96 protein-coding genes and 1 other RNA gene (2 of these 97 only partly in view) are annotated in these 113841 nt (G+C 71.7%); 29 read left to right on the top strand and 68 right to left on the bottom strand.

The window, feature by feature from the left end; genetic code table 11:
* From GGQ83_RS09915 to GGQ83_RS09890, 6 genes are all read right to left on the bottom strand, one after another.
* Positions 1 to 135, bottom strand: partial view of a putative 2-aminoethylphosphonate ABC transporter permease subunit gene (locus GGQ83_RS09915; RefSeq protein WP_184383597.1) — the start only. Its footprint begins 1551 nt before the window's first position; the window shows 135 of its 1686 coding nt (coding positions 1–135); its start codon is at positions 133 to 135; its stop codon lies off the left edge, out of view.
* The gene (locus GGQ83_RS09910) at positions 128 to 1231 is read right to left on the bottom strand and encodes a putative 2-aminoethylphosphonate ABC transporter ATP-binding protein (protein WP_184383596.1); all 1104 of its coding nucleotides are present in this window, start codon (positions 1229 to 1231) and stop codon (positions 128 to 130) included. Before GGQ83_RS09910 ends, GGQ83_RS09915 begins: the two co-directional genes overlap by 8 nt.
* Positions 1232 to 1241: 10 nt before the next feature.
* Positions 1242 to 2258 (bottom strand): putative 2-aminoethylphosphonate ABC transporter substrate-binding protein, encoded by a 1017-nt coding sequence (locus tag GGQ83_RS09905; protein WP_184383595.1) that lies wholly within the window; start codon positions 2256 to 2258, stop codon positions 1242 to 1244.
* A 91-nt stretch (positions 2259 to 2349) separates the two neighbouring features.
* A complete protein-coding gene (locus GGQ83_RS09900) occupies positions 2350 to 3039 on the bottom strand; it encodes a hypothetical protein (protein ID WP_184383594.1) in 690 nt (229 codons plus the stop codon).
* Positions 3036 to 3482, bottom strand: coding sequence for an MgtC/SapB family protein (locus GGQ83_RS09895; RefSeq protein ID WP_184383593.1), 447 nt, complete (start codon positions 3480 to 3482; stop codon positions 3036 to 3038). Before GGQ83_RS09895 ends, GGQ83_RS09900 begins: the two co-directional genes overlap by 4 nt.
* 48 nt (positions 3483 to 3530) lie before the next feature.
* A complete protein-coding gene (locus tag GGQ83_RS09890) occupies positions 3531 to 3911 on the bottom strand; it encodes a MarR family winged helix-turn-helix transcriptional regulator (protein WP_207017812.1) in 381 nt (126 codons plus the stop codon).
* 211 nt (positions 3912 to 4122) lie between these two features.
* On the opposite strand from GGQ83_RS09890, the gene GGQ83_RS09885 reads away from it, so the two are divergent.
* The 9 genes from GGQ83_RS09885 (at position 4123) to GGQ83_RS09845 (ending at position 14089) form a co-directional block, all read left to right on the top strand.
* On the top strand, positions 4123 to 5193 hold the full coding sequence (locus GGQ83_RS09885) for an ABC transporter substrate-binding protein (RefSeq protein ID WP_184383591.1): 1071 nt from the start codon (positions 4123 to 4125) through the stop codon (positions 5191 to 5193).
* On the top strand, positions 5193 to 5957 hold the full coding sequence (locus tag GGQ83_RS09880) for an ABC transporter ATP-binding protein (protein ID WP_184383590.1): 765 nt from the start codon (positions 5193 to 5195) through the stop codon (positions 5955 to 5957). The genes GGQ83_RS09885 and GGQ83_RS09880 overlap by 1 nt, the downstream gene beginning before the upstream one ends.
* On the top strand, positions 5954 to 6778 hold the full coding sequence (locus GGQ83_RS09875; RefSeq protein ID WP_184383589.1) for an ABC transporter permease: 825 nt from the start codon (positions 5954 to 5956) through the stop codon (positions 6776 to 6778). The genes GGQ83_RS09880 and GGQ83_RS09875 overlap by 4 nt, the downstream gene beginning before the upstream one ends.
* 15 nt (positions 6779 to 6793) lie before the next feature.
* Positions 6794 to 8065 carry an amidohydrolase/deacetylase family metallohydrolase gene (locus tag GGQ83_RS09870; protein ID WP_184383588.1) on the top strand — a complete coding sequence of 424 codons (1272 nt, stop codon included), beginning with the start codon at positions 6794 to 6796 and terminating at the stop codon, positions 8063 to 8065.
* Between the two features lie 2 nt (positions 8066 to 8067).
* Positions 8068 to 10365: a xanthine dehydrogenase family protein molybdopterin-binding subunit gene (locus GGQ83_RS09865; protein ID WP_184383587.1), complete on the top strand. Its 2298-nt coding sequence runs from the start codon at positions 8068 to 8070 to the stop codon at positions 10363 to 10365.
* Positions 10362 to 11099, top strand: a complete 738-nt coding sequence (locus tag GGQ83_RS09860) for an FAD binding domain-containing protein (RefSeq protein WP_184383586.1) — start codon at positions 10362 to 10364, stop codon at positions 11097 to 11099. Before GGQ83_RS09865 ends, GGQ83_RS09860 begins: the two co-directional genes overlap by 4 nt.
* A complete protein-coding gene (locus tag GGQ83_RS09855; protein ID WP_184383585.1) occupies positions 11096 to 12151 on the top strand; it encodes a 2Fe-2S iron-sulfur cluster-binding protein in 1056 nt (351 codons plus the stop codon). Before GGQ83_RS09860 ends, GGQ83_RS09855 begins: the two co-directional genes overlap by 4 nt.
* 70 nt (positions 12152 to 12221) lie before the next feature.
* Complete coding sequence (hpnH, locus tag GGQ83_RS09850) at positions 12222 to 13397, top strand: adenosyl-hopene transferase HpnH (RefSeq protein ID WP_184383584.1); 1176 nt, start codon at positions 12222 to 12224, stop codon at positions 13395 to 13397.
* Positions 13394 to 14089: a phosphoribosyltransferase gene (locus GGQ83_RS09845; RefSeq protein WP_311727801.1), complete on the top strand. Its 696-nt coding sequence runs from the start codon at positions 13394 to 13396 to the stop codon at positions 14087 to 14089. The genes hpnH and GGQ83_RS09845 overlap by 4 nt, the downstream gene beginning before the upstream one ends.
* Here the strand turns inward: GGQ83_RS09845 and ctaD are convergent.
* Positions 14026 to 16515: a cytochrome c oxidase subunit I gene (gene ctaD, locus GGQ83_RS09840; protein ID WP_184383583.1), complete on the bottom strand. Its 2490-nt coding sequence runs from the start codon at positions 16513 to 16515 to the stop codon at positions 14026 to 14028. The genes GGQ83_RS09845 and ctaD overlap by 64 nt on opposite strands.
* A complete protein-coding gene (gene coxB / locus GGQ83_RS09835) occupies positions 16512 to 17177 on the bottom strand; it encodes a cytochrome c oxidase subunit II (RefSeq protein WP_184383683.1) in 666 nt (221 codons plus the stop codon). Before coxB ends, ctaD begins: the two co-directional genes overlap by 4 nt.
* A 12-nt stretch (positions 17178 to 17189) precedes the next feature.
* On the opposite strand from coxB, the gene GGQ83_RS09830 reads away from it, so the two are divergent.
* Entirely contained in the window at positions 17190 to 17708 is a 519-nt protein-coding gene (locus tag GGQ83_RS09830; protein ID WP_184383582.1) for a DUF2231 domain-containing protein, read from the top strand.
* On the opposite strand, the gene GGQ83_RS09825 is transcribed toward GGQ83_RS09830, so the two are convergent.
* The 3 genes from GGQ83_RS09825 to GGQ83_RS09815 all read right to left on the bottom strand — a co-directional run bounded on the left by GGQ83_RS09825 (position 17686) and on the right by GGQ83_RS09815 (position 20213).
* Positions 17686 to 18189, bottom strand: coding sequence for a hypothetical protein (locus GGQ83_RS09825; protein WP_207017814.1), 504 nt, complete (start codon positions 18187 to 18189; stop codon positions 17686 to 17688). The genes GGQ83_RS09830 and GGQ83_RS09825 overlap by 23 nt on opposite strands.
* Positions 18190 to 18199: 10 nt before the next feature.
* Positions 18200 to 18913: a cytochrome c oxidase assembly protein gene (locus GGQ83_RS09820; protein ID WP_242534801.1), complete on the bottom strand. Its 714-nt coding sequence runs from the start codon at positions 18911 to 18913 to the stop codon at positions 18200 to 18202.
* 91 nt (positions 18914 to 19004) lie between these two features.
* Positions 19005 to 20213 carry a CaiB/BaiF CoA transferase family protein gene (locus GGQ83_RS09815; RefSeq protein WP_184383581.1) on the bottom strand — a complete coding sequence of 403 codons (1209 nt, stop codon included), beginning with the start codon at positions 20211 to 20213 and terminating at the stop codon, positions 19005 to 19007.
* 148 nt (positions 20214 to 20361) lie between these two features.
* Here GGQ83_RS09815 and GGQ83_RS09810 point away from each other — a divergent pair, with 148 nt between their 5' ends.
* Positions 20362 to 21114, top strand: a complete 753-nt coding sequence (locus tag GGQ83_RS09810) for a GntR family transcriptional regulator (RefSeq protein ID WP_184383580.1) — start codon at positions 20362 to 20364, stop codon at positions 21112 to 21114.
* Here GGQ83_RS09810 and GGQ83_RS09805 read toward each other — a convergent pair.
* The gene (locus GGQ83_RS09805) at positions 21089 to 21988 is read right to left on the bottom strand and encodes an HpcH/HpaI aldolase/citrate lyase family protein (protein ID WP_184383579.1); all 900 of its coding nucleotides are present in this window, start codon (positions 21986 to 21988) and stop codon (positions 21089 to 21091) included. The two genes, GGQ83_RS09810 and GGQ83_RS09805, sit on opposite strands and share 26 nt — an antisense overlap.
* 188 nt (positions 21989 to 22176) lie before the next feature.
* Here GGQ83_RS09805 and GGQ83_RS09800 point away from each other — a divergent pair, with 188 nt between their 5' ends.
* Positions 22177 to 22593: a hypothetical protein gene (locus tag GGQ83_RS09800; RefSeq protein ID WP_184383578.1), complete on the top strand. Its 417-nt coding sequence runs from the start codon at positions 22177 to 22179 to the stop codon at positions 22591 to 22593.
* Positions 22594 to 22728: 135 nt separating this feature from the next.
* Here GGQ83_RS09800 and GGQ83_RS09795 read toward each other — a convergent pair whose 3' ends face one another.
* From GGQ83_RS09795 to GGQ83_RS09765, 7 genes are all read right to left on the bottom strand, one after another.
* Positions 22729 to 23235 (bottom strand): OmpA family protein, encoded by a 507-nt coding sequence (locus GGQ83_RS09795; RefSeq protein WP_184383577.1) that lies wholly within the window; start codon positions 23233 to 23235, stop codon positions 22729 to 22731.
* A 35-nt stretch (positions 23236 to 23270) separates the two neighbouring features.
* Positions 23271 to 23546, bottom strand: a complete 276-nt coding sequence (locus GGQ83_RS09790; RefSeq protein ID WP_207017816.1) for a glycine zipper domain-containing protein — start codon at positions 23544 to 23546, stop codon at positions 23271 to 23273.
* Between the two features lie 17 nt (positions 23547 to 23563).
* Positions 23564 to 23974, bottom strand: coding sequence for a Rap1a/Tai family immunity protein (locus GGQ83_RS09785; RefSeq protein ID WP_184383575.1), 411 nt, complete (start codon positions 23972 to 23974; stop codon positions 23564 to 23566).
* Between the two features lie 2 nt (positions 23975 to 23976).
* Entirely contained in the window at positions 23977 to 24141 is a 165-nt protein-coding gene (locus GGQ83_RS09780; protein ID WP_184383574.1) for a DUF3309 family protein, read from the bottom strand.
* 113 nt (positions 24142 to 24254) lie between these two features.
* Complete coding sequence (locus GGQ83_RS09775; protein ID WP_184383573.1) at positions 24255 to 27293, bottom strand: CHAT domain-containing protein; 3039 nt, start codon at positions 27291 to 27293, stop codon at positions 24255 to 24257.
* A gap of 3 nt (positions 27294 to 27296) precedes the next feature.
* Entirely contained in the window at positions 27297 to 38372 is an 11076-nt protein-coding gene (locus tag GGQ83_RS09770) for a two-partner secretion domain-containing protein (RefSeq protein WP_184383572.1), read from the bottom strand.
* A 92-nt stretch (positions 38373 to 38464) separates the two neighbouring features.
* Entirely contained in the window at positions 38465 to 40207 is a 1743-nt protein-coding gene (locus tag GGQ83_RS09765; protein WP_184383571.1) for a ShlB/FhaC/HecB family hemolysin secretion/activation protein, read from the bottom strand.
* Between the two features lie 396 nt (positions 40208 to 40603).
* On the opposite strand from GGQ83_RS09765, the gene GGQ83_RS09760 reads away from it, so the two are divergent.
* The 4 genes from GGQ83_RS09760 to GGQ83_RS09745 all read left to right on the top strand — a co-directional run bounded on the left by GGQ83_RS09760 (position 40604) and on the right by GGQ83_RS09745 (position 45516).
* Positions 40604 to 41704, top strand: coding sequence for a Bug family tripartite tricarboxylate transporter substrate binding protein (locus tag GGQ83_RS09760; RefSeq protein ID WP_184383570.1), 1101 nt, complete (start codon positions 40604 to 40606; stop codon positions 41702 to 41704).
* A gap of 66 nt (positions 41705 to 41770) precedes the next feature.
* Positions 41771 to 42874, top strand: coding sequence for a Bug family tripartite tricarboxylate transporter substrate binding protein (locus GGQ83_RS09755; protein WP_184383569.1), 1104 nt, complete (start codon positions 41771 to 41773; stop codon positions 42872 to 42874).
* Between the two features lie 52 nt (positions 42875 to 42926).
* The gene (locus GGQ83_RS09750; protein ID WP_184383568.1) at positions 42927 to 44900 is read left to right on the top strand and encodes a tripartite tricarboxylate transporter permease; all 1974 of its coding nucleotides are present in this window, start codon (positions 42927 to 42929) and stop codon (positions 44898 to 44900) included.
* Positions 44901 to 44928: 28 nt separating this feature from the next.
* Positions 44929 to 45516, top strand: a complete 588-nt coding sequence (locus GGQ83_RS09745) for an invasion associated locus B family protein (RefSeq protein WP_184383567.1) — start codon at positions 44929 to 44931, stop codon at positions 45514 to 45516.
* 1 nt (position 45517) lies between these two features.
* On the opposite strand, the gene GGQ83_RS09740 is transcribed toward GGQ83_RS09745, so the two are convergent.
* From GGQ83_RS09740 to GGQ83_RS09705, 8 genes are all read right to left on the bottom strand, one after another.
* On the bottom strand, positions 45518 to 46267 hold the full coding sequence (locus tag GGQ83_RS09740; protein ID WP_184383566.1) for a sulfite exporter TauE/SafE family protein: 750 nt from the start codon (positions 46265 to 46267) through the stop codon (positions 45518 to 45520).
* 89 nt (positions 46268 to 46356) lie between these two features.
* Positions 46357 to 47487 (bottom strand): type III PLP-dependent enzyme, encoded by a 1131-nt coding sequence (locus GGQ83_RS09735; protein WP_184383565.1) that lies wholly within the window; start codon positions 47485 to 47487, stop codon positions 46357 to 46359.
* Positions 47488 to 47849: 362 nt separating this feature from the next.
* Positions 47850 to 48533, bottom strand: a complete 684-nt coding sequence (locus GGQ83_RS09730) for an ABC transporter ATP-binding protein (protein ID WP_184383564.1) — start codon at positions 48531 to 48533, stop codon at positions 47850 to 47852.
* Entirely contained in the window at positions 48530 to 49774 is a 1245-nt protein-coding gene (locus GGQ83_RS09725) for an ABC transporter permease (protein WP_311727760.1), read from the bottom strand. Before GGQ83_RS09725 ends, GGQ83_RS09730 begins: the two co-directional genes overlap by 4 nt.
* Positions 49771 to 50796, bottom strand: a complete 1026-nt coding sequence (locus tag GGQ83_RS09720) for an efflux RND transporter periplasmic adaptor subunit (RefSeq protein ID WP_184383563.1) — start codon at positions 50794 to 50796, stop codon at positions 49771 to 49773. The genes GGQ83_RS09725 and GGQ83_RS09720 overlap by 4 nt, the downstream gene beginning before the upstream one ends.
* 44 nt (positions 50797 to 50840) lie before the next feature.
* Complete coding sequence (locus GGQ83_RS09715; protein WP_184383562.1) at positions 50841 to 51659, bottom strand: GNAT family N-acetyltransferase; 819 nt, start codon at positions 51657 to 51659, stop codon at positions 50841 to 50843.
* Positions 51656 to 52102, bottom strand: coding sequence for a Fur family transcriptional regulator (locus GGQ83_RS09710; protein WP_184383561.1), 447 nt, complete (start codon positions 52100 to 52102; stop codon positions 51656 to 51658). The genes GGQ83_RS09715 and GGQ83_RS09710 overlap by 4 nt, the downstream gene beginning before the upstream one ends.
* Before the next feature lie 41 nt (positions 52103 to 52143).
* A complete protein-coding gene (locus tag GGQ83_RS09705) occupies positions 52144 to 52575 on the bottom strand; it encodes a MucR family transcriptional regulator (protein ID WP_184383560.1) in 432 nt (143 codons plus the stop codon).
* Positions 52576 to 52645: 70 nt separating this feature from the next.
* Here GGQ83_RS09705 and GGQ83_RS09700 point away from each other — a divergent pair, with 70 nt between their 5' ends.
* On the top strand, positions 52646 to 52915 hold the full coding sequence (locus GGQ83_RS09700; RefSeq protein ID WP_311727757.1) for a sulfurtransferase TusA family protein: 270 nt from the start codon (positions 52646 to 52648) through the stop codon (positions 52913 to 52915).
* Positions 52916 to 52922: 7 nt separating this feature from the next.
* Here GGQ83_RS09700 and GGQ83_RS09695 read toward each other — a convergent pair whose 3' ends face one another.
* From GGQ83_RS09695 to GGQ83_RS09685, 3 genes are read right to left on the bottom strand one after another with little or no spacing between them, the layout of a single operon-like run.
* Positions 52923 to 53558, bottom strand: a complete 636-nt coding sequence (locus GGQ83_RS09695) for a DNA-3-methyladenine glycosylase family protein (RefSeq protein ID WP_184383559.1) — start codon at positions 53556 to 53558, stop codon at positions 52923 to 52925.
* Between the two features lie 4 nt (positions 53559 to 53562).
* Positions 53563 to 54954 (bottom strand): L-lactate permease, encoded by a 1392-nt coding sequence (locus GGQ83_RS09690; protein WP_184383558.1) that lies wholly within the window; start codon positions 54952 to 54954, stop codon positions 53563 to 53565.
* Entirely contained in the window at positions 54951 to 55820 is an 870-nt protein-coding gene (locus GGQ83_RS09685) for a DMT family transporter (RefSeq protein WP_242534905.1), read from the bottom strand. The genes GGQ83_RS09690 and GGQ83_RS09685 overlap by 4 nt, the downstream gene beginning before the upstream one ends.
* A gap of 87 nt (positions 55821 to 55907) precedes the next feature.
* Between GGQ83_RS09685 and GGQ83_RS09680 the strand changes: the two genes are divergently transcribed.
* Genes GGQ83_RS09680 through GGQ83_RS09670 form a run of 3 tightly spaced genes read left to right on the top strand, consistent with a single transcriptional unit; the run spans position 55908 to position 60168 of the window.
* Positions 55908 to 57785 carry an AMP-binding protein gene (locus GGQ83_RS09680; protein ID WP_184383557.1) on the top strand — a complete coding sequence of 626 codons (1878 nt, stop codon included), beginning with the start codon at positions 55908 to 55910 and terminating at the stop codon, positions 57783 to 57785.
* Positions 57782 to 58552 (top strand): enoyl-CoA hydratase, encoded by a 771-nt coding sequence (locus GGQ83_RS09675; RefSeq protein ID WP_184383556.1) that lies wholly within the window; start codon positions 57782 to 57784, stop codon positions 58550 to 58552. The genes GGQ83_RS09680 and GGQ83_RS09675 overlap by 4 nt, the downstream gene beginning before the upstream one ends.
* Before the next feature lie 2 nt (positions 58553 to 58554).
* Entirely contained in the window at positions 58555 to 60168 is a 1614-nt protein-coding gene (locus GGQ83_RS09670) for an acyl-CoA synthetase (RefSeq protein WP_184383555.1), read from the top strand.
* Here the strand turns inward: GGQ83_RS09670 and GGQ83_RS09665 are convergent.
* The 3 genes from GGQ83_RS09665 to GGQ83_RS09655 form a co-directional block, all read right to left on the bottom strand.
* A complete protein-coding gene (locus GGQ83_RS09665; protein ID WP_184383554.1) occupies positions 60165 to 60872 on the bottom strand; it encodes a metallophosphoesterase family protein in 708 nt (235 codons plus the stop codon). The two genes, GGQ83_RS09670 and GGQ83_RS09665, sit on opposite strands and share 4 nt — an antisense overlap.
* Positions 60873 to 60897: 25 nt before the next feature.
* Positions 60898 to 62029 (bottom strand): peptide chain release factor 2 gene (gene prfB / locus GGQ83_RS09660; protein ID WP_184383553.1). Its coding sequence is split into 2 segments (ribosomal slippage): positions 60898 to 61959 and positions 61961 to 62029, totalling 1131 coding nucleotides; the frame shifts between segments, so codons are not numbered across the junction.
* Positions 62030 to 62035: 6 nt separating this feature from the next.
* Complete coding sequence (locus GGQ83_RS09655) at positions 62036 to 64486, bottom strand: penicillin-binding protein 1A (protein WP_242534906.1); 2451 nt, start codon at positions 64484 to 64486, stop codon at positions 62036 to 62038.
* A 274-nt stretch (positions 64487 to 64760) separates the two neighbouring features.
* Here GGQ83_RS09655 and GGQ83_RS09650 point away from each other — a divergent pair, with 274 nt between their 5' ends.
* The 8 genes from GGQ83_RS09650 (at position 64761) to GGQ83_RS09615 (ending at position 73322) form a co-directional block, all read left to right on the top strand.
* Positions 64761 to 66347: an ABC transporter substrate-binding protein gene (locus tag GGQ83_RS09650; RefSeq protein ID WP_242534907.1), complete on the top strand. Its 1587-nt coding sequence runs from the start codon at positions 64761 to 64763 to the stop codon at positions 66345 to 66347.
* Positions 66347 to 67321 (top strand): ABC transporter permease, encoded by a 975-nt coding sequence (locus GGQ83_RS09645; protein WP_184383551.1) that lies wholly within the window; start codon positions 66347 to 66349, stop codon positions 67319 to 67321. Before GGQ83_RS09650 ends, GGQ83_RS09645 begins: the two co-directional genes overlap by 1 nt.
* Entirely contained in the window at positions 67318 to 68229 is a 912-nt protein-coding gene (locus GGQ83_RS09640; RefSeq protein WP_184383550.1) for an ABC transporter permease, read from the top strand. Before GGQ83_RS09645 ends, GGQ83_RS09640 begins: the two co-directional genes overlap by 4 nt.
* A gap of 1 nt (position 68230) precedes the next feature.
* Positions 68231 to 69208, top strand: coding sequence for an ABC transporter ATP-binding protein (locus GGQ83_RS09635; protein ID WP_184383549.1), 978 nt, complete (start codon positions 68231 to 68233; stop codon positions 69206 to 69208).
* Positions 69205 to 70209: an ABC transporter ATP-binding protein gene (locus tag GGQ83_RS09630; protein ID WP_184383548.1), complete on the top strand. Its 1005-nt coding sequence runs from the start codon at positions 69205 to 69207 to the stop codon at positions 70207 to 70209. Before GGQ83_RS09635 ends, GGQ83_RS09630 begins: the two co-directional genes overlap by 4 nt.
* A gap of 159 nt (positions 70210 to 70368) precedes the next feature.
* A complete protein-coding gene (locus GGQ83_RS09625) occupies positions 70369 to 70959 on the top strand; it encodes a hypothetical protein (protein WP_184383547.1) in 591 nt (196 codons plus the stop codon).
* Positions 70960 to 70968: 9 nt separating this feature from the next.
* Positions 70969 to 72153: an MFS transporter gene (locus tag GGQ83_RS09620; protein ID WP_184383546.1), complete on the top strand. Its 1185-nt coding sequence runs from the start codon at positions 70969 to 70971 to the stop codon at positions 72151 to 72153.
* Between the two features lie 32 nt (positions 72154 to 72185).
* Complete coding sequence (locus GGQ83_RS09615; RefSeq protein WP_184383545.1) at positions 72186 to 73322, top strand: S-(hydroxymethyl)glutathione dehydrogenase/class III alcohol dehydrogenase; 1137 nt, start codon at positions 72186 to 72188, stop codon at positions 73320 to 73322.
* 34 nt (positions 73323 to 73356) lie between these two features.
* Here the strand turns inward: GGQ83_RS09615 and GGQ83_RS09610 are convergent, their stop codons facing one another.
* The 4 genes from GGQ83_RS09610 to GGQ83_RS19945 form a co-directional block, all read right to left on the bottom strand.
* Positions 73357 to 74799, bottom strand: a complete 1443-nt coding sequence (locus tag GGQ83_RS09610) for an amidohydrolase family protein (protein ID WP_184383544.1) — start codon at positions 74797 to 74799, stop codon at positions 73357 to 73359.
* 15 nt (positions 74800 to 74814) lie between these two features.
* Entirely contained in the window at positions 74815 to 75780 is a 966-nt protein-coding gene (locus GGQ83_RS09605) for a Bug family tripartite tricarboxylate transporter substrate binding protein (protein ID WP_184383543.1), read from the bottom strand.
* 124 nt (positions 75781 to 75904) lie between these two features.
* On the bottom strand, positions 75905 to 77125 hold the full coding sequence (locus GGQ83_RS09600; protein ID WP_184383542.1) for an MFS transporter: 1221 nt from the start codon (positions 77123 to 77125) through the stop codon (positions 75905 to 75907).
* A 98-nt stretch (positions 77126 to 77223) separates the two neighbouring features.
* On the bottom strand, positions 77224 to 77559 hold the full coding sequence (locus tag GGQ83_RS19945) for a DUF1127 domain-containing protein (RefSeq protein ID WP_207017939.1): 336 nt from the start codon (positions 77557 to 77559) through the stop codon (positions 77224 to 77226).
* A gap of 183 nt (positions 77560 to 77742) precedes the next feature.
* Here GGQ83_RS19945 and GGQ83_RS09590 point away from each other — a divergent pair, with 183 nt between their 5' ends.
* Entirely contained in the window at positions 77743 to 79512 is a 1770-nt protein-coding gene (locus tag GGQ83_RS09590) for an aminopeptidase P family protein (RefSeq protein ID WP_184383541.1), read from the top strand.
* Here GGQ83_RS09590 and GGQ83_RS09585 read toward each other — a convergent pair whose 3' ends face one another.
* From GGQ83_RS09585 to GGQ83_RS09435, 31 genes are all read right to left on the bottom strand, one after another.
* A complete protein-coding gene (locus tag GGQ83_RS09585) occupies positions 79513 to 79953 on the bottom strand; it encodes an Ohr family peroxiredoxin (RefSeq protein ID WP_184383540.1) in 441 nt (146 codons plus the stop codon). It lies immediately after the preceding gene.
* Between the two features lie 142 nt (positions 79954 to 80095).
* Positions 80096 to 82213: an NAD-dependent DNA ligase LigA gene (gene ligA, locus GGQ83_RS09580; RefSeq protein ID WP_184383539.1), complete on the bottom strand. Its 2118-nt coding sequence runs from the start codon at positions 82211 to 82213 to the stop codon at positions 80096 to 80098.
* The gene (locus GGQ83_RS09575; protein WP_184383538.1) at positions 82210 to 82677 is read right to left on the bottom strand and encodes a GNAT family N-acetyltransferase; all 468 of its coding nucleotides are present in this window, start codon (positions 82675 to 82677) and stop codon (positions 82210 to 82212) included. The genes ligA and GGQ83_RS09575 overlap by 4 nt, the downstream gene beginning before the upstream one ends.
* Entirely contained in the window at positions 82674 to 84356 is a 1683-nt protein-coding gene (gene recN, locus GGQ83_RS09570; RefSeq protein ID WP_184383537.1) for a DNA repair protein RecN, read from the bottom strand. The genes GGQ83_RS09575 and recN overlap by 4 nt, the downstream gene beginning before the upstream one ends.
* 9 nt (positions 84357 to 84365) lie before the next feature.
* Positions 84366 to 85217, bottom strand: a complete 852-nt coding sequence (locus GGQ83_RS09565; protein WP_184383536.1) for an outer membrane protein assembly factor BamD — start codon at positions 85215 to 85217, stop codon at positions 84366 to 84368.
* Positions 85218 to 85296: 79 nt separating this feature from the next.
* Positions 85297 to 86238 (bottom strand): UDP-3-O-acyl-N-acetylglucosamine deacetylase, encoded by a 942-nt coding sequence (gene lpxC / locus GGQ83_RS09560; RefSeq protein ID WP_184383535.1) that lies wholly within the window; start codon positions 86236 to 86238, stop codon positions 85297 to 85299.
* A 408-nt stretch (positions 86239 to 86646) separates the two neighbouring features.
* Positions 86647 to 88152, bottom strand: a complete 1506-nt coding sequence (gene ftsZ, locus GGQ83_RS09555) for a cell division protein FtsZ (protein WP_184383534.1) — start codon at positions 88150 to 88152, stop codon at positions 86647 to 86649.
* Positions 88153 to 88264: 112 nt separating this feature from the next.
* Positions 88265 to 89566 (bottom strand): cell division protein FtsA, encoded by a 1302-nt coding sequence (gene ftsA, locus GGQ83_RS09550; RefSeq protein WP_184383533.1) that lies wholly within the window; start codon positions 89564 to 89566, stop codon positions 88265 to 88267.
* The gene (locus GGQ83_RS09545; RefSeq protein ID WP_184383532.1) at positions 89563 to 90453 is read right to left on the bottom strand and encodes a cell division protein FtsQ/DivIB; all 891 of its coding nucleotides are present in this window, start codon (positions 90451 to 90453) and stop codon (positions 89563 to 89565) included. Before GGQ83_RS09545 ends, ftsA begins: the two co-directional genes overlap by 4 nt.
* Complete coding sequence (locus tag GGQ83_RS09540; RefSeq protein WP_184383531.1) at positions 90443 to 91363, bottom strand: D-alanine--D-alanine ligase; 921 nt, start codon at positions 91361 to 91363, stop codon at positions 90443 to 90445. The genes GGQ83_RS09545 and GGQ83_RS09540 overlap by 11 nt, the downstream gene beginning before the upstream one ends.
* 108 nt (positions 91364 to 91471) lie before the next feature.
* Positions 91472 to 92344 carry a UDP-N-acetylmuramate dehydrogenase gene (murB, locus tag GGQ83_RS09535; RefSeq protein WP_242534940.1) on the bottom strand — a complete coding sequence of 291 codons (873 nt, stop codon included), beginning with the start codon at positions 92342 to 92344 and terminating at the stop codon, positions 91472 to 91474.
* Between the two features lie 4 nt (positions 92345 to 92348).
* Positions 92349 to 93791 (bottom strand): UDP-N-acetylmuramate--L-alanine ligase, encoded by a 1443-nt coding sequence (murC, locus tag GGQ83_RS09530; RefSeq protein WP_184383529.1) that lies wholly within the window; start codon positions 93789 to 93791, stop codon positions 92349 to 92351.
* An 82-nt stretch (positions 93792 to 93873) separates the two neighbouring features.
* Complete coding sequence (locus tag GGQ83_RS09525) at positions 93874 to 95004, bottom strand: UDP-N-acetylglucosamine--N-acetylmuramyl-(pentapeptide) pyrophosphoryl-undecaprenol N-acetylglucosamine transferase (RefSeq protein WP_184383528.1); 1131 nt, start codon at positions 95002 to 95004, stop codon at positions 93874 to 93876.
* Between the two features lie 2 nt (positions 95005 to 95006).
* Complete coding sequence (locus GGQ83_RS09520; protein WP_184383527.1) at positions 95007 to 96170, bottom strand: FtsW/RodA/SpoVE family cell cycle protein; 1164 nt, start codon at positions 96168 to 96170, stop codon at positions 95007 to 95009.
* Entirely contained in the window at positions 96167 to 97525 is a 1359-nt protein-coding gene (gene murD, locus GGQ83_RS09515) for a UDP-N-acetylmuramoyl-L-alanine--D-glutamate ligase (protein WP_184383526.1), read from the bottom strand. The genes GGQ83_RS09520 and murD overlap by 4 nt, the downstream gene beginning before the upstream one ends.
* A gap of 16 nt (positions 97526 to 97541) precedes the next feature.
* Positions 97542 to 98630, bottom strand: coding sequence for a phospho-N-acetylmuramoyl-pentapeptide-transferase (mraY, locus tag GGQ83_RS09510; RefSeq protein ID WP_184383525.1), 1089 nt, complete (start codon positions 98628 to 98630; stop codon positions 97542 to 97544).
* Positions 98630 to 99994, bottom strand: a complete 1365-nt coding sequence (locus GGQ83_RS09505; RefSeq protein ID WP_184383524.1) for a UDP-N-acetylmuramoyl-tripeptide--D-alanyl-D-alanine ligase — start codon at positions 99992 to 99994, stop codon at positions 98630 to 98632. The genes mraY and GGQ83_RS09505 overlap by 1 nt, the downstream gene beginning before the upstream one ends.
* Entirely contained in the window at positions 99991 to 101451 is a 1461-nt protein-coding gene (locus GGQ83_RS09500) for a UDP-N-acetylmuramoyl-L-alanyl-D-glutamate--2,6-diaminopimelate ligase (RefSeq protein ID WP_184383523.1), read from the bottom strand. The genes GGQ83_RS09505 and GGQ83_RS09500 overlap by 4 nt, the downstream gene beginning before the upstream one ends.
* Positions 101438 to 103351, bottom strand: coding sequence for a peptidoglycan D,D-transpeptidase FtsI family protein (locus GGQ83_RS09495; protein WP_184383522.1), 1914 nt, complete (start codon positions 103349 to 103351; stop codon positions 101438 to 101440). Before GGQ83_RS09495 ends, GGQ83_RS09500 begins: the two co-directional genes overlap by 14 nt.
* Positions 103348 to 104223, bottom strand: coding sequence for a cell division protein FtsL (gene ftsL, locus GGQ83_RS09490; protein WP_184383521.1), 876 nt, complete (start codon positions 104221 to 104223; stop codon positions 103348 to 103350). Before ftsL ends, GGQ83_RS09495 begins: the two co-directional genes overlap by 4 nt.
* Entirely contained in the window at positions 104217 to 105158 is a 942-nt protein-coding gene (gene rsmH, locus GGQ83_RS09485; protein ID WP_184383520.1) for a 16S rRNA (cytosine(1402)-N(4))-methyltransferase RsmH, read from the bottom strand. The genes ftsL and rsmH overlap by 7 nt, the downstream gene beginning before the upstream one ends.
* Positions 105155 to 105586, bottom strand: a complete 432-nt coding sequence (locus tag GGQ83_RS09480; protein WP_184383519.1) for a division/cell wall cluster transcriptional repressor MraZ — start codon at positions 105584 to 105586, stop codon at positions 105155 to 105157. The genes rsmH and GGQ83_RS09480 overlap by 4 nt, the downstream gene beginning before the upstream one ends.
* A 359-nt stretch (positions 105587 to 105945) precedes the next feature.
* Positions 105946 to 106333, bottom strand: an RNA gene (rnpB, locus tag GGQ83_RS09475) — RNase P RNA component class A.
* Positions 106334 to 106368: 35 nt separating this feature from the next.
* The gene (locus tag GGQ83_RS09470; RefSeq protein ID WP_184383518.1) at positions 106369 to 106881 is read right to left on the bottom strand and encodes a nucleotidyltransferase family protein; all 513 of its coding nucleotides are present in this window, start codon (positions 106879 to 106881) and stop codon (positions 106369 to 106371) included.
* Positions 106878 to 107546 carry an N-acetylmuramoyl-L-alanine amidase gene (locus GGQ83_RS09465; RefSeq protein WP_184383517.1) on the bottom strand — a complete coding sequence of 223 codons (669 nt, stop codon included), beginning with the start codon at positions 107544 to 107546 and terminating at the stop codon, positions 106878 to 106880. The genes GGQ83_RS09470 and GGQ83_RS09465 overlap by 4 nt, the downstream gene beginning before the upstream one ends.
* Complete coding sequence (locus GGQ83_RS09460; protein WP_184383516.1) at positions 107546 to 109051, bottom strand: flavin-containing monooxygenase; 1506 nt, start codon at positions 109049 to 109051, stop codon at positions 107546 to 107548. Before GGQ83_RS09460 ends, GGQ83_RS09465 begins: the two co-directional genes overlap by 1 nt.
* Before the next feature lie 193 nt (positions 109052 to 109244).
* The gene (locus GGQ83_RS09455) at positions 109245 to 110006 is read right to left on the bottom strand and encodes a TerB family tellurite resistance protein (RefSeq protein ID WP_184383670.1); all 762 of its coding nucleotides are present in this window, start codon (positions 110004 to 110006) and stop codon (positions 109245 to 109247) included.
* Positions 110007 to 110093: 87 nt separating this feature from the next.
* Positions 110094 to 110534, bottom strand: a complete 441-nt coding sequence (locus GGQ83_RS09450) for a DNA polymerase III subunit chi (RefSeq protein WP_184383515.1) — start codon at positions 110532 to 110534, stop codon at positions 110094 to 110096.
* A gap of 109 nt (positions 110535 to 110643) precedes the next feature.
* A complete protein-coding gene (locus GGQ83_RS09445) occupies positions 110644 to 111624 on the bottom strand; it encodes an NADPH:quinone reductase (protein ID WP_184383514.1) in 981 nt (326 codons plus the stop codon).
* Positions 111625 to 111641: 17 nt separating this feature from the next.
* Complete coding sequence (locus tag GGQ83_RS09440) at positions 111642 to 113027, bottom strand: leucyl aminopeptidase family protein (RefSeq protein WP_184383513.1); 1386 nt, start codon at positions 113025 to 113027, stop codon at positions 111642 to 111644.
* 5 nt (positions 113028 to 113032) lie between these two features.
* Positions 113033 to 113841: the 3' portion of a leucyl aminopeptidase gene (locus GGQ83_RS09435; protein ID WP_184383512.1), read on the bottom strand. 664 nt of this gene lie beyond the right edge of the window; the window shows 809 of its 1473 coding nt (coding positions 665–1473); its start codon lies off the right edge, out of view — the gene reads right to left on this strand; the stop codon is at positions 113033 to 113035.

Here is a 113841-nt window from a genome sequence, read left to right as displayed (position 1 = left end):
GAAGGCCCGCGCGAAGAGCCAGCCCAGCGGAAGGATCAAGCCCAACAGCAGGAAGGTCGCGGCACCGCCCAGGGCCAGCTTCATCAGCCGCTGCTCGTCCGAGACGCGCGGGTGGAAGGCGCCGCCGTCAGGCATCCGGATAGGTCATGATGCGCTCGGCCGGCACCGCCACCCATAGCCGGGCGGTGTGGCCGAGGCCGAGCTTGCCGATGTCGCCCGATGGCAGCTCCGCCTCCAGCGCCACGCCTTCCGCCAGCAGATGGACGCGGCAGACGGGGCCCAGGAACTCCACGCCTGTCACCACGGCCTGGAAGGCGCCCTCATGGCCCAGCGCGTCATCGCCCAGCCGCACATCCTCGGGGCGGATGAAAGCGCGCGCCGCCTCGCCCGGCGAAAGCGAGGCCGCGGCCGTGGCGGCCAGCGAGACGGGCCCCGCGCGCAGCCGTGGCGTCGCGGCATGCGGGTGTTCCACCTCCGCGCGGAAGCTGCCGGTGCGGCCCACGAAGCCGGCCACGAAGGCCGAGGCGGGGCGGCGATAGACTTCCTCGGGCGTGCCGATCTGCTCGATGCGACCCTCGCGCATCACCACGATGCGGTCGGAGACGGAAAGCGCCTCCTCCTGGTCATGCGTCACCATGATGGTGGTGACGCCCAGCGCCTTCTGCAGCGCGCGGATTTCGGTGCGAAGCCGCGCGCGCACGGTGGCATCGAGCGCCGAGAGCGGCTCGTCCAGCAGCAGCAGGCCGGGATGGTTCGCCAGCGCGCGCGCCAGCGCCACGCGCTGTTGCTGCCCGCCGGAAAGCTGGGCCGGGTATTTCCGCGCGTGTTCCTCCAGCCCCACCATGGCGATGAGCTGCTCGACGCGCGCGGCCGCCTTGGCGCGCGGCCAGGCCGGGCCGCGCAGCCCATAGCCGATGTTCGCCCGCATATCGAGGTTGGGAAACAGCGCGTAGGACTGGAAGACGATGCCGAAATCCCGCTCGCCGGGCGGCAGGTGGGTGATGTCGCGGCCCGCTTGCACGATGCGCCCCTCGCTCGGCGGGTCGAGCCCCGCGATGGCGCGCAGCAGCGTGGTCTTGCCGCAGCCCGAGGGACCGAGGAAGGAGACGAACTCCCCCTCGCGGATGTCGAGCGAGACGCGGTCCAGCGCCACGAAGCGGCCGAAGCGCTTCGTGACGTCCTGCACCGTCAGGTAGATGCCGGCTGCGACGGCCCGCGCCGCGAGGTCCAAGGGGCGGGCCTCAGCGCGGGGCTGACTTGCCGTCGAAGCGGCGGGCCCATTCGCGCAGCAGCTCGTCGCGGCGGCCGGCCAGGGCCGCGAAATCCTGGTTGACCAGGCGCTCGGCGAAGTCGGCCGGGTAGTTCTGCACGGTGGTCACGGCCTCGGGGTGCGCGACCAGCGCGTAGAAGCGGCCATAGAGTTCGTTGGCTTCGCGCGAGACGGTCCAGTCCACCAGGCGCCGCGCGGCGTCGAGGTTGCGGGTGCCGCGGACAATGGCGGTGGCCTCCAGGTCGAAGCCCACGCCATCGGTCGGCACGATCACGTCAATGGGCGCGCCCTGGTTCCGTAGCGCCACCGAGCGCATGTCGAAGCTGAGCCCCACCGCGTATTCGCCGCGCGCGGCGTTGTTGCAGGGCGCGCTGCCGGAGTGGGTATAGACCTGGATGTTGTCGTGCAGCCGCGTCATGAAGTTCCAGGCAGGCGCCTCGCCCTGGCTGCTGATCCAGCCCGCCATGGTCAGGAAGCCCGTGCCGGAGGAGGCGGGGTTGGGCATCGCCACCTGGTTGCGGAAGGCGGGCTGCAACAGGTCGGCCCAGCTGGTGGGCCGCGGCAGGCCGCGCTGCGCCGCCACCACGCGGTTGAAGCAGATGGCCGAGACGAAGGCGTCCATGCCCGTCCAGGTCATGGGCTCGCGCCCGCTGCGGAAATTCGGGCGAAGGGCAGCGGCGCCGGCGGGCGTGTAGGGCTCCAGCATGTCCTGGCCTTCCAGCGCCAGCAGGCTGAACACCGAAAGCCCCCAGATCACGTCGGCGCGGGGGTTGGCGCGCTCCGCGATCAGGCGGGCGGTGATGATGCCCGTGCTGTCGCGCACCCAGGCGATCTCGATGCCCGGCACCGCGCGTTCTGCCGCTGCCTTGAAGGGGGCGAGCTGCTCGTTCTCCAGCGCGGTGTAGACCGTCAGCCGCGTGCGGTTCTGCGCCTCGGCGGCGGTGCCGAGGGCGAGGAAGGCGAGGCTCGTGAGAAGCAGGCGGCGCATGGGCGGTCCCTTCGCGGATGGCGATGGGAGGTTGCATTCCCAGGTGCCCAAGGGAATGTGCGTGGCGTGACATCTCCGTGAAATCCGCCGGCTACTCCAGGGCCAGCAGCAGCGCACCATAGAGGCCCGCCCCCAGGGCGAAGCCGCCGAAATGGCTGCCGGCCTCATCGGGCAGCTCCTCCTTCAGCACGTTCAGCACGATGTCGCCCGCCACCAGGGCGAAGAGCGCATCCACCAGCATCGGCGGCGCCGTGAAGGCGGCGCCCAGCGCGCCGCCCAGCAGCACAGCGCCGGCCAGCACATGGCGGGCGCGGGTCGCCTGCGCCGCGCGATGACCGATGCGCAGGCTGCTGTCGCTCGCCAGGAAATGCAGCGCCATGGCCCCGGCATAGAGCAGCAGGGGCAGGGTGCCCTCCGCCTCGCGCTGCATCATCAGGTAGCCGATGGTGAGGCTGTAGGTGGCGAAGGCCGCCACATGCAGGCGGAACACGCCCGTGTCGGCCCGCCCCTCGTCATGGCGGCGCAGCGCGTGTTCCAGCCCGTAGAAGGTCACGAGGCCCGCCAGAGCCAGCGCGAAGAACACCACCTCCGAGTCCAGGCCTTGCGCCGCATGCGCCCCTGCCAGCTGGGGCAGCAGATGCAGGAAGATGTAGGCGACCGAGGCCCCCGCCGCGGCCGAGCGCCAGGGGTTGCGCAGTGGCCAGCGCCCGCGCGCATGCACCGCCGCCAGCGCCAGCACGAGCAGGGGGGCGAGCCAGGCGGGCGCGTCCGGCGTGCTCACGCCCTATCTTCCGGCGCGTGGGGCTTCAGCGGCGTCAGCAGATACAGCGTGCCCGCGGTGAAGGCCGCGATGGCCACCGCGATGTGATAGGCGCCCAGCGCCACCGCCGCCCCGATGGCGCCCGTGGCCCAGATGGCGGCGGCCGTCGCCGTGCCATGCACCTGCTCGCCGCTCTTCATGATGGCGCCCGCGCCGATGAAGCCGATGCCGGTGGCGACACCCGTCAGCACGCGCGCGGTCGCCTCGGTGTCCTGCTCGCTGATGCCCTCGACCGAAAGCATGAAGCCGCAGCTCGCCACCGCCACCAGGGGGAAGGTGCGCAAGCCGGCGCTACGCGTCGCGCGCGCGCGGTTCCAGCCGATGATGAGGGCCAGCACATAGGCCACCACCAGGTCACGCATGTGCGGCCAGGAGGAGGCGAGGAAGCTCGTGACGGAATCCATGGGCGTTCCTTCCGGGGCAGAACATCCGGCAGGCGCGGGCGTTGCCCGTCAGTCGGAGACCCCGTGCAACGCGGCGCGCATCAGCGCCATCAGATGCGCGCCGTCTTCGGGCGGGAGGGCGGCGAGGGTCTGGCGGTGCGCCTCGCGCGCCAAGGGCTCGACACGCGCCAGCAGGGTGCGCCCCGCCTCGGTCATGCGGCAGCGCATGGCGCGGCCATCGGCGTCGTCGCGCCCGCGCGCGATCCAGCCATGCGCCTCCATGCGCGCCAGGGTGGCGGCGGCCGTGCTGCGGTCCAGCGCCACATCGGTGGCCAGCGTGGTCTGGTCGGCGCTCCCCCGCGCGGCGAGCGCGCTGAGCAGGCTGAACTGCACCGGCGTGATGAGGCCCCGCACCTGCGCGGCGAAGAGCGACAGGTGAAGCTGGTGCAACCGGCGGATGAGCAGGCCGGGGCGTTCCGCAAGCGGCCAGGCGGGGAGGGGGGCTTCTGCCTCACTTCCGGGCGGTGTGGTGATGGAACTGCCCTGATGCTGGGCGGAAGCCTGTGGTTTCATCGCATGGAGGTCCGGATGGCGGTTGCGCGGGGCCGGAGGTGAAGGGCACAGATGCTCCGTACACGCAATATCGCGCTGGAGCCTGCCCATGCCCTTGCTGTCCCGCCGCACCGCGCTTGTCGCCGGCACCGCCATCCTCGCCACGCCGCAGATTGCGCGCGCCCAGGCCGCGATCCGGCTGACGCTGCCCTGGCTGGCGCAGGGCTCCACCGCCTATGCCTTCATCGCGCGCGAGATGGGCGCCTTCCGCAGCCGCGGCTTGAACGTGGACGTGACGCGCGGCTTCGGCTCCGTCGCCGCCGCCCAGGCGCTGGCGCAGGGGCAGTTCGACTACGCGATCGTGGGCGCCGGCCCCATGGTGCTGGCCGCCGCGCGGCAGCTGCCCATCACGGGCATGGCGACGGTCAACTACGACATGACCATGGGCATCGCGGTCCGCGCCGACAGCCCCATCCGCACCGCGAAGGATCTGGAGGGCAAGCGCCTCGGCGCCGTGCCGACCAGCGCGGAATTCCCCTTCTGGCCGGCCTTCGCGCGGCGCGCGAACATTGACCTCTCCACCGTCACCATCCAGCAGATGGACAACCGCGTGCTGGAGCGGTCGCTGATCGACCGCCAGGTGGACGCGATCACGGCCATCGGCTCCTCCACCATTCCGGTGATGCAGGCGCAGAACGCCCAGCACCGGTTCATCCCCTATTCCTCGGCCGGGCTGAACTTCTACGCCAACGTGATCTGCACGCGGCCGGAGACGCTGCGGAACAATGCCGCCCAGGCCGAGGCCATCACCGACGCGCTGCTGGAAGCCGCCGCGCTGCAGCTGCGCGAGCCCGACCGCGCGCTGGACATGTTCGTGCGCCAGGTGCCCGAGATCGGCATCACCTCGGGCGGGCGGCAGAACGCGGCGCTCTCGCAGGGTCTGATGCAGTGGACCATGCTGGCGCCCGAGGCCATCGACAACGGCCTGGGCTACACCGACATGGCCAAGTGGAACGCCATGACCGACCTGGTGATGGAATTCGGCGCGCCGGCCGATGCCCGCCGCCCGGACACCGACGCCATCATCTCCAACCGCTTCGCCGGCCGCATCAAGCTGACGCCGGCGGAATGGGAAGCGCAGCGCACGCGCCTCGCCCCCTTCGGCGCGATGCTCGGCTGATGATCAGCCTGCGTGGAGTCCGCAAGACCTATGCCTCGCCGGCCGGGCCGATCGAGGCGGTGGCCGGCGTCTCGGTGGACATCGCCGAGGGGGAGTTCGTCTCCATCCTCGGCCCCTCGGGCTGCGGGAAATCCACGCTGCTGATGATGCTGGCGGGGCTGGAGAACATCACCGCCGGCAGCATCACCATCGCGGGGCAGCCCATGGTGGGACCGCGGCGCGATGCGGGGCTGGTGTTCCAGGACGCGACGCTGCTGCCCTGGCTTTCGGCGCTGGACAACGTGCTGTTCCCCATCAAGATGATGCGCCTGCCGCGCGAGAAATACGTGGCCCGCGCGGAGGAACTGCTGCATTCCGTGGGCCTCGGCGACTTCATGGAGAAGCGCCCGCGCGAGTTGTCGGGCGGCATGCGCCAGCGCGTGGCATTGTGCCGTTCGCTGGTCCACACCCCCTCTATCATGCTGATGGACGAGCCCTTCAGCGCGCTGGACGCCATCACGCGCGACGAGATGGCGCTGGTGCTGCTCGATCTCTGGGCGCGGCACCGCAAGACCGGCATCTTCATCACCCACTCCATCCGCGAGGCGGTGCTGCTCTCCGACCGTGTGCTGGTCATGACCAAGCGCCCCGCCGTGGTGGTGGCCGATGTGAAGATCCCCTTCGCCCGCCCGCGCGATGAGAGCGTGCAGGACAGCCCTGAATTCACCGCCATCGTGGCGCGCCTGCGCGGCATGATCGAGCACAGCATCAAGGTGGCGGCATGAGTGCCACGCAATTGGGCGATGTGACGCCGGTGGCCGTGGCGCCGCCAAACCTGGAGCGGCGCGACCTGTCGCGCCACCCCGCGCTGCAACTCGGCCTGCCCGTCCTGTTCGCGGCGGCGGTGCTGCTGCTGTGGGAGTTCCTCTGCCGCGCCTATGCGGTGCCGGAGGTGATCCTGCCCACGCCTTCGGCCATCTACGCGCGCATCATCTCCGCCTGGCCCTTCCTGGTGCAGCATGCCGTGCCCACAGGCACCGAGGCCGCCATCGGCTTCCTGCTGGCGACGGTGCTGGGCATCGCGCTGGCCGTGCTGCTGTCCTATTCCCGCTGGGCCTATGCGGCGCTCTATCCCAACGTGATCTTCTTCCAGCTGATTCCCAAGATTGCGCTCGCGCCACTGTTCATCGTGTGGCTGGGCATCGGCTCACCGTCCCGTTTGGCCTTTTCCATGTTCATCGCCTTCTTCCCGGTGGTGATCGCGACGCTGACGGGGCTGAACGCCACGCCGCCCGACATGCTGCGCCTGTGCAAGGCGCTGACGGCGCGCTCCTGGCAGGTGTTCCTGTCGGTGCGCTTTCCCTATGCGCTGCCGCACATCTTCTCGGGGCTGAAGATCGCCGTCACCTTCGCCATCATCGGCGTGATCGTGGGTGAGTTCATCACGGCGCAGGCGGGGCTAGGCTACCTGATCCTCTTCGCCTCCAGCCAGGCCGAGACGTCGCTCATCATGGCCTCCATCGCCATGCTCTGCGTGGTGGGGCTGGTTCTCTATGGCGCGGTGGCTGGGCTGGAACGCCTCATCCTCCGCAAATACGGACACTGACCGAGGGAAACGACCATGCAATATGACATCCTGCTGAAGGGCGGACGTGTGGTCTGCCCGGCGAGCCAACTCGACGGTATCATGGACGTGGCGATCAAGGATGGCCGCATCGCCGCCATCCAGCCCGACATCCTGGCGAGCTCCGCGCGCGAGGTGGTGTCGGTGAAGGACAAGATCGTCCTGCCCGGCATGGTGGACACGCATGCGCACATCTACACCTATGTCTCCGGCCGCTTCGGCCTGCCGGCGGACATGGCCGGCGTGCACAGCGGCGTGACGGCGCTGGTGGACCAGGGCGGGGCGTCGTGCATGACGCTGCCGGGCTTCAACGAGTTCATCGCCAAGCCCGCGCATTCGCGCGTCTTCAGCTTCATCAGCGCCTATGTCGTGGGCGGGCTGGAGGGCCATTACTACCCAACCCTGTACGGTCCCGAGCATGTGGATGTGGACGCCACCGTGAAGGCCGCCCGCGCCAATCCCGGCCTGGTGCGCGGCGTGAAGGCCCATGCCGAGATCGGCAACATGGCGCGCTACGGGCTTGAGGTGCTGAAGAAGGCCGCGCAGATCGGGCGCGAGGCGGACCTGCCCGTCTACTGCCATTTCGGCCAGCTCTGGCCCACGCCCGAGACGGGCAACAACGGTGTGGACGCGGATGAGATCCTGCCGCTGGTGGTTCCCCTCCTGCGCCCGGGCGATATCCTGGCGCACCCCTTCACCCGCCACCCCGGCGGCTTCGTGGACCGGCGCACCGGCAAGGTGCATGCCATGGTGCAGGCCGCCCTCGATGCCGGGCTGAAGGTGGATGTGGGCCATGGCAGCCATTTCAGCTTCAAGATGGCGCGCATCAGCCTCGACGCCGGCATCATGCCCGACACGCTGGGCGCCGACATGCACGGCTACAACACGCGCATCCCGGCCCCGCCCGGCACGCCCGCCAACCACTCGGACCCGGAGGAAGACCATCCCTTCACCGGCAAGGCCCGCTTCTCGCTGACGCTGGCGATGAGCGAGATGATCGCGCTGGGCGTGCCCTTCGAGCAGGTGGTGCCCATGGTGACCACCGGTCCCGCCGCCATGCTGAAGCTGGACGATGGCATCGGCACGCTGCGCATCGGTGCGATGGCGGATGTCTCGGTGCTGGACGACCTGCGCGGCCGCTTCAAGATGGCCGACAACGAGGGCACCGAGGTCGTTGCCGACCGCCTGCTGCAACCCGCCTTCTGCCTTAAGGGTGGCGTGCGCTTCGACGCTACCGCGCCCATCCTGCCCGCCGCCATCGCGGCGTGACCATGTCGGCGCAGGGTGTGGGCGCCGCGCTGCCGAGGCGCGAGGATGACCGCTTCCTGCGCGGCCGCGGCCGCTATGTGGCGGACATCGCGATGGCCGGCATGCGCGAGGTGGCCTTCCTCCGCAGCCCGGTGGCGCATGGGGTGGTGCGGGGGCTGCGGGCGCCGCAGGGGGCAATGGTGTTCACCATGGCGGACCTGGATGGCGTGCAACCTATCCGCGCGCCCTCCGCCCTGCCGGGCTTCCGCCGCACCGACCAGTGGCCGCTTGCCACGGACCGCGTGCGCCAGGTGGGCGAGCCCATCGCCATGGTGGTCGCCGCCACCCGCGCCGAGGCCGAGGACATCCTCGACGCCATCGCGCTGGACATCGAGGAACTGCCGCCCGCCACCGACATGCTGGCGCATCGCGCCGGCCCGCCCATCCATGAGGGCTGGCCGGACAATGTCGTGCTGCATTCGCTGGTGGAGGATGACCTTTCCGCGGTGCAGGCCCCCATCGTGGTCCGCCGCCGCCTGCGCACCGCGCGCCAGCACATGGCCCCGCTGGAAGGTCGCGGCGTGGTCGCCCGCTGGGACACGCGGCTGTCGCAGCTGGAAATGCACACCTCCTCCCAGATGGTGCATGTGACCAAGACGGGGCTGGCGGAATGCCTCGGCCTGCAGGAATCGCAGGTGCGGATCATCAGCCCCGATGTGGGCGGCGGCTTCGGCTACAAGGGAATTCTTCTCCAGGAGGAGGTCGCCATCGGCTGGCTCGCCCGGCGCCTGGGTGGCACGCCGCTGCGCTGGATCGAGGATCGGCGCGAGGGGCTCGCTGGCCAGGCCAATTGCCGCGAGCACCACTACGACATCACCGTCCATGCCGACCATGACGGCACCATCCTGGCCCTGGACTGCGAGGCGCATGTGGATGTGGGCGCCTACAGCGCCTACCCCTTCAGCGCCTGCCTGGAGGGGGCGCAGATCGGCTCCATCCTGCCCGGCCCCTATGTGGTGCCGCGCTATCGCTGCCGCACCTGGAGTGTCGCCACCAACAAGCCGCCCATCCTGCCCTATCGCGGCGTGGCGCGGACGGGCGTGTGCTACGCGCTGGAGACCACGCTGGACGCGGTGGCGCGGGCAGGGGGGCTGGACCCCATCGCGGTACGGCTGCGCAACCTGCCGGGCCCCGCGGACATGCCCTACACCAACATCACGAAGAAAATCTTCGACAGCGGCGACTATCCCGAGGCGCTGCGCCGCGCGGCCGACGCCATGGACCGCGACGGCTTCGCGCAACGCCAGCGCGCCGCGCGCGACAAGGGGCGCCTGCTCGGCCAGGGCTTCGCCATCTTCTGCGAGCAGGGGGCGCATGGCACCAGCGTCTATCACGGCTGGGGCATTCCCTTCGTGCCGGGCGCGGAGCCGTGCCAGGCGCGCCTCACCCCTGATGGCGGGCTGGAACTGCGCGTGGGCGTCCACAGCCACGGGCAGGGCATGGAGACGACGCTGGCCCAGGTCGCGCATGAAATCCTGGGCGTGCCGGTGGAGCGGGTGCAGCTCATCCATGGCGACACGGCGTTGACCCCCTACAGCACCGGCACCTGGGGCAGCCGCTGCGCCGTGATGGCGGGTGGTGCCGTGGCCGAGGCCTGCACGGAGCTGCGCGAGCGCCTGCTGCCCATCGGCCAACACCTGTTGCAGGCGCCGGACGCGGTGTTCGAGGCAGGCGCCGTGCGCGCGGGCAATGCGAGCGTGAGCGTGGCCGAAATGGCCCGCACCTTCCACCGCGCGCCCCAGAACCTGACCGAGGCCATGCAGGCGCGCGGCCTGGAATGCACCGCGGGCCACAAGACGGCGCGCGATACCGGCACCTTCAGCTACGCGGCGCACGCCGTGGAGGTGGAGGTGGACCCCGCCACCGGCCATGTGGACCTGCTGCGCTATGTCATCGTGGAGGATGGCGGCGTGCTGCTGAACCCGCTGGTGGCCGACGGCCAGGTGCTGGGCGGCACGGCGCAGGGCATCGGCACCGCGCTGTTCGAGGAGATGCCCTATGATGCGGCGGGACAGCCGCTGGCCTCCACCTTCGCGGACTACATGCTGCCAGGGGCGTCGGACGTGCCGGACATCGAGATCCTGCACATGGAGACGCCCTCGCCCATCAGCCGCTTCGGCCAGAAGGGCATCGGCGAGAGCGGCGCCATCGGCCCGCCGGCCGCCATCGTGAACGCCATCAACGACGCCATCGCGCATCTGGGGCGCGAGGTGACGGATATTCCGGCGACGCCTGAGCGTGTGCTGGCGGCTCTGTCGTGAAGCCAGTCGCCTTCGAACACGCCACGGCCGCCACGCTGGACGAGGCGCGCACGCTGCTGGCCGCCGGCGCCAAGCCCCTGGCCGGCGGGCAATCCCTCGGCCCCATGCTGAACCTGCGCCTCGTGCGGCCCGAGCGCGTTGTGGACATCAAGCGCCTGCCCGGACTGCGCGGCTTCACCGAAAGCGCCACGCACCTGACCTTGGGGGCCGCCACCACCCATGCCGAGATCGAGGATGGCCGCGTCCCCGACGTGACCAACGGCCTCATGCGCCACGTCGCCCAGGGCATCGCCTACCGCGCCGTCCGCAACCGCGGCACGCTGGGTGGCAGCCTCGCCCACGCCGACCCCGCCGCCGACTGGCCGAGCGTGATGGCGGCGCTGGGCGCCACCCTCCTGACCAGCGACGGTCGGCGCATTCCGGCCGATGGCTTCCTGCGCGCCCCCTTCACCACGGCGCTCGATGCCGGCGAGATCGTCACCGCCGTCGAAATCCCGCGCCTGCCGCCCGGCGCGCGCTGGGGTTACTGCAAGATCAACCGCAAGATCGGTGAATTCGCCAAGGCCATCGGCATCGCCACGCCCGGGCGCCTGCTGGCCGGCGCGGTGGAAGGCCCGCCCACCCTGCTGGACCGCGTGGAGGACATCCCCGCGCGTCTCCCCTGGCTCGACCCGGCCGCCCAGCGCCTGGCCGCCATCGCCGTCACCCGCGCCCAGGCCATGAGGGACGCATGATCACGCTCACCGTGAATGGCGAGGCGCGCGACATCGCCGCCCCCGCCCGCACCCACCTGGCCGACGCGCTGCGCGAGCATTGCGGCCTGACCGGCACGCATCTGGGCTGCGAGCAGGGCGTCTGCGGTGCCTGCACGGTGCTGGTGGAAGGCCAGCCCATGCGGTCCTGCCTGCTCTACGCGCATGAGGCGGCGGGCATGGAGGTCACCACGATCGAGGGGCTGGACGACGACCCCGTGGCCGCCGCCCTGCGCGACGCCTTCAACCGCCACCATGCCCTGCAATGCGGCTATTGCACGCCGGGCATGATGGTGACGGCGCGCGACATCGTGACGCGCCTGGGCGCCGTGGACGAGGACCGCATCCGGGCGGAGCTGGCGGGCAATCTCTGCCGCTGCACCGGTTATCGCGGCATCGTGCGCGCCATCGCGGAGGTCGCGGCCACGCGGCCCGCTTTGCCGGCGCCGCCGCCGCGCCCGGTCGCGGTGCCGACCGCCGCACCCCCGCCCGCCGTCGCCGCGCCCACGGCCGCGCTCACCAACCGGCTGGAGCATGCCGAGACGTTGGCGCTCGCCCCCGACGCCGCCTGGGCCATCCTCTCCGACCCCGCGCGGGCCGTGTCCTGCCTGCCCGGCGCGCGGCTGCTGCACCGGGAGGGCGAGGCCATCGCGGGCGAAATCCGCGTGGCGTTGGGCCCGCTGGCCGCGCGCTTCGCGGGCGAGGGCACGCTGCGCCTGGATGCCGCCACGCGCACGGGCGTGCTGCGCGGCCGGGGGGCGGAGGGCGCCAATGCCGCCGAGGGCGAGGTCACCTGGCAGGTGGAACCGGCCGGCGCGGGCAGCCTGCTGCGCCTCGACATCGGCTGGCGGCTGACCGGCCCGCTCGCGCAGTTCTCGCGCCCCGCCCTGGTGCGGGGGCTGGTGGCGGGTCTGGCCGCGGATTTCGCCCGCAACCTGGAAGGCGCCGCCCGTGGCGAGGCACCGCCGCCCGCGCCCGGCCTCTGGGCCCTGCTGCGCCGCCTGGTGCGGGGCTGGTTCGGCCGGCGCGCATGAAGCGGGCCTCGCGCCGGGGTTGCAGCTATGGTAAGCGGTGCTTTCCTATCCCGGAATCGGAGAGCGCCTGATGGGCATCCCCTTGACGCAGCAGGCGAAAGTCGCGGCCTATGTGGTGCGCCAGAAGCTGGCGGGCCGCAAGCGCTTCCCCCTGGTGCTGATGCTGGAACCCTTGTTCCGCTGCAACTTGGCCTGCGCCGGCTGCGGGAAGATCGACTATCCGGACGCCATCCTGAACAAGCGCCTCTCCGTCGAGGACTGCCTGGGCGCGGCTGAGGAATGCGGCGCCCCCGTCGTGGCCATCGCGGGCGGCGAGCCGCTGCTGCACAAGGAAATGCCGCAGATCGTGGAAGGGCTGCTGGCCCAGGGCCGCATCGTCATCCTCTGCACGAACGCCCTGCTGCTGGACAAGCGTATCGAGGCCTACAAGCCCCATCCGCGCTTCATCTGGGACATCCACCTGGATGGCGACCGCGCCCAGCACGACTGGGCCGTGAGCCAGGAAGGCGTCTATGACCGCGCGGTGGCCGCGCTGAAGAACGCTCGCGCGCGCGGCTTCCGCACCGCCATCAACTGCACCCTGTTCAACAACGCCGACGCCGAGCGCACCGCGAAGTTCTTCGACGACGTGACGGCGATGGGCGTGGACAACATCATGCTCTCGCCCGGCTATGCCTATGAGCGCGCGCCGGACCAGAAGCACTTCCTGAACCGCCAGGCCACCAAGAACCTGTTCCGCGACATCTTCGCGCGGGGCAAGGGGAAAGGCTGGCGCATGGGCAACTCGCCCCTGTTCCTGGACTTCCTGGCCGGCAACCAGACCTATGGCTGCACGCCCTGGGGCAACCCCACGCGCAACATCTTCGGCTGGCAGCGCCCCTGCTACCTGCTGGGCGAGGGCTACGCCAAGACCTTCGCCGAGCTGATGGACAGCACGGATTGGGACAAGTACGGCGTCGGCAACTACGAGAAATGCGCCGACTGCATGGTGCATTCGGGCTTCGAGGCCACCGCCGCGCTGGACGCCATCACCAAGCCCTGGAAGGCCGTGGCCGCCCAGCTGCGCGGGCCGCGCACCGAGGGACCGATGGCGCCGGAGATTGATCTCTCCAACCAGCGCCCGGCCGAATTCGTCTTCTCCCGCCATGTGCAGGAGGCGATGAAGGATATGGCGCATGAGCCCCCCAAGGAAGCCAAGAAGGGTGCGAAGCACGGCGCCACCGCGCCCCAGCAGGCGGCCGAATAAAGCTGGACTTCTGGCAGGATTTCGACGCGGCGCCGGACCCCGGCCCGCCCTTCACGGCGCGCTACCCGGCGCGCATGCCCGATGGACGCTGGCTGCATCTGCCCATCCGGGACATCGGCGTGGCGGGCCTCATCGCCACCCAGGCCAGCTTTCCCGTGATCCGCGCGCTGTCCGGCTGGATGGCGGAAGCGGCACGGCCGCTGGGCGCGGAGGCCGTGCTGGGCCTGCCCACACTGGGCCATGTCTTCGCGCCCCTCGTGGCCGAGGCGCTGGGCCACTCCAATTGGGTCGCCGCCGGTTATTCGCGCAAGCGATGGTATGAGGAGGCGCTGAGCGTCACCATCCATTCCATCACCACCACGGGCGAACGCCGCCTCTGGCTGGACCCGCTGATGCTGGACCGGTTGCGCGGCAAGCGCGTGCTGCTGGTGGATGACGTGGTGAGCAGCGGCGCCTCGGCCCAGGCCGGGCTTGGGCTGCTGGCCAAGGCGGGGGTGGTGCCGGTGGGGCTCTGCGTCGCCATGGTGCAGACGCGGCGCTGGGCGCCTTCCTGGCCCGGCGAGATCCCCGTCGTTTCCGTCTTCGAAACCCCAGCCCTGACTCGCGACGCCCAGGGCTGGTGGCCCGATCACAGCAGCGCCGGCAGCCCCATGGCCACGGCCAGCGCGACAAGCCCCGCCCCCGCCACATAGTCCTGCCAGAGCCGGGTCAGCCGCAGATCCAGTATCCGGCGCGGCGAGATGTAGCCCCCCGCCCATCGCTGCGCGTTGCTGATCACGAAGAGCAGCGCGATCCCCACATGCAGCCAGGCATAGCCCAGCAGCGCGAAGCTGGTGGCCGCATAGGCATGAGCGCGCGGGTCGGGCAGGGCGTCCTGGATCAGCAGCACCAGCAGCACCATCGCGGCGACACTGCCCAGGGCCTGCACGCCAAGGCCCAGCCAGGGCGTGCCGCCCCGTGCCACGCCGCCGCGCGCCAGCCGCGCCCCCACCGGCCCCGCCACGAGGCCGAGCGCGATGAACGCCGGCAGCACCAGGCCGGGTGCCATCACCTCGGGCGGCGGCCAATTGGGCGCGTTCAGCCAGAGATAGACCACGCCAAACAGCAGCGAGGCCAGGATGGTGCCCGTCGCCAGCAGCGCGAAGGCCAGCGCCAGCAAGGGCGGCGGGTCGGCCGCCTCGGTGTGCAGGGGAAGGTCGAGGCCATGCCCGGCGGGCATCAGCCCATGGTCCCGGGGCTGGCCGGCATCGCGCCCGCTCCAGACCAAGAGCCCCGCCGTGAAGATCGCCGCGGCCAGCGCCAGCGGGTAGAGCTTGAACAGCATGGCCAGCACCACCACCAGCGTGGACAGCCCGGTCCAGAGCGGCAGGAAGGTCGGGCGCGGCAGGATGATGATCTGGTCCGGCTCGCCCGTGACGCGGTGCACGCCCAACGTCTCTTGCCAGCCATTACGCGCATGGCCGAGATATCCGCGGCCTGCGGCCAGTTCGGGGCCGATCTCGCGCGGGGAGAGCCGGTCCGCCCGCATTTCCACCCGCGGCAGGGACGCGAAGCCATAGGGCGTGGCCGGTGTCGGCATTGCCCATTCCAGCGTGGCCGCCTGCCATGGGTCGCGGCGGAAGGCCTTGCCCAGCTTGCGTTGCAGGAAGACGTCCATCGCCACCAGCGCGAAGCCCATGGTCAGCAGGAAGCCGCCGATGGAGGAGGTCAGGTTCAGCCAAGTCCAGCCATCATCCGGCAAGAAGGTGTAGACGCGGCGCGGCATGCCCAGCAGCCCGGTCCAGTGCATCACCAGGAAGGTGAGGTTGAACCCGATGAACAGCAGCCAGAAGGCCGGCACCGAGAGCCGGTGCATGGGCAGCTTTCCCGTCACCTGCGGCAGCCAGTAGTAGAGTGCCGCCAGCATCGGGAAGACGAAGCCGCCCACCAGCACGTAGTGGAAATGCGCCACCACGAAGTGGGTGTCATGCACCTGCCAGTTGAAGGGCACGATGGCGAGCATGACGCCCGTCAGCCCCCCCAGCACGAAGATCACCAGGAAGCCCGCGATGTAGAGCATGGGCACGTCCCAGCGCGGACGCCCATGCGCCAGCGTGGCCAGCCAGGCGAAGATCTGCACCGCCGTCGGCACCGCCACCAGCGCCGAGCCGAAGGAGAAGAAAGCGAGCGACAGATGCGGGATGCCCACCGTGAACATGTGGTGCGCCCAGATCAGGAAGCTCAGGAAGCCCAGCACGATGATGGCGATGACGACCGCGTTGTAGCCCACCAGCGGCCGTTGCGCGAAAACGGGGATGATGGTGGAGAGCGCGCCCGCCGCCGGCAGGAAGATGATGTACACCTCCGGGTGCCCGAACAGCCAGAACAGGTGCGCCCAGAGCAGCGGGTCGCCGCCGCGGTTCGGGTCGAAGAAGGGCAGGTCGAAGGCCCGCTCCATCTCCAGCAGGATCGAGCCCAGGATCAGCGGCGGGAACCCCACCACCATCATCAGCGCCGTCACCAGGATGTACCAGCCGAAGATGGGCATGCGGGAGAGTGTCATCCCCGGCGCGCGCAGCTTCAGGATGGAGACCACCAGCTCCACCGCCAGCGTCATCGCGGAGATTTCCACGAAGGTGACGCCGAGCAGCCAGACATCGGCGTTGATGCCCGGCGAATAGGTGCTGGAGGAGAGCGGCGTGTACATGAACCAGCCACTGTCGGGTGCCACACCCGCGAACAGCGCGCCCAGCAGGATCAAGCCGCCAAACAGGTAGCACCAGTAGCCATAGGCCGAGAGGCGCGGGAAGGCGAGGTCACGCGCGCCCAGCAGCTTGGGCAGCATGTAGATCGCGAGCCCCTCCAGCATCGGGATCGCGAAGAGGAACATCATGATGGTGCCGTGCATCGTGAAGATCTGGTTGTAGATCTCCGGCCCGATGAAGGCGGATTGCGGCGTGGCGAGCTGCGCGCGGATCAGCATGGCCAGCATGCCGCCGACGGCGAAGAAGAAGGCCGCCGTGATCATGAAGCGCATGCCCACGATGCTGTGGTTCACCGCCGCGGCGCGCCCGAAGCCCGGCGCGGTGGCCCAAATGCGTGACAATGCCTTGTGCAGGCGGATGGGGTCCTGGCTCATGGCCGTGCCTCCGGCGCGCTGGGTGTGGTCTCCGCCGCCACGGCGGACGCGAATTCGTCCGGAGCGTGGACGCGCACCTCGAAGCGCATATGGCTGTGGCCCAGGCCGCAGAACTCGGCGCAGAGCCCTTCAAGCCGCCCCGGCGTATCGGCCTGCAGGCGCAGCACGTTGGTATGGCCCGGCACGGCGTCGAGCTTGCCCGCCAGACGCGGCACCCAGAAGGCGTGCATCACATCTTCGGCGGTGATGTGGATGTCCACGGGCTGGCCGGCGGGCAGGTGCAGCAGGTCCCGCGTCTCGGCGCCGCCATGGTCGGGGTAGCGGAAGGTCCAGAAGAATTGCTGCGCGTGCGCCTCGATGCGCGGCACGGGGTCATGCGGCATCATCCGCTCGCCCACCACCACGGCCGCCACCACCAGCGGAGGCAGCACCAGGCCGGGCAGGATCAGCCCGCCGCCGATGATCCAGGCGCGCGCCGAGATGCGCGCCGCCCGCCGAGGCCACCACACGACGAAGAAGAAGATCGCCGTCATCAGCGCCGTCAGGAACAGGCTGCCGATCATCATCACCCATGAGAGGGTGGCGATGGAACCCGCGATGGGGCCCGCGGGTTGAAGCACCGACAGCTCCCCCGCGCAGCCCAGCAGCGGCAGCGCCGCCACGAAAGGTACCCCATGTCGGATATTCCCCGCGAAGAACGCAATGACGCGCCGCCCACGAGCCCCGTGATCGAGGCCATCGAGCGCGAGGGCACCGGCTCGGTCGTCGCGCTCGTGGGTCACCCCATCCACGCCATGATGGTGCATTTCCCCATCGCGCTGGTGATCGCGACGCTGGGCAGCGACGTCTTCTACTGGATCACGGGCGATGAGTTCTTCCTCCGCACCGGCCTCTGGGCCGCGGCCTTCGCCTTCATCACGGGTGTCGCGGCCGCCATTGCCGGCACGGCGGAGCTGGTCTTCGTGAAGGGCATCCGCATCCGCGTGGCGAGCTGGACTCACGCCACCGCCGCCATGACGCTGATCTCCATCATGGCCGCCAACTGGGGCGTGCGGCTGGTCGAGGCGCCGGTGCTGCCGCATGGCCTGGCGCTCTCCGTCCTGGCCGCGATCTTCACCGCGGTGGCTGGCTGGCACGGGGGCAAGCTGGTGCTGGATCATGGCGTCGGCGTCATGGTGTCACCCAAGCGGTAATGCGGGGGAAAAGCTCGCCGAGGCGGCCGGGCTGGAACAGGTCCGGCGCCCAGGCCTCGGAGGGCAGGACGGGCTTCCACAGCACCACGGCCAGGATGGCGCAGATGGTGACGAGGATGCCCGTGGTCAGCAGGCGCGCGCCCCAAGGGCTCAGCCGCTCGCGCGGGTCGAAGACCCAGAGGATGATCAGGCCCAGACGCACATGCAGCGCGGCCAGGGCCATGACGAAGATGAGCTTCAGCGTGAACCACTCGACGAAGGTCTCGCGCAGGAAGATCAGCAGCGTGCCGCTCGCGATCGCCAGGAAGGCGGCGGGCGAGAGCCAGCCCACGTAGAAGATGCGCGACATCCGGTGCAGGCGGTGCAGCGAGAAACCGCGCAGCCCGTCGGTCTGCCGCAGCAGGAAGGGCATGGCGATCAGCCCGCCCGCCCAGAGGCTGATGGCCGTGACATGCACGTATTTCGTGATCCAGAGCAGCACGCGCGGCGCCTCAGCGGGCCGGGCGCGGGGTGGCGAGCAGCCGCAGCCCCAGCCAGGCCGCCACCGCCAGATAGGGCAGCACCGCGGGCACCCACATGATGAGGCCGGCCAGTTGCTGGTCCTCCAGCGCGCTCAGGCCCCAGCTTTCCGTCGTCAGCCAATGGGCGAAGTAGAGCGGGCGGGGCGCGAAGGTGATGATGGCGCCCAGCATGCCCATCTGCCCCACGGTGCCGATCAGCGCCGCGATGCCATGGGCCTCGGCCCCGGGGCGCAGCGCCGCGCGCCACAGCAGCATGGCACTCGCCAGCAGGGTGGCCTGCATGAACCAGTAGCCGGCGACGGTCTCCAGCGCCCAGGCGTAGAAGGCCGGCACATGCCAGGCCCAGAGGATGAGCATGTGGACGGCGAACAGCGGCGCCAGCGGCAGCGCGCGCCGGCCCATCCCTCCCTTGGGAAAGGCCAGCGCCAGCAGCGGCGCCATCACCGCCACCAGCAGCGCGTGGTGCGCGACGCGGGCCGAGAAGAGCGCCGCGCTCAGCGCGCAGAGCGGCGAGATGAAGATGACGAAGCCCACCGCCACCGCGCCCCAGCCGGCGCGCGCGGCCCCCGCGCGATGGGCCGCCAAGCCCAGCAGGCCCAACGCCAGCAACACCGCGGGGTCGAAGTTCCAACGCATCCAGACATCGGCCGGTATGGCCGGGATGCCGCAATAGGCGATCGGCAATGCTCAGTCCCTCCCCTCGCGCATGGGCTGCGAAGGGGGAACGTGGCAGGGCGGCAGGGGTTGCCCGCCAGCTTGAACTTGGCTGGAAGCGTCAGATCACGCGCAGCGACGTCAGCCTTTCGATCTCGGCCTCGTCCAGGCGCAGCCAGTCGCGATACACCTCGTCATTGTGCGCGCCCATGGAGGGGCCGAGCCACTTCACCTCGCCCGGCGTCTCGGACAGGCGGGGCACCAGGTTCGGGATGGCGAGTTCGCCCACGCGGGGGTCCTTCATCCACTTGATGTTCTCCCGCGCCTTGTATTGCGGGTCCTCGAAGATCTCGTCGATGGCATAGACCGGGCCGCAGGGCACCTGGAACTTCTCGCAGGTGGCGATGGCCTCGTCGCGCGTCATGGTGCTGGTCCAGTCGGAGACATACTCGTCCACGATGGCGCGCTCCGCCTCGCGCTGGGCCAGCGTCTCCCACTTCCCGCCCTCGGCGTATTCAGGCACGCCCATGGCCTCGGCGAGGCGCGCGAAGATCTTGTCGGAGGTGCAGGCGATGGCGATCCAGCGGCCATCCTGGGTCGGGTAGTGGCTGTGCGGTACCACGTTCACCGTGCCGGGCCCCATGCGCTGCCGGATATAGCCGTTGAGCTGATAGGACGGCGCCAGCTCATCCAGGATGCGGAAGATGGGCTCGTAGAGGCCGATATCCACGACCTGCCCGCGCCCCGTCTTCTCCCGCGCCTGCATGGCCAGCAGCGTGCCCAGCGCGCCATAGAGGCCAGCCAGGTAGTCCGGGATGGTGGCCGAGCCGGGTGTCACTGGCGGCCGGTCCGGATAGCCCGCCAGGAAGGAGAGGCCGCCGAAGGCATTGCCGATCCGCCCGAAGCCCGGCCGCCCGCGATAAGGGCCCGTCTGCCCGAAGCCCGAGATGCGGACCATGATGAGGCGCGGGTTGACCTCGCGCAGCACCTCCCAGCCCAGGCCCCATTTCTCCATGGTGCCGGGCTGGAAGTTCTCCACCAGCACGTCGGCGTCGCGCACCATGCGCTTGAGCAGTTCCGCCCCCTCGGGCTTGCGCAGGTCCAGCGTCGCGGATTTCTTGTTTCGGCATTCCGAAAGCCAGGGCAGGGTCTCACCGCATTCGGTCACGCTGCCGAACTTCCGCAACGGGTCGCCCACCACCGGCAGTTCCAGCTTGAACACCTCGGCGCCGAACTCGGCGAGCTGCGTGGTGCAGAAGGGGCCGGCCAGGAAGCTCGAGACATCCACGACGCGAACGCCGTCGAGCGGGTTCGGAGTGGGGTCGGACATGCAGTGATTTCTCCTTGGATTCCCGCAATTTGCGATCATTTCATTTGTCCGGTCAAGTCAGGCGGGGCGGGGTGGCAAGGCCGTGGGTTTGGCGCATGCCCGCCCGCCGATGTATGGAAAACCCATGAACACGGGCCCGGGACTGGGAATGAACAAGCGCGAGCAGGCGGACCCCCGTCCGCGCTACCGCCAGGTGGCGGACGAATTGACGGCCCAGCTGCGCGCCGGCGTCTGGCCCGTGGGCGCCATGCTGCCCACCGAGACCGAACTGTGCGCCACCTTCGCCGTCTCCCGCCACACGGTGCGCGAGGCGCTGCGCCTGCTGGAGGAATCGGGCCTCGTGCAGCGCCGCCAGGGCAGCGGCACCACCGTGCTGGCGCTCGCCACGCCCGACCGCTTCGTCCAGGACATCACGGACATGGCGGAGCTGCTGCAATACCCGCAGGAAACCCGCCTGACCGTGCTGCGCGCCCGTACCTTCGAGGCCGATGCGGAGACCGCGGCCCAGATCGGCTGCGGCGAGGGGGAGGCCTGGGTGCGCGTCGAGGCCATCCGCCGCCTGCGCGTCACCACCGCGCCGCTGTGCTTCACCACCCTGCTGATCCGCGCCGAATACGCCGAGGCGCTGGACGATATCGGCGTGCTGCCCGGCCCGCTCTACGCGCTGATCGAGCGCCGCTACGGCGTGCAGGCGGCACTGATCGAGGTGGACATCGCCGCCTCCAACGTGCCCCCTCACCAGGCGGAACTGCTGGAGGTGGAACCCGGCACGCCCGCCCTGCTCATCCGCCGCCGCTACCTGGACGGGCAGGGGCGCGTCTACGAGATTTCGGAAGGCGCCCACCCGGCGCCCCGCTTCACCTACCGCGCGACACTCAAGCGGATCCCGGAGCTTCCCTGATCAACCGAGCCAGCGCCACCAGGCGCTGCGCCCGCTCCACGATCGGGTAGTCCACGAAGCGCCCCTCCACCTGGATGGAGGCGAGGCCACGCGCCTCGGCTTCGGCGAAGGCGGCGATGATGCGCTCGGCCCGCGCGACCTCCTCGGGCGGCGGCGAGAAGGCGGCATTGACCACGCCCACCTGGTCCGGGTGGATGCAGAGCCGGCCCTGGAAGCCCAGCGCCACCCCCCGCGCGCAGGAGGCCGCAAAGCCCTCCGCGTCGCGCAGCTCGATCCAGACGGTATCTATGGGTGGCTCCAGCCCGGCCGCGCGGCTGTGCAGCACGATGGCGGCGCGGGCCGTCTCCAGCTCCGTCTCGGCGCGCCCCCAGGAGAGGCCGAGGTCGAGCGTGTAATCCCCCGCGCCGAAGGCCAGCCGCCTCACGCGCCCCCCCAGCGCCTTGGCCTGCGCGGCCAGCGCGCCCAGGCGGGAAAAACCCAGCGCCGTCTCCAGGATGGGCATGACCTCTATGCCGCGCGGGGGCAGCCCGCGCTCGCGCTCCAGCGCCGAGAGCATCCAGTCCACGGCCACCAGCTCCGCCCCATCTTCCAGCTTGGGCAGGACGATGCCGTCCAGCGTCGGGCCCACCACGGCATGCAGGTCTGCGAAGCACCATTCCGTGCCGAAGGCGTTCACCCGCACGAAGCCGCGGCAGCGCCGGGGGCGGGCGAGCGCGGCGCGCACGGCCTCGCGCGCGCCGGGCTTGGCGGCCACGGCCACCGCATCCTCCAGGTCCAGGATGGCGGCGTCGGCGCCCACCTCCAGCACCTTCTCCGCGCGGCGCGGATGGTCTCCCGGGGCGAAGAGGAAGCTGCGGTTGGGGCCTGGGGACATGGGAACCTCTTGAAAGAACAGGCTCCATGATGCGGGGCGGGGGGATAGGCGACAATATCGGGTTGTCCGGACTTCCTGAATGCGAGCCATGCGTCCGATACTGACAATCTACTCCCTCCGCGTGCTCGCGGGGCGTCCGGTTTTGACTTGAGGTTGAGTCTTCATCGTGGCCTCGCAAGGAGGCGACCATGAACCGATCCACCCTTTCCCTGATGCTTGCCGGCGGCGTGCTGCTCTCGGCCTGCGCCACGCGGCCCGAGAACATCACCGCGCGCTATGTCAGTCCAAGCACCTATCGCGCGTGGAACTGCGCCCAGCTCCAGGAGGAACGCATCCGCCTGGATGGAGAGGTCGCGCGCGTCGCCAACCTTCAGCGGGAGAATGCCAATGCGGATGCGGCACTGCTGACGGTCGGGTTGATCATCTTCTGGCCGGCGCTGATCGGGATGGCGGCCACGACGGATCGTCGGGAGGAACTCGGCCGCCTTCGCGGCGAGCATGACGCGGTCCAGACCGCGCTGCGGGAACAGAATTGCGTTGTCCCGCCGCCCAGCCTGGCGCCGCCGGTGGAGACCGCGGCACCGCCGGCGGTCTCCAACCCCTGAGCGGGATGCGCTGAGGCGGAATCGGCGAAAACGCCGAATCCCACTCTCAAGGATGGATTGAGCAGGCGGCGTGAACGCAGCATGCTCCAGTCAAGTCCGCACGCGGCCGAAGCGCGGCCGCGTGCGGGAACAGGCTCAGTCCGCCTGGCCGCGCCGCTGCAGCGCGATGTCCACCACGCGGTCGCCACCTTCCTCGGTGCTCGCCGGGCCCTGGGCCGCGGGCGGACGACGGTCGCCGGTCCAGCGGGTGTCGATGCGGTCGCGGGCCACGCCCTCGCGCACCAGCGCGTCGCGCACGGCCACGGCCCGCTGGCGGGAGAGGCGCATATTCGCCTGGTCACGGCCCACCGGGTCGGCACGGCCGATCACGGTGGCGCGCAGCGCGCTCTCGTCCCGCATGGAGGCAGCCACCTCGCGGACGGTCTCGCGGTCGCTCTCGGTCAGGCGCGTGCTGGCGGTGGCGAAGCGCACCTGGTGCCAGCGCACATCCGCCTCCGGCTGCGTCAGCGCCTGCGGCGGCGGGTTGTAGGCCACCGGCGGCGCGGCGGGGCGCTGGGGCTGCTGGCCGGTCAGACCGGCGCCGCCGCAGGCGGCCAGGCCCAGCAGCATCACGGCGGGCAGGAGGGGGGCGAAGCGTCGCATGGTCGTATCTCCGAAAATCGGGTGGAAGGGGGAAATCAATAGCGGCGGCGATAATCGCGGCGCGGCGGCGGGCGGCGGGAGTCGTAGCGCGGCTGCTGCGACTGGTCGTAGAGATAGCCGCCCACGCCGCCCACACCCGCGCCGAGCACCGCACCCAGCGCCGTGTCGCCGCTGAAGGAGCCGAGGATGCCGCCCACGGCCGCCCCGCCGGCCGCGCCGGTCAGGGTGCGCTGGGACGTGTCATCGAGGCCCGCGCAGCCGGACAGGATCAGCCCGCCCGCCATCAACAGGCCCATGCCTTTGGTTCGCATGTTCATCATGTCGCTCCTCAGCGCCGCGGGCCGGGGCCGGGGCCACGGCAGGGGAAGCTCACCTGCGCCCAGCGCAGCATGCCGTCGAGAGCCGGTTCATTGGCGTATCGGCGGTTGTCGCGCGCCCAGGCGGCGAAGCCCACGCCGGATTCCGCGATGCTGGGCCCGCGGCCCGGCACGCAGAACAGGGGCGCGCCGCGCCGCGTGACCTGGTGGAACTGCACGGCCGCCGTGATGTAGCCCTGGCAATAGGCGATGGCCTCCAGCCGCGGCACGCCGCCGCGCTGGGGGTCGCACATGCGGGCGAGGTCGCGCACCGTCTCGACATGGGTGGGCGGATTGCCCTCCCAGCGGGGTTGCGCCGTGGCGGGTGACGCGGCCAGCAGGCCCGCCGTCGCCACGCCCAGCGCGATGTGGCGAAGCGCCATGCTCAGATCCTCCCGAGGATGAGCAGGACCAGCAGCACGACCAGCACGACGCCCAGCACACCCATGCTGCCATGGCCATAGCCATAGCCGTAGCCGCCGATGCGGCCGGAGAACCCGCCCAGCAGGAGAATCACCACCACGATGATCAAGATGGTTCCGACTGGCATTGGCGTGTCCTCCCGCTGGGGCCGTCTGGCCCTGATGCTGGACGCGCCAAAAGCGCGCCCATGGGAATAACGCCGCCGCAACAAGGCGGTTGCGGCTTGAGCGTGGCGGGAAGCTACCCCCCTGCGGCGAGGGGCACGCCCTGGGTGGTGCGGGTCGGCCCACCGCGCCGCCCATCGCCCAGCAGGGCGAAGGGGGCCCAGTAGAAGGGATGGGCCAGGCTCGGCCGCCCCGGCTGGTCCGTCAGCAGGGCGAGCTGCGCGGCACGCAGCGCGGCGGCACTCGGCGTGCCCTGGTTCTGCGCCGAGAGCATCACCGGCACGATGAACTGCGCCGCCGCGTCGGAGGCCAGCCAATGCGTCGCCAGCAGCCCGCGCGCGCCGGCCACGAAGAAGGCGCGCGCCAGGCCCGACAGCGCCTCGGCCGCCTGGGCGGCGCCCTCCACCGTCCCCGCGCCCGCCGTGTTGCAGGCCGAGAGGATGGCGAGGTCCGCATCCATCCTGAGGCCCATGATGGCGCTGGCCGGCACGAAGCTGCCCGCGGCATCGGCCGCGCCGGGCGGGTTCGAGACCATCACCGCCGGTTCGGTCAGGCAGGCAAGGTCCCCGGGCAGCAGCCCGTGGGTCGCGAAATGCACGATGCGATACTGGCCGAGCCCCGCCCCGGCCACGGCGGCGGCGGTAAAGTCGCGGCCCAGCACCTGCGTGGCCCCGGCACCCATGATGGAGGCCGCGACCCGCACCTCGCCCAGCGTGCCGGGCAGGCGGCCCAGGCCGCGCGCCACGGCCGCATCCTCGCCGCAGGTGGCGGCGGGGAAGCTCGCGCGCAGCTGCGCCTCGGCGGGCGGCAGGAAATCCCCGAAGCCGATATAGGGGCGCGGGGCCGCGCTGGCCGGCGAGGCCTCGCGCAGCCGCACCAGCGCCTGCACCGAGGGCGCGTGGACGATGGCGTGGCGGCGGATCAGCCAGGGCGCGGCCGAGAGGTTCCCAGGCTCGGCCGGGCCCGTCAGCAGCATGGCGAAGGGCAGGGCCAGCAGCGGCCCGTCCGGCACCACCACCAGCGTGCCCGCGCCCTCCAGATAGGCATCGAGGGGGCCGAGCAGCGCGGCATGCAGCGCCGCCGCCGCCGCCGTGTCGAAGGCGGGCAGGCGGCCGCCCTGCGGCCCCTCCCCATCCACCGCCGCCCGCGTGGCGGCGACGAGGCGCCCGGCCTCGGCCACGGTGAGGGAAAGCCGCGCCAGCGCCGCCGGACGGCCCGGCCGCAGGGCCAGGGCATAGGAATGCCGGGGCCCGAGGAGGAACTGCACCATGGCCTCGCCCTGGCCCAGCACGGCCAGCGCGGCCTGTGCCGACACCGCCTCGTCGCGGAGCTGGCGGAAGCCCGGGGCCGCGGCCAGCGCCTCGGCCTCCGCCTCCTCGCGCGCCGCGCGCTGGGTGGCGATGCGCTGGTCGAGCGCGCCCGCCGGGCGGCCCGCGGCGAGCAGGGCGTCGCGCTCGGTCAGCAGGGTGCGGAGCTGGATGTCGGCATCCTCGCGCCGGCGCACGGCGGCCGCCACCGCCTCATTGCCGTCGGCGGCGGCAAGCCGCGCGCTGGCCTGGGCCAGGAAGCGCGCCGTCTCGCTGCGCCGCGCGAGCTGGGCGGCGGCGAAGGCCTCGGCCCGCAGGGCGGGTGCCTCGGCCGGGCGGGCCCGGGCCTGCGCGTCCAGCGCGTCGAGATAGGGGATGAGGTCCGCCACGGCCACGCCGATCTGCCGCTCGCGCAGCAGCGCGGCCCCCTGGCGGAAGGCGGCCAGCGCCTCCTCGGTGCGGCCGGCCCCCACCCACTCCCGGCCGGCGAGGAAGAGGGTGGAGGCCACCGGGCGCTCGCCCGGCAGGGTTGCGGCCAGCCGCGCGCTCGCCTGTGTCAGCAGCTGGGCCGCGGGCAGGCTCTGCCCCGCGCGCGTCAGCAACATCCCTTCGGTTCGCAGCCGCCTTCCCTCCAGCGTGGCGGGCGCGAGCCCGGCCGCGCGCAGCACCTCGCCGCTGCGCCGCACCCCCTCGCGGGAGGCGGCGTCGTCCCCGCGCCGCGAGGCGATGACGCCGCGGTAGCGGATGCTCTCCGCCAGGCCCAGCACGGCGCTCTGCGCCTGCGGTTCCAGCAGCTCGGGCAGAAGGCCGCCGGCCGGCGTGCCGGCGCGCACGCCGGCCGGCACCAGCGCGCCAAATCCCGCCTCGGCCGTGGCGAAGCCCGCCTCGGCCGCCGCGAGGTCGCCGCGGTTCAGCGCGTGCATGGCGCGATACTGCGCGAGGCGGGGTGCCGCCGTGCGGTCGGGCGCGCCGGGCAGCAGGGCCTCGGCGCGGGCGAAGAGGCGCTCGGCCTCCTGCACGCGCCCCTGGTTCGAGAGGTTCAGCGCGATGTGCATGATGGGCGTGGCGAGGCTCGGGTCCCGGTCATTGCCCAGCGCCGCCACCCGCACCGCCAGCGCCTGGCGATAGGCGTCCTCGGCGGCGGCGAAGTTCTCGGCCTGGTTCAGCTCCCGCCCCAGCCGCATCACGCGTTCGTAGAGGGCCTCGTCCGCGGCGCCGGTGCGGTCCGCGGCCAGGCGCGCCACCGCGATCTGCAATGCGCCGGAGCGCGCCACGGCCCCGCCCGTGGCCGCCGCTCCCGTCGCCACCTGCTCGATGGGCGGGATGGCGGCGGGAATGCCGTCGGCCAGCACCAGCCCGCCCGGCGCCTCGATGGCCAGCGCCACATGCGCGGCACCGCTGGAGCGCCGCCGGCAGGCCAGCAGCTGCGCCGGCGCCCCGCCGGCCACGTTGGTGGCGACCGGCGCATCGCAGACGAAGCGCTGGTCGAGCCAGGCCCGCCATGCGCCCCCGCCGGCCGCCTGCGACGCGGAGAGCCCGCCGGCCATCCGGTAGATGCGCGCGGAGGGCTGGGTCCAGCCGCCGCAGAACACCTCCTCCGCGCGGCGCACGGGCGTATCGAGGCCGGGCGCCTGCGTCGCCTGTGCGAAGCAGGCCTCGCCGCGCGCATTGGCCGCGACGGGGCGCGTCTCGATGGCGGCGCGGTCGCGGGCCAGGGGCGCATAAGCCTCGGGCGGCGGCGTCGCGCAGGCGCCGAGCAAGGCCACGCCCAGCAGCGAGGAGAGGGTCAGCGCGGCGAAGGGGCGCATGTCTCAGTAATCCTCATCGGCGACATTGGGCAGCAGCACGTCCGACTCATCCAAGCTCGGCATGGAGTTCGTCAGCACCAGCGTGTTCACCTGTGGCACCGAAGGCAGGCTGAAGCTGACGGGCGCCACGCAGTTGACGGACGAGAGCACGCAGTCGTTGAAGCGGAACTGGCTCAGCCCGGTCGCGCTCGGGCCAAGGCCCCGCTGGTCGCCGGCCAGCAGGCCCAGCCGCGCCGCACCCACCCCGCCGACCCCGCCGAGGTCGCCCAGCACCTCGAAGGCGCGGCCGGTGGCGAGCGGGTTGCCGGGGCGGCCGAACACGCCGAGGCGCCCCGCCTCCAGCCGCCCCGTGGCGGTCCCGCCATTGATGAGCACGAAGACGGGAAGCCGCCCCGCATTCATGTTGAAGGCGATGTTCCCGGCCGGCGCGGAACTGGGCGTGGCCGGGCTGCCGTCATCGGCGCCGAAGAGCAGTTGGCCGGGCTGGTTCAACGTCCCGGCCACCTGCCAGCGCTGGTCGGTGGGCGCCACGCCCGGCTGGTCCGTGGTGGCGGGCGTCAGCGCATCGGGCAGGCGCACCACGGCCACGCCACGACGCGTGTCGAGAATGACCAGCGGTGCGCGGGCCGGGTCGAGCGCCGCGACATTCGTCGGTGCCTCGCCCGCCTGGCCGATCCCACCCGGGGCCGCCAGCAGCAGCCCCGTGCCGACGGCGAAGCCGCTGCCCGCGGTGGTCAGGGTGCCGCCCGCGACCAGCTCCGCCCGCTCGGCGCGCAGCGCGCTGTCCGCGACCGACATGTCGGCCCCCGCCTCAAGCCGCAGCGGCTGGAATTCCCCTTGTGTCGCGGCGGGTGCCGTGCTGGCGCCCAGCGCCACGCCGGAGAGGCGCATCCCGCCGTCCGACCGCAGCAGCAGCCCAAGCCCGGCCTGCATGGCCCCGCCCGTGACGTCCAACGCGCCGCCGGCCACCAGGCGCATCGCCCCGCCCGCGACCAGCGTGCTGGGGTTCACCACCACATCGCCGGCCGCCTGGAGCTCCACGCCCTGGCCGGCGGTGAGGGAGGTGTTGCGAAGGCTCGCCCCCCCGGTGGAGGCGAGGGTGATGCCCCCCGTCTCGGCCCGCGCCACCACATCCCGCAGGCTGATCCCCGCGCCGCCGGCCGTGAGGCCGAGCGACTGCCCGGCCGTCAGGCTGCCGCCGCCAAGGGCAAGTCCCGTCCCCGCCGTCAGCGCCATGGCCCCGCCCGCGCTGAGCGTGGCCAAAGGTGCCTCCAGCGCCCCGCCCGCCTCCAGCGTCAGGGCAGTCCCGCTGGCAGCGGAGAGCCCCGCGCCCAACGTCATCGCGCTCCCGGCCCGTGCCTCCATGGCGCCAGCCGCGCCGAGCGTCGTGCCGCCCAGGGCCATGGCCCCGCCCGCAACCAGCAGGAGGTCCCGGCCCGCGCTGCCCGGCGCTTCCAGCCGCAGGGTGGTGCCCGCCTCCAGCCTGACATCACCGAGCGCCGAGGCGCCCCCGCGCATCACCATTCCCGCGCCCGAGCGCGCCAACAGCCCGCCACCCGCTGAGAGCCCCCCGCCGCCCAGCTCGAAGGCCCCGCCCGCCAGCGCCGTCAGCGCGCCACCCGCCTGCGCGGTGATGTCGCCCAGCGCCAGCGCGCCCGCTGCCGTCAGCGCCAGGTCGGCCCCGGCCGTGAGCGTGGCCTGCGGGGCCACGAGGGTGCCGCCGGTCTCCAGCGTCATGGCGGCGCCGGCGATGACGGAAACCCCGGGGTCCAGCGACAGCGTGCCGTCGGGCACTGCCAGCGCCAGGTCGCCCCCCGTGGCCTGGAGGTTGCCCCGCAGCGCCACCGGCCCGCCCGCCACGCGCAGGTCGAGGTCGCGCCCCGCCGTGATGGCGAAGACTTCGGGCGTCGTGACACGCCAGGCCAGGTCGCGCCCGATCGTGAGGGCGCCGCCCGCATCCCCCAGGCTGGTCGCCTGCGCGGTGCCGCTGGTCTGCAGCGCGTCGCGCCCGGCCACCAGGCGCATCGCCCCGCCGGCGACGAGGCTGCCGCCCGATTGCAGCACATCCTGCCCGGCGGAGAGTTCCACGGCGCCCCCGGCCCGCACCGAGCCGGCGGTGAGGGTGAGGTCGCCCGCCGCGGTGAGGCGCGCGGCCCCATCCGCCTCGATGGCTCCGGCATTGCTGAGCCCGCCCAGCGTCGTCCGGAGCGCGAGGTCGCCCCCACGGGTGGTGCCCAGCACCAGCGCCCCGCCGCTGGGGGCAGGCGTGCCCGCCAGCGCCGCGGCCCGGGCGTCGGGCATGGACAGGTTGAGCGCGGCCTGCCCCGTGCCGCTTTCGATCCGCGCCCCGGCCTCGTTGACCAGGCTCGTGACGGTCGCGCCCTGGGTCACGACCAGGCCGTGATTCCGCACGCTCCAGTCCAGGATCTCCGTCGCGGCGATCAGGCTGTAGTTGGTGAAGCCGCCCCTGATGGACCCGGCGACCACGGTGCCGGCATTGATGAGACTGCCGAAAGTCTCGCCCGCGGCCAGCAGGCCGGTATTGATGACGCCGTCATAGGACTCGATGCGATGCGCGCGCAGCTCGGCGCCGACGACATTGATCACGAGACCCCTGCCCACGACGACGCTGCCCGCGACCATGAGCCCGTGGTTGTTCAGCCCGTGCCACGCATCAATCACGGAGGTGTCGGCGGGAGAGCAGCCACAGCCCAGGATGATGGTGCCGTAATTGTCGACGGAGCCCATGAGCGTGCTCTGGACCCGGCCGCCCGAGAGGTCCTGCGCGTAGATCCCCCCGCGATTGGTCACACTCATACCGACGACGGAGACCGTGCCGGCCTCGGCGGTGACCCAGCGGTTCTGCGCGATCTCGATGAGGGCATAGGGGCTGGAGAGGCTGAGCCCCCCGCTGCCCGAGGCCAGGACCGACCCGTCCACGTTGAGCCTCGAGTCGACGAAGCGGAACTCCAACCGGTCGGGCTGCCGCGCCGGGGCCAGGCCTTGCGGGTCCGAGTTACGCGTCCCGCCCCAGAGCGAGATCAGGTTGGGGGCCACGCCATTCACCGTGCCCGCATCGGTCAGCGGCGCGAGGCGTCTCACCGAATTGTCGCCGTCCAGCACCAGGTCACGCCCCGCCACGGCGCCGAAATCGTGGACCCAGATCGTGCCCGAGCCCGCGATGGACCCGCCCGCGTAGAGCTCCAGCGCCCGCACCCGGTTGGACAGGTCCACGGCGCCCGGCACGGCGATGTCGCCCACCGTGGTCCCGTCCAGCGCGCCGATGCGCAGCACGGCCGTGGCGTTGGTCGTGCCATCCGCGCCCGTGCCGCCGATCCGCGCCAGCTCCGCCCAGGTGAGGGAGAGGGTGCCCGCCGCGTCATCGCCCAGCGTCACGCCGCGCCCCGCGGTGAAGGGCATGAGGCGCACCGCGCCAGCCGGCGCCACCAGCGTCATGCCGCCCGCGACGGCGCCCAGCGCCATGTCGTCGGCGACGAGCGTCAGCGCCCGGCCGCTGCCCACCGTGATGGCGCTGCCCACGGTCAGCACGCCTGCCGGCCCCGGGCCCCCGCCCGGCGCCACGCGCAGCACCGCGTCGCCCCCCGCCGTGACCGGCGCCTCCACCGCCAGGCTGCGCCAGGTGGACAGGGTCAGGTTCCCGCTGGCCCGCAGCCCGTCCTGGGTGCGCTCCGCGCCGGGCGTGCGCAGGGTGCCAAGCTCCGTGCCGGCGATGATGCGATCAATCGCGTTGCCGCTGGCGGCACCCGGCGCCGCGCCGTCATGCAGCAGCACATCGCCGCCGAGGGCGCGCGCGGCGAGGCCGGCCACGCTCACGCGCGCACCCGCATCCTGCGTGATGCCCGCGCCGGAGACGAGTTCGAGTGCCGCGACCCGCGCCCCGCCGATGGCGTCGGTGAGGCTGGCGGCGTCGCTGGGGGCGACATCCTGGCGCAGCAGCACGTCGCCGGTGAGGGTGATGGCCCCGGCCGCGGCCTCGCCGATGCGCAGGCGCTGCGCGGCGTTGGTCGCGCCATCGGCGCCCGTGCCGCCGATGCGCGCCAGCTCCGCGCTGGTGAGCGAGAGCGTGCCGGCGACTTCCGTGCCCAGGGTGATGGCGCGCCCGTCGCTGTGCGGCAGCAGCCGCACCGTGCCGCCGGGGGCCACCAGCGTCATGCCGCCCGCGACGGCGCCCAGCGCCATCTCGTCCGCGACCAGGGTCAGGGTGCGCGTCGCGCCCACCCGGATGGGCGCATCCACGACGAGACCGCCACCATCCACGCGCAGCAGGGCATCGGTGCCGGCGCGGATGCCGCCCCCGGCCTCCACCGTCAGCGTGTTGGCCTGGGTCGTGAGGCGCACCTCTCCCGTCGCGGCGCCGATGCCGAAGGCGCCCATGGCGGGGGCGTCGGGGAAGGCGGGCAGGCTGCCCGGCGAGACGCCGATCCGCGCGAAGCTGTTCCCCGCCTGGTCGAGATGGATCAGCCCCTGGGCGCGCGCGGTGATGCCCGGCGCGGTGATGGTGCCGCCGGTCTGCGTGACGTCGCCGGCCTGCGCGATGACGTGCAGCGTGCCGCCCCCGGGCAGCGAGACGCTGTCCGGCGCGGCCACCCAGGTGCCGCCGGCCTGGGTGATGTTGCCCGTCTCGGCGCGGAGGGTGGCCGTGGCGCCGAGGGTCTCGGTGACGGTGGCGGGCGGGGTCGCGGGTGCCGCGCCGCCGGTGAGGGCGCCCGTGCGCGCCTCGGCGGAGGTCAGGCTGAATTCGGCGGTGGCGGTGCCGCCGCCCGCGCCCATGGTGCCGTCATTTTGCAGCACGCTGCCCTGGGCCTCGATGGCGGTGCCCAGCATCACGCCCGCATTGGTGATGTCGCCCGCGGTCGCCCGGATGGTGCCGCCGAGGAGGCGCCCCCCGGCCTCGTTCACGATGGAATCGGCCGTGACATCGCCGATGATGGTGCCCGTGTTGACGAGCGTGCCGGCCACGGTCCGGTCGCCCACGAAGACCGTCCCGAACTGCCCGGCGATGCCCGTGCCGGTGATGAGCGCGCCGGAATTTACCGTCACGCCCGTGATGGTCCGCGCCACCATCAGGCCGTTGTTGGTGGTGATGCCGGCGATGCGCGTGCCATCCGGCGCGGGCGTGGCGTCGAGGCCGAGCGCGATGGTGCCGTTGTTGGTGCCGCCGCCGGCCAGCACATGGGAATCCGGCCCGCCCGCATTCAGGGCGATGGGCGCCGCGACCAGGGTGCCGTTGTTGAGCAGGCTGCCCGTCACGTTGACCTGCAGGGTCCCGGCCTCGGCCGCGATCCAGCGGTTGCTGTTCACCGTCAGGTCGGCCGTCTGCGTCAGCACGAGGCCGCCGCTGCCCGAGGCCAGCACCGAGCCCGCCACGGTCAGCGCGGGCGCGGTGTTGCGGAACTCCAGCCGGTCCGGGTCCCGGTCGGCGGGCAGGGCGGTTGCGTCCGCGTTGCGCGTGCCGCCCCAGAGCGAGACCCCGGAAAGCGCCACGCCATTCACCGTGGTCGTGTCGGTGATGGCGGCGAGGCGCCCCACGGCATTGGCGCCGTCCAGCACCAGGTCGCGCGCCGCCACCGCCCCGAAATCGCCCACCGTGATGGCGCCCGCGCCCGTCAGGCTGCCGCCCGAAAATATTTCCAGCGCCAGCACGCGCCCATCGAGGTCCACATCGCCCGCCACCGTGATGTCGCCGGCCCGGATGTCGCCCGACCGCCCCGCGCCGATCCGCAGCACAGTGGCCGGGTTGGTGGTCCCGTCCGGGCCGGCGCCGCCGATGGCGGCCAGCTCGGCGGTGGAGAGCGAGAGCGTGTCCGCCACCTCGGCCCCCAGCGTGACCGCGCGCCCCGCCGTGAAGGGCAGCAGCCGCACCTCGCCGCCCGGCACGATCAGCGCGGGAGAGCCCGTGGCGATGGCCATGTTGTCGGCCAGCATCGTGAGCTGCCCGGCCGAGATGTCGTTGGCCACCTCCAGCAGCAGCCCGGCACCGGCCAGCGTGATGCCGACCGCCCCGCCGCCCGAGCCGCCCAGGGCGTCGATGCGCGTCACGCGCAGGTTGGCGGCGTTGCGGAACTCGATGTCGCCGCCATCGGTGCGCGCATTGAGGCGCTGGGCCTGGTTGTCGCCCGTGAGGTTCACGCTGCCCGCGCGCGAGAGGACATCGCCGTCGCCGCGCGCCACCAGGTTGTTGGTGGTGATGACGCCGGTGCCCAGGATGCCGCCCGGCGTCTCCAGGTTCACGGGGTTCGTGCCCGCGTTCACCGCCGCGTCCACCGCGATCGTCGTGCCCGTGGCGGAGGTGGCGCGCAGCGTCAGCTCGCCCGTGGTGCGGGTCAGGTCCGCCAGCACCTGCACGGCGTCGGAGGCCACGAGGCGCAGATGCCCGGTGCCGAGGAAGCTGGTGAGAAGGGCCGGGTTGAAGGCCGTGGTGCCGGGGCCGCCCAGGCCGATGGTGATGCGGCCGGGGCTCAGCCGGTTGAATTCCACCAGGCCCGATGCGCCCGCGCTCATGTTCGCGGCCAGCGTCAGGACATCGGCCGTCATCACGATGGAGCGCGCGTCGGGGGCGGTGACGGTCCCGCCCGCGCCCTGCACGATCCGCCCATCGGCCTCGGTGGTGGCGAGGGTGATGTGGCCCTGGGTGAAGCCCAGCAGCGGCGCGACGCTGAGCACCGGCCCCAGGATGCTGACTTCCTCGCCCGCCTGGAGACGGATGTTGCCGCCCTGCACATGGCCATCCGCGCGCACCACCAGGGTGCTGTCGGCATTCGTGGCGATGAGTTCCACCGCGCCGCCCGTGTCTCCCGTGCCCGCGCCCGCGCCGGTGCGCGCATTGGCCTGCAGCACCGCGAAGCCCGTGGCCTGCCGATAGTTCAGCGCCGCGCCGTCCGTCCGCGCATCGAGCGTGGCGATGGCGTTGGTGCCGGTTATGTCCAGCCCGCCCGCGCGTCCATCGGCGAGGTCGAGCGCGGCGTCGCGGATGACCAGGGTGCCGGCCACCACGCCGCCGCCGGAGATGATCCCGTCCGAGCCCAGCGTCACGTCACCGGAGGCGGAAGCCGCCCGGGCCACCGCGAAGCCCCCCGCCTGGGCGAAGGTCAGCGCGCCCTGCGTCCGCGCGTCGAGCGTGGCGATGGCGTTGCCGCGGAGGTCGAGGCTGCCCGCCGGCGTCTCGGCGAGGCCCAGGCCACGGATGATCAGCATGCCGCCCGTGACATGGCCGCCCGTGATGGCGAAGTTCGAGCCGAGCGTGACGTCGCCCGTGCCCGCATCCGCTTGCAGCACCTCGAAGCCGTTGTTCTGGGTGTAGGTCAGGGCGGCGTTGTTCACCCGGGCATCCAGCGTGCCGGAGAAGTTGCCCTCCAGCTCCAGCCCGCCCGCGCGGCTCGCCGCATCCAGGTCGGCGCCGCGGATGATGAGGTTGGTGCCGCCCCCGCCCGCGCCCTGGATGACGCCGTCCGAACCCAGCGTGACATCGGCGAAGGCCGCGACCGCATTGGTGACGGAAAAGCCCGCCGTCTGTGCGAAGGTCAGGTTGCCGCCCATTGTCCGCGCATCGAGCGTGGCGATGGCGTTGCCCGCCCCGGTCAGCTCCAGCGCGCCGGCGCCGAAGCCCGTCAGCGAGGCGTCTCGGATGATCAGGGTGTCCGCGACGACATTGCCGCCCGTGATGGCGAAGTTCGAGCCGAGCGTGACATCGCCCGTGCCCGCATCCGCCTGCAGCACCTCGAAGCCGTTGTTCTGGGTGTAGGTCAGGGCGGCGTTGTTCACCCGGGCATCCAGCGTGCCGGAGAAGTTGCCCGTCAGGTTCAGCCCGCCCGCGCGGCCATCGGCGAGGTCGAGCGCGGCGTCGCGGATGAAGAGCGTCCCGCCCACCACGCCGCCGCCGGAGATCAGGCCGTCCGAGCCCAGCGTGACGTTGCCCGTCCCCGCATCGGCCTGGGTCACGCCGAAGGCGCCGGCCTGCGCGAAGGTCAGCGCCGCGTTGTTGGTGCGGGCGTCGAGGGTGCTGATGGCGTTGGTGCCGGTGATGTCCAGCCCGCCCGCGCGGCCGGTCGCGAGGGTGAGGTCGCTGTTGCGGATGGTCAGCGTGCCGCCCACCACGCCCCCGCCCGAGATGATGCCGTCCGAGCCCAGCGTGACGTTGCCCGTGCCCGCATCGGCCTGGATGACGGTGAAGGCGGCGGGTCGCGCCCAGGTCAGCGCGGCGTTGTTGGTCCGCGCGTCGAGCGTTCCCCCCGAGAATATGGTGCGGATGTCGAGGCCGCCGGCGCGGGTGTCGCCCAGCGCCGCGCCGCGGATCACCACGCCGAGGGACGCGCCCACGCCCACCCCGGTGATGACCCCGTCCGAGCCGAGCGTCACTGAGCCCTGGCTCGCGGTTGCGCGCACGACCTCGAAGCCGCCCACTTGCGCGAAGACCACGTTCCGGCCGGCGGGGAAGGCCGCCACGTCGAGCCTCGCGATGGCGTTGCCGGGGCCGGTCAGGTCAACCCCGCCGCCAGGGTCGAGGGTATGGTCACGGTCGCGGATGCGCAGCCGGTCGCCCACCACGCCCCCGCCCGAGATGATGCCGTCCGAGCCCAGCCTCACATTGGCCGTGCCCGCATCGGCCTGGGTGACGCTGAAGCCGCCGATCTGTCCGAAGGTCAACTCCGTATTGGCGGTGCGCGCGTCCAGGGTGGCGATGGCGTTCCTTATGCCCCCCCCCCACAGCCCGCCCGCGCGGCTGTCGGCCGCAAGGCTCGACCCCCGGATGACGAGCTGGTCCGCGACGATGTCAAACGCGTCGATCAGCCCGTCCGACCCCAGCCGCACCACGCCGCCCGGGTTGTGGGCCTGCACATCGTCCAGCGCGCCCACCTGGGCGAATTCGAGCAGCCCCCCGCTCACGCGCGCGTCGAGCCGCGGCACCGCCATGCCGGTGGTCATGGACAGGCCGGCCGCCGCCGTGTTGGCCAGCCCCGCCCCGCGGATGACGAGGTCTCCCGCCGTGATGTTGCCGCCCGAGATCACCCCGTCCGAGCCGAGGGTCAGGGTGCCGGCGGCCCCCACCTCGCCGCGCGACACGACCAGCGCATTGGTCTGCGTGAAGGTCACGGTGGCCGCGCTTCCGATCAGGTCCAGCGCCCCCACCGCGTTCGCGCCCGTCAGGTTCAACCCCTGCACGCCCGAGGCATCGGTCCCGTCGAAGCCGCGCACGCGCAGCGTGACCGGCGTCTGCACGCTGCCCGTGCCGCCGATGTTGCCGGTGACGTTCAGGTTGACGCCGGCGGCGCCGACCACGTCGGCGTTGAGGGTGAGGGAGCTGTTGGAGGTGAGGGTGAGCAACCCGGGCATCACGTTGATCGGGGCCGCGACCGTGATGCCCGCGCCCCCCGCGCCGGTGACCCGCAGCGTGAGGCTGCCGTTGACCTTGGTGATGGCGCTGGCCACGGTCAGGCTGTCCTGCGCCTCCAGCGTCACATTGCCGACGAAGGCCGCGATGCCGGCCGGCGCGATGACGACGGTGGTGGGGTCGCCGGGCGCGCCGTCGGTGGTGAAGTCGCCGCCCACCAGGGCGCCATCCGTCTCCCCCGGCGGCGTGGCCGCCGTGTCGCGCACGATGATGCTGACCGGGTCGATCAGCAGCGTGCCGGGCGCCCCGCCCGGCCCCGCGCCCACATCCACCCGCATGATGTCCAGCGTGAGCGCGCGCATGCCCGAGACTTCGACGAAGCCGCCATCGCCGCCCTGCGGGCCGCCGCGCGTGGAAAGCTGCGCGGCCATCACGGTGCGCTCGGCGCTGTTCACGACGATGACGCCGCCCGGCCCCGTGGCCGTCGCGTCCGCGCGCACCGTGGCACCCGTCTCCAGCAGCGTCTCGCGCGCCATGGTCTGGGCGCGGCCCAGCCCCGTGGTGCCGACCAGCGCCTCGCCGCCGCCCGCGCTGCCGGAGGCATCCACCGCCGCACCCGCCGCCACCGTCACCCGCTCGGTCGCCTGCACGGCCACGCGGCCGCCGCGCGCGCCCGGGCCCGTGCCACGCGCCGCGACGCGGCCTTCGACACGCGTGCGCGCCGTGCCATTGCCGCCCACCCGCACCTGGCCGCCACCCGTGGCACCGGAGGCCGAGACGCGGGCCCCCGCCGCCACCGTCACCCCCGCGCCGGGGGCCGTGATGTCCACCCGCCCGCCCGGCGCCGTCACCGCGCCGCCCGCGATGGCGACCTCGCCGCCACGGCCCTCGATGGCCACGCGCGCGCCCGTCACCTGGCCCGTGTTGCGGACCACCTGCTCGACGAGGCCACTCACCGCCTGGGCGGTGAGGATGACCTGCCCGCCCTCGGCCACGATGACGCCCGAATTGGTCACCAGCGCCGCGCCGCCATCGGGGCGCTGGCGCACCGCCTGCGTCACGTCGATGGACAGCAGCCCATCCCCCGCGAGATCGAGGCGGTAGGTCTCCGCCCCGGCCACGATGGCCGTGCCCAGCCGCGCGCGGATGGCGCCCTGGTTGGCCACGCCGGGCGCCACGAGGGCGGCGAGGCCACGATCGGCCACCGTGATCTCGCCGCGGTTCTCCACGCGCGCGCCGGGATTGGGCGTGCCGTCGAAGACCATCCGCCCGGCCATGAAGTTCTGGTTCGTGATGCCCGAGGCGGTGGCGACCAACGAGCCCACATTGACCTGCGCGCCCTCCGCGAAGACCACGCCCGAGGGGTTCACGATGGCGACGCCGCCATTGGCCGTGATGCGCCCCGCGATGAGCGAGGGGTCGGGCGTGTTCACCCGGTTCAGCGTCCAGGCATTCTGGCTGGGCTGGGTGAAGTTGACCGTGGCGTCGCGCCCCACGTCGAAGCGCTGCCAGTCGATCACCGCGCGGTCGCTGCCCTGGGTGATCTGGGTGCGGTTGCCCTGCTGCTGAATGAGCGCCTGGCCGGCCGTGACCTGGCCGCCCGTGGGCATGGCATTGGGCGCCTGGGCATGCGCGGGTGACAGCAGGCCGAGCGGCAGCAGGGCGGTGGTGCCCAGCAACAGCACGCGTGGCGAGGCCCAGGCCGTCATCCGCGGGCTCTTCTGGGCCATGCTCTTCTGAGCCATGCTCTTCTGGGCCATGCTCGGTTGCTCCAGCATCGGGCCACGGCCATCCTGGCCGGGGGCGGAAGGGTTGGGTCGGCTCAGAACCGCATCAGGGCGCGCACATAGCCCGCCGTGGCGGCGAGCGGCGACACCGCGGCCCCGCCCGCATCCACCCGGCGGGTGATGCGGTGCGCGGCCTCGATGTCGAGGTGGAAGACGTCGTTGAACACCGTGCGTATCCCGCCACCGAAGGATTCCACGCGGCGGTCGGGGTCGGTGGGCAGGTTCTCGTAGGTCCGGCCCGCATCGTAGAACATGTAGAACTGCGCGCTGTGCCGGATCTCGGTGGGCTGGCCCGGGGTGAATTCCAGCGTGAAGTTGGGCAGCCGCAGGTCGAGCTGCGCCTCCAGCGCGATGGCGACCGCGCGGTCGCCGCTCACCTGGCCCGTGTAGAAGCCGCGGCCGATGCGGTTGCCGCCCAGGAAGTATTTCTCCGCCGCCGGCAGCACGGCATCGCTCCATTGACCGGCCAGCGTGCCCTGCAGGCTGAACAGCGCGTTCTCGCTGATGGCAAGGAGCGGCTGGGTGCGTGTCAGCTCGCCCGAGATCTTGGTGAAGCCCGCATCGCTGCCGCGGCGCGAGGGGCCGGGCAGGCTGCCCGCGCGCGTGGCGCCCAGCGCCGCGATGCCCTGGTGCAGGCGCACGAAGCCCTGGGTGGTGGCGGCCGCCGGCGCGAAGGACAGCAGCGTGTCGCGGAAATTCCCGTCGAAGCCCGCGCGCAGCACGCGCAGGCTGTCATGGCTGGCCCGCACGGCCGGGGCCGAGCCCGTGTCCACCGTGTTGTCGAAGATGTCGAACTGGGCGCCGACCGTCAGGTTCGCGGCCCGGCTGCGGATGACGGGGTAGGAGAGCGCCGCGCCCGCCGTGGTGGTGAAGCCCGCATAGCCGATCTCAGCGAGCGGCCCGCTGGGCGTGGTGCGCCCCGCCCCCGCATAGAGCCGCACCCGCAGGCCGGAGCCGCCCACGAAGAATTCCGTCGTCGCCTGGCCGAAGAGGGATTCCCCCTCGGCCGAGGTGAAGAAGGCGGCCTCCGTCCGCTCGCCCAGCGAGGTGAAGGAATTGGCCTGGGCAAGTGCGAGGAACTGCACCGGCCCCGTCAGGCGGAAGCCGCGGTTGTCCACCGTCAGCAGCCCCGAGTAGGGGCGGCGCGAGACATCGGCCAGCAATTCCAGCTCACCCGCCACGCCGCCTTCCAGCGGGCGCAGCACGCCGCGCACGGTCACGCCGGGCACGTCGCCCGCCAGCAGCAACGCACGCTCGATCCGCGCGACCGAGGCGGCACCCTCCGACACCGCGCCCTGCAGGAAGCGCAGCACCTGTACGCCGGCGGGGCCGATATCCTGGCTGAGGCGCACGCGCGCGATGCGCCCCTCGCGCACCGTCACGCTGAGGTCGAAGCCCTCGGCGGTGGGCTCGCCGGTGATGGCCACGCTGATGAAGGGATAGCCGGCCTGTCGGTATTCGGTCAGGACCGCGATGCGCGCGGCCTCGATCTCGGCCTGGCTCACCTGGCGGCCCGCCAGCCCCGCGACATGGCGTTCGAGCCGCGCGGCCGGCAGGGTCTCGTTGCCGGTGAGGCTGACGCGGGCGATCCGCACATCGGGCGCGCCCGGGGCGATGGGCGTGGCGGTGATGGCCGGACCTTGCAGGCCGGGCGAGAGGCGCGGCGGGGCGGGGGGCGCGATGTCGCGCAGCACCTCCTGCGGCGCAATGGCGGGCGGCGCGATGGCGGGCGGCGCGGGCTGGGCCTGGGCCATGACCGGCAGGGTCGCGACGAACACGGCAAGGGCCAGGCTTCGGCGCGGCGCGAACCGATGGCGGCCGCGCCGCAGGCAAACTCGCGAACCCCCCATCGTGACCCCCCCGCATCGCCTCAGCTTACCCGCAACATTCGGCGCCCATCAGGCAAGTATTACGCCAGACTGGCGTTATTCTACAGAAGCGCAATGGGAAGACACGTCCAAAGTGTACGTCTCGGGCACCTCGTCCGCACTTCAACCCATGGTGGTGTTTTCTGCCTGCCCGCCTTCGCTCCGTGCCTGATATGACCGGACGTGCGGAGCCGCGGGCTACATGCAATCCTGGCTTGACCCTGGCGCATCCGCCCGGCAACCCTGCAACAAAGCCCCCCGGCGCGCCGGCCCGGGCGAGAAGCCGATTCCAGGGAGACCTCCATCATGACCTCCATCACCCGCCGTACCCTGATGGCCGGCGGCGCCGCCCTCGCCTCAGCCCCCGTCGTGGCGCAGGCCCAGACGCGCGGGGATTCGCGCGTGGATTTCAGCGGCCGCACACTGGAATGGGTGATCCCCTTCGCCGAGGGCGGCGGCAGCGATGTCTGGGCGCGCTTCCTGGCCCCCTTCCTGTCGCGCCATATGCCGGGCCGGCCCACCATCATCATCCGCAACGTGCCGGGTGGTGGCTCCATCACCGGCACCAACGACTTCTACGCCCGCGCGCGGCCGGATGGGATGAGCTTCATCGGCACCTCCGGCTCCACCCAGGTGCCCTTCCTGCTGGGCGACCGGCGCGTGCGCTTCAGCTACGCCAACATGCCGCCCGTCTTCGTCTCGCCGACCGGGGGGGTGTGCTACCTGCCCGCGCGCTTCGGCGTGGCCAATGCGGCGGAACTGGGGCGCCTGCGCGGGCAGGAGCTGGTCTATGCCAGCCAGGGGGCGACCTCGCTCGACGTCGTGCCCATGCTGGCCTTCGAGGCGCTGGGCCTGCGCGTGCGCCATGTCTTCGGCATGCGCGGCCGCGGCGAGGGGCGGCTCGCGCTCGAGCGCGGCGAGGCCAGCATCGACTACCAGACCAGCTCCGCCTACCTCCGCCAGGTGGTGCCCATGGTGCAGGCGGGCAACGCCGTGCCGCTGTTCTCCTGGGGCGTGGTGGACGCGCAGGGCGTGCCGCAGCGCGACCCGACCTTCCCCGACATTCCGCACTTCACCGAAGCCTATGAGATGATGAACGGGCGCAAGCCCTCGGGCCTGGCCTACGACGCCTACCTGGCCTTCGCCACCGCGGGCTTCGCGGCCCAGAAGCCCGTGATGCTGCCGCCCAACACGCCGGCCAACATCGTGGAGACCTACAAGGCCGCCTTCGCCTCGATGATGACCGACCCCGAATTGCTGGCGAACAAGGACGCGGCCCTTGGTGAATACGTGCAGGCCACGGGCGATGCCATCGGGCCGCTCTATCGCCTCGGCACCACCATCGCGCCCGAGGCACGGGAATGGGTGCGCACCTACCTGACGACGAACCACAACGTGCGCTTCTGACGCGCGCGGCGGGCGCGCCTGGCAGGTGCGCCCGCCACCAAGAACAAATCAAGGAAGGACAACGCCATGACGAAGCTGCATGACCGCACGCTGCTTGGGCGCCGCACGCTGCTGGGGGCCGCGGGGGCCGCCACCTTCGCCGCGCCCGCCATCGCCCAGGCGCCCGTGAGTTTCGCCGGCCGCACCATCGAATTCGTGATCCCCTTCGCCGAGGCCGGCGGCAGCGATGTCTGGGCGCGTTTCCTGGCCCCCTTCCTGGCGCGGCACTTGCCGGGCCAGCCCAATGTCATCGTGCGCAACGTGCCGGGCGGCGGTTCCATCACGGGCAGCAATGACTGGGCGCAGCGGGCGCGACCGGACGGGTCGAGCCTCTTCGGCCCCTCCGCCTCCACGCATCTGCCCTTCCTGCTGGGCGACCGGCGGGTGCGCTACGACTACGCGAACTGGACGCCCGTCATCGTCTCGCCCACCGGCGGCGTGGTCTGGGTCTCGACCCGCACGGGCATCACGGACGGTGCGGACATCGCGCGCCTGCGCGGGCAGGAACTGGTCTTCCCGAGCCAGGGCGCCACGGGCTTCGACCTCGTGCCCATCCTGGCGCTGCACCTGCTGGGGCTGAACGTGCGCTACGTCTTCGGCATGCGCGGCCGCGGCGAGGCGCGCATCGCGGTGGAACGCGGCGACGCCTCCATCGACCACCAGACCACACCCGCCTATCTCAGCCAGGTGGTGCCGCTGGTGCAGGCGGGGCAGGGCGTGCCGCTGTTTTCCTACGGCCTGCCGGACGCGCAGGGCGTGGTCCAGCGCGACCCCTCCTTCCCCGACATCCCGACCTTCGAGGAAGTGTATCAGCGCATGCACGGCCGCGCCCCCTCGGGCCAGGCCTATGAGGCCTATCGCGCTGCCTCCACCGCGGCCTTCGCGGGGCAGAAGCCGGCCGTGCTGCTGAAGTCCACGCCGGCCCCCATCATCGCCGCCTACCGCCGCGCCTTCGAGGCCATCGTGGCCGATCCCGAGCTGAAGGCGCGGGGCGAGGCCGTGCTGGGCGTGTATCCGCAGGCGGTGGGCGATGCGGCGGACAGCCTCTACCGCCACGCCACCACCATCTCGCCCGAGGCGCGGGAATGGGCACGGAACTTCCTGACCACCACCCACAACGTGCGCTTCTGAAACCGCCGGCTGGGGGCGGCGCGGCCCCCCGCACCCACCGAAAGCCCCCCGCATGCTGGACCTGCTGCTGAGCACGTTGCTCGACCTGCTCACCCTCAAGCACATGACCTTCATGATGGTGGGGGTGACGGTGGGCCTCGTCATCGGCGTGCTGCCGGGGCTGGGTGGCATCGCGGGGCTGTCGCTGCTGCTGCCCTTCATCTACGGCATGGACCAGACCTCCGCGCTGGCCATGCTGATCGGCCTGGTGGCGGTGGTGCCGACGGCCGACACCTTCTCCTCCATCCTGATGGGCATCCCCGGCTCCTCGGCCAGCCAGGCCACGGTGCTGGACGGCTTCCCCCTCGCCCGGCAGGGCGAGGCGGCCCGCGCCCTGGCGGCGGCCTTCTTCGCCTCCATGCTGGGGGGGATGTTCGGCGCCATCGTGCTGACGGCGGCGGTGCTGGCGGCGCGGCCCATCATCCTGGCCTTCGGTTCGGCCGAATTGTTCATGCTGACACTATTTGGATTATCCACCGTGGCGGCGCTGTCGGGCGGCAACCTCGCCAAGGGGGTGGCGGCGGCCTGCCTGGGCCTGGCCTTCGGGATGATCGGCGCGGCACCCGCCACCGGCGAATACCGGATGGATTTCGACACGCTCTATCTCAGCGATGGCTTGCCGCTCGTCATCGTGGGCCTGGGCATCTTCGCCCTGCCCGAGATGTTCGACCTGCTGCGCGGCGGCGGCGCCATCGCGAAGCAGGGGCAGAGCCTCGGGCGCGGCTGGTTCCAGGGCGTGCGCGACGTGATCCGCAACCCGGGCCTGGTGCTGCGCTGCTCGGGCATCGGCGCGCTGATCGGCGCCATCCCCGGCATCGGCGGCAGCGTGGTGGACTGGATCGCCTACAGCCACGCCATGCAGACCTCGAAGGACCGCAGCCAATACGGCAAGGGCGAGATCCGCGGCGTCATCGCCCCGGAATCCGCCAACAACGCGGTGCAGGGCGGCGCGCTGCTGCCCACGCTGCTGTTCGGCATCCCGGGCTCGGGCTCCATGGCGATCTTCCTGGCGGGGATGATCCTGCTGGGGCTGCAGCCCGGCCCCGCGATGGCCGAGCGTGACCTTGGCATCACCTACACCATCATCTGGTCGCTCGCGATCGCGAACCTGCTGGGCACGGCGCTGTGCATCGCGCTGGCGCCGGGCATCGCGAAGCTGACGCTCGTGCGCTACACGCTCATCGCGCCCTTCATGGTGATGGTGCTGTGCTTCGCGGCCTTCCAGGCGACGCGCAGCTACTACGATCTGCTGGCGCTGCTGGCCGTCGGCGTGCTCGGCGTCTTCATGCGCCGCTTCGGCTGGTCGCGCCCGGCCTTCCTCATCGGCTTCGTGCTGTCATTGGGGGCGGAGCGTTACCTCTACCAGGCGGTGCAGTTCTCGGGCTGGGACTTCCTGACGCGGCCGCTGGTGCTGGTCATCCTCGCCCTCACGCTGCTCTCGCTCTGGGCGGGTCTGCGCAAGAGCAGCGGTTCGGGCGCCATCAACACCGAGGGCGCGGCCGAGGACAGCCGCGCCTCCCGCATGTGGCCGCAACTCGCCTTCGCCGCGGTGGTGCTGGGTCTGTTCGTCTTCACCTTCGCGGAGGGGATGAAGAACTCCTACCTCGCCCTGATGTTTCCCGTGGCGGTGGCCTGCGTGGGCGGGGCCTGCGCGCTGTGGGTGCTGTTCTGGCAGTCGCGCGGGGCGGTGGCGTCGGGCAGCGCCAATTTCGACACCGAGGCCCAGGCCAAGGATTACGGCCCATGGCCCTTCCTGGGCTGGTTCCTGGGCATCGTGGCGTTGACCGGGCTCATCGGCTTCTTCGCGGCGCTGGTGCTGTTCTTCCTGGCCTTCCTGCGCGTGGTGGCGCGCTGCCCCTGGTGGCAGGTGCTGGTGCTGACAGGTGCGGCCTGCACCTTCATCCTGGTGCTGGCCTCCTCCCTTAACCTGCTGTTTCCGGGCGGCGTGCTGCAAGCCTATCTGGACCTGCCCTGGCCTTTGCGCTGACCATGGGACCAACCGACCAGGAGCCTTCATGAAGGTCAAGCTGCTACTCACCCTCGCCTTGCTGGCGGCGCCCATGACGGCGCTGGCGCAATCACGCCAGGCCGCGCCCGCGCCCGCGGCGCCCCCGGCCACGCCGCCGGCGGCGCCCGACCGCACCTCCGCCGCCTATGGCGACTGGACGCTGCGCTGCGAAACCACCCGCCCCGCCGGCCAGCCCGCCCAGCGCCTGTGCGAGATCGCGCTCACCTTCACCGATGCCCGCAACCAGCCCGTCGCGCAGATGGTGATGGGCCGTACCGCCCGTGCCGAGCCCATGCGCGTCATTCTCCAGGTGCCGCTGGAGGTGCGGGTGGAGGAGGCGGCGCGCCTCCAGGCCGACCCCGCCGCGGCCGCGGGCGAGGCGTTGAGCCTGCCCTTCAAGCTGTGCTCGGTGGCGCGCGGCGGCTGCTTCGCCGAGGCCGAGCTGCCCAATGACGCCGCGCTCCGCCGCCTGCGCGCGCGCGGCGATGCGCCGGGGCGCGTCACCTTCCGCGACAGCGCGGGGCGGGAAATCCACCTGACCATGAGCCTGCGCGGCTTCGGCGCGGCGCTGGACGCGCTGGGGCGGGAGGGCTGAGCTACCCCAGCAACAGCCTGGCGCCCGAGACCAGCAGGATCAGCGCCAGGACGATGCGCAGCCCCCGGTCGGGCAAATAGCGGCTGCCCAGCACGGCCCCCGCCACGCCCCCCAGCGCGACCGCGACCAGCCAGAGCGGCAGGGCAGGGGGCATCTCGCCCCACCAGGCGAAGGCGCCCAGCAGCGCGGCGCCGGAATTCATGAGGTTGTAGACGGCCGTCAGGGCCGCGGTCTGGCGCGCCGTGGCCCAGTTCATCGCGAGGATCACGGGGGCGAGGAACACGCCGCCCCCGGTGCCGGTCGTCCCCGAGACGAAGCCGATCACCGCGCCGGTGGCGAGTGCGGCGAGGAAGGTCGGGTGGCGGGGCGCAGCCTCGGCCGTCTCGGCGCCACGCAATGCCGACCGCGCCATCTGCGCCGCCGCGGCCACCAGCACCAGGCCCACCACGGGGAAATACAGGCCGGGCGGCAATTGCACCGCACCCCCCAGCAGCGAGAAGGGAAAGCCCAGCGCCGCATAGGGCCAGACGTGGCGCCAGGAGAGCCGCCCCGCGCGCAGGAACAGCGCGGTGCCGATCGCGGCGACCAGCAGGTTCAGCGCCAGCGCCGCGGTCTTCATGGCCAGCGGCGCGAAGCCCAGCCAGGCCATGAGCGCGATATAGCCCGTGGCCCCGGCCTGGCCGACCGAGGCATAGACCAGCGCGATCAGGAAGAAGGCCGCGGCGAGGGGAAGCGCGTCTGAATCCGGCATGCCGTAGCGTCACTCCGCCGCAGGGGCCCGGCAAGCGAAACGGGGGAGGCGCGATGCGCCTCCCCCCCATGCGGCTCAGACCCTGAGGGTCAGATGTAGTGCTCGGCCAGCGGCGTGAAGCCGTTGAACTTCTGGCTGGCATAGGTGGTGACGTAGGCGCCGGTCGCCAGCATCTCCACCTTGTCACCGTCGCGCAGCGCCATGGGCAGCCGGTAATTGCTCTTCTCGTAGAGCGTGTCCGTGCTGTCGCAGGTCGGCCCCGCGATGGTGACCGGGCCCTCCGACGCGCCATCATGCGGCGTGCGGAAGGCATACTTGATGGCCTCGCCCTCGGTCTCGGCCAGGCCACCGAAGCGGCCGATGTCGAGATAGACCCAGCGCACCGGGTCTTCCGCGCCCTTGCGCGAGACGAGCACCACCTCGGCCTGCACCACGCCCGCATCGGCCACCAGGAAGCGGCCCGGCTCGATCACGATCTCGGGCAGGGAGTTGCCGAAATGCTTGACCATGGCGCCCATGATGGCCGCGCCGAAATCATCGATCTCGGGCACTTCCGCCTTGTAGCGCACCGGGTAGCCGCCGCCGAGGTTCACCATGCGCACCTTCACGCCGGCCTCCTCGAGGTCGGTGAAGAGCATGGCGACCTTGGCGATGGCCGCCTCATAGGCCGCGGTCTGCGTCTGCTGGCTGCCCACATGGAAGGACAGGCCGAAGGCGTCGAGACCCAGTTCGCCCGCGCGGATCATCAGCGCGCGCGCCATCTCGACCTCGCAGCCGAACTTGCGGCTGAGCGGCCATTCGGCGCCGTCATTGCCCACCAGGATGCGGCAATAGACGCTGGCACCCGGCGCGGCGCGGGCGAGCTTCTCCAGCTCCGCCTCGCTGTCGAAGGCGAACATCCGCACGCCGGCCGCATAGGCCGCCGCGATGTCGCGCTCCTTCTTGATGGTGTTGCCATAGCTGATCGCGCCCGGCGCGGAGCCGGCGTCGAGGCACATGGACACCTCCTGGAAGGAGGCGGCATCGAAGAAGGAGCCGAGCCCCACCAGGCGCTCCAGGATGGGCGCGGCTGGGTTCGCCTTCACGGCATAATAGATGCGCGCGAGCGGAAGCGCCGCCTGAAGTCGGCGGAAATTGTCTTCCACGCGGTCCACGTCCAGCACGAGGCACGGCGTGACCGGCTGCATGTCCGCGAGATAGCGAGCGACCTTGGGGGTCATCGCACCATCCTCCACTAAATATGTGGAACGCCCCCATCCAAGGGGCCGCCCCAGATTGACGAAACGGTCGAACGAACCAGCGACCAGAAGAAAACCGTGCGCGGCCCCCATCAGGGGCAACACACGGGGTTGCCAGAACGCTTGACGTCGTTGCGTAAACCTTGCGCCGCGGTGGCAAGCCTTAACTTTGGCTCAGCTCCGTGGGCCTGGGGCCAGAGGCACGTGCGTACTGCGTCTTGTGAGGGGGGACATACGCCCTGATTCGCCCCCATGCAAGGGTTATCGGGCCGATTCCGTTCCGCACGCAGGGCTGTTTCCCGCTGCGCGCATAAGGGCTTAACGCTTGCCTTCCTGGGGCTGTTTCAGACCTGCCTGTCCGACACCACCGCCCCATCCACCAGATGCACCCGCCGCGTGGCCCGCGCGGCCAGGTCGGGGTCATGGGTCACCACCAGCACGGTGCGGCCTTCGGCCCGCGTCATCCGCTCGAAGATGTCGAAGACGGCGGCGGCGTTCTTCGTGTCGAGGTTGCCCGTGGGTTCGTCCGCCAGCACCAGCACCGGGTTATTGGCCAGCGCGCGCGCGATGGCCACGCGCTGGCGCATGCCACCCGACAACTGCTCCGGCAGCTTGGCCGCGGCGGGGGCGAGGCCCAGCCCGTCCAGCAGCGCCAGCGCGGAATGACGCGCGGCCTCGCCCTCCAGCGCCCCCAGCTTGCGGATGGGGATCAGCACGTTCTCCAGCGCCGTGAACTCCGGCAGCAGGAAATGGAACTGGAACACGAAGCCCAGGTGCCTGAGGCGCAGCGCCGCCATGGCCGGCGGCGCGAGGCCCACCGTGTCCTGGCCCTCCAGGAGCACCTGGCCCTCGGTGGGCCGGTCCAGCAGCCCCAGCAGATACAGCAGCGACGACTTGCCCGAGCCCGAGGGCCCCGTGATGGCGACGAACTCCCCATGGCCGAAGGAGAGGTTCACGTCGCGCACCAGCGTCACACCCTCGGCCACGAGGCGCCGCGTCATGCCCCGCGCCTCCAGCAGCGGGGTCACGCCGCCCCCCGCACCACCTGCACGGGGTCAAGCCGCGAGGCCCGCCGCGCCGGCACGAGTGCGGCCACCGCCGAGGACGCCACCGCGAAGCCCGAGGCGATCAGGTAGATGCGCCAGTCGCGCGACAGCACGAAGCGGTCCTGCCCCGCCGGCGTGTCCACGCCGAAGCGCACCTGCGCCAGCCCCTCGATCATGGCCGCCCCCAGCGCGCAGCCCAGCACCGCCCCCAGCACCCCCACCACCAGCCCCTGCACCAGGAACAGCCGCTGGATGTCGCCCTCCGCGAAGCCGAGCGACTTCAGGATGGCGATGTCGCGCGTCTTCTCGAACACCACGGTCGAGATGATGTTGTAGATGCCAAACGCCGCCACCAGCAGGATGGCCCCCGTCACCGAATACATGATGGCGTTCTGGATCACGAAGACCGTCAGGATGTTCCGGTTCTGCTCCTCCCAGCTTTCGGTGCGGTTGCCGAAACGCGCCTCGATGCGGCGTGCCATGGGTTCGGCCTGGGTCACGTCCGCCAGCCGCACCAGGATCTGGTTCACCGTGTTGGGCCGGTTCTGCAACACCTGCTGCACCGTCAGCAGCACGAAGCCCTGGCCCTGGTCCACATTCTGGATGCCGGTGCGGAACAGCCCCGCGACGCGCATGGACAGCACCACCCCGGCCGGCGAGATGGCCGAGATGGTGTCGCCCATGCCCACCCCCAGCCGCTGCGCCAGCGCCTCGCCGATGATGATGCCGTTCGCCGTGGCGCGCAGGTCCTCCAGCCGCCCGGCGAACATGTCCTTCTCGATGTTGGAGACGCGCCGGTGCCGCTCCGGGTCCAGGCCCAGCAGCGTGGCCGAGACGTCGCGCGAGCCATAGCGCAGCAGCGCCTGGCCCCCCAGCACGGGCGCCGCGGCGACCCCCGGCATGGCCTCCAGCGTGGCGAGCTTCTCGCCCGCGGCGCGGATGCCGCGGATGCTGTCCTGCGGCCGCACGCCCCGCACGGAGACGGCGCCCTCGGGGCTCGCCAGCATGGCGGCCTGCACCGGCGGCTCGCGCGTTTCGTCCTTGATGGTGATGTGCGGCGCCACGTCGATGATCTGCGCCACGAAATAGGTCTGGAAGCCGCGCATCATCCCCGCGATGGCGATGAAGAAGGCGACCCCCAGCGCCACGCCCAGCACCGAGACCAGCGTCTGCCGCCGCCGCCGCCGCAGCATGCCCCGCGCCAGGTCCAGGATGAGGTTCACGGCGCCCGGACCCGCTGGCCCTCGCGGAAGGAGGGCCGGGCCTCGGCCACCACCGAAACGCCGGGGGCGAGCCCTTCCAGCACCTCCACCGCCCGCGCGCCCTGCACGCCCAGCAGCACCGCGCGACGTTCCAGCCGCCCCTCGCGCACCAGCCAGACATGCCCACGCCTTGTGCGGCCGGGCGGGCTGTCGGCGTCCAGCGCCACGGCGGCGGGAGGCACCAGCAGGGCCTCGCTTTCCTCGCGCAGCACGATGTTGGCCTCGACCGTCATGCCCACCATCAGCGGCGTGTCCTCCGGCAGGGCGAGCCGCACGCGATAGGCCTTGCGCGTGGTGTCGCCGCGCGGCGTGATTTGCGCCACCTCGCCGCGCAGCACCTGGCCCGGGAAGGCATCGGCGCGCAGCAAGGCGGGCTGGCCGATCATGACGCGGGCGATGTCCTCCTCATCCACCTCGGCGGTGATCCGCAGGGGCCGCGTCTCGCCGATCCAGAAGAGGGTGGTGGGGGTGTCCACCACCTCGCCCACCTCGCCATCGCGGCGCAGCACCACGCCGCCGGCCGGCGCCCGCACCACATGGTCGTCGAGGCGCTGGCGCGCGGCCTCGGCGGTGGCGCGGGCGGCCTCGGCGTCGCGCTCGGCGCGGTCCAGCGTGGCGCGGGCCGCGATGTCGCGGGTGACAAGGGCGCGGGTGCGGGACAGGTCGTCCTGGGCGAAGCGGGCGCGGGCCTCGGCCTCCTCGGCCAGGGCACGGGTCTGCCGGTCATCGAGGCGCGCCATGGGCTGGCCGTCGGTGACGCGCTGGCCCTCATCCACCAGCAGGGCGGTCAGGCGGCCACGGGTGGCGGGGCCCACGCGGGCCATCTGCACCGGCTCGACCGAGCCGGTGGCATAGACGGCCTCCAGCGCCGGCCCGGTGGTGACGGGGGCCAGCGCCAGGCGGGGCGCTGCGCTGAACCAGGCCCAGGCCCCGCCGGCCGCGAGCAGCAGCAGGGCCGGCAGGAAAAGGCGATGGCGGAACATAAGCGGGAGGTTAACACGCGGCACGGGGGCCGCCAGACGTTCTCTCAGCCCTTCGGGCCGGACTGGCGCTCGTAATGCTTGAAGTACTTGTCCGTGATCAGGTCGGTCTTCACCACCACGCAGACATCGGTGGTGTTGAACTGGTGGTCCAGCACCGCGCCTTCGCCCACGAAGCCACCCAGGCGCAGATAACCCTTGATGAGCGGCGGCAAGTCCATCAGCGCCCGCTTGGCGTCGTAGCTGCCCTGGGGCAGCTGCTCCATGGGGATGTAGCGCTGGGGCAGGGCGCGGGCGCGGAGGTTCTCGGGCGCCATGTGGTGATGCGCCAGGTAGGAAAGGCGCTCCGCATTCGCGTCGAGTTCCACGCCGGGCAGGCTCGCGCAGCCGAACATCAGCGTGATCTTGTGCCGGAAGACATAGGCCGCGATGCCGCCCCAGAGCAGTTGCAGCGTGCCGCGCGTGCGATAGGCCACATCGGTGCAGGACCGGCCGAGTTCCAGCACCTCGCCCGGGAAGGCCTCCAGCCGCGAGATGTCGTATTCATCGGCGGAGTAGAAGCGCCCGATTCGCCCGGCGGCGGCGCGGCGGATGAGGCGATAGGTGCCCACCACGCTTTCCGGCCCCTCGCCGCGGTCATGGTCCACCACCAGCAGGTGGTCGGCCACCGCGTCATAGGCGTCGGCGTCGAGGCCGCTCGCCTGGGTCGCCGCATCGGCCTGGGCCCCCATCTCGCCATAGAAGACGCGGAAGCGCAGCGCCTGGGCGGCGCGGATTTCCCATTCGCTGGAGGCCACGCGCACGCCGAGATGGCCGGAGCGCAGCTCCTCGAAGTGGAATTCCTGCCCGATCGGTTCGGCCATCATGTGCGACGCCGCGCGCGGGCGGGGGTGGCGGGCGGCGGCGCGGGCAGGCGCCGGCCGAAGATCTCCAGGCGCATCTGCACCAGCTCGAAGCCCAGCCGGGTCGCGATGGCGCGGGCCACGGTGTCGTGCTCGGCATCAGCGAACTCGATGACGTTGCCCGTGTCCACGTCAATCAGATGGTGATGGTGCCCGCGGTCGGCGGGGTCATAGCGGGCGCGGCCGCCGCCGAAATCGCGCCGCTCCAGGATGCCCTTTTCCTCAAGCAGCCGGACGGTGCGATAGACGGTGGCGACGGAGACCCGGGCATCGAGGGCCACCGCGCGGCGGTACAGCTCCTCGACGTCGGGGTGGTCTTCGCTTTCCGAGAGCACGCGCGCGATCAACCTGCGCTGGCCTGTCATCTTCAGGCCGCGCTCGACGCACATGCGCTCGATCCGGGACATGTCGGCGGTGATGGCCGGAGGCTCCTGTCGTTGCGGAAGCCTCAGGCCTTAGCAGACGCCTCGCCCTTGCGCGACTGCGTTCCAAGGCCGATCTTCTTGGCCAGCGAGGAACGGTGGCGCGCGTAGTTCGGCGCGACCATCGGGTAGTCCGGCGGCAGGCCCCACTTCTCGCGGTACTGTTCCGGCGAGAGGTTGTAGGAGGTCTGCAGGTGGCGCTTGAGCATCTTCAGCTTCTTGCCGTCCTCGAGGCAGATCAGATAGTCCGGCGTGATGGACTTCTTCACGGGAACGGCCGGGGCCTTCTTCTCCATTTCCACGGGAGGCGCACTGGTGCCAAGAGACGCCAAGGTCTTGTGAACTTCCACAATCAGACCCGGCAATTCGGCAACCGGAACGGGATTGTTGGACACATGTGCGGATACAATTTCAGCCGTCAAACCCAACAGGTCGGCGGATTGAACATTTTCAACCATGGCGGAATAACCCTCTGACTTCGTCGTGATATAGAGGTTTTCCGCTGCTGGACAAGCAGGGAGATCACTTGTGGCAAGCAATGATGGGCAAAAAAATACCGATTTGGCCGAAATTCATGAAAGTCTTGACGTCACGGCCGATCGTTGCCCCATGACCTTTGTCCGGACCCGGCTGCGTCTGGATCGGATGGCGGCGGGACAGGTGCTCGAAGTCCGATTCGCGGGGGCTGAACCGGCCGAGAACCTGCCCCGCAGCGCGCGGGAACTGGGCCATGACGTGCTGGCACTGGAAATCGACGAATCGGGGATAGCGGGCCGAATGGTGATCCGGAAGAACTGACGCGCCACTACACGGCCAGCGGCTTCACCTTCTTGCCTTCATCGGCCGCGCGCCAGAGATACCAGGCGGCCACGCTGCGCCAGGGGCGGAAGGGCGCGCCCAACTCCATCAATTCGCGCGGCTTGGGTTGCGCCTCCGCGCCCGTCACCCGCCGCCAGCCCTCGCGCACGCCGAAATCATCCACCGGCCAGACATCGGGCCGCCCGAGGGTGAAGATCAGCAGCATCTCTACCGTCCAGCGCCCCACGCCGCGCAAGGGCAGCAGGCGTTCCACCAGCGCCTCGTCGGGCAGGGAGAGCGCCTCGTCCAGCGCCGGCACCTGGCCCGAGACGCTCTTGGCCGCGATGTCCTGGATGGCCGCGCATTTGCCGCCGGAGAAGCCGCAGCCGCGCAGCGCCTCAAGCGGCAGGGCCAGCACGAAGTCGGGCGGCGGGAAGCCCTCGCCAGGGTGCAGCGCGATCAACCGGTTCAGCATCGCCTCGGCCGCGCGGCCATGCACCTGCTGGTGCGCGATGGCCCGCACCAGCGCCTCGTAAGGCGGGCGGGGCAGGGGCGTCAGCGCGCAGGGGCCGATGCGCTTCACCAGCGGGCGCATGGCGGGCACCCGCAGCAGCTTGCGTTCGGCGATGGACCAGTCGTGCATGGGCCTAGCTCAACACCCAGAGGGTCGCGGTGCCAAGGGCCAGCACCATCAGCATGGAGGGCCACACCAGGCGCCACACCTGCGTGGGCCGCGTGCCGCCGCCGGCGATGGCGCAGAGCATGGCGACGACGGCGATGCTCATCCCCGCCCCCGCGCCACTGGCGAAGTTCTGCACCCCCGGCACCAGCAGGGAGGGCAGGCCCAGCGTGGCGCCCAGCGCCTGCTGAACCGGCATCAGCGCGGCATTGCCGCCCACATTGCTGCCCGTGACGAAGCCCGCCAGCAGGCCAAGCGGCGCCACCAGGAATAGCGCCGTCCCGCCCGCTGCCGCGGCCATGGCCTCGGCCAGCCCAGCCGCCACGCCGCCGCCCGCCAGCCACCGCCCCAGCAGCACATAGAGCAGCAGCACCGCGATGGGCCGCCCCGAACGCCGCAGCGCCCCCGCGAAACCCGACACCGGCCGCGGCCGCAGCGCCAGCAGCGGCAGCGCGACGGCCCAGAGCACCAGCCCCACATGGGTCAGCGGGAAGGCCGGCAGTTCCGCGAAGGGCTGCCAGGCGGGCGCGCCCGGGATGGCGCGGGACGCCAGGAGTGCGGCCGCCAGCACCAGGTAGGGGCCGGCCGACCGCAGCGCGGCACCCGGGTCGCGCGGCGGATCGGCCCGCCACAGCGCCCAAAGCAGCACGAGGCCGGTGGCGACGACGCCGATCACCTCGAAGGGCAGCACCCAGTGCAGCCCCAGCATCAGCGCGCCCAGCACCGCCAGCATCAGCGCCTGCATGGCCTTCTCGCGCGCGGGCACCACCACGCCGGCCCTCGCCTGAAGGGCCCAGAGCAGGGGGGCGAGGCAGGGCATCCACAGCGCCGTCGGAATGGCGGAGATGCGCGCCACCTCATGCGGCGGCAGCCCGGTCATGGTGGCGCCGAGCAGCGTGCCGGGGCCAAGCCCGCCCCAGGGCACCAGCACCAGCGCCTGCACCGACAGCGCCACCGCCACCGCGCCGCCGATCCCCATGGCGCGCAGCGCGGCCAGCGCGAAGATGCCGCCGATGGCGAAGCCGGTGACACTTTCCAGGAAACAGCCCAGCGGCAGGGTGGCGGCGAAGATGCGCGCGGGGGTGGGCAGGCGTGGCGCCGTGTCGGCATCGCGCGCCACCGCGGCCTGGAACAGAAGCCCGCCCGTGATGATGGCGACCACCTGCAGGGCGAGCCACAATGCGCGGAGCGTTTCGGCCGGCAGGAAGCCGGCCAGCGTCGCCCCCTCGGGCAGGCTGACCGCGATGGCCGGCAGCGCCAGCGCCAGCGCCACCCCGCAGGCCAGCAGCGGCCCCGCGCGCCCGCTGCCCAGCAGGGCCAGCAGCGCCAGCAGCGGCGCGGCCTGGAGCAGCAATGTCATGCCCGCCGCGCCTCCCGCACCGTGATGACGACGGCGCCCGTCAGGATCACGGCCGCCCCCAGCAGGGTCCAGCCATCGGGCACTTCCGCGAACAGCACCCAGCCGAACGCCATGATGACCACCAGGCGCAGATACTGGAACGGCGCCACGGCACTCGCCTCGCCCGCGCGCAGCGCCTCGGTCACGAACCAGATGATGCCGGGCGTGAACAGCGCGAAGACCAGCAGGATCGCGGCGTCCCCCAGCCCGATCGGCGCCCAGCCCCAGAGGAAGAAGGGCAGGGTGCAGAGGCTCGTCACGATGCCCACCCAGGCCACCACCGTCTGCGTGGATTCGGTGCGCGACAGCGCGCGCGAGGACAGCGTGATGCCGCACCAGGCCAGCGCCGCCCCCAGTGCCGTCAGCGCACCCAGCAGCGGGATGTCCGTGCCCGGCCGCAGCATGATGGCGACCCCCAGCAGCCCCAGCAGCGTGCCGGCCCAGCGCGCCGCGTCCACCCGCTCCCGCAAAATCGGTCCCGCCAGCAGCGTGGTGAACATCACGTTGGTGAAGGACAGCACCGTGGCGGTGGCGAGGTCGAGGAAGGCGAAGCTGAGGAAATACAGCCCCCAGGTCAGCGCCGAAGCCAGCCCCCGGAACAGATGCAGCCCGAGCCTGTGCGTGCGGAACACCGCCAGCCCCGCCCCCAGGATCAGCGGCAGCACCCAGAGCAACTGCCCCATGGACCGCGCGAAGACCTGGGTGGTGGTGGGAATGCCGCGGTCGTTCATCCAGCGGATGAACAGCACCTCCACCGCGAAGAGCACGGTTCCCAGCGACATCAGGATGGCGCCGCGCAGATTGCCGGGCAGGGAGGCGAAGCGCATCGGGCCATGGTGCTGTCGCGGCGCTTGCGAAGCAACGGCCGGAACGCCACCCTGTCCCGCGCCCGGCACAGGGCGGGAGGGAAGAACATGTCCGGCTATGACGCGGCCTATGCCGCATGGCGGGCGGACCCGGAGGCGTGGTGGCTGGAGGCGGCCGCCGGCCTCGACTGGTCGGTGCCGCCCCGCCGCGCCTTCGATGCGTCCTCGGGCCTCTATGGGCGCTGGTTCCCGGATGGGCGGCTCAACACCTGCCACAACGCGGTGGACCGGCATGTGGCGGCGGGGCGGGGTGGCCACACGGCGCTGCTCTACGACAGCCCGATGACCGGGCGTGTGGAACACATCACCTATGCCACCCTGCAATCCCGCGTGGCGCGGCTGGCGGGTGCCTTGGCCGCGCGCGGCGTGGGCCATGGCGATCGCGTGCTGATCTACATGCCCATGGTGCCCGAGGCGGCCATCGCCATGCTGGCCTGCGCGCGGCTGGGCGCCATCCATTCCGTGGTGTTCGGCGGCTTCGCGGCGGCGGAACTGGCCACGCGCATCACCGATGCCACGCCGCGTGCCGTGATCTCGGCCAGTTGCGGGCTCGAACCGGGGCGCGTCGTGCCCTACAAGCCGCTGCTGGACGCCGCCATCGGCATGGCCGCGCACAAGCCCGATTTCTGCCTGGTGCTGCAACGCGAGCAGCTGCGGGCCGACCTCACCCCCGGGCGCGACTTCGACTACGCGGCGGAGGAAGCGGCGGGCGAGCCCCACCCCTGCGTGGAGGTGGCGGCAACGGACCCGCTCTACATCCTCTACACCAGCGGCACGACCGGGAAGCCCAAGGGCATCGTGCGCGACCATGGCGGCCATGCGGTGGCGCTGCACCGCTCCATGTCCATGATCTATGGCATGGCGCCGGGCGAGGTCTTCTGGGCGGCGTCCGATGTGGGCTGGGTCGTGGGGCATTCCTACATCGTCTATGCGCCGCTTCTGGCCGGCTGCACTTCGGTGCTGTTCGAAGGAAAGCCCGTGGGCACGCCGGACCCCGGCACCTTCTGGCGCGTCTGCGCGCAGCATGGGGTGAAGCTGCTCTTCACCGCGCCCACCGCCATCCGCGCCATCAAGAAGGAGGACCCGGAGGGGACGCACCTCGCCCACCACGACCTGTCGCGGCTGGAGGCGCTGTATCTGGCCGGCGAACGCTGCGACCCGCCCACGGCGGAATGGGCGGCGGCGAAGCTCGGCAAGCCCGTGGTGGACCATTGGTGGCAGACCGAGACGGGCTGGCCCATCACCGCGGGCTTCCGGGAATTCGGTCTGTTCGATCCGCGCCCGGGCGCCGGCGGCAAGCCCACGCCCGGCTTCGAGGTGCGCGTGCTGGACGCGTCCGGCGCCGAGGTGCCGCCCGGCGCCGAGGGCGCGCTGGTGATCAAGCTGCCCCTGCCGCCCGGCTGCGCCCCCACGCTGTGGAACGCCGAGGCGCGCTACCGCGAGGCCTATCTCTCCACCTTCCCGGGCTTCTACGACACCTCCGACGCCGGGATGGTGGACGGGGAGGGCTTCGTCTGGGTGATGGGCCGCACGGACGACATCATCAACGTGGCCGGCCACCGCCTCTCCACGGGCGCGATGGAGGAGGTGCTGGCATCCCACCCCGATGTGGCGGAATGCGCTGTGGTGGGCGCGGCCGACGGGCTGAAGGGCCAGGTGCCCGTGGGCCTCGTCGTGCTGAAATCCGGCGCCGCACGGCCCGAGGACCAGGTAGCGCGCGAACTCGTGGCCCTGGTGCGCGAACGCATCGGCCCCGTCGCCGCCTTCCGCGACGCGCGCGTGGTGCCGCGCCTGCCCAAGACGCGCTCGGGCAAGATATTGCGCGCCACCATCCGCAAGATCGCCGACGGGCAGGAATTCACCGTGCCGCCCACGATTGACGACCCCGTGATCCTGCAGGAAATCCAGGAGGTGCTGGCGCGATGATCACCACCGAACGGCGCAATGACGGCGTGGCGCTGCTGGTGCTGGACCGGCCGGCCGCGCGCAACGCGCTCTCGCTCGCCATGCTCGAAGCCCTGGCCGATGCGCTGCGCGAGGCCGAGGATGCCCGCTGCGTGGTGCTCGCCGCCAACGGCCCCGCCTTCTGCGCGGGGCATGACCTGCGCGAACTCACCGCCGCGCGGGGTGCCGCCGATGGCGGGCATGAGTTCTTCGCGCGCACCATGGCGCTGTGCAGCCAGGTGATGCGCCAGGTGGTGCAGCACCCCGTGCCGGTGATTGGCGCCGTGGAAGGGGTGGCGACGGCCGCCGGCTGCCAGCTAGTCGCGAGCTGCGACATGGCGGTGGCCAGCCCCACCGCGCGCTTCTGCACGCCGGGCGTGGATATCGGCCTGTTCTGCTCGACGCCCGCCGTGGCGCTCTCGCGCGCCGTGCCGCGCAAGGCGGCCATGGAGATGCTGCTGACCGGCCGCATGGTGGGTGCCGAGGAGGCGCGCGCGCTCGGCCTCGTCAACCGCGTGGCGGAAGACGCGCGGGCGGCGGCGCTGGAACTGGCGGCGCAGGTGGCCGCGCGCTCGGCGCTGACCATCCGCATGGGCAAGCGTGGCTTCCTCGCGCAGGAGGGATGCGCGCTGGACGCGGCCTACGCCACCGCCTCGCAGGTGATGGTCGACAACATGCTGGCCGCCGACGCCGCCGAGGGCATCGGCGCCTTCCTCGAAAAGCGCAAACCCACATGGCAGGATCGCTGAGCATGGCCGCCGCCGACTACGACGCCCTTCCCCGCCAGGACGCCAACCACCAGCCGCTGACGCCGCTGCTGTTCCTGGAACGCACGGCCACGACCTTCCCTGACCATGTGGCCGTCGCCTATGGCGGCACGCGCCGCAGCTATCGCGAATTGCGCGAACGCTGCGTGCGCCTGGCCCATGCGCTGACGAAGCTGGGCCTCGGGCGCGGCGACACGGTGGCGGTGCTGCTGCCCAATATCCCGGAAATGGTCGAGGCGCATTTCGGCGTGGCCATGGCGGGCTGCGTGCTGAACACCATCAACACGCGGCTCGATGCCGCGACCATCGCCTACATCCTGGACCATGGCGAAGCCCGCGCGCTGATCCTGGACCGCGAATGGGTGCCGGTGGTGTGCGCGGCCCTCGCGCAATGCCGCGTGAAGCCCACGATCATCGAGGTGGAGGACCGCGAGGCGCCTTCCCACGAAACCCTGGGCGCGCAGGATTACGAGGAATTCCTCCGCCAAGGCGACCCGGGCTTCGCCTGGCCCCTGCCGCGGGATGAGTGGGACGCCATCGCGTTGAACTACACCTCCGGCACAACTGGAAAACCGAAGGGCGTGGTCTATCACCACCGCGGCGCGCATCTGCTGGCGGTGGGCAATGTGCTGGCGGCGGGGATGGCGCGGCATCCGGTCTATCTCTGGACGCTGCCCATGTTCCACTGCAATGGCTGGTGCTTCCCCTGGACCATCACCGCCATGGCCGGCACCCATGTCTGCCTGCGCGCCGTGCGCGGGCCCGTCATGTGGTCGCTGATCGCGGGCGAGGGCGTCACCCACATGTGCGGCGCGCCCATCGTGATGAGCGCGCTGTTGCAGACGCCCGAGAAGGAGCAACGCCATCTGCCCGGCCCCGTCACCTTCGTCGTCGCCGGCGCGCCCCCGCCCGAGGCGGTGCTGGCCGCCATGAAGCAGGCGGGTTTCGGTGTGCTGCACGTCTATGGGCTGACCGAGGTCTATGGCCCCGCCGTCACGAATGAATGGCACGGTGAATGGGATGCGCTGCCCGCCCCGGAACAGGCGCGCCTGATGGCCCGCCAGGGCGTGCGCTACGTGCCGCTGGAGGGGCTGGAGGTGATGGACCCCGAGACCATGACGCCCGTGCCCGCCGATGGCGCGACGATGGGCGAGGTGATGTTCCGCGGCAATGTGGTGATGAAGGGCTACCTCAAGGATCCGGACGCCACGCAGAAGGCCTTCGCCGGCGGCTGGTTCCATTCGGGCGACCTCGCGGTGAAGTACCCCGATGGCTACATCCAGCTGCGCGACCGCTCGAAGGACATCATCATCTCGGGCGGCGAGAACATCAGCAGCATCGAGGTGGAGGACGCGCTCTACAAGCACCCATCCGTGGCCGTGGCCGCCGTGGTGGCGCAGCCTGACGAGAAATGGGGCGAGGTGCCCTGCGCCTTCGTCGAACTCAAGCCGGGGATGGAGGCGAGCGAGGCGGAATTGACCGCCCATTGCCGCACCATTCTGCCCGGCTTCAAGGTGCCCAAGCGCGTGGTGTTCCAGGAACTGCCCAAGACCAGCACGGGCAAGATCCAGAAGCATGTGCTGCGCCAAGCCGTCTAGGCAGTGAGTAGGCCCACCCGGTCTTCCTCGAACACGCCGCAGGTCAGCGGCCCGCCGAAGACGGCGCCGGTGTCGAGGTTGATGCGGTTTTCGCGCAGATCGGCCTCGCGCTCGCGCACGGGGGTGTGGCCATGCACCACGATGACGCCGTGGTCGGCCTCGCTGTTGAGGAAGGCGCCGCGGATGCGGATCAGGTCGTCGGGCGCCTGGTCTTCCAGCGCCACCCCGGGGCGGATGCCGGCATGGGCGAAGAAATAGGGGCCGATGCGGTGCCGAAGCGCGAGCCCGCGCAGGAAGGCGATGTGCGCGGCGGGAATGCCCGTGGCCCAGCTCTCGCGCGGGGCGTGCGGGGCCATGCCCCAGGAGGTCAGTGCCTCCCGCCCGCCATAATAGATCCAGTCGGTGGCCGCCGGCGCGTCGCCGTCCAGCGCCGCCAGCAGCGTCGCCTCATGGTTGCCCATCAGGTTCACCACCGGGCAGGCGTCGAAGCCCATTGCCGCCTCGACCACGCCCGCGCTGTCCGGCCCGCGGTCAATGTAGTCGCCCAGGTGCACGAGGGTGGCGCCGCGCGTGGGGTGTGCCTTGAGGTCGTCGCGGATGGCGGCGTGCAGCGCGCGCAGCTTGTCGGCGCAGCCATGCACGTCACCGATGGCATAGACGCGCAGCCCATCCGCCAGGCGGGCGGGGGCACGCAGCCATTTCATGGACCCGCCGCTCAAGGCGCGGCCCTCATTGCGAGTTGGCACTCGCCTCGCTGCGCGTCGCACCGACGCGCTGCGCCAGGGCGGCGGCCATGAACTCATCCAGCTCGCCATCCAGCACGGCGGCGGGGTTGCCCTTTTCCACGCCGGTGCGGAGGTCCTTCACCATCTGGTACGGCTGCAAGACGTAGCTGCGGATCTGGTGGCCCCAGCCGATATCGGTCTTGCTCGCTTCGGCCGCGTCGCTGATGGCTTCGCGCTTCTTGAGTTCCAGCTCGTAGAGCCGCGCCTTCAGCATGTTCATCGCGATCACGCGGTTCTTGTGCTGGCTGCGGTCCTGGGTCGAGGCCGCCACGATGCCCGTGGGCAAATGGGTGAAGCGCACGCCGCTGTCCGTCTTGTTCACGTGCTGCCCGCCGGCGCCGGAGGCGCGGAAGGTGTCGGTCTTGATGTCGGCCGGGTTGATCTCGATCTCGATCTTGTCGTCCACCACCGGATAGACATAGACGCTGGCGAAGCTGGTCTGGCGCCGCGCCGCCGCGTCGAAGGGCGAGATGCGCACCAGCCGGTGCACCCCCGTCTCGGTCTTCATCCAGCCATAGGCGTTGGGGCCCGTGACCTGCAGCGTCACGGACTTGATGCCGGCCTGCTCGCCCTCGGACTGCTCGGTGATGGACACCTTGTAGCCGCGCGCCTCGGCCCAGCGCATGTACATGCGCATCAGCATCTCGGCCCAATCCTGCGCCTCGGTGCCGCCGGCGCCGGCATTCACCTCGACATAGCAATCATTCTGGTCGGCCTCGCCGGAGAGCAGGCTCTCGATCTCGCGGCGCTTGGCCTCGGCGGCGAAGGTCTTGAGGTCCTCGACCAGCGTGTCGGCGGTGGCGGTGTCATTCTCCGCCTCGGCCATCTCGATCAGCTCCATCGCGTCGCTGACGGATTGTTCGAGGCGCTGGACGCCCTCCACCTGGTCGGCCAGGCGCCCGCGCTCGCGCATCACGGCCTGCGCGGCTTCGGGCTTGTTCCAAAGGTCGGGGTCCTCGGCCCGGGCGTTCAGCTCGGCGAGGCGGGCGGTTGCGGCATCCCAGTCAAAGATGCCTCCTCAGCAGGGACACGGAGGCCGTGATCTGCTCGTGCAATTGTGTGGCATCAGCGCGCATGGCGGATCAATACAACCCGCCCAGCCCGCTGTCCACGCGCTCCGCCGCGCCGATGCCCGAGACCTCGGTGGGGTCGCGCGCCGCGTTCTCGGTGCCGGGGCGGAAGGCCTCGATGATGGTCTGGCCCGTGTCGTGCTGCAGCCGCACCAAGGCGACGCCCGGCGGCGCGCGGAAGGGCACGGGCGGGCTGTCGCCGAGGGCCGCGGCCAGCACGTCGCGGAAGATGGGGGCGGCCAGGCGCCCGCCGCCCACATCGCCGCCCGCCTCGCCCGCGCGGCGCAGCGTGCGCGGCTCGTCATAGCCCACCCAGACCGCGATCACGATGTCGGGCGTGTAGCCGACGAACCAGGCGTCCTGGAAATCATTGGTGGTGCCGGTCTTGCCGGCGATGGGCCGGTTCAGCCCCGTGGCCGCCCGCCCGCCGGTGCCGCGCTGCACCGCGCCCTGCAGGATGGAGGTGATCTGATAGGCCGCGATCGGGTCCACGATGGCGCGGCGGTTGTCGGAGAGCTGCGGCGGGCCGGATTCGGGCCCCGCCTCGCAGCCCACGCATTCCCGCGCCTGGGTGCGCCACAGCACGCGGCCGCGCGCGTCCTGCACGCTGTCGATGAAGCTGGGCTCCACGCGCCGGCCGCCATTGACGAAGCTGGCGTAAGCGGCAGCCTGGCGCAGCACGGTGGTCTCGCCGGCACCCAGGCTCATCGCCAGGAAGTGCGGCATGTTCTCGATCACGCCGAAGCGGTTGGCCACCTCGGCCACGCGGTCAATCCCCACCTCCTGCGCCACGCGCACGGTGGCGAGGTTGCGGCTGAGTTCCAGGGCGCGGCGCATGGACATGTAGCCCATGACACGGCCATCGGCGTTGCCGGGGCGCCAGACGCCGGCACCGGTCGGCACCTCGATCTCGGCGTCGAGATAGCGCTGGTTGGGCGGGATGCCCGCCTCCAGCGCCGGCAGGAAGACGAAGGGCTTGAAGGAGGAGCCGGGCTGGCGCATCGCCTGCGTCGCGCGGTTGAACCAGGACCGTTCAAAGCTCCACCCGCCCGCCATGGCCAGCACGCGGCCCGTATTGGGGTCCAGCGCCACGACGGCGCCTTCCACCTCGGGCGCCTGACGCAGGCCCAGGCGCTCGGGCCGGGCGGGGGTGCGGCCCTGGGCGGGGCGCGCCTCCTCCAGTTCCACCATCACGACATCGCCGGGGTTCAGCACGTCGGACATGCGGCGCGGCGCGGGGCCGAGGCGCGCTGGCTGCCCGCCCGCGCCCGCGATGACGGGACGCGCCCAGGAAAGTTCGTCGAGGAACAGCCGGCCCGTGCGCGGCTCGGCCGGGGCGCGCGGCTGGGCGCGTTCGAACCAGCCCAACCGGGCTTCGCGATCCGCCACCTCCAGCACCACGGCGTGGCGCCAGGCGCGCTCCATGCCGGGGGGGCGGGGGGTCGCTTCCAGGGCGGGCAGCCATTCGGTCGGGCCGTGCGCGATGTTGGTCACGGGGCCGCGCCAGCCGCCGCGCCTGCGGTCATAGTCCAGCAGGTGGGTGCGAAGGGCCGTCTCGGTCGCGGCCTGCAATTCCGGGTCGAGGCTGGTGCGGACCACGAGGCCGCCGCCCTGGGTGCGGTCGGCGCCGAAGCGGCTCAGCAGCTCGCGCCGCACCTCCTCGGTGAAGTGCTGGCCCACCGGCACCACCTCCGGCCGGCGGGTGGGGCGGGCCTGGATGGGCTCGGCGCGGGCGGTGTCGTGCTGTTCCTGCGTGATGGCGCCATCGGCCAGCATGCGGCCCAGCACCCAGTCGCGGCGGATGCGTGCCTGCTCGGGGAAGCGCAGCGGGTTGTAGTTGTTGGGCGCCTTGGGCAGCGCGGCCAGGAAGGCCATCTCGCTCAGCGTCAGGTCGTCCAGCGCCTTGTCGAAATAGGCCTGGGCGGCGGCGGCCACGCCATAGGCCTGGGCGCCCAGGAAGATCTCGTTGAGGTAGATCTCCAGGATGCGCGACTTGGGCAGCGCATTCTCCAGCCGGATGGCCAGCAGCGCCTCGCGCACCTTGCGCAGGATGGTGCGGTCGGAACCCACCAGCATGTTCTTCGCGACCTGCTGGGTGATGGTGGAGGCGCCCAGCATCCGCCGCCCGCCCAGGTAGTTCTCCACGTTCATCACCACGGCGCGGGCCAGGGCCATGGGGTCCACGCCGAAATGCGTCTCGAAATTCTGGTCCTCGGCCGAGATGAAGGCCTGCTGGAGCTGCCGCGGAATCGCCTCGATGGGGACGAAGACCCGGCGCTCGGCTGCCAGCTCCGCCATCAGCCGGCTGTCGGTCGCGAAGATGCGGCTCATCTGCGGGGGGGAATAATCGGCGAGCCAGCGGTAGTCGGGCAGGTCCGCCTCGACCTGGCGATACACGCCATATGCCGCGACACCACCCGCCAGCGAGCCGGCCACCGCCACGACGAAGAGGGTCCGCAGCAAGCCGCCGAACAGCCGGAAGCGGCGGCGCGGTGCTGCCTTGGGCGCCGCCTTCGGGGAAGCTTGGCGCGTGCGCGTGCGGCCGGCGGCCGGCTTTGACTCCACAGCGAGCCGGGTCGGAGGCGTAACGTTATCGGTCATGACACCTATATAGCATGGCGGGGCCTGGGTTGCAGCGGGCGGGGAATATCGCGCTGCAATATGGCGAAACGTATCTGGCCAGCCCCGCGCCGATGCTGCTAAGCCCTGCCGCCTGGAACTGAGTGGGGAAGAGGCAATGGCAATGAAGATGCGCGGCCGCAAGCTGGCCGCCGGCGCCGTGATGGGCGCCGCGATGGCGTTGGCGGCCCATGGGGCGCAAGCGCAGAACCTGAACATGGCGGTGGGCGCCCCGGTCACCTCGCTCGACCCGCACTACCACCAGCTCTCCCCCAACAACGCCGCCGCCGGCATGATCTTCGACCGGCTGATCAACACCGATGGCGACGCGCGGATGCAGCCCGGCCTCGCGGAAAGCTGGCGCGCGATCGAGCCCAATGTGTGGGAATTCCGCCTGCGCCGCGGCGTCACCTTCCACAACGGCAACCCCTTCACCGCGGAAGACGTGGCCTTCACCTTCCGGCGCGTGCCCAACGTGCCCAACAGCCCCTCCTCCTTCGCGGCCTTCGTGCGGCCGATCACGAATGTGGAGGTGGTGGACAGCCACACGCTGCGCATCACCACGCAGAACCCCTCGCCCCTGCTGCCGCAGGACATGACGAACATCTTCATCCTGGACCGCGAGACGCACGAGAACGCGACCACGGAGCAGTTCAACAGCGGCGTCGCCGCCATCGGCACCGGGCCCTTCCGCGTGGTCAGCCACACCATGGGCGACCGCATCGAATTCGCCCGCAATGACAGCTATTTCGGCACCCGCCCGGCCTGGGCCACGGTGAACTACCGCATGATCACCAATGGTGGCGCGCGCACGGCCGCGCTGCTCTCGGGCGATGTGGACTTCATCGACCAGGTTCCCACGCCCGACCTCGCGCGCGTCCGCGGCGACCGCCGCCTCGCGGTCAGCGAGAAGGTGGGTCTGCGGCTGATCTTCCTCGGCCTCGACCACATGCGCGAGGATGCCTCGCCCTTCGTCACCGACAACAATGGCCAGCCCATCGCGCGCAACCCGCTGCGCGACCTGCGGGTGCGCCAGGCGCTGTCCATCGCCATCGACCGCCCGGCCATCGCGAACCGCGTCATGGAAGGCTCGGCCACGCCGTCGGCGCAGTTCCTGCCGCCGGGCGTCTTCTCGCACATCCCGAACTTCGCGCCGCCGGCGCCGGACGCCGCGCGCGCCCGTGCCCTGCTGGCCGAGGCGGGATTCCCCGAGGGCTTCCGCATCACCCTGCACGGCCCCAACAACCGCTACCCGAATGACGGCCGCATCGTGCAGGCGGTGGGCCAGATGTGGACGCGCATCGGCGTGCGGACCACGGTCGAGGCGCAGCCCTGGACCACCTTCGTGGGCCGCGCCGGGCGCCAGGAATTCTCGGCCTTCCTGATCGGCTGGGGCTCCAACCCCGAGGGTTCGCACCCCGTCCGCAACATCCTGGCCACCGCCAACCGTGACCGCGGCTGGGGCGCGTCCAACCGCGGCCGCTACAGCAACCCCGAGGTGGACCGCCGCCTGGAGGCCGCGCTGGTCGAGATCGACGACGCGCGCCGCGAGGTCATCCTGCAGGAAGCGCAGCGCATCGCGCTCGACGACGTGGGCATCATCCCCATCCACATCCAGACCAACATCTGGGCGATGCGGAACACGCTGCAACACGAGGCCCGCGCCGATGAGCTGACGCGCGCCCAGGACATCCGGCCCCGCTAATGACCGTCTACCTGCTGCGGCGGATTCTCCAGTCGCTCATGGTCCTTCTGGCCATGAGCGTCATCGTCTTCGTGGGCGTCTATGCCATCGGCGACCCGGTCGAGATCCTGATCTCGCCCGACGCCGACCAGATGGAGCGTGAGCGCGCCATCGCCGCCCTCGGGCTCGACCTGCCGCTGTGGCAGCAATACCTGGTCTTCCTGCAGAACGCGCTGCGGGGGGATCTGGGGCGCAGCTTCGTGTTCAACGAGCCTGCCTTGCAGCTCATCCTCAACCGCATGCCGGCGACGCTGGAGCTGGCCTTCGGGGCCATGTTCCTCTCGGTGCTGATCGGCCTGCCGCTCGGCCTCTATGCCGGGCTGAAGCCGGACAGCGTGGGTTCGCGCGTCATCATGGCGGGCAGCATCCTGGGCTTCTCGCTGCCCACCTTCTGGGTGGGGCTGATGCTCATCATGGTCTTCGCCGTGCAGCTGGGCTGGCTGCCCAGTTCGGGCCGGGGCGAGACGGTGCAGATCCTGGGCCTGCACTGGTCCTTCCTGACGGCCAATGGCTGGATGCACCTGGCCATGCCGGCCTTCAACCTCGCCCTGTTCAAGATCAGCCTCGTCATCCGCCTCACGCGCTCAGGCGTGCGGGAGGCGATGCTGATGGATTATGTGAAGTTCGCCCGCGCCAAGGGGCTTTCGCCCACGCGCGTCACCTTCGTGCATGTGTTCAAGAACATCCTGATCCCGGTCGTCACCGTGGTGGGGCTGGAACTCGGTTCCACCATCGCCTTCTCGGTGGTGACGGAGACGGTCTTTGCCTGGCCGGGCATGGGCAAGCTCATCATCGACAGCATCAACGTGCTCGATAGGCCGGTGATCGTCGCCTACCTCATGGTCATCGTGCTCATGTTCATCACCATCAACCTGATCGTGGACATCCTCTATTCGGTGCTGGACCCGCGGGTGCGGCTGGAGTCCAAGGCATGAGCGACACCACGGCGCCCGCCCCGGTCGCGGCGAAGGAGGAAACCCCCTTCCGCCGCTTCGTCTCCGAATTCGCGGCCAACAAGGTGGCCGTCGGCGGGCTGCTGGTCTTCGTGACCATCGCCCTGCTGGCCATCTTCGCGCCCTGGATCGCGCCGCAGAACCCCTATGACCTCGCGCAGCTCGACATCATGGACGGCCGCCTGCCGCCCGGCGAGGTCGGCGGCTCGGGCATCACCCACTGGCTCGGCACCGACGACCAGGGGCGCGACATGCTCTCGGGCATCATCTACGGGCTGCGCATCTCGCTGATCGTGGGCATCGGCTCGGCCGTGATCGCCTGCCTGGTCGGCGCCTCGCTCGGGCTGCTGGCGGCCTATGCGGGCGGGCGGACCGACAGCTTCATCATGCGCCTGGTGGACCTGCAGCTCAGCTTCCCCACCATCCTCGCCGCGCTGATGATCCTGGCCTTCCTGGGCAAGGGCGTGCTGAACGTCGTCATCGCGCTGGTCATCGTGGAATGGGCTTATTACGCGCGCACGGTGCGCGGCTCGGCCCTGGTGGAGCGGCGGCGCGAATACATCGAGGCGGCGCAATGCCTGGTGCTGCCCACGAGCCGCATCCTGTTCCGGCATCTGTTCCCGAACTGCCTGCCGCCGCTGATCGTCATCGGCACCATCCAGATCGCGCGCGCCATCGCGCTGGAGGCGACGCTCTCCTTCCTCGGCCTCGGCGTGCCCATCACCGAGCCCTCGCTCGGCCTGCTCATCGCCAACGGGTTCGAATACATGCTGAGCGGCAATTACTGGATCAGCTTCTACCCGGGCATCGCGCTTCTGGTCACGATCGTCAGCATCAACCTGATGGGCGACCACCTCCGCGACGTACTGAATCCAAGGCTGAAGAAGTAACATGTCCACCACTCTCGAAGTGCGGAACCTCCGCACGCATTTCTTCACGCGCGCGGGCGTGGTGAAGGCCGTGGACGGCGTCAGCTTCACCGTGGGCCGCGGCCAGGTGCTGGGGCTGGTCGGTGAATCCGGCTCGGGCAAGACCGTGACGGGCTTCTCCATCATCGGCCTGGTGGACCCGCCGGGGCGCGTCGTGGAAGGCGAAATCCTCTTCCACGGCCGCAACCTCGCCACCGCCAGCGAGGAGGAACTCCGCCACCTGCGCGGCAACCGCATCGCCATGATCTTCCAGGACCCGATGATGACGTTGAACCCGGTGCTCCGGGTGGACACGCAGATGATCGAGACGGTCCTGGCGCATGAGAAGGTCAGCCGCGAAGAGGCCCGCCAGCGCTCGCGCGACGCGCTCGGCATGGTGGGCATCCCGAGCCCGGATGAGCGCCTGAAATCCTACCCGCACCAGTTCTCGGGCGGCATGCGCCAGCGCGTCGCCATCGCCATCGCGCTGCTGCACCGGCCCGAGCTCATCATCGCGGACGAACCCACCACGGCGCTGGACGTCACCATCCAGGGGCAAATCCTGGCCGAGGTGCAGAAGCTCGCCGCCACCACCGGCACCAGCCTGATCTGGATCACGCATGACCTCTCGGTGGTCGCCGGCCTCGCGGACGAGATCGCGGTCATGTATGCCGGCCGCGTCGTCGAGGGCGGCGAGGTGGGTGCCGTGCTGGACGCGCCCTTCCACCCCTACACGGTGGGCCTCATCGGCTCCGTCCCCAGCCGCAACCGCCGCGGTGAGCCGCTGCGGCAAATCCCGGGCATGACGCCCTCGCTGCTCAAGCTGCCGGCCGGCTGCGCCTTCCGCAGCCGCTGCCCGCGCGCGGACGAGGCCTGCCTCGCCATGCCGGACCTGCTCGAACTGCGGCCGGGCCGCCGCGCCCGCTGTTTCCACCCGCATCTGGAAGGGGCGGGGGCATGAGCGCCACCAACGACACCCCGCTGCTGGAGCTGCGCGGCATCTCGCGCCGCTTCGAGAAGAAGCTCGACTTCGCCGGCAAGATCGCCCGCTTCCTCGGCGCGCCGCTCCGTGAGGAGGTGGTGCATGCCGTGGACGACGTCACCATCGGCATCCGCAAGGGCGAGGTGGTGGGCCTGGTGGGAGAGAGCGGCTGCGGCAAGTCCACGCTGGGCCGTATCGCCGCCGGCATCATGCCGCCCTCGAACGGCCAGGTGCTGTGGCGCGGGACGGATGTGACGAAGCTGGACGGCCCCGCCTCGCGCGAGGCCCGGCTGCGCGCGCAGATGATCTTCCAGGACCCCTATGCCTCGCTGAACCCGCGCATGCGCGTGGAGGACATCGTGGGCGAGGCGCCGCTGGTGCACGGCATGACCACGCGCGCCGGCTTCAGCGCCTATGTCGAGGAGCAGATGCGCCGCGCGGGGCTCGACCCCGCCTTCAAGCGCCGCTACCCGCACCAGTTCTCGGGCGGGCAGCGCCAGCGCATCGGCATCGCGCGCGCGCTGGCCGTGAAGCCGGAATTCATCGTCTGCGACGAGGCGGTGGCGGCACTCGACGTCTCCATCCAGGCGCAGATCCTAAACCTGTTCATGAAGCTGCGGTCGGAGCTGGACCTCACCTATCTCTTCATCAGCCATGACCTCAGCGTGGTGGAACACCTCAGCGACCGCGTGGTGATCATGTATCTGGGCCGGGTGGTGGAGCAGGCGCCGGCGGAGGAAATCTTCGCCCGCGCCAACCACCCCTACACCGTCTCGCTGCTCAACTCCGTGCCGCGGATCGAGGCGCGCAAGCGGGCCTTCACCACGGTGAAGGGCGAAATCCCCTCGCCGCTGAACCCGCCCACGGGCTGCCACTTCCACCCCCGCTGCCCGCACGCCATGCCGCGCTGCAGCCAGGAGGTGCCGAAGCTGAAGGAAGTGGCGCCAGGGCACTTCTCGGCCTGCCATCTGAATTCTTGATGGCCTCAAGCGCCGGGCGTCACGCCGCAGGCGTGCCTTCGGCACGACACCTCTGGCCGCTTGGCTTCGCCGCGCCAATGGCGGGCCATGGGGCAGGCTGGTCTGGCGGCGCCGGCCGCGTTGCGGCCGGATGGCGATGAAGACGTGCCCGACCCACGAATGAACGCCGCGCCCCCCTATTTCGCCCAATGGGAATCGGCCGCGCTGGTGGCCGAGTTCCTGGCGGGGCGGGACGCGGCGACGGACCCGCTCTGGGCCGCCTCCGGCGCGGAAAGCCCGGCGGAATATGCGCGCTGGGCGCACCACCTCTGTGGCATGGCATGCCTGCGCATGGCCTTGGCCGTGCGGGGCGAGCATCACCGCATTCATGACCTGCGCCGCGCCGTTCAGGCCCTGGGCGGCTATGTCGAGGAACCGGATGGCGAGATCCGCGGCCTGATCTATGCCGGCGCCGTCGCCTGGCTGCAGTCACGCGGCATCGCGGCCCGCATCGTGCTGGACGAACCCATGCCGGCGCTGGCCCCGGGCCAGCTCTATATCGCCTCGGTCCACGCCACGATCCGCACGCCGGAGGTGGCGCCGCCCCGGCGCGGCGGCCACCTCGTGCTGGTCTTCGGGACCGATGGGGAGGGGCGGTTGCGCTTCCACAACCCCTCCGGCCATGACGAGGCGACGCGCCGCGACGCCCGGCTTCGCGCCGAGGATTTCCAACGCTACCATGCGGAACGCGGCATCCTGATCGGGCCGTAGAAAGGCCCCATGCCGATCGCCCGCACCAGCGACCGCGCCCTCATCTTCGGCATTGCCATCAACCAGGTGCTGGGCTGGGGCACGCTCTTCGTGCCTTTCACCCTGTTCATCGAGCCCATGGAGCGCGAGCTCGGCTGGGCACGCGCCTCCATCAGCGGGGCGTTGACTTTGGGGCTGCTGCTGTCGGGCCTGGCGGCGGTGCATGTGGGCCGTTTCGTGGACCGCAATGGCGGGCGGCTGCCGCTGGGCCTGGGCGGCATCGCGGGGGCCTTGGTGCTGGTGGCCTGGGCGCTGGTGGAGAGCCTCTGGGCCTTCTACGCCATCTGGCTGGCCATGGGGCTGGTGCAGGCGACGGCGCTGTGGGCGCCGGCCATGGCGGTGGTGGTCTCGCTGGCCAAGCAGCCCATGCGCGTCATCACCGGCATCACCTTCATCACGGGCTTCACGGCCACCATCTTCATCCCGCTCGCCGAGGCGCTGATCCAGTCCTTCGGATGGCGCGGCGCGCTGTGGGTGCTGGCGGGCATCCAGTGCTGCGCGGGGCTGCTGGCGCTGTGGCAGTTCCAGGGGGCGCGGCCGCCGCCGCCGCGCGCGGGGGCGGCGCCCTTCACGCTGCGGGCCACGCTGCGCCGCCCCGCCTTCTGGGGCCTTGCCCTGGTGCTGTCCGCGCATTCCTTCGTGGGGGTGGGGCTGGCCGCGCATCTGGTGCCGCTGCTGCGCGAACGCGGCCTGGACGAGATCAGCGTCATCTGGCTGGCCGCCCTGCACGGGCCCTTCCAGGTCGCGGCGCGGGGTTGCCTCTTCGCGCTGGGCCCGCGCGCGCGCATGGCGGTGGTGGGGCTGATCTGCATGGTGCTGATGCCAGCCGCGATGGTGTGGCTGGCGCTGGCGCCCTCCACCTTCGGCTGGATCCTGGTCTTCACCATGGGCTGGGCGGTGGCGGATGGGCTGATGTCCATCGTGCGCGCCGGCGCCCCCGCCGAATTCCTGGGGCGCGAGGGCTATGGCGCCGTCACCGGCGCGCTCGCCATGGCCAGCGCGCCCATGCGCGCCTTCGCGCCGCTGGTGGTGGCACTCGCGTGGCAATGGGGCGAGAGCTACACGCCCGCGGTCTGGATGCTTGCGGTGGTGGGGCTGCTGGCGCTGCTGGGCTTCGTGATGGCGCTGTTGGACCGGGGGCGCGCGGCTGGCTAAGTTGCGCCGGTGATTCGCGAAGGAAACGCCCGATGAAGACCCGCGCCGCCGTGGCCTGGGAGGCCGGCAAGCCCCTCTCCATCGAGACCATCGACATCGAGGGCCCCAAGCCCGGCGAGGTGCTGGTGGAGGTGATGGCCACCGGCATCTGCCACACCGACGCCTACACCCTCTCGGGCGCGGACCCGGAGGGGCTGTTCCCCGCCATCCTGGGCCATGAGGGGGCCGGCATCGTGCGCGAGGTGGGCGCTGGCGTGACCTCGCTGAAGGTGGGCGACCATGTCATCCCGCTCTACACGCCCGAATGCCGGCAGTGCAAAACCTGCCTGAGCCAGCGCAGCAACCTGTGCACCGCCATCCGGGCCACGCAGGGCAAGGGGGTGATGCCGGATGGCACCAGCCGTTTCCGCTGCGACACGCCGCGTGTCGCGGGCAGCACGTCCAACGCCATCATGCACTACATGGGCTGCTCCACCTTCGCGAACTTCACGGTGCTGCCCGAGATCGCGCTGGCCAAGGTGCGCGAGGACGCGCCCTTCGACGTCATCTGCTACATCGGCTGCGGCGTGACCACGGGCATCGGCGCGGTGGTAAACACGGCCAAGGTCTGGCCGGGCGCGACCGTGGCCGTCTTTGGTTTGGGCGGCATCGGGCTGAACGTGATCCAGGGTGCCAAGCTGGTCGGCGCCGACAAGATCATCGGCGTGGACATCAACCCGGGCCGCGAGGCCATGGCGCGCGAATTCGGCATGACGCATTTCGTGAATCCGGACAGCGTGGGCCGGGACAAGGTCATCCAGGCCATCCAGGACCTGACCGATGGCGGCGCCGATTTCAGCTTCGAATGCGTGGGCAACACGAACCTGATGCGCCAGGCGCTGGAATGCACGCATCGCGGCTGGGGCACCTCCATCATCATCGGCGTCGCCGCCTCGGGGCAGGAGATCTCCACGCGCCCCTTCCAGCTGGTGACGGGCCGCAACTGGCGCGGCACGGCCTTCGGCGGCGCGCGCGGCCGCACCGACGTCCCGCGCATCGTGGACTGGTACATGGAGGGCAAGATCAGGATCGACCCGCTGATCACCCACCGCCTCAAGCTGGACGAGATCAACACGGGCTTCGACCTGATGCACAAGGGCGAGAGCATCAGGTCGGTGGTGATCTACTGAGGCCCCCTCTACTGAGGCACTGGGAAGGGCGGGCTCACCCGCTCTTCGACACCGGCTGCATGTTCACCCGCGCCGCGCCATCGGCCACATGCGCGGGCAGCGGCCGGAACCCATCGGGGATTTCGATCCCCGGGTTCTCCGCGAAGAGCCGCGACCAGGCGCGGGAGGCGATCTCCTCCGCCTCCGCGATGATCGCCGCCTCGTCCATGGTCAGCACCGTGCCGTCGCGCATCACCCATGCGCCATCCACCATCACGTCCGAGACGTCGCTCGCCTGGCCCTGGTGGACGAAGGCCGCGACGGGCCGCAGGAAGGGCGCCAGATGCGCCCGGTCCACCCGGATCATGATGAGGTCCGCCAGGTTCCCCTCCGCCAGCCAGCCGCCGCCCGCGATGCCCATGGCCTTGTAGCCATTGCGCGTGGCCCAGCGCAGCGCCTCCTCGGGCGTGGGGTTGCGGCCGTCCTGGCGGCGGATGCGCTCCATGAAGAGGCCGGTGCGCATCACCTCCACCATGTCCTCGGCCATGTTGTCCGTGCCCATGGCGATGTTGCAGCCGGCCTCTTCCATCTCGCACACGCGCGGGGAAAGCCCCCGCCGCGCCGCGATGGCGGAGTTGAACGCCACATGCGCGCGGTGCTTGCCCAGCACCTTCTCCTCGAAGGGCGCCATGCAGCGGCAATGCGCGCCGATCATCCGGTCATGGATGAAGCCGATGCTGTCCAGGAATTCGCTGGGCAGCATGTTGTGATGCGCCTTGATGGCCGCGACCTCGCCCCAGATCTGGTTGAGGTGAATGGTGCAGACCGTGTCCAGCTCCTGCTGCAGCGCGCGCAGCTCGCGCAGCAATTCCTCCGAGCACACATCGGGCGCCCAGGCCGAGACACCCACCGTGATGCGGCCCTCTCCCGCGCCATGCCATTTCGCGTGCAGGTCGCGGATACGCTGCACCCCACGCGCGCCAAGTGCCGGGTCGCGGCGGAACTCCGAAGGGTCGCCGATGGAGGCGCCCGCGCGGTCCCAGGCGCGCTCGGCCAGCAGCATCCGCAGCCCCGTGTCGAGCATGGCCTGGGCATAGCCCTCGATGCCCGCCGCATCCTCCAGCACCGCCGTGGTGCCGGAGCGGATGGCTTCCAAGGCACCCAGTTGGCACATCACCTTCTGCTCATGCGCTGTCATGGGCGGCAGCGGGATGGGCGAGAGCCCGCCGTCGAAGGGCGGCTGGTGCGGTGGCGAGAGGTCCTCGAAGACCCCGCGCGCCATGGTCATCACCAGATGGGTGTGGATGTTGGCGAAGCCCGGGAAGATGGCGCGGCCGCGCGCATCCAGCACCTCGGCGCCGGGGAAGCGCGCCGCCATTTCCGCCGCCTTCCCCAGCCCCACGATGCGCCGTCCCTCGATGGCGATGGCGCCGCCATGCCAGACGGTGTTCGCGTCATCGCCGGTGACGATGGTCGCGTTGGTGATCAGCAGCGTCATGCGCGCGCCCTCCCTTTATTCGGGTTGGATGTTCGCCTCGCGCACCAGGCGCGTCCAGCTCTCGCGCTCGGCGGCCATGCGGCGGTCGAGCTCCGCGCCCGGGGCGAAATCCACCAGCGAGCCGAAGCCGTGCATCTGCTCGCGCATTTCGGGCTGGGACATGACGTGGCGGAACCCGTCCTCCAGCCTCTGCCGCCGCTCGGGCGCGATGCGGCGCGGGGCGATGATGCCGTTGAAGCCGATCACGCCCCAATCCGTGCCGGCCTCCCGCACCGTGGGGATGTCGGGCAGGTTCGGGTGGCGCGTGGGGGTGGAGATGGCCAGCACCTTCACGCGCCCGGCCTCATGCGCGCCGCGGAACACGCCGTAATTGCCGATCATCATGTGGACATCGCCGGCCAGCAGCCCGACCAGCGCGGGGCCCGTGCCGCGATAGGGCACATGCGTCATGGACACGCCCGCCGCGCGGCGCCAGCTTTCGTAGAAGAGGTGCGGCCCCGACCCCACCCCGGCCGAGCCGAAGTTGAAGGCCTCGGGCCGCGACTTCAGCAGGGCGGTCCATTCAGCGAGGTTCTGCGCCGGCACGCCGCCGCCGATGACCAGCACGACCGGCCCGGCGGTGAGCTGCGCGACCCCCACGAAATCCCGCTGCGTGTCGAAGGGCAGGCTGGGGTAGAGCGCATGGGTGATGCCGAGATTGCCCGCATCCCCCATGAACAGCGTGTGCCCGTCCGGCTCCACGCGCGTCATGTGCTCCATGGCGATGTTGCCATTGGCGCCGGCGCGGTTCTCCACCACCACGGGCACGCCCAGATGCTCGGACAGGCGCGTCATGATGGGGCGGCCCACCACATCGGTGCCGCCGCCGGCCGGGTAGCCGATGATGACGCGGATGGGGCGGTCGGGGAACGCGCCCTGGGCGCGCGTGGTGGCGGGCAGCGCGAGGGCAGGGGCGGCGAGCAGCAGGCTGCGGCGGTTCATGGGACGGTCCTCCGGACGGGTTGCCCGCAGCGGACCACCGGGGGCGACCCCCGCACACCCGTAAACTCCCGTAGAAGCCCCGCCCCAACCCCCGTTCTGCCCAGGCGATGGGCAGGGCGTGCCGTCAGGCGGGCAGGGGGCGCGCGCCGGGTGGCTTCGTCATCCAGTTCAACACGCTGGCCGCCAGCCCCACCACGATCATCACCGGCCAGAAGGCGTCGTAACTGCCGGTCACGCCCAGCAGCAGCGCGCCCGCGCCCGCGCCGAGGAAGCCGCCGATCTGGTGGCTGAAGAAGCACACGCCATAGAGGGCGCCCAGATCGCCAACTCCGAAGCGCCGCGCGATGGCGGCCGAGGTCAGCGGCACCGTGCCCAGCCAGACGAAGCCCATCACGGCCGCGAAGACCATGGTGCCCCATTCGGTGGGCGTGGAGACGGCGAAGGCCGCGATGGCCAGCGTCCGCACCAGGTAGATCCAGCCCAAGCCCGTCTCGGGCTTGATGCGCGAGGACAGCCAGCCGCAGAACCAGGACCCCGGGATGTTGAACAGCCCGATCAGCATCAGCGCCGTCATGCCCAGGCTGGGGGCCAGGCCGCAGAGCGCGATGTGCGAGGGCAGGTGGGTGGTCAGGAAGGCGAGCTGGAAGCCGCAGGCGAAGAAACCGCCCGTCAGCAGGGCGAAGTCGCGGTCGGCCAGCGCCCGCTTGGCGAGGCCCGGCAGCCCCATCAGCCCCGCGGCCGGCGCGCCCACGCGGGGCGCGGGCCGCCATTCGATGTTGCGCGCGATGGGGATGATGAGCAGCGCGGTCACCGCCAGCATGGCCAGCGCGCCGGCCGAACCCAGCCAGCCGATGGCGCCGAAGGTGATGGGCACCATGGCCGCCTGCCCCAGCGACCCGCCGGCACTGGCGATGCCGATATACTCGCCCCGCTTCTCCGGCGGCGCGAGGCGGCCGATGGCGGCCAGCGCCAGCCCCGTGCCCGCGCAGGCCACGCCGAAGCCCGAGAAGAGGCCGATGCCCAGCAGCACCATCGCATTGGTGGGAAAGATCGCGGGCAGCCCGCAGCCGATCAGGTAGAAGACGCCGCCCACCGCCATGACGCGGCCGGAGCCATACTTGTCGGCCATGCTGCCCGAGACGGGCTGGGCCAGGCCCCAGGTGAGGTTGTGCAGCGCGACCGCCAGGCCGAAGGCCCAGGGGGCCACGGCGTGCTCGGCGGACATGGGCAGCAGCAGCAGCCCGTAGGTCTGCCGGATGCCCATGGCGAGGGAGGAGGTGGCCGCCGCCCCGATGATCGCCACCCAGAGGATGGTCTTGGCCGATCGGGCGGGGGCGTTTTGCATAAGCGAAAGCTGAGAGGAAGCGTCAGCCTTGCACAAGAAAGAACCGCGCCGGGGCAGTTATGCACCCGGCGCGGGGCGGAAGCGACCGTGCAGCCCGTTCAGGCCGCGTGGCGGGTCCCGGCCACGTCATTCGCCGCCTGCGGGAAGGGGCGGGCGGCGATCTCATAGATATTGCCGCGGGCGATGCCGATATCGGCAAGGGCGCGGTCGCTGAGCTGGCTCAGCTCCTCGGCGGTGCGGTTGCGGCGCTGCATCGCGGCGAAGCCACGGCCCAGGGCCTGGAAGGCGCCCGTGATGGCTGCCAGGATGACAGCGGCACGCAGGGCGCGGGCACGGGCGGTCAGCACCTCGGCGCGCTCGGCCGCGTTCAGGCGGTCGAGGTGCGGGTAAGGCATCAGCATCGCGGCTTCGGCCGGGGTGATGCGGGAGTCCATGTGGTCCATCCGAATATCTGTGGGCGGTCATCGCCCGGGTTCTGAAGGCGGCGGCGCCGCTCTCGTGAGGCAGGATATAGGGGGGCTTTGCGTCTTGTGGTTGCGCTATGCTGCGACTGCACACATGCGCTCAGCGCATGACATCCTGTGGACTTATGTCATTATGACGGAACTGAGGCAGAAATGAACGAAAAGTTGCACCGCCTCTCCGCCCTGCGTGAGGCTTTGGCCGCCCAGGGTGTCGCGGGCTTCCTTGTCCCGCGCGGCGACGAGCATCTGGGCGAATACGTCCCCCGCGCCGGCGAACGCCTGGCCTGGCTGACCGGCTTCACCGGCAGCGCGGGCATGGCCGTGGTGTTGCCGGGCCGCGCCGCCGTCTTCACCGATGGCCGCTACACCACCCAGCTCGCCGCCGAGACCGATGCCGCGCTGTGGGAACGCCGCCACATCACCGAGGAACCGCCCGCCGAATGGCTGCGTGAGCACGCCCAGGGCCTGGCCATCGGCTACGACCCCTGGTTGCACAGCGAGGCCGCCTTGCAGCGTTTCGCGGGCGTGACGCTCGTGCCCCTCTCGCCCAACCCCATTGATGCGCTCTGGACCGACCGGCCCGCGCCCCCCGCAACCCCCGTGCTGCCGCATGCCCTGGCCCAGGCCGGGGTCACGGGCGCCGCCAAGCGCGAGGCCGCCGCCGCCGCCCTGCGCGCGGCCGGCGAACAGGCCTGCGTGCTGGCCGATGCCCATTCCGTCGCCTGGCTGCTGAACATCCGCGGGGCGGACCTGGCGCACACGCCCCTGCCGCTGGCCTTCGCGGTGCTGCACGACGATGCCTCGGTGGCGCTGTTCCTGAACGCGCCGGAGCGGGTGCCGGAAACGACGCGCGCCCATCTGGGCAATGCCGTCAGCATCGCGCCCCGCACGGCGCTGCCGGGCGCGCTGCGCGCCCTGTCCGGCCGCACCGTGCGCCTCGATGCCGAGGCCACCCCCGCCTGGTTCGCCGCGACCCTGCGCGAGGCCGGCGCCAAGGTGACGACGGGCGAGGACCCTTGCCGCCTGCCCCGCGCCATGAAGAACCCCGTGGAGCAGGAAGGCGCCCGCGCCGCGCAGCTGCGCGATGCCGGCGCCGTGGCGCGCTTCCTGGCCTGGTTCGCCGAGCATGCGCCGCGGGGCGGCCTGACCGAGATGTCCGCCGCCGCCCACCTGCTGGACCAGCGCCGCCTGCTGCCGGGTTTCGTGGCCGAGAGCTTCCCCGCCATCTCGGGCGCCGGCGAGAATGGCGCCATCGTCCACTACCGCGTCACCCCCGAGACCGACCGGCCCATCCGCCCCAACGAGTGCTACCTGATCGACAGCGGCGCGCAGTTCCCGGACGGCACCACCGACATCACCCGCACAATCTGGACCGGGCCGGACGCCGCGCCGGCCGCGCTGCGGGCGCGCTACACGGCGGTGTTGCGCGGCCACATCGCGCTCGGCACGCTGCGCTTTCCGGAAGGGGTGGCGGGGCCGCACCTGGATGCCATCGCGCGCCGGCCGCTCTGGGACATGGGCCTCGACTACGACCACGGCACCGGGCATGGCGTGGGCAGCTTCCTCTCGGTGCATGAGGGTCCGGCCGCCTTCAGCCGCGCGGCCCGCGTGGTGCCCATCCGTCCGGGCATGATCCTGTCCAACGAGCCCGGCTACTATTTGCCCGGCCATTACGGCATCCGCATCGAGAACCTGCTGCTGGCCCGCCCCGCCGAGCCCCAGCCCGACCAGGCCCGCCCCTTCCTCGAATTCGAGACGCTGACGCTCGCGCCCTATTGCCGCGCCCTGCTGGACGCGGCAGCGCTGACGCGCTTCGAGCGGGAATGGGTGGATGCATACCACGCGCGGGTGTGGCGCGAGGTGGGGCCGGGGCTGGACACATCCAGCCGGGCCTGGCTGGAGGCGGAGTGCGCCCCCCTCTGATCAGCCGCCCGTGGCCTTGATCTGCACATCCACGTTGCCGCGGGTGGCGTGGCTGTAGGGGCAGATCTTCTCATGCGCCTCCTGCGCCAGCGCCGCCAATTCGGCCTGGGGCAGACCCGGGTCGTTCACATGCAGCACGACGGCGAGGCCGAAGCCCCCGCCCTCGCGCGGGCCCACCGAGACCTCGGCCGTCACCTCGGCCTTGCTGGCGTCCTTCTTGTGCTGGCGGCCGATGAAATCCAGCGCGCCGGCGAAGCAAGCGGCATAGCCGGCGGCGAAGAGGTGCTCGGGCGTGGTCGTGCCCTCGCGGCCGGGGCCGCCCATGTCCTTGGGCACGGAGAGGTCCACGGCCACCAGCCCGTCCTCGGTGGCGGTGCGGCCATTGCGGCCGCCCTGGGCGGTGGCGCGGGCGGTGGCGAGCGGCTTGATGCTGTCGGTCATCGCGGTTTCTCCCTCTGGAAGGGCGCCATCCTGTCACGCGGCGGGGAGGCGGCCAAATCCGCAACCTGTGCGTCATGGCGGGCGCGTCCGCGCCCGGCGCGCTTCAGGCCCGGTATCCCGCCCCGGCGTGCGCGGGCCGGCCTCAGCCGGCGTCCAGCCCCGCTTGCGCTCGGAACTCCGCCTCGGTGAGCACCGTCACCCCCAGCTCCGCGGCCTTGGCGGCCTTGGAGCCGGCATCGGCCCCCACCACCACGAAGTCGGTCTTCTTCGACACGCTCTTGGTGACACGCGCGCCCAGCGCCTCGGCCCGCGCCTCCGCCTCCTGGCGGGAGAGGGTCTCCAGCGTGCCGGTGAAGACCAGCGCCTTGCCGGCGAAGGGGTTGTCCTCCGCCGCCACGGGGGCCGCATCCTCGGGCGTCACCTGGCCCAGCAGGTCGTCCAGCGCCTCCTGGTTGTGGGGTTCGGCGAAGAACTCCACCAGCTCGGTCGCGATGGCCGGCCCGATGCCCTGGATGGAGCCCAGCTCCTCCCGCGCCTCGCTGCCGATGATGCGCGCCTCCACCATCCGCGCCCGCAGCGCCGTGACGGACTGGTAGTGCCGCGCCAGCAGCTTCGCGTTCTGCTCGCCGATGCGCCGGATGCCCAAGCCGAAGAGGAAGCGTTCCAGCGGCACGCGCCGCCGCGCCTCGATGGCGGCGAGAAGGTTGGGCACCTTCTTCGCCTCTTCCGGCCGCTTGGCGTTGGCGCCCCAGCCCTTGAAGCCGCGCAGCGTGGCCGCGTGCTGGTGAAGGCGGAAGATGTCGGCGGGGCTTTTCACCAGGCCTTCGGCGTGGAGAAGCTCGATCACCTCCTCGCCCATGCCCTCGATGTCCATCGCACGGCGGCTGACGAAGTGCTTCAGGCGCTCGGTGGTCTGTGCGGGGCAGATCAGGCCGCCGGTGCAGCGGCGCACCACGTCGTCGCCCTCGCGCACCGCATGGCTGCCGCAGGCGGGGCAGATTGTGGGGAAGGCGAAGGACGGGCCGCGCGTGGCGCCCTCGGGGTTGGCGACACCCACCACCTGCGGGATCACATCGCCCGCGCGCTGGATGGTGACGATGTCCCCCTCGCGCACATCCTTGCGCGCGATCTCGTCCTCATTGTGCAGGGTGGCGTGGGTGACGGTCACACCGCCCACGAACACCGGCTCCATCACCGCCCGCGGCGTCAGCGCGCCCGTGCGCCCCACCTGGATCTCGATGCGGAGAAGCCGCGTGGTGGCCTGTTCCGCCGCGAATTTCCAGGCGATGGCCCAGCGCGGCGCGCGGCCCACGAAGCCCAGCCGCTGCTGCCAGTCCAGCCGGTCCAGCTTGTAGACCACGCCGTCAATGTCATAGGCGAGGCCGGGGCGCGCACCCTCCATCCGCGCCTGGAATTCCGCGGCATCGGTGACGCGCGCCGAGAGCGGGTTCACCGTGAAGCCCCATTGCTTCAGCCGTTCCAGCCATTCCCAATGTGTCGCGGCCGGCGCCTCGCTTGCCTCGCCCATGGCATAGGCGAAGAGCTTCAGCGGGCGCTGCGCGGTGATGCCCGCATCCAGTTGCCGCAATGAACCGGCCGCCGCGTTGCGCGCATTCACCGGGATGGTGACGGCAGGGCCGAGCTTCTCGCCCGCCGCCTTGCGCGCCTCACGCGCCGCGAAGGCGGCCTCCTGCTGGGCGCGGAAGGCCAGGAAATCCGGGCGCTCCATGAAGACCTCGCCGCGGATTTCGATGCGGGCGGGGAAGGGGGCGGGAAGGGTCTGCGGCAGGTCGCGCAGCGTCAGCAGGTTGGCGGTGATGTCCTCGCCCTCGGCGCCATCGCCGCGCGTGGCGCCGCGGATGAAGCGGCCACCCTCGTAGAGCAGGTTCACGCTGAGCCCATCAATCTTGGGCTCCGCCACGAAATCGAGCGGCGCGTCCTCGGGCAGGCTGAGGAAGCGGCGGATGCGGGCCGCGAACTCCGCGAAGTCATTCGCGTCGAAGGCATTGTCCAGGCTGAGCATGGGCGCCAGGTGCCGGGACTTGGCGAAGCCCTCGGCCACCTTGCCGGACACCTTCTGCGTCGGGCTATCCGCCTGCACCAGCTCGGGGTGCGCCGCCTCCAGCGCGCGCAGCTCCCGCATCAGCGCGTCATATTCGGCGTCGCTGACGGTGGGTGCGTCCTGCTCGTAATAGGCGCGGTCATGCGCCGTGATCTGTTCGATCAGCGCGGCGATGCGCGCCTCCGGGCCCTCGGTCATGCGCTGTCGGCCAGGGCCTCGAAGGCGGCGCCTTCGAGGGAGAGGACGCTGAGTGTCTCGGCCTCCGCGCCGATCGCGTTGTAGAAGGCGAGGCCTCCTGCATTGCCGGGCAGCGCGGTCCATTCGATGAAGCTGCCGCCTGCCGCCCGCACCTCGGCCGCCGCGGCGGCCACCAGGGCGCGGGCCAGGCCTTGCCGCCGATGGCCGGGCGCCACGTAGAGGTCGCCCATCCGCGCGCAGCGCACGCCCTTGGTGGTTTCGAAGCTCGGGTGCAGGGTGAGGTAGCCTACGGCCGGGCGGCCTACCACCAGCAATTGGCCGACCGCCCGCGGGCCCAGGAAGGCCTCGCGCAGCGCCGCCGCGTCGGGGCTCAGGGCGGGATCATAGCCCTCCTCGGCGTTCAGCGCGCGCACCAGCGCGGCGACGGCATCACCATCCTCGGCGGTGAAGGGGCGGGGGGTCACGCCGCCCCCCGCAGCAGGCTTTCCGCCGCCGCGCGCGCGGCCTCCGTCACCACCTCGCCCGCCAGCATCCGTGCGATTTCCTCGCGGCGTTCCTCGGCGTCCAGCGGCGTCACGCGCGTCTCCGCCCGCCCGCCGGCGACCGACTTCGCCACCTGCAGATGCCGCGCCCCGCGCGCCGCCACCTGGGGCGAATGCGTCACCACCAGCACCTGCAGCCGCTCGGCCACGCGCTGCAACCGTTCGCCCACCGCGGCCGCCGTGGCGCCGCCGATGCCCGCATCCACCTCGTCGAAAACGAGCGTCGGCACCGGTGAGCCCCGCGCCAGCACGACCTTCAAGGCCAGCATCAGCCGCGACAATTCCCCGCCCGAGGCGATCTTCACCAACGCCCCCGGCGTCTGTCCTGGGTTGGTCGCCACCAGCAGCGTGACGCGATCGGCGCCATCGGCGCCCCAGGCCGCTTCCTCGCGCGCCGCCACCTCCACCACCACCCGCGCGCGGTCGAGCTTCAAGGGCGGCAATTCCTGCGCCAGCGCGGCTTCCAGCGCCGCCGCCGCCTCGCGCCGCAGCGCCGTCAGCGCGGTGGCCGCCGCCACATAGGTCTCGCGCGCCGCCCGCGCGGCCAGGCTCAGCGCGCTGACGCGATCCGTCCCGGCATCGAGCGCGGAGAGCCGCCCGCGCAGCGTGTCCAGCAGCGCCGGCAATTCCACCACCGGCACGCCATGCTTCCGCGCCGCCGAACGCAGCGCGTAGAGCCGGTCGTCCAGCGCCTCCAGCCGGCGCGGGTCGGGCAGGGCGTCCTGGGCCAGGCGTTCCAGAAGCTGCTCGGCCTCCGCCAGCGCGTCCTGTGCGGCCCCAAGGGCCGCCAGCACCGCGTCTTGCCCCGGCCCCACCGCGCCGGGTGGCAGGCGTTCCAAAGCACGCGCGGCGTTGCGCAGCGCGGCCGCCGGGTTGGCGCTGCGCCGGTCGCGCGGCTGGAGTTCGGCCAGCGCCCCGGCCAGCGCCTCGGTGCGACGTTCGGCGGCCTGGAGGTGCTGGCGTTCCTGGGCGAGCGTCTCCTCCTCGCCCTCTCCCGGGGCGAGCTTCGCCAATTCCTCGACGGCGTGGCGCAGCCATTCCTCGTCGCGCAGGGCGGCCGCCACCGCCTCCTCCGCCTCGCGCAGCGCGGCATCCGCCGCACGCCAGGCGCGGAAGGCGGCCGCGGCCTCGCCGCGCGGGGCATCGAGGCCGCCAAAGGCATCGAGCAGCGCGCCATGGGTTGCGGGGTCGGCGAGGCCCACCTGGTCATGCTGCCCCTGCACCTCGACCAGCGTGGCGGCGAGGCGCTTCAACGCCGCCACCCCCACCGGATGGTCGTTCACGAAGGCGCGGGAGCGTCCATCGGCCTGCACCACGCGGCGCAGCACCAGCGCATCCTCTGCCTCCAGGCCCAGCTCGGCCAGCAGCGCATGGGCGGGGTGGTGGGGCGGCGGGGTGAAGACGGCGGCGACGCTCGCTTGCGATTGCCCCACGCGCACCAGCCCTGCCTCGGCGCGCATGCCCAGCGCGAGGCCCAGGCTGTCCAGCAGGATGGACTTGCCCGCGCCCGTCTCGCCGGTCAGCACCGAGAGGCCGGGGCCGAAGGAGAGGTCCAGCCGCTCGATCAGCACCACGTCGTGGATGGCGAGCGAGGCGAGCATGGCGCCCCGCTAGAAGATGTTGCCCCAGGCCCGCCGCAGCAGCCCCGGCCGCGCGGCGTCCGACGGCGCGGCCCCCGGCGTCAGCAGCGCGTAGCTGTCCTGGTACCAGGGGCTGCCCGGGAAGTTGTAGCCCAGCACGGAGGCGGTGCGCGCCGCCTCCTCCCGCAGGCCGAGGGAGAGGTAGATCTCCGTCAGCCGGTGCAGCGCCTCGGGCACATGGTTGGTGGTCTGGTATTGCTCCACCACGCGGCGGTAGCGGCCGATGGCGGCGTTGAGCAGGCGCTGGCGCTGGTAGAAGCGGCCGATGTTCATCTCGCGCCCGGCCAGGTGGTCGCGCGCCAGGTCCATCTTGAGGCGGGCGTCGCGGGCATAGGCGGTCTCGGGGAAGCGGTTCACCACATCCTGCAGCGCGGCCATGGCGAGCTCGGTCGAGCGCTGGTCGCGCTGCGCGTCGTTGATCTGCTCGTAGAGCGAGAGCGCGCGCAGGTAGTGCGCGTAGGCGATGTCGCGGTGCGCCGGGTGCAGCTGGATGAAGCGGTCCAGCGTGCCGATGGCCTCGGTGTAGCGGTTGCGCATGTAGTCGGCATAGGCCGACATCAGCTTCGCGTTGGTGGCCCAGGTGGAGAAGGGATGTTCGCGCTCCAGCGCGTCGAAGATCTGGCCGGCCTGGGCGTAGCGTTGTTCCTGCAGGGCCTGGATGCCGGCGGCGTAGAGCGCCTCGGGCGAGCGGTCCTGGAGGGCGGCGGTGGGGCTGCTGTCGAACAGGGAGCCCAGGCGCCCGTCCCAGCCCGTAGCACCCCCGCAGGCCGCGAGCGGCAGGAGGCTGCACAGGAGGGCGAGGCGGGGAAGGGTCTGTCGCATGTGGGGCGTTCTACTCCGGATGGCGGGCTTATACCACGCGCCCGCCGAACGCCGGCAAGGGGGGCCAGGAAGTGGGAAATCAGGCCGCGGTGGCGGCGAGCAGGGCGGGGGCTTCCACCGCCTCCAGCGCATGGCCGGTGACGAGGCGCGTGGCCGTGGGGTCCGCCAGCAGGGCGCGCACCAGCCGGTTGTTCAGCGCATGGCCCGAGCGCGCGCCGCGGAAGCGCCCCGCGATGGGGTGGCCGGCCAGCGCCAGGTCGCCCACCACGTCCAGCAGCTTGTGGCGCACGAATTCATCGGGGCTGCGCAGCCCGCCCGGGTTCACCACCAGCGGCCCGTCCACCACCACGGCATTGGCGAGGCTGCCGCCGCGCGCGAGGCCCGCCGCGCGCAGCCGCGCCACATCCTCGGCGAGGGTGAAGGTGCGGGCATTGGCGAGTTCCGCGCGGAAGCTGGCCGTGGAGACGCGCAGGGCGAGCGACTGGGTGCCGATGGCGGTGCCGGGGAAGGCGATTTCCAGCTCGGCCTCGAAGGCGAAGTCATCGAGCGGCGAAAGCTCGGCCCAGGCGCCCGTCTCATCCTCGACGCGCACGGCCTTGAGCACCTGCAGCGAATGCCGCTGGCCATATTGCTCGGCCGCGCCGGCGCAGTTGATGAGGAAGATGAAGGGCTCCGCCGAACCGTCGAGGATGGGCACCTCCGGCCCGTCCACCTCGACCAGCGCGTCGTCGATGCCGGCGGCGGCCAGCGCCGCCATCACATGCTCGATGGTGCCGACGCGGGCTTGCGGCTGGCCCTCCATCCCGATGGCGGTGCAGAGCCGCGTGTCCACCACATGGTCGGCGCGGGCGGGGATGGTGACGCCGAGGTCGGTGCGACGGAAGCTGATGCCGGCGCCGCTGGGGGCGGGCAGGAGGGAGAGCGTCAGCGTCAACCCGCTGTGGAGGCCCACGCCGCGGCAGGAAATCCCCTGCGCGAGGCGACGGCGGCGACCACCCGGAAGCTGCGCGAATCCATCCATGCTGAGCAAAATCCCCAAAGCTGGGCCAAACCGCCCGTGACACACAAAGCCCGCGCCAGTGGCGCGGCATTCCGGATTACGGCCCTCCCCAGAACCGCGCCCCGCCCGGAGGGGGAGGCACCGGACCCTGCCCAGTTCATGCGGCCACAATCGGGCCGTCGGCAAGGTTTCGACACCCTGCATGCCAGGGCTGGGCCGTGCAGGCCAGTCAAGCGTTGTTTCCCGATGTTTCCCGCTAAAACCCTGAAAGGGCGCGCCCTTTTCTCGCCATATTTGCGCTGACGGCAATTCCCGCACGCGCTTCATTGCGTCGCGGCAAAGTCCTGGCGGTGCGGTTTGCTTGACCTGGACATGAAAAACCCCGCGGCCTTTCAGCCGCGGGGTCATTCGGCACAAAGCTGTTCCGGATCAGTTGCTCATGCGGCGCAGAAAGGTCGGGATGTCGAGGTTCTTCTCATCCGGACCCGTGGGCGAGGCCGCGGGCGCCGTGCGCTGCGGCGCGGGCTGGGGAAGGCCGAGGCCCGGCTCGGCGCGGCGCGGGGCGGTGGCTTCCGGCGCGCGCGGCTGGCGAATGGCGCCCGTCGCGTTGCGGAACAGGCTGCGCCAACCCGATTCGCCGCCATGCTGCGGCGCCGGGCCTTCCATCTGCGCGGGGGCCGCCATGACGGGCGGTGCCATCTGCGGGGCAGGGGTCGGCACGGGCTGCGGGGCCGGCATCTCCTCCTCCTGCGCCGCCGGGACGGGTGTCACGGCCACCGCCGGCGCGGCCGCCTGGCGCAGCAGGCCCGCACCCGTGGCCTGCACCGGCCGGCGGGCGGGCTGCGGCGGGACGGGGGCGCCAAACGGCCCCTGCGCCGCCCCTTGGGCCGCGCGCGGCGCCGGCGCCTCGACCGGCGCGGGGGCGACGACGGCCAGGCGCGGCGCGCCCGTCGAAGCCGCACTCGCCACATCGATGCCGGTGGCGACGACCGAGACGCGCACGCGCCCGTTCATCGTCTCATCAACGGAGGAGCCGAAGATGATGTTCGCATCCTCGTCCACCTCGCGACGGATGCGCGTCGCCGCCTCGTCCACCTCGAACAGCGTCATGTCGAGGCCGCCCGTGATGTTGATCAGCACGCCGCGCGCGCCGCGCATGGAGGTGTCCTCCAGCAGCGGGTTGCTGATGGCGGCCTCGGCGGCCTTCACCGCGCGGTCCTCGCCCTCGGCCTCGCCCGTGCCCATCATCGCCTTGCCCATCTCGGCCATGACGGTGCGGATGTCGGCGAAGTCGAGGTTCACGAGGCCGGGGGCCACCATCAGGTCGGTGACGCCGCGCACGCCCATGTAGAGGACGTTGTCCGCCATGCGGAAGGCGTCCTGGAAGGTCGTGCGCTCATTGGCCAGCCTGAACAGGTTCTGGTTGGGCACCACGATCAGCGTGTCCACGAACTGCTGCAGCTCATCGAGGCCGAGGTCGGCGGCGCGCTTGCGCTTGGGCCCTTCGAAGTCGAAGGGGCGCGTCACGACGCCCACGGTCAGGATGCCGCGCTCGCGCGCCATGCGCGCCACGACGGGCGCCGCCCCCGTGCCCGTGCCGCCGCCCATGCCGGCGGTGACGAAGACCATGTGGCAGCCTTCCAGGTGGCGGGCCAGCTCGTCCATCGCTTCCTCGGCGGCGGCGCGGCCGATCTCGGGCTTGGCACCCGCGCCCAGCCCCTGCGTCAGGTGCGGGCCGAGCTGCACGCGGCGTTCCGCGCGGCTGTTCACCAGCGACTGGGCGTCGGTGTTGGCGACAATGAAATCAACCCCCTCGAGGCCCAGGTTGATCATGTTGTTCACGGCATTGGTGCCGCCGCCGCCGATGCCGATGACGGCGATCCGGGGCGAGAAATCGGTGTGCTGCGTCACTGGCAGAGTCAGGTTCAACGTCATGGCCTCGGATCTCCTCCCCTCGAGTCTAGACGCGTGCGGCGAGTCGCGTCTCCCCCTCCCGCCGCACTCATCCCCGTGTTCCACATAATCCACAGGCGGTGGATTCGCGTTTTCACAATCTTTCGCGCAGCCAGGCGAAGGCACGCGACACCATCCCCTTCGGCGCCGCCGGACCCGGCGTGATGTCGAGCAGCGGGCGCCCCTCGCCCGCGGCCCAGGCCAGCAGCCCGATGCAGCTGGCGAAGGCCGGCCCCGCCGCCGTCTCCGGCAGCCCGCGCACGATTCGCGGGCGGCCGAGGCGCACCGTCACCGGCTTGCCCAGCACGCGGGCGGCCAGTTCGCGCACGCCGATCACCTGGCTGGCACCGCCCGTCAGCACCACGCGGCGGCGCATCTCCATGGGCAGGCCCGAGGCCTCCAGCCGGTCGCGCAGCAGTTCGAAGCTTTCCTCCAGGCGCGGGCGCATGATCTTCACGATCATCTCGCGCGGGATGCGCGCGATCTGGTCCTCCTCCTCGCCCACCATCGGCACGGGCAGAAGCTCGCCCCGGTCCTCGTCGGATTCGAGGACGCTGCCATGCATGGTCTTCAGCCGCTCCGCGTGGCTGATCGGCGTGGACAGCACGCGCGCCAGATCATTGGTCACCTGCCAGCCGCCCACGGGAAGCTGCGCCGTGTGCAGCAGCCGGCCTTCCGCGAAGCAGGCGAGGCTGGTGGTGCCGCCGCCCATGTCCACGCAGATGGCGCCCAACTCGCGCTCATCATCCACCAGCGTCGCAAGCCCGGCCGCGAAGGGCGAGGCGATCATCTCCTCCGCCTCCAGTTCGCAGCGGTGCAGCGTCTGGCCCAGGTTGAACAGCGCGTGGCTGGCCGCGTCCACCACATGCAGCCGCGCCTGCAGGCGTTCGCACACCATGGCGCGCGGGTCTTCCACGCCGCCCGTCTCGTCCACCATGAAGCCGGCGGGGAAGCAGTGCACCACCTCGCGCCCATCGGCATGGGTCCGGCGCACGCCTTCTTGGAGAATGGAGCGCAGGTCGGCCTCCGTCACCGCCCGCCCGCCGATGGGCCAGTCGATGTGATGGATGCGCCCGCCCGGCTGCCCGCAGGAAAGGTTGACGATGACGCCCTGCAGCCGCGTGTCGGCCATCTGCTCGGCGCCGGCCACGGCGGCGCGGATGCTGCGCTCGGCCTCCTCCATGTCCACGACGGAGCCGGCCTTGATGCCGCGCGCCTTCTGCCAGCCGAAGCCCAGCGCGCGCGGCGTGCCGTCGCTCTCGATGCGCGCGATGATGCAGACGATCTTGGTGGTGCCGATGTCCAGCACCCCGAAGGCGCCGGCGCGCGCCCGGCCCAGGCGCAGGCCGCGCGCGGGCGGGGTGTCGGCGGCGGCGTGGCGAATGATCTCGTTCATCCACGTTGTCTCCGGGCTTGCGCGGGGGTGGCGGGCGGCGTGGCGGGGGCCTCGGGCGGCATGCGGACCACCAGGCGGTCGGGCAGGCGCATGTCCACCACCGCGAGCGGCCGGTCGAGCAGCCGGTCCTGCGCCTGCAGCGTGGCGAGGCGTTCCACCGCCGCTTCCTCATGCCCCTCGGGCAGCAGCACGTCGGCGCCATTGTGCAGGCGCAGATTCCAGCGCCGTTCGGAGACGCGCACCGCGGCCTCCACCCGGTCCGCGATGGCGGGGTGCCGGCGCAGCACGTCCACGATGGAGGCGGCGGCGGTGTTGGCGCCGGCGCCCACCACGAAGGGCAGGGGGCCGAAGGCCTCGAAGCGCTCGCTCGCCATCTCGTTGCCGCTGCGGTCAATGACGGAATAGCGCCCGTCCTGCTGCCAGATGGCGAAGGCCTGGCGTTCCTCCAGCCGCACCAGGATGGTGCCGGGCAGGCGGCGTTCCACATGCGCGCCCCGCACCCAGGCGATCTCCATCAGTCGCGTGCGCGCGGCATCCGGGTCGAAATCCAGGATGGCATCGCCGGGCACGGTGCCGATGGCGGTCAGCAGCGCCTCGCGCGGGGTGAATTCCCGCCCCTCGACGCGGATTTCCTGCACGACGAGGCCATGGTCGCGCCCCAGATTCACCAGCGCCAGCGCCGTATCCCGCGCCCGCGCCTCGGGGTCCATCCGCGCCACACCCCAGGCCAGGCCCGCGAGCGCGCCCAGCCCCAGCAAACCAAAACCCATGCCGCGCAAGATGCGCCGCTGCCGGCGAAACCACAGCGCGGCGGCGGAAGGCCGGCGCGGCGGGGGTGCGGCGGCGCGGGCGCGGACGGCGACCTTCTTGCGCGGCTCACGCGCCATGCCGCGCCTCCCGCACCATCCAGGCGCAGAGCTCGGGGAAGGGAATGCCCTGGTGCGCCGCCTGTTCGGGCAGCAGCGAGGTGGGCGTCATGCCCGGCTGGGTGTTCACCTCCAGCAGCACGAGGCGCCCGGGTTCGCCCGCCGTGTCGTCATAGCGGAAATCCGCGCGGGAGACGCCGCGGCAGCCCAGCGCCTGGTGGGCGGCCAGGGCCACGCGCATCGCCTCGGCCGCGATGTCGGCATGGATGGGCGCGGGCAGGAGGTGGCGGCTGCCGCCTTCCGCATACTTGGCCTCGTAGTCGTAGAAGGCGTGGCCGGTCGCGATCTCGGTCACACCCAGCGGCCGGTCGCCCATGATGGCCACCGTGATCTCGCGGCCGGGGACGTAGCTTTCGGCCATGATGCGGCTGCCGAAGCGCCAGCTCCGCGCGACCTCCGCGCGGCGGTTGTCGCCCGTGCGCAGGATGGTGACGCCGACCGAGCTGCCCTCATCCACCGGCTTCACCACATAGGGGCGGGGCAGGGGGTCTTCCTGCTCCAGCTCCTCCGGGGAGACGATGCGGTGCTGCGCCACCGGCAGCCCATGCGCCTGGAACACGGCCTTGGCCGCGCCCTTGTCCATGGCGACGGAGGAGGCGCGCACGCCCGAATGCGTGTAGGGCAAACCGAGCCAGTCCAGCACACCCTGGACGCAGCCATCTTCGCCGAAGCGGCCATGCAACGCGTTGAACACGGCGTCCGGCCGCTCGGCACGCAGCGTGGCGATGAGGGCGCCGAGATCCTCGGTCACCTCGATGGGCAGGACGGTGAAGCCCGCCGCCTCCAGCGCCGGGATCACCTGGCGGCCGGTGGCGAGGCTCACCTCGCGCTCGGCCGAGACGCCGCCATGGAGAACGGCCACCTTGGTCATGCCGCCCCCGATCGGCGGAGGGCCGCGGCCCGGAGCCGTGAATCGGTGGCCATCATGCCGCCCCCGATCGGCGGAGGGCCTTGGCCCGGAGCCGTGAATCGGTGGCCATCATGCAACCTCTCCCAGCCGCTTGATTTCCCATTCCAGCGCGATGCCCGAATGCGCCAGCACCCGCGCGCGCACCGCCTCGCCCAGCGCCTCAAGCTCCGCCGCCGTGGCGCCGCCGGTGTTGAGCAGGAAGTTGCAGTGCTTCTCGCTCACCTGCGCGCCGCCCAGCGTGAGGCCCCGGCAACCGGCGGCGTCAATCAGCGCCCAGGCCTTGTGGCCTTCCGGGTTGCGGAAGGTGCTGCCGCCGGTGCGCGCGCGCACGGGCTGCGTGGCCTCGCGCGCCGCGCGGATGTCCGCCATGCGGGCGGCGATGGCGGAAGCATCGCCGGGTTCGGCGCGCAGCCGGGCGCGCACCACCACGCCGCGCGCGGGCAGTTCCGCATGCCGGTAGTCCAGGCGCAGCCCCGCCGCATCCAGCCGCAGCAGCCCGTTGGGCGTGGCAATCTCTGCCCAGTCCAACACGTCACGTATTTCGCGCCCATAGGCGCCGGCATTCATCGCCACCGCGCCGCCCAGGCTGCCCGGAATGCCGCAGAGGAATTCCAGCCCCGACAGCCCCGCCGCCGCCGCGTGCTCGGCGATGGTCGCATCCAGCGCGGCCGCGCCCGCCACCACGCCATCGGACTGCACCTCGACGGCGCCGAACCCGCGCGCGGGCAGGCGCAGCACCAGGCCCCGAATGCCGCCATCGCGGATGATGAGGTTGGACGCCGCGCCCAGCACCGTCACCGGCCCCGCCTCCTCGGCCAGCAGCGCCAGCAGGTCCTCGGCATCGGCCGGGCGTGCCAGCCGCTCCGCCGGCCCGCCCACGCGGAACCAGGTGAAGGGGGCCAGCGGCGCGTCGAAGTCGAGACGGCCGCGCAGCTTGGGCATGGCGTCAAGCACGGCGCAGCGGCGCGACACGCGCGCCCGCCTTGGCCTGCAACTCGCCCAGTTGCTGCGGCAGCGCATGCGCCCAGTTGGTGATGCTGCCGGCCCCCAGGCACACGACATAGTCGCCGGGGCGGGCGATGGCGTGGATCATCTCCGGCAGGTGGTCCGGGGCGGCCAGCGGCACCACGCTGCGATGGCCGCGCGCGCGCAGCCCCTCCACCAGCCCATCCTTGTCCATGCCCTCGATGGGCGCTTCGCCCGCCGCATAGACATCGGCCACGATCACGGTGCCGGCGTCGTTCATGCAGGTGCAGAATTCGGTGAAGAGCTGTTGCAGCCGCGAATAGCGGTGCGGCTGCACAACGGCGATGACATCCCGCGCCCCCGCCTGCCGCGCGGCCTTGAGCACGGCCGCGATCTCGACCGGGTGGTGGCCGTAGTCGTCAATGATGGTGACGCCACCCGTCTCGCCCACGCGGGTGAAGCGGCGCTTCACGCCCTTGAAGCCGGCCAGAGCCTCGCGGATCACGTTCTCCGGCACGTCCATCTCGACGCCGACCGCGATGGCGGCCAGCGCGTTCTGCACATTGTGCTGCCCCAGCATGGGCAGGCGGAAGGGCTTCATGGTGCGGACGCGCTTGCTCACGCGGTCCTGCACGGAGACCTCGAAGGTCGCGCCCATGCGGTCGGTCAGCAGCTTCTCGGCCCGCACATCGGCCTGGGGCGAGAAGCCGTAGGTGACGAGGCGCCGATCCAGGCGTGGGATCATGGCCTGCACCGCCGGGTGGTCCACGCAGAGCACCGCGAAGCCGTAGAAGGGGATGTTGCCGACGAACTGCGCGTAGCCCTCGCGCATCGCCTCCTCGGTGCCCCAGTGGTCCAGGTGCTCGGCGTCCATGTTGGTGACGATGGCGACGGTGGAGGGCAGGCGCAGGAAGCTGCCATCGCTCTCATCGGCCTCGACCACCATCCATTCGCCGGTGCCCATGCGGGTGTTGGTGCCATAGGCGTTGATGATGCCGCCATTGATGACGGTGGGGTCGAGGCGCGCGGCCTCCAGCACCGCGGCGACGAGGCTCGTCGTCGTCGTCTTGCCATGGGTGCCCCCGACGGCGATGCCCCATTTGAGGCGCATCAGCTCCGCCAGCATCTCGGCGCGGCGCACCACGGGCAGCAGGCGGGCGCGCGCGGCCTGGACCTCGGGGTTGTCCCGCTTCACGGCGGTGGAGACGACGACGACCTGCGCCGCACCCAGGTTCTCGGCCGCATGGCCCACCATGACGGGAATGCCGGCCTCGCGCAGGCGGGCCACGTTGTAGCCCTCCGCGATGTCGCTGCCCTGCACGGAATAGCCGAGATTGTGCAGCACCTCGGCGATGCCGGACATGCCGATACCGCCGATGCCGACGAAGTGGATGGTCCCGATGGAGAGAGGGAGCGCGCGCATCAGCGGCCCTTTCCTTGGCCCGCTCCGCGGGGGGCGATTCCAACAAAATGGATGGTCCCGATCGAGAGTGGCAGCGCGCGCATCAGCGAGGCTCCTGGACAGAGGTGGTGCGCGCGGCGCAGTCGAGCACGGCGTCGGCCAATTCCCGCGCCGCCTGGGGTCGGGCGAGGCTTGCCGCATGTCGGGCCGCTTCGGCAAGCCTTTCCGGCGCGTCGAGCCAGGCCGCCAGCGCAGCCCCCAGAACCTCCGGTGTCAGCCCGGGCTGGAGCAGCACCTGCGCGGCCCCGCTTTCGGCCAGCGCGGCCGCATTGGCCCGCTGGTGGTCGTCAATGGCGGAGGGCAGCGGAATCAACAGCGAAGGCCGCCCCGCGCAGGCGAGTTCCGCCACCGTGGAGGCGCCGGCCCGCGCGATGACGAGATGTGCCCCCGAAAGCCGCACCGCGATGTCGGGGAAAAAGGGCGAGAGCTCCACCGGAATGCCCGTGTCGGCATAGGCCGCGCGCACGCGCTCCTGGTCCTCCACGCGCACCTGCTGGGCCACCAGCAGCCGCGCCCGCAGCGAATCCGGCAGGGCGGCGATGGCGGGCGGGATCAGGTCCGAGAACACCCGCGCCCCCAGCGAACCGCCGATGACCAGCAGCCGCAGCGCGCCCGTCGTCGGCGGGTAGGGCTGGCCCACCAGCGCGGCCAGGGCGGGCCGCACCGGGTTGCCCACATGTTGCGTGCGCGCACCCGCGGGCACCCGCGCCGTGCGGGCATAAGCGAGCGCCAGCAAATCCGCCCGCTTCGCCAATGCCCGGTTGGCGCGGCCCAGCACGCCATTCTGCTCGTGCAGCACCAAGGCGGGGCGGCGGCGCCCGAGCGTCAGCGCGGCCAGCGCGGGCGGGATGGAGGGGTAGCCACCAAAGCCCACCACCGCCGCCGCGTCCAGCTGCTTCAGCAACCGCCGCGCCGTCAGCGTGCCGGCGGCGAGTTGGGCCGCGCCGCGCAGCCCCTTCACGACACCCCGCCCCGCGATGCCCGCGCCCTTCAGCACGAAGCGTTCCGCCGAGGCGAAGGCCGGGCTGTCAAACGCGGCGGAGCGCGCATCGGTGAACAGCACAACCCGCTGCCCGCGCGCCATGAGTTCGGCGGCCAGCGCCTCGGCCGGGAACAGGTGCCCCCCCGTGCCGCCGGCGGCGATGGCGATGGGGCGGATGGCGGGTCCGCGCATGGTCACGTGGGGAAGGGGGCGCGAAGCCCCGCCGTGAAGGGGTTGGCTTCCTCGCCCCGCGCGGGGCGCCGCCGCGTCAGCGCCAGCAGGAAGCCCATGCCGAGCGCCAGCGCCACCACCGAGGAACCGCCATAGCTCACGAAGGGCAAGGTCATCCCCTTGGTCGGGATCAGGTGCAGCGAGCTTCCCATGTTGATGAAGGCCTGCAGCCCGAACTGCACCAGCAGGCCCGTGGCCGCCAGGCTCACGAACACGTCCCGCTCGTCCATCAGGCGCCAGAGGCCGCGCAGCACGATGAAGGCGAACAGGCCCAGGATCAGCAGGCAGGTGATGAGGCCGAATTCCTCCGCCGCCACGGGGAAGACGAAATCCGCATGGGCGTCGGGCAGCACGTCCTTCACGCGGCCCTCGCCGGGGCCGCGGCCGAACATGCCGCCATTGCCGAAGGCCTCCAGCGACATGCGGATCTGGAAATTGTCGCCCGATTCCGGGTTGAGGAAGCGTTGGATGCGGGAGCGCACATGGCCATGCAGGGTGAAGGCCAGCACCGCCATCCCCACCACCGCGCCCGCGCCGGCCACCACCCACATCAGGTTGATGCCCGAGACGAAGACCTGCGCGAGGAACACCGCCACGATGACGGCCAGCATGCCGATATCGGGCTGCTGCTTCATCAGCCAGGAGACGCCGCCGATCAGCGCGATGGCGATGAGCAGGCCGGGGAAACGCCCCTCGCGCTTGCCTTCCGCCAGCAGCCAGGCCACGGCCACGGCCAGGCAGGGCTTCAGGAATTCGGTGGGCTGCAGCGAACCGCCGGGGAAGGAGATCCAGCGCCGCGCGCCCTTGATCTCGGTGCCGATGACCAGCGTCGCTGCCGTCAGCGCCAGCGCCCCCAGCGCGCCCAGCATGGCCGCGCGCAGCACCCACTTCACCGGCAGCATGGAGACGCCCACCATCACGATGACGGCGATCATCGAATAAACCACCTGGCGCGTGAGGAACATGTGGCGGGAAGAGGCCCCGATCCGCTCGGCCACCGCCGGCGAGGCCGAGAGCATCATCACATAGCCGATGCCCACCAGCGCCAGCAGCGCGGCGAGTGTCCAGCGGTCCAGGCTGGCCCACCAGCGCCCCACCGTCGAATGGTCCACGCGGACGAGGCTCATGCGGGCATACTTTCCGGCAAGGGGGCATCGAGGGCGGCGACCATGGCGCGGAAGGCATCGCCCCGCGCGTCGAAGCCCGTGAACTGGTCCCAGGAGGCGGCGGCGGGCGAGAGCAGCACCACCTCCGCCGCACCCGACATGGCGGCCTGCGCGGCCAGCGGCACCGCCGCCTCCAGCGTGCCGCAAAGCCGGTGCCGCACGCCATGCGCGGCCAGGGTGGTGGCGAATTCGGCGGCGTCGCGGCCGATCAGGAAGGCCTCGGCCACGCGGTCGAACAGGGGGGAAAGGGGCTCGATGCCGCCCGCCTTGCCCATCCCGCCCGCGATCCAGACCACGCGCGGATAGGAGGAGAGCGCCCAGGCCGTGCTGTCGGCATTGGTGGCCTTGCTGTCATTCACGAAGGCGACGGGGCCGATGCGCCGCACCACCTCCTGCCGGTGCGGCAGGCCGGGATAGGTGGAAAGCCCCTCGGCCAGCGTGGCGCGCGACACGCCGAGTGCCAGCGCCATGCCGCAGGCGGCCGCCGCATTCTGCGCGTTGTGCGCGCCGGGCAAGGTGGGGCAGGCGGCGAGGTCCGCGATGACGCCGGCGCCGTCGCGCAGCAGGGAACCCTCCCACCAGACGCCACCGGGGCCGAGCGGCACGACGCGCCCGGCCAGCCCCTGGGCCAGCCCGCGCGTGTGGTCGTCGCCCTGGCCCAGCACCGCCACGTCGCCCGCCTCCTGCCGCGCGAAGATACGCGCCTTGGCGGCGAAGTAGCCCGCCATGTCGCCATGCCGGTCCAGATGGTCGGGGCTGAGGTTCAGCATCGCGGCGCAGTTGAATCGAAGCGTTTCGATTCGCTCCAGCATGTAGGAGGACATCTCCAGCACATACACGCCGTCATCGCCCAGCAGCGGCATGTCCAGCGCCGCCGGGCCCAGATTGCCGCCCACGGCGCAGGCCATGCCGGCGCGTTCCAGCAGGTGGCCCAGCAGCGCCGTGGTCGTGCTCTTGCCATTGGTGCCGGTGATGCCCGCGAAGCGCGCGCGCGAACCGCTGGCGCGCACGGCGCGATAGAGGAACTCCACATCGCTCAGCACGGGCCGGCCCGCCGCGCGCGCGGCGACCGCCGCCGGGTGGGGCTGCGGCAGCAGGTGCGGAATGCCCGGCGAGAGCAGCAGCGCGTCGAAATCGAAGCCTGCGGCGGGGTCCGCGACCCGCAGCCCGACGGCCTCCGCCCGCGCCCCCTCGCGGTCATCCCACGCCGTCACCTCCGCGCCCCATTCGGCCAGTCGCCGCGCGGCCGGCAGCCCGGCGCGGCCGAGCCCCACCACGGCCACGCGCATCCCGGCGAAGGGGGCGAAGGACGCCATCAGCGGATCTTCCCCCTCATCGGATTTTCAAGGTGGAGAGGCCGACCAGCCCCAGCACCATCGCGATGATCCAGAAGCGGATCACGATGGTGGGCTCGGCCCAGCCCTTCTTCTCGAAATGGTGGTGCAGCGGCGCCATCAGAAACACCCGCCGCCCCGTCCGCTTGAACCAGAACACCTGGATGATGACGGAGAGCGTCTCCACCACGAACAGCCCGCCCACGATGGCCAGCACCATCTCATGCTTGGTCGCCACCGCGATGGAGCCCAGCGCGCCGCCCAGCGCGAGCGAACCCGTGTCGCCCATGAACACCGCCGCCGGCGGCGCGTTGAACCACAGGAATCCCAGCGAGGCGCCGATCAGCGCCGAGCAGAACACCGCGAGCTCCCCCGCCCCCGGCACGCCATGCAGCTGCAGGTAGTCGGCGAAGATGCGGTTGCCGACCAGGTAGGCGATCAGCGCGAAGACCGCCGCCGCGATCATCACCGGCACGATGGCCAGCCCGTCCAGCCCGTCCGTCAGGTTCACCGCGTTGGAGGCCCCCACCATCACGAAAGCGGCGATCAGCGGGAACAGGATGCCCAGCGGCACCAGGATGTCCTTGAAGAAGGGCACCGCCATGTTGCTGGACAGCCCCGGCGGCAGCAGCAGGCTCAGCCAGATGGAAGCCACCAGCGCGATGCCGCCCTGCACCAGCAGCTTCATCCGCCCCGACACGCCCTTGGTGTTGCGCTTGGTCACCTTCATCCAGTCATCGGCGAAGCCCAGCGCGCCATAGCCCAGCGTGACCAGCAGCACCGGCCAGACGAAGCCGTTGCGCAGATCGGCCCAGAGCAGCACCGCGATGGTGAGCGAGAAGAGGATCAGCACGCCGCCCATGGTGGGCGTGCCCTTCTTGGTCAGCAGATGGCTTTGCGGCCCGTCCTCGCGGATGGGCTGGCCGGCCGGCTGGAAGGTCCGCAGCCAGGCGATGATGGGCTTGCCGAAGGCGAGGCAGAGCACCAGCGCCGTCATGCAGGCGGCCCCCGCGCGGAAGGTCAGGTAGCGCACCAGGTTGAACATGATGAACTCGTCCGCGAGCGGGGCGAGCAGAATGGGCAGCATCAGGCAGTCCTCTCGGTCAGGGCGCGGATGATCTCGGCCATCCGCATGCCGAGGGAACCTTTCACCAGCACCGCATCGCCCTCGCGCAGCGCCGCCGCCACCACGGGGGCAAGGCTGGCCGCGTCCGGCATGTGCGCCCCCCGGCGCGCGGGGGGCAGGGCGGCGAAGAGATGCCCCATCATCGGCCCGCAGGCAAACACGAGGTCGGCCGCGTCCGCCGCATCGCTGGCCAGCCCGGCATGCAGGTCCCGGCCGAATTGGCCCATTTCCAGCATGTCGCCCAGCACCGCGATGCGCCGGCGGGCCTTCTGCCCGGCGAGGACCGCGAGGGCCGCGCGCACGGCGGTGTCGGAGGCGTTGTAGCTCTCGTCCAGCAGCAGGGCCGTCCCGCCATCGGGGGTGGGGATATGCCGCATGGCACCCCGCCCGGCCGCGGCGCCGAAGCCGTCCAGCGCGGCGGCGGCCAGCCCCGCATCGCCGCCCGCCGCCTGCACGGCCGTGAGTGCCGCCAGCGCGTTCAGCGCCATGTGCCGGCCCGGCTGGGCGAGGCGGATTTCCACATGCCGCCCCAGCAGGTCGCATTCGGAGACGCTGCCCATGGCCTCGCCCCGGAAGGCGAGCAGGCGGGCGGCGCATTCCGGGCCCTCGCCGAAGCCGATGACCCGCGCGCCGAACCCGGCGGCATGGGCCGCGAGGCGGGGGAAGTGCGGGCTGTCCTGCGGCAGCACCGCGATCCCGCCCGCGCCCAGGCCCGACATGATCGCGGCCTTCTCGTCCGCGATGGCCTCCACGCTGCCCATGTTGCCGATATGCGCCGTGCCGATGGTGGTGATGACGGCCACATGCGGCGCGGCGAGGCGCGCCAGCGGCGCGATCTCGCCCGGGTTGTTCATGCCGATCTCGATGATGGCCCAGGCGGCGTCGCGCGGCAGGCGGGCCAGCGTCAGCGGCACGCCCCAATGGTTGTTGTGGCTGGCCGCCGCCGCATGGGTGGGGCCGAGCCCCGCGCAGGCCCGCGCCAGCATGTCCTTGGTGGTGGTCTTGCCGACCGAGCCCGTCACGGCGATCACGCGCGCCTTGCTGCGCGCCCGCCCGGCCGCGCCCAGCGCCGTCAGCCCGGCCAGCGTGTCGGCCACGCGCAGGGTGGGGCCGCCCGAAATGTCGCGGTCCACCATGGCGGCCGCGCCGCGCAGGAAGGCCTCGGCCACGAAGTCATGCCCGTCGCGCGCGGCGCGCAGCGCCACGAAGAGGTCGCCCGCCCCGGTCGCGCGGGTGTCGATGGTGATGCCGGTCACGGCGAGCCCTTCGGCGCAGGCGCCGCCGGTCGCCGCGCGCAATTCCTCGGCGGTCCAGAGCGCGCTCATGCCGCCACCCGTCCTGCGAGGCGGCGCACCACCTCCACATCGTCGAAGGGGTGGGTCACGCCCGCGATGCTCTGCCCCCGCTCATGCCCCTTGCCGGCCACGGCCAGCACGTCGCCGGGGCCGAGGGCCGAAAGGGCGGCGGCGATGGCGTCCTCGCGTCCCCCCGCATCCACCGCCCCCGGCGCGCCGAGGCGCACGGCGGCGCGGATGGCGGCGGGGTCTTCGGAGCGCGGGTTGTCATCCGTCACCCAGACCCAGTCGGCGCCCTGGGCGGCGGCCGCACCCATCAGGGGCCGCTTGCCCGGGTCCCGGTCGCCGCCGGCGCCGAACAGCACATGCAGCCGCGCCCCCGGCGCGACATGGGGCCTGAGTGCCGCCAGCAGCCGGGCCAGCGCGTCGGGCGTGTGGGCGTAGTCCACATAGATGGCGGCGCCGTTGGGCAGGGTGGCCGCCAGCTCCATCCGCCCGCGCACGCCCGAAAGGCCCGGCAGCGCGGCCAGCAGCCGGTCGGGCGCCACGCCGAGGCCGAGCGCGAGGCCCACCGCCACCAGCAGGTTGTCCGCCTGGAAGCGGCCGGGGAGGGGGATTTCCACCTCGCCCCGCACGCCCGCGACATCGAGGGTGAGGCGCTGCCCCCGCGGCAGCGGCGTGTGGGAGAGCAGCGACACCTCGCCCGCGCCCTCGCCCACCTCAATGCCGCGCAGCCCCCGTGCCGCCACGAGAGCGCGCAGCGCGGCCAGCGTCTCGGCCTCCATGCCCGCGTGCAGCACGGCGGGCGCGCCGGCGGGCAGAAGCGTGTCGAACAGCCGCAGCTTGGCCGCGCGGTATGCGGCCATGCCGCCGTGATAGTCCAGGTGGTCGCGCGTCAGGTTGGTGAAGCCGGCACCCGCCAGCGCCACGCCATCGAGCCGCCGCTGGTCCAGCCCGTGCGAGCTCGCCTCCATGGCCAGGTGCGTCACGCCGGCCGCGTGCAGCTTCGCCAATGTCGCGTGCAGCGCCACGGGGTCGGGGGTGGTGAGGCTCTCCTCCTCCGGCAGTCCGGGTGCGCGCAGGCCGAGCGTGCCGAGCGAGGCCGCGGCCATCCCCTCCGCCGCCAGCAACTGCCGGGTGAAATCCACCGTGCTGGTCTTGCCATTGGTGCCCGTGACGGCGACCACATGCGCGGGCTGCGCGCCATGGAAGGCCGCGGCGAGGCGCGCCAGCGCGAGGCGCGGGTCGGCGGCCGTGATCCAGGCCAGGCCCGGTTCCGCCGCCACGCCCGGCCCCGCCAGCACGGCCACCGCGCCGCGTGTGCGCGCATCGGCGATGAAGCGCGCGCCATCGGCGCGAACACCGGGCAGGGCGGCGAAAAGAAAGCCCGGCCGCACCGCGCGGCTGTCGGCCGTCAGCCCCATGATCTCGGCGTCGGGGCCTTCGGCGGTCAGACCCGCGCGGGCCAGCAGGTCATGGAGCCGCATGGCGGCCCTCGGCCGTCTGGATGGCGCCCTGGGGCAAACTGGTGCGCCGGATGGGCGCCACCTCGGGCAGGCTGGGCGCGATGGCGGGCGCGGGGCGCGCGGCCGGCTGGCGCGGTGCCGCCATGGGCGCCGCGGCGGGGGCGCGCGGCCGGCCGGGCTGCAGCGGCACATGCAGCGATTGCTCGATCTCGGCCAGGCGCTCCGTCTCGGGCACCAGGCCCAGGATGGGGGCCACACGCTCGATCACGCGGCGCGCGGCGGGGGCGGCGACCACGCCCGCGGTCGCGAAGGGGCCGGTGTCGGCGCGCGGCCGCGGCTCGTCCACCATGAGATAGACGGCGTAGCGCGGGGCGTGCATCGGGAAGACGCCCACGAAGGCGGAGACGCGCCGGTCGGTCGAATAGCCGCGCCCGCCGGGGTTGGGCTTCAGCGCCGTGCCCGTCTTGCCGCCCACGAAATAGCCGGGCGCATTGGCGCCGCGGGCCGAGCCCTCCGTCACCGCGATCCGCATCAGCCGGCGCATCTGGTGCGAGGTGCGCTCGCTGATCACGCGCGTGCCCTCGCGCTCCGCCCCGTCGGGCTGCGCCAGGATGGTGGGCGTGCGGAACAGCCCGCCATTGGCCAGCGTGGCGGCGCTGTTGATGACGTGCAGCGGCGTGATGGACACGCCATGGCCGAAGCCGATGGTCATGGTGTGGATGTCGCGCCAGTCGCGCTCGCCGGGCAGCAGGATGGCCGCCGATTCCGGCAGCTCGATGCCCAGGCGCTGGTGCCGCGCGATGCCGAAGCGCGCCAGGAACTCCCGGTGCCGCCCCGTGCCCACCGTCATCGCCATGTGCGCGGAGGCGATGTTGGACGAATAGGCGATGATCTCGGGCAGGGCGAGCCAGCGGTTCTTGCCCCGGAAATCGCTGATGGAATGCCGGCCGAAGCGGATGGGGCGCGAGGCGTCGAAGCCCGAATGCATCTGCACCGTGCCCAGTTCCAGCGCCATGGCCGCCGTCAGCAGCTTCATGGTGGAGCCGGGCTCATAGACGCCCTCCACCGCGCGGTGGAAGCGGTTGCCGGGGGGCGAGCCGGCCGGGTCCGCGCCGCTGAAATCGGGCAGGGAGGCCATGCCCAGCATCTCGCCCGTGTTCACGTCCATCAGCATGGCCACGCCGCCGATGCCGCTGAAGCGTTCGACGGTGTGGGCCAGCGTCTCGCGCAGTTCGCGCTGGACGCGGATGTCGAGCGAGAGGCGCAGCGCGTTGCGGTCCACGCGCAGGCGTTCGTCGAACCAGCGTTCGGCGCCGAAGAGGCCCTGGTTGTCCACGTCCACCAGGCCCAGCACGTGGGCGGCGTCGCGCCCGCGGGGATAGGTGCGGCGCTCGGCCGTCTCGAAGTTCAGGCCCACGATGCCGAGCGCGTTGATCGCCTCTTCCTGGCGCGGCGTGATGAAGCGATCAATGTAGGCGAAGACGTAGGGCGGCGAGAGGCGCGCCACCAGCCGTTCGCGGTCCAGATGCGGCAGGATGGGGTGCAGCAGCGCCGCCACCGCCTCGGGGTCCTGGATATGGGCGGGGCGGGCGTAGAGCGCGCGTCCGCGCACCGTCACCGCCAGCACCTCGTTGTTGCGGTCCACGATCTCGGCGCGCGTCACCGGCGGCTCGGCGCGCGGGAGGGGGCGCGGCTGCGCGATGGCCGACGAAGCCGGGTTGATCACCGTGCGGTCCGCCAGCGTGACCGCGACCGCGCCGAACAGCACCGCGAAGCCGAAGGTGGCGAAGCCCAGCCGCGTGCGCATCTGGCGATGGTGGTCAGGCTGGCGCGGTGGCGGACGACGGAGTGCCGCGCGCGGCGTGGACCGGACGGGCGAGGCCTCGGGGGGCAGCGGCGGGGGCGCGGGGGGCAGGTTCATCGGCCGAAGGGCACGGGGGGCGGCAGGGAGACGCCGCCGCCCAGCATGGAGCCCGCCTGCGGCATGGGCGGCGCCATGGGCGCGGCGCGGACATGCATGGCCGTGCGCAGCGCGGGGTCGGCGGCGGGGCGTGCGGCGGCGACGTCACGCGGGGCCGGGGCCGGGCGAACCGGGGCCTCGGCCAGGCGCGGGGCGGGGCGGGGTTCCGGCGCGCGGCGGGGTTCGGGCGGGCGCGCGGCCACGGGGGTGGCGCGAGGGGTGGGGGCAATGACGGGGGTGGGGACGGCCAAGGCGGCCACGACCGGCGCCGCCGCCACGGGCTGCGGTGCGGGCCCGGAGACGGCCGTCGGAATCGCCACCGGCGTGACCGGCGCGTCCGACACGACGGCGGGCCGCGCGTCCGAGAAGGTCGCGGCAGGCCGCGCATCCGAGAACGTCGCGGCAGGCCGCGCATCGGCAAACGTCGCGGCGGGCCGCGCGTCAGCGACCATGGTGCGCGCGGAGAAAACCAGCACCTCGCCCGGCCCGGCCGCCACATCGGTGCGCGTGCGGAAGGCGCTGGGGCCGCCCGCGAAATCCGCGGGCGCGGGCAGGCGCCGCCCGGCATCGGCCACGCGCAGGAATTGCTGCGGCGTGGTGGGCACCAGGTCCGGCAGGTGCGCCGAGGCCAGCGCCTGCAGCCGGTCCTGGTCGGTCAGTCGCGCCCATTCGGCCGAGAGGGTGCGTGTCTGCACGCGCTCGGCCTCGGTGGCCTGGAGCGTGCGGCGCAGCTCCGCCTCCACCGCGTCCACCTCGGCCTTGATGGAATAGACGTGGAAGCCCGTGCCCAGGAAGGCGAGGCAGCCCAGGAAGGCGAGGGGTCGGATCAGCATGGCACAGCCTCGGGCTTGCGGCGCAGCGCGCGCAGATGCGCGCTGCGGGAACGTGGGTTGGCGGCGATCTCGGCGGCGGAAGGACGGAGCGAGCGCGGCGTCAGCAGCTCGAAGCCGGTGGGCGCGGGGGCGGAGAGCAGCGCGCCTGGATCGTGGCGGGAGGCGGCGGGCATGCGGCCGGCGGCTTTCTGGAAGGCGCGCTTCACGATGCGATCTTCCAGCGAGTGAAAAGACACCACAACGATTCGCCCACCGGGTGAGAGAAGACTCATCGCAGCTTCCAGCCCGCGCGTGACCTCCCCCAGCTCGTCATTCACGCGGATGCGCAGCGCCTGGAAGCTGCGCGTCGCGCCATCGAGGCCCGAGGGGTCGCGCGGGACGGCGCGGCGGATCACTTCGGCGAGCTGCGCGGTGGTGGTGAAGGGCGCTTCGCCGCGCGCGCGCAGGATGGCGCGGGCCACGCGGCGCGAATGGCGTTCCTCGCCGAATTCCCAGATCAGCTCGGCCAGCTCGCGCTCGTCCAGCGTGTTCACGAGGTCGGCGGCGGAAGGCCCGTCGCGGCCCATGCGCATGTCGAGCGGCCCGTCCGTGCGGAAGGAGAATCCGCGATCGGGCGTATCGAGCTGGAAGGAGGAGACGCCGAGATCGAGCACCGCGCCATCGAGCGCGGTGACACCGCGCGCGGCGAGATGCGCCACCATGTCGCCGAATCGGCCTTCGATGAGGTGCAGCCGCCCGGGATGCCGCGCGGCGAGAGCGGCGCCGCGCGCGATGGCGTCGGGGTCGCGGTCCATGGCCCAGAGGGTGCAGGGGGCGGCGTCGAGGAAGGCGGCCGCATAGCCGCCGCCGCCGAAGGTGCCGTCCAGGATCACCTCGCCGGCGCGGGGGGCCAGCGTGTGCAGCACTTCGGCGAGCATGACGGGGATATGCGTCATGACGCCCTCGGCATCGGGCGGGTGGCGGCCAGCGCGCGGGCCAGGCGCGCCTCGAAGGCCTGGCGCGACCAGATCTCGAAGAAGCTGCGGCGGCCCACGAAATACAATTCGTTGCCGAGTTCCGCGTGACGGATCAAGTGCGGCGGGACGATGATGCGCCCTTCCGCGTCCGGCTGGACGGGCACGACCACGGCGATGAGGGCATAGAGGCGGTCATCCTCCTCCTCGCTCGGGATGTCGAGCGGGCCGAGGCGCGGCGCATCGGTGGCCGCGAAATCCATGGAGGGCCAGGCTTCGAGGAAGGTGCCGCGCACGGAAGGCCGGAGATAGAGAGGCTGGTTGTTGAGCTGGCTGCGGAACGTGGCGGGAACGGAGCAGCGCCCCTTCTTGTCCAGCGTGCCATCGAGGGATCCGACGAATTCGACCATCGCGACCGTCGGTGACCCCCCGTTGCGCCCTGGGGGGTTCGGCGACGCCGCCCCGCCCCGGCTTTGGGGAGGAACAGCGGCCGACGAGGCCCCCCGACCCCGCCGGCTCGCCCGACCAAACCCTTTCGGTGATGGCTCGCCCCCCCGAGCTTGCTCACCCCGTCTGGGCTGGGTGTGTTGTATCTGGGTGGATGCCCCTAATCAAGGGATATTATGGGACAGCACCGACGCAGCCTTTAAAGAAACATATCAAAATCAGTCGCTTGAACTTAAGCGTGACAATCGGGTTGTAGCCCGCTGTGGGTTTCGCGTGGGGGTGTGGCAGCGCGGCCACACTCGGCTCAGGAAGGGGGTGTTGTGGTGCCGGAGGGCCTGTAAGCCGGGTTCTGTCCAGCGCTTGCGCGCCTGTGCGACCATTCCTCTGGAGCGGGTGTCACCACCCGCTTCGCGCGGCCAACCCGGAGGGCGGGGCGAAAAACCCCTGCGTTACCGCGGCCCTCCCTATTCGGCCTTGCTCCCGGTGGGGTTTGCCGTGCCGCCGCCATTGCTGGAAGCGCGGTGGGCTCTTGCCCCACCGTTTCACCCTTGCCGCGCCGGATTTCTCGGGCGTGGCGGTCTGTTCTCTGTGGCACTTTCCCTGAGGGCTCTCGCCCCCGCCGGCCGTTAGCCGGCACCGTCTTTCCGTGGAGCCCGGACTTTCCTCCAGCGCGCGATCTCTCGCCCGCCAGCGGTCGCCCGGCCCCCCGGCACCGCGCTTCTGTTGCGCCCGGGGGCGGGTGGGGTCAAGCCCAGCACAACCCTGGCCAGCGCGCGAACCAGCCCCGTGCGGCGGCCCGTGCCTCGACCACCGCACGGCGTTCGGCGAAGGCCGGGGTGGGACGCAGGCGAAGCGCAAACAGGTCCTCCCACCCGTGCGGCGCCAGCAGCGCCACCTGGCCATCCTCCCAGCGCGCGGCCACGCAGGTGGCGGTCTCGGGCCAGAGGGCGATGGTGCCCGTCAGGTCGTGGGCGGGCATCAATCCGGCCTGGTTCACCACCTCCCAGCGCGCACGGGGTTCAGCCGCGGCCAGGCGCGCGGCGAAGGGCGCGGCATCAAGGCCAGGCGCGTGGAAGACGAGGTCGAGATCGGCCGCATCCGGGTCGACCTCACGCCCATGCAGCCAGTCCCAGGCGGCATTGCGAAGGAAGCCCGCGCCGAGCCAGCCACCCGGCGGCCCGTGCAGGGCCGCGAGGCGCAGCAGATGCGCCATGCGGGGATGCGCCGCCACGCGGCGGGCCAGCGCCTCGGGCGTCACGCCCCGGCCACGGCCGCCATCCGCGCCAGCGTCACCGCATCCGCGATGCCGTCCACACGCTCCGGCCGCCAATGCCGCTGGAAGGCGGTGACGAGCACGGGCAGCGGCAGGTCGGTGCGGTAGCCGATGCGGCCGAGCAGGGTCAGCGCATCGGCATCGGGTTCGGCGTCCCGCTCCGGCCAGAGCCCCACGCCGCATTTGGCCAGCCCCGGCCAGTCGAACAGCTCGCCCGGGTCTTCCTTGCGGTCGGGCGCCACGTCGCTGTGAGCCAGCACATGGCGGGCGGGGATGGGGTGGCGGGCCAGTATGTCGAGGCAGAGTTCCGCCACCGCCGCCATCTGCAAGGCGGGGAAGGGGCGGTAGCCCCATTCATGGCCGGGATTCACGATCTCGATGCCGATGGAGAATGCGTTCAGCGCGCTCCGCCCGCCCCAATGCGAGACGCCGGCGTGCCGCGCGCGGCGCCCTTCCTCCACCAGGCGGAAGATGCGGCCATCCTCCTCCACCAGGTAATGCGAGGACACGCCGGCCTCCGGGTCGCGCAGCCGTGCCAGCGCCTCGGGGCCGGACTTCATGCCGGTGTAGTGCAGGATCAGCATGTCCACCGCCGCCCCCTCGGGCCGCGGGTCATGGTTGGGCGAGGGGCGGTCGGTGACGGAGAGCATCACCTATAGACGAAGGCCGCGTCCTTCAGGTCAATGGCCGGGAACTGGTCCTTCTCGCGCCAGTAGTCCTGGTTGTGCTGCCATTCGGGCTTGTCGCCGCGCTTGGGCAGCAGGTGCATGCCGCGCATCAGGTAGCCCGGGTTGAAGTTTTGCGGGTCTATCCAGGGCAGCAGGGGCATGTTGTGGTCCTCGGGCCGCAGCGCCACCTCCACCTGGCGCGCGCCCCGCTGCTCCATCTCGGCCAGCAGACGGCAGACGAAATCCCCCACCAGGTCGGCCCGCAGCGTCCAGGAGGCGCGGAAATACCCAAACACCCAGGCCATGTTGGGCACGCCCGTGAACATCATGCCGCGATAGGTCACCGTCTCGTGGAAGGCGAGCGGCCGGCCATCAATGGTGAAGGCGATGTCGCCCAGCACGTTCAACTCGAAGCCCGTGGCGGTGACGATGAGGTCCGCCTCCAGCTCCTGGCCAGACTTCAGAAGGATGCCGCCAGGGGTGAATCGCTCGATCTCGTCGGTCACGACGCTGGCCGTGCCGGCCGCCACCGCCTGGAACAGGTCGCCATCGGGCACATAGGCCAGGCGCTGGTGCCAGGGGCGATAGCGCGGGGTGAAGTGGGTCCCGATGTCGTAATCCTCGCCCACCACGGCACGGACATTGGCGAGCAGTTCCTCGGCCACCTTGTCCGGTTCATTGAAGCTGCGGGCGGTGAACTTCGCCTGCTCGAACAGGATCTTGCGGCGGACGATCTCGTGCACCCATGTCTCGTCCACGGCCAGTTCGCGCAGCTGGTCCGCGATATCAATGCCGTTGCGCCCGATGCGGAACCAGGTGGGCGAGCGCTGGAGCATGGTCACATGCGCGGCACGCCCCGCCATGGCCGGCACGATGGTGGCGGCCGAGGCGCCGGAGCCGATGACGATGACGCGCTTGCCGGAGTAGCCCAGCCCCTCGGGCCATTGCTGGGGGTGGACGATGTCGCCCTGGAAATCCGCCATGCCCGGCCACTCGGGCGTGTAGCCCTCCGCGTGGCGGTAATAGCCCTGGCACATCCAGAGGAAGTTGCACGTGAAGCGGCGGCGCTGGCCGGTGGCGGTGTCGGTCGCCTCCAGCGTCCAGAGCTTGGCGTCGCTGTTCCAGGCGGCGGTGTGGATGGCGTGGTTGTAGCGGATATGCGGGGCGAGCTTCGCGTCCTCGATCACCTCGCCCATGTAGTTCAGGATTTCCGAGGCGGCGGCGATGGGCGGCCCCACCCAGGGCTTGAAGCGGTAGCCGAAGGTGTAGAGGTCGCTGTCCGAGCGGATGCCCGGGTATTTGTGCGTCAGCCAGGTGCCGCCGAAGCTGTGCAGGGCTTCCAGCACCACGAAGCTTGTGCCCGGCCGTTGCGTCGTGAGGTGCCAGGCCGCCCCCACCCCGGAAATGCCGGCGCCCACGATGAGCACGTCGAAATGCTCGGTGGCGGCGGTGTGCGTGGCTTCGGGGTGCAGGCCGGTGTCGGGCATGGACGTCTCCGCTGCGCGGGTTTAACCGATGCTAACAGCGCCTTGGCCGGCAGGGGAAGCGCATGGGAGGTGGGGTGCCTTTCCAACCCGCCCCCTGTGGTCGGCGGCGCGGCTTCGCCGCGCCAACGGCGGCACCGACCAGGTCCGGCGCCAAACCGGGGTCCTCGCGAAAGCGCGAAGCGATTTCGTGGGGCTAAAGCTTCCTGTCCCGCTTGATCCGGTCCCAGGCGGCATTGATCTCGGCCACCTTCCCCGTGGCCCGCTGGATGAACTCCGCCGGCACCCCGCGCGAGGCCAGCGCGTCCGGGTGGTTCTCCCGCATCAGCCGCTTCCAGGCCGCGCGCACATCCTCGTCCGAGGCATTGGCCGGGATGCCCAGCACCGCATAGGGGTCGAAGCCCGGCTGCCCGCCATCCATCCGCGCCTGGCCGTCGCGCGCGCGTTCCCAGCTGCGCGCATCGAGGCCGAAGCCCGTCTGCACGCGCTGGAGGAAGCGCACCTCGCCGCGCGTCAGCGGCCCGTCCGCGCGGGCGATCTGGAAGAGGGCCGCCAGCACATCCTCCAGGATGGTGCGGTTGTCTGCGAAGGCCTGGCCCAGCCGGTCGGCGAAAGGCTCGAACTCGTCGGCACTGTCGCGCGCCTCGTCAAACAGCCGCGCCACATCCTTCATGTTCTGCGGCGGGATGCGGAACAGGCGCTTGAAGGCGTCAATCTCCGCCCGCACCACCGGCCCGTCGCACTTGGCAAGCTTGGCCGAGAGCACCACCACGCAGATGGCGAACAACTGCTCCTTGGAACCGAGCATGGAGGCGAGGCTGGCCGCATCGGGCCCCAGGCGCCGGCGCAGCCCGCCCGCATCGGCGGCATGGCCGGCGGCGGCGCCCAGCACGGCCCCCAGCGGCCCGCCGGTCGCGAAGCCGGCGATGCCGCCGATGATCTTGCCCCAGAACCCCAAAATCCGATCCAACCCCTGCCGCCCCGGCGGCGGGGGCGTGTGTGTCCAGTCCGTAAGATAGCATGGGGGGCGGGGTTTTGCAGACCCTCAGGCCTTCCGCTCCCAGCCCGATGGCGTCTGCTGCCAATAGGCGAGGGTATGGCCCGCCGCCTTGGCCGCCGCCCAGCGCCGCCGCGCGGCCGCCACCGCGCCCTCATCGCCCCCGTCGAACAGGTCGAAGACGCGCGCATAGAGGTCGAGGCAGGCGCTTTCCGCCCCGTCGGTCAGGAAGAGGTGCTGGGCCCCATTGGCGGGCGGCCCGTCCTCGGTCGTGAGGAAGATGGGCTGGAGTTCGGCATCGCGCGTGCCATGCGGCAGCCACTCCGGCTCCGGGCAGGTCCAGAGCGCGTCGTCCAGGGAGGTCAGCCGCTCCGGCCCGGCGCAGAGCACCAGCGCGCGTGCCGGCAGCGCCAGCACGCGGCCCAGCAGCCGGGGCAGGGCCTGCTCCAGGCTGGAGCGGGTCAGGTGGTAGAAGCCGATCTCGGTCATCCAAGGCCCGATCGTGGACGGCGCGCAGCGCCGGCCGCGTGAATCGGCCCGGCGGAGCAAGGTTCCGATCGTGGACGGCGCGCAGCGCCGGCCGCGTGAATCGGCCCGCTCAAGCGATGCTCAACACGATGTTGCCCATGGCATCCCCCGCCTGCACGATCTCATGCGCCGCCGCGCATTCGGCCAGCGGCAGCGTGCCCGCGATGGCGTGCTGCAACCGGCCCTCCGCCAGGAAGCGCGTCAGCAGCCCCTCGCACTCCGCCCGCGCGGCGGCGGAGAGTTCATAGACGATGAAGCAGCGCAGCCCGATGCCCCCCAGGATCATGGGGAAGAAGGGCAGGGTGAATTCCGCCGCACCCGATCCATAGGCGACGCAAAGCCCATCCTGCGCCAGCACCTGCGGCAGCAGCTTCGCGTTGGCCGCGATGTCCACCTCGATCACCCGGTCCACGCCGCGGCCATCGGTCAGTTCGCGCACGCGCGCACCCGCATCCTCGCGCCGGTAGTCCACGCAGGCATCGGCGCCGGCCTCCATGGCGTGCGCTGCCTTCTGCGGACTGCTGACGGTGGCGATGATGCTGCGCGCGCCCAGCAGCCTGGCGAACTGGATGGCGTAATGCCCCACGGCCCCCGCGCCGCCCGCCACCAGCACGCTCTGCCCCGCCACACCGCCATCGGTCAGGCAGGCGCGCAGCGCGGTGAGTGCGGGGATGCCGAGGCACGCCCCCGCCTCGAAGCTGGTGTTGGCGGGCAGGGGCACGGCCTGCGCCTCGGGGATGGCGATGCATTGCGCGGCGGTGCCATGGGCGCGCTTCCACTGCCCGTTCCACACCCACACCCGCTGACCGATGCGCGACGGCTCCACCCCCAGCCCCACCGCCTCGATGATGCCCGCGCCATCGCTGTGCGGGATGATGCGGGGTGCCAGCATGGGCCGGCTGCCGCCGCGCGCCTTCCAGTCGGACGGGTTCACGCCCGAGGCCGCCAGCCGCACCAGCACCTCCCCGGGGCCGGGGATGGGCGTGGGCATGTCGCCAAAGACCAGCACCTCGCGCGCGGGGCCGGTGCGTTCGTACCAGACGGCCTTCATGGCATGTCTCTCCCTGGTCAGACCCGGTGGGGGTCCTCGAAATGGCGTTCCACCAGCGCGTCGAGCAGCCGCGCGCCGAAGCCCGTGGGGGCATGGCGCGGGGCGAGGCCCTCGGCGCCGGCTTCCTCCGACACACCCGCGATGTCCAGATGCGCCCAGGGCAGCAGCCCCACGAATTCGCGCAGGAAGGCGGCGGCGTGGCAGGCATCGGGCAGCATCGGACCCGCGGGCGCGCATTGGCGCAGATCGGCGATGGGGCTGTCCAGGTCGCGCCGATGCGCCTGCCCGATGGGGAGCGGCCAGAGACGCTCACCCACCGCCTCGCCCGCCGCGGCCACGGCGGCGCCGAGTGCCGCTTCATTGCCATAGAGACCGGCGCGATGGTGGCCGAGCGCCGTGACGACGCTGCCGGTCAGCGTGGCCAGGTCCAGGATGGCCTGCGGTTTGTAGCGGGTGGCGGCGTAATGCAGCGCATCGGCCAGCACCAGGCGGCCCTCGGCATCGGTATCAATGATCTCGACGCTGCGGCCGGAGAGCATGGTCAGCACATCGCCCGGCCGATAGGCGTGGCCGCTGGTGGCGTTCTCGGCCAGCGCCAGCACGGCCACGGCGGGGCAGGGCGAGTTGCGGCGGGCCAGCGCCAGCATGGCGCCCGCACAGGCGGCGGCGCCGGCCATGTCGCCGCGCATCTTCTCCATGCCCGCGGCGGGCTTGATGGAGATGCCGCCCGTGTCGAAGCAAATGCCTTTTCCGACGAAGGCGACGGGAGGTGCGGCGAAACGCCCCTTCCAGCGCAGGATGACCATGCGCGGCCCCTCCGCCGCCCCTTGGCCGACGGCGAGCAACCCACCGGCGCCGAGCTTGCGAAGCTGGGCGGGCTTCAGCACTTCCACCTCCAGCCCCTCGCTCTCCAGCGCCTTCAGGCGGCGCGCGAATTCGCGCGGGTGCAGGCGGTTGGCGGGCTCGGCCACCAGTTCGCGGGCCAGCAGCGCGCCCTCCACCCCGGCCTTGGCCCGCGCCCAGTGCGGCGCGGCGCGGTCGGGATCATCCACCAGCAGGGAGAGGCGGCGCGGCCCCGGCGTGCGGCGCGACTTCAGCGCCTCGAACCGCCAGGCGCGCAGCACCGCCCCCGCGCCCAGCGCCACCGCCACCGCGTCGGGCAGGCCGCGCGCATCAATGGCCACGCGCGTCGCCTCGCCGGCCGCGCGGATGCAGGCCGCGCCCACCGCCTCCCATTGCGGGGCGTTGGAGGCACCATCCGCCCCCACCCAGCGCAGGCGCGGGTGCAGGTCCAGCACCTGGCCCGGCCGCCCCTCGAAGCCCGAGGGATGCGCCTCGCCACCTTCCAGGACGGGCCGCAGCACCAGCGCGCCGGGCGGGGCCTCCGCGCGGAGGCGCAGCACCCGGCTCAGCCCTCGTAGTGCTCGGCCACCATGCGGTCGAGCAGCCGCACGCCGAAGGCCGTCGCACCCTTGGGCGTGGTGGGCGCGTCCTTGGACGACCAGGCGGTACCCGCGATGTCGAGATGCGCCCAGGGCTTCTTCTGCACGAAGCGCTGGATGAACTGCGCGGCCGTGATGGATCCGCCGGCGCGCCCGCCGCCCACATTCTTCATGTCGGCGATGTCGGACTTGATCTGCTTGTCATAGGCATCGCCCAGCGGCATGCGCCAGCAGGCCTCGCCCGTGGCCTGGCCCGCCGCCACGATCCTGGCCGCGAGTTCGTCATCATTGGCGAAGAGGCCGGCATGCTCATGGCCCAGCGCCACGATGATGGCGCCGGTCAGCGTGGCCAGGTCCACCATGAACTTCGGATCATACTTCTCGATGGCGTAGTGGATCACGTCCGCCAGCACGAGGCGGCCTTCCGCGTCGGTGTTGATCACCTCGATGGTCTGGCCCGAGGCGCTGGTCACGACATCGCCCGGCCGCTGCGCGTTGTGGCCCGGCATGTTCTCGACGAGGCCGAGCAGCCCCACCGCATCCACCTTCGCCTTGCGCCCGGCGAGTGCCGCCATCAGCCCCGCGACGGTGCCCGCACCCGCCATGTCCCACTTCATGTCCTCCATGCCGCCCGCGGGCTTGATGGAGATGCCGCCCGTGTCGAAGGTCACGCCCTTGCCGATGAAGCAGACCGGGTTGCTGGCCTTCTTGCCCTTGGACGCGCCGTTCCAGCGCATCACCACCAGGCGCGGCTCGTTGATGGAGCCCTGCGCCA

Source organism: Roseococcus suduntuyensis, from assembly GCF_014196305.1.
GTDB lineage: Bacteria > Pseudomonadota > Alphaproteobacteria > Acetobacterales > Acetobacteraceae > Roseococcus > Roseococcus suduntuyensis.
The sequence above is the reverse complement of the archived record's forward strand: the minus strand, read 5'-3'. Positions and strand labels throughout refer to the sequence as shown.

What these genes read in the sequence shown, in the direction of transcription:
- GGQ83_RS09905 (WP_184383595.1), bottom strand. Translation starts at nt 2,258, where the DNA reads ATGCGCCGCCTGCTTCTCACGAGCCTCGCCTTCCTCGCCCTCGGCACC.
- GGQ83_RS09895 (WP_184383593.1), bottom strand. Translation starts at nt 3,482, where the DNA reads ATGGATTCCGTCACGAGCTTCCTCGCCTCCTCCTGGCCGCACATGCGT.
- GGQ83_RS09885 (WP_184383591.1), top strand. Translation starts at nt 4,123, where the DNA reads ATGCCCTTGCTGTCCCGCCGCACCGCGCTTGTCGCCGGCACCGCCATC.
- GGQ83_RS09880 (WP_184383590.1), top strand. Translation starts at nt 5,193, where the DNA reads ATGATCAGCCTGCGTGGAGTCCGCAAGACCTATGCCTCGCCGGCCGGG.
- GGQ83_RS09875 (WP_184383589.1), top strand. Translation starts at nt 5,954, where the DNA reads ATGAGTGCCACGCAATTGGGCGATGTGACGCCGGTGGCCGTGGCGCCG.
- GGQ83_RS09870 (WP_184383588.1), top strand. Translation starts at nt 6,794, where the DNA reads ATGCAATATGACATCCTGCTGAAGGGCGGACGTGTGGTCTGCCCGGCG.
- GGQ83_RS09865 (WP_184383587.1), top strand. Translation starts at nt 8,068, where the DNA reads ATGTCGGCGCAGGGTGTGGGCGCCGCGCTGCCGAGGCGCGAGGATGAC.
- GGQ83_RS09855 (WP_184383585.1), top strand. Translation starts at nt 11,096, where the DNA reads ATGATCACGCTCACCGTGAATGGCGAGGCGCGCGACATCGCCGCCCCC.
- hpnH (WP_184383584.1), top strand. Translation starts at nt 12,222, where the DNA reads ATGGGCATCCCCTTGACGCAGCAGGCGAAAGTCGCGGCCTATGTGGTG.
- ctaD (WP_184383583.1), bottom strand. Translation starts at nt 16,515, where the DNA reads ATGAGCCAGGACCCCATCCGCCTGCACAAGGCATTGTCACGCATTTGG.
- GGQ83_RS09830 (WP_184383582.1), top strand. Translation starts at nt 17,190, where the DNA reads ATGTCGGATATTCCCCGCGAAGAACGCAATGACGCGCCGCCCACGAGC.
- GGQ83_RS09815 (WP_184383581.1), bottom strand. Translation starts at nt 20,213, where the DNA reads ATGTCCGACCCCACTCCGAACCCGCTCGACGGCGTTCGCGTCGTGGAT.
- GGQ83_RS09810 (WP_184383580.1), top strand. Translation starts at nt 20,362, where the DNA reads ATGAACAAGCGCGAGCAGGCGGACCCCCGTCCGCGCTACCGCCAGGTG.
- GGQ83_RS09805 (WP_184383579.1), bottom strand. Translation starts at nt 21,988, where the DNA reads ATGTCCCCAGGCCCCAACCGCAGCTTCCTCTTCGCCCCGGGAGACCAT.
- GGQ83_RS09800 (WP_184383578.1), top strand. Translation starts at nt 22,177, where the DNA reads ATGAACCGATCCACCCTTTCCCTGATGCTTGCCGGCGGCGTGCTGCTC.
- GGQ83_RS09795 (WP_184383577.1), bottom strand. Translation starts at nt 23,235, where the DNA reads ATGCGACGCTTCGCCCCCCTCCTGCCCGCCGTGATGCTGCTGGGCCTG.
- GGQ83_RS09790 (WP_207017816.1), bottom strand. Translation starts at nt 23,546, where the DNA reads ATGCGAACCAAAGGCATGGGCCTGTTGATGGCGGGCGGGCTGATCCTG.
- GGQ83_RS09785 (WP_184383575.1), bottom strand. Translation starts at nt 23,974, where the DNA reads ATGGCGCTTCGCCACATCGCGCTGGGCGTGGCGACGGCGGGCCTGCTG.
- GGQ83_RS09780 (WP_184383574.1), bottom strand. Translation starts at nt 24,141, where the DNA reads ATGCCAGTCGGAACCATCTTGATCATCGTGGTGGTGATTCTCCTGCTG.
- GGQ83_RS09775 (WP_184383573.1), bottom strand. Translation starts at nt 27,293, where the DNA reads ATGCGCCCCTTCGCCGCGCTGACCCTCTCCTCGCTGCTGGGCGTGGCC.
- GGQ83_RS09770 (WP_184383572.1), bottom strand. Translation starts at nt 38,372, where the DNA reads ATGGCCCAGAAGAGCCCGCGGATGACGGCCTGGGCCTCGCCACGCGTG.
- GGQ83_RS09760 (WP_184383570.1), top strand. Translation starts at nt 40,604, where the DNA reads ATGACCTCCATCACCCGCCGTACCCTGATGGCCGGCGGCGCCGCCCTC.
- GGQ83_RS09755 (WP_184383569.1), top strand. Translation starts at nt 41,771, where the DNA reads ATGACGAAGCTGCATGACCGCACGCTGCTTGGGCGCCGCACGCTGCTG.
- GGQ83_RS09750 (WP_184383568.1), top strand. Translation starts at nt 42,927, where the DNA reads ATGCTGGACCTGCTGCTGAGCACGTTGCTCGACCTGCTCACCCTCAAG.
- GGQ83_RS09745 (WP_184383567.1), top strand. Translation starts at nt 44,929, where the DNA reads ATGAAGGTCAAGCTGCTACTCACCCTCGCCTTGCTGGCGGCGCCCATG.
- GGQ83_RS09740 (WP_184383566.1), bottom strand. Translation starts at nt 46,267, where the DNA reads ATGCCGGATTCAGACGCGCTTCCCCTCGCCGCGGCCTTCTTCCTGATC.
- GGQ83_RS09735 (WP_184383565.1), bottom strand. Translation starts at nt 47,487, where the DNA reads ATGACCCCCAAGGTCGCTCGCTATCTCGCGGACATGCAGCCGGTCACG.
- GGQ83_RS09720 (WP_184383563.1), bottom strand. Translation starts at nt 50,796, where the DNA reads ATGTTCCGCCATCGCCTTTTCCTGCCGGCCCTGCTGCTGCTCGCGGCC.
- GGQ83_RS09715 (WP_184383562.1), bottom strand. Translation starts at nt 51,659, where the DNA reads ATGATGGCCGAACCGATCGGGCAGGAATTCCACTTCGAGGAGCTGCGC.
- GGQ83_RS09710 (WP_184383561.1), bottom strand. Translation starts at nt 52,102, where the DNA reads ATGTCCCGGATCGAGCGCATGTGCGTCGAGCGCGGCCTGAAGATGACA.
- GGQ83_RS09705 (WP_184383560.1), bottom strand. Translation starts at nt 52,575, where the DNA reads ATGGTTGAAAATGTTCAATCCGCCGACCTGTTGGGTTTGACGGCTGAA.
- GGQ83_RS09695 (WP_184383559.1), bottom strand. Translation starts at nt 53,558, where the DNA reads ATGCACGACTGGTCCATCGCCGAACGCAAGCTGCTGCGGGTGCCCGCC.
- GGQ83_RS09690 (WP_184383558.1), bottom strand. Translation starts at nt 54,954, where the DNA reads ATGACATTGCTGCTCCAGGCCGCGCCGCTGCTGGCGCTGCTGGCCCTG.
- GGQ83_RS09685 (WP_242534905.1), bottom strand. Translation starts at nt 55,820, where the DNA reads ATGCGCTTCGCCTCCCTGCCCGGCAATCTGCGCGGCGCCATCCTGATG.
- GGQ83_RS09680 (WP_184383557.1), top strand. Translation starts at nt 55,908, where the DNA reads ATGTCCGGCTATGACGCGGCCTATGCCGCATGGCGGGCGGACCCGGAG.
- GGQ83_RS09675 (WP_184383556.1), top strand. Translation starts at nt 57,782, where the DNA reads ATGATCACCACCGAACGGCGCAATGACGGCGTGGCGCTGCTGGTGCTG.
- GGQ83_RS09670 (WP_184383555.1), top strand. Translation starts at nt 58,555, where the DNA reads ATGGCCGCCGCCGACTACGACGCCCTTCCCCGCCAGGACGCCAACCAC.
- GGQ83_RS09665 (WP_184383554.1), bottom strand. Translation starts at nt 60,872, where the DNA reads ATGAAATGGCTGCGTGCCCCCGCCCGCCTGGCGGATGGGCTGCGCGTC.
- GGQ83_RS09650 (WP_242534907.1), top strand. Translation starts at nt 64,761, where the DNA reads ATGGCAATGAAGATGCGCGGCCGCAAGCTGGCCGCCGGCGCCGTGATG.
- GGQ83_RS09645 (WP_184383551.1), top strand. Translation starts at nt 66,347, where the DNA reads ATGACCGTCTACCTGCTGCGGCGGATTCTCCAGTCGCTCATGGTCCTT.
- GGQ83_RS09640 (WP_184383550.1), top strand. Translation starts at nt 67,318, where the DNA reads ATGAGCGACACCACGGCGCCCGCCCCGGTCGCGGCGAAGGAGGAAACC.
- GGQ83_RS09635 (WP_184383549.1), top strand. Translation starts at nt 68,231, where the DNA reads ATGTCCACCACTCTCGAAGTGCGGAACCTCCGCACGCATTTCTTCACG.
- GGQ83_RS09630 (WP_184383548.1), top strand. Translation starts at nt 69,205, where the DNA reads ATGAGCGCCACCAACGACACCCCGCTGCTGGAGCTGCGCGGCATCTCG.
- GGQ83_RS09625 (WP_184383547.1), top strand. Translation starts at nt 70,369, where the DNA reads ATGAACGCCGCGCCCCCCTATTTCGCCCAATGGGAATCGGCCGCGCTG.
- GGQ83_RS09620 (WP_184383546.1), top strand. Translation starts at nt 70,969, where the DNA reads ATGCCGATCGCCCGCACCAGCGACCGCGCCCTCATCTTCGGCATTGCC.
- GGQ83_RS09615 (WP_184383545.1), top strand. Translation starts at nt 72,186, where the DNA reads ATGAAGACCCGCGCCGCCGTGGCCTGGGAGGCCGGCAAGCCCCTCTCC.
- GGQ83_RS09610 (WP_184383544.1), bottom strand. Translation starts at nt 74,799, where the DNA reads ATGACGCTGCTGATCACCAACGCGACCATCGTCACCGGCGATGACGCG.
- GGQ83_RS09605 (WP_184383543.1), bottom strand. Translation starts at nt 75,780, where the DNA reads ATGAACCGCCGCAGCCTGCTGCTCGCCGCCCCTGCCCTCGCGCTGCCC.
- GGQ83_RS09600 (WP_184383542.1), bottom strand. Translation starts at nt 77,125, where the DNA reads ATGCAAAACGCCCCCGCCCGATCGGCCAAGACCATCCTCTGGGTGGCG.
- GGQ83_RS19945 (WP_207017939.1), bottom strand. Translation starts at nt 77,559, where the DNA reads ATGGACTCCCGCATCACCCCGGCCGAAGCCGCGATGCTGATGCCTTAC.
- GGQ83_RS09590 (WP_184383541.1), top strand. Translation starts at nt 77,743, where the DNA reads ATGAACGAAAAGTTGCACCGCCTCTCCGCCCTGCGTGAGGCTTTGGCC.
- GGQ83_RS09585 (WP_184383540.1), bottom strand. Translation starts at nt 79,953, where the DNA reads ATGACCGACAGCATCAAGCCGCTCGCCACCGCCCGCGCCACCGCCCAG.
- ligA (WP_184383539.1), bottom strand. Translation starts at nt 82,213, where the DNA reads ATGACCGAGGGCCCGGAGGCGCGCATCGCCGCGCTGATCGAACAGATC.
- recN (WP_184383537.1), bottom strand. Translation starts at nt 84,356, where the DNA reads ATGCTCGCCTCGCTCGCCATCCACGACGTGGTGCTGATCGAGCGGCTG.
- GGQ83_RS09565 (WP_184383536.1), bottom strand. Translation starts at nt 85,217, where the DNA reads ATGCGACAGACCCTTCCCCGCCTCGCCCTCCTGTGCAGCCTCCTGCCG.
- lpxC (WP_184383535.1), bottom strand. Translation starts at nt 86,238, where the DNA reads ATGGATGGATTCGCGCAGCTTCCGGGTGGTCGCCGCCGTCGCCTCGCG.
- ftsZ (WP_184383534.1), bottom strand. Translation starts at nt 88,152, where the DNA reads ATGACGTTGAACCTGACTCTGCCAGTGACGCAGCACACCGATTTCTCG.
- ftsA (WP_184383533.1), bottom strand. Translation starts at nt 89,566, where the DNA reads ATGAACGAGATCATTCGCCACGCCGCCGCCGACACCCCGCCCGCGCGC.
- GGQ83_RS09545 (WP_184383532.1), bottom strand. Translation starts at nt 90,453, where the DNA reads ATGGCGCGTGAGCCGCGCAAGAAGGTCGCCGTCCGCGCCCGCGCCGCC.
- GGQ83_RS09540 (WP_184383531.1), bottom strand. Translation starts at nt 91,363, where the DNA reads ATGACCAAGGTGGCCGTTCTCCATGGCGGCGTCTCGGCCGAGCGCGAG.
- murB (WP_242534940.1), bottom strand. Translation starts at nt 92,344, where the DNA reads ATGCCCAAGCTGCGCGGCCGTCTCGACTTCGACGCGCCGCTGGCCCCC.
- murC (WP_184383529.1), bottom strand. Translation starts at nt 93,791, where the DNA reads ATGCGCGCGCTCCCTCTCTCCATCGGGACCATCCACTTCGTCGGCATC.
- GGQ83_RS09525 (WP_184383528.1), bottom strand. Translation starts at nt 95,004, where the DNA reads ATGCGCGGACCCGCCATCCGCCCCATCGCCATCGCCGCCGGCGGCACG.
- GGQ83_RS09520 (WP_184383527.1), bottom strand. Translation starts at nt 96,170, where the DNA reads ATGAGCCTCGTCCGCGTGGACCATTCGACGGTGGGGCGCTGGTGGGCC.
- murD (WP_184383526.1), bottom strand. Translation starts at nt 97,525, where the DNA reads ATGGCGTCCTTCGCCCCCTTCGCCGGGATGCGCGTGGCCGTGGTGGGG.
- mraY (WP_184383525.1), bottom strand. Translation starts at nt 98,630, where the DNA reads ATGCTGCCCATTCTGCTCGCCCCGCTCGCGGACGAGTTCATCATGTTC.
- GGQ83_RS09505 (WP_184383524.1), bottom strand. Translation starts at nt 99,994, where the DNA reads ATGAGCGCGCTCTGGACCGCCGAGGAATTGCGCGCGGCGACCGGCGGC.
- GGQ83_RS09500 (WP_184383523.1), bottom strand. Translation starts at nt 101,451, where the DNA reads ATGCGGCTCCATGACCTGCTGGCCCGCGCGGGTCTGACCGCCGAAGGC.
- GGQ83_RS09495 (WP_184383522.1), bottom strand. Translation starts at nt 103,351, where the DNA reads ATGAACCTGCCCCCCGCGCCCCCGCCGCTGCCCCCCGAGGCCTCGCCC.
- ftsL (WP_184383521.1), bottom strand. Translation starts at nt 104,223, where the DNA reads ATGCTGATCCGACCCCTCGCCTTCCTGGGCTGCCTCGCCTTCCTGGGC.
- rsmH (WP_184383520.1), bottom strand. Translation starts at nt 105,158, where the DNA reads ATGACGCATATCCCCGTCATGCTCGCCGAAGTGCTGCACACGCTGGCC.
- GGQ83_RS09480 (WP_184383519.1), bottom strand. Translation starts at nt 105,586, where the DNA reads ATGGTCGAATTCGTCGGATCCCTCGATGGCACGCTGGACAAGAAGGGG.
- GGQ83_RS09465 (WP_184383517.1), bottom strand. Translation starts at nt 107,546, where the DNA reads ATGCTCTCCGTCACCGACCGCCCCTCGCCCAACCATGACCCGCGGCCC.
- GGQ83_RS09460 (WP_184383516.1), bottom strand. Translation starts at nt 109,051, where the DNA reads ATGCCCGACACCGGCCTGCACCCCGAAGCCACGCACACCGCCGCCACC.
- GGQ83_RS09450 (WP_184383515.1), bottom strand. Translation starts at nt 110,534, where the DNA reads ATGACCGAGATCGGCTTCTACCACCTGACCCGCTCCAGCCTGGAGCAG.
- GGQ83_RS09445 (WP_184383514.1), bottom strand. Translation starts at nt 111,624, where the DNA reads ATGAAGGCCGTCTGGTACGAACGCACCGGCCCCGCGCGCGAGGTGCTG.